The organism is Acidisoma sp. C75, from assembly GCF_054665095.1.
The window spans coordinates 57,109-165,161 of record NZ_BAAFHD010000003.1 but is presented as its reverse complement, the minus strand read 5'-3'; the positions used below and the strand labels follow the sequence as shown (position 1 = coordinate 165,161).

Here is a 108,053-nt window from a genome sequence, read left to right as displayed (position 1 = left end):
CGCTTGCCATCCCCCCGGCCGGCGGCCTGCGCACGAGGTCGGCGAGGATCTCGGCCGGCGGGCGGAAGCTGAAATCATGCAGCATGAGCACGATCTCCTGCCGATCCTCCGGCTCCTCGGCCGCGCTGCGGACGATGAGCGGCGCGGCGAGCAGGCGCTGCTCCTGCATGCCCTGGTGGGAATGCATCCAGAAACTGCCTGGGATCGGCGCAAAATCGTAGGAGGCGGCGGCACCGGGAGCGAGCGGCGGGGTCTCCGGCCAGGGGAAGCCATCCTGCCGCCAGGGCGGCAGCTGCCCGTGCCAATGAACGATCGTGGGTTCCGTGAGGTGGTTCTCGAGGCTGACGGTGAATCGCTCGCCGGGTGCCAGCCTCAGACCGGGGGTGCCGTCCGCCTGGGCGAGGCCGAGCACCTTCGCCGCCCGGCCATTGACGGTGAGGATGCGGGATTCGGCGACGAGCCGGCGCGGCGCGCCCGCGGCACCAGGCGCGTCCGCCCTGGCGGCGAGCGGGCGGCTCGCGGCCAGCCCGGCCGCTAGGGTGCTGCCGAGCATGTGGCGACGGGACAGGCGCGGGGTCATGGCATACGGCTCCTCTGGGCGGCGGCCGGCACTCGCCGCCGAAGGGGTTCTAGACCTTCCCACGATGGGAAGGTCAATGGCGCAGCCTGGCGGCGTGCCGTTCTTCGCCCACTCCCCGCGCGTATCGCAGGCCCGCCGCCTGCCCGCGCCCTCTGGCGAAAGCCGCAAGTTACCACCCCGCCCGTCTTACGTTTTATTTATACATGTCATTTGTTATTCCTCCATATCAAAGAAAGAAATCTGTTTTCATCAGACGATGGCCAGATGAAAGCGGCTTTCTGCTTGACCGGGCGGCCGCCCGCCCCGATAAGCCGCGACGTTCGCACGATCGGGAGGAGTTTCCGCATGCCCAAGGCGCTGCATATCGATCCGGCGGTGACACGCCAGCCCGGCCAACTCGCCGTCGCCCCCATTCCGCTGCACGCCTATGCCACGCCCTTCGCCGCCGAACGCGCGGCGCTTGGCGATGCGGCGCTGCTCCGCATGCTGCGGGACATGATGCTGATCCGGGAATTCGAAACCATGCTCGCGGCCTTCAAGGGCCAGGGGGTCTATGCCGGCATCAAATACCTCTATGGCGGGCCGGCGCATCTCTCGATCGGCCAGGAGGCGGTGGCGGTCGGCTCGGCGGCCGCCCTTTCGCCCGAGGATCACGTCTTCGGCTCGCATCGCAGCCATGGCGAGTTCATCGCCAAAGGCTTGTCCGCCATCAGCCGGCTGTCGGCAGACGCGCTTGCCGCCATCATGGAGCAGGAAGGCGGCGGCCGGCTGCTCCGCACGCTCGATGGGCATATGCCGACGAACAGCATCACCGAACGCGCCGAGCAGTTCCTGCTCTTCGGCCTGTTGTCGGAAATCCTCATGCGCGGCAACGGCTTCAATGGCGGCATGGGAGGCAGCATGCATGCCTTCTTCCCGCCCTTCGGCATCTACCCGAACAACGCCATCGTCGGCGGCTCGGCCGCGATCGCCACGGGAGCCGCGCTTTACAAGAAGCTGCACGGGGCGGGCATCGCGGTCGCCAATATCGGCGATGGATCGACCGGCTGCGGCCCGGTGCTGGAAGCGATGAACCTCGCCGGCATGGGCCAGCTCACCAAGCTCTGGGATGCGGCGCATCGCGGTGGCCTGCCCGTGCTCTTCCTCTTTCACAACAACTTCTACGCCATGGGCGGCCAGACCAATGGCGAAACGGCCGCCTGGGATCGGCTCTCCCGCCTCGGCGCCGGCTTCAATGCCGAGAACATGCATGCCGAGACGGTGGATGGCACCAATCCGCTCGCCGTGCGGGATGCCGTGGTGCGCAAGCGCGATCTCCTGCTTGCCCGCCAGGGGCCCGCGCTGATCGACGCCGAATGCTACCGCTTCGTTGGCCATTCAACGACCGATGCCAGCGCCTACCGCACCAAGGAGGAGATCGAGGCCTGGCGCGGCGCCGACCCGATCACCGGTTTCGCGGCCTCCCTCAAGGCGGCTGGCCTGCTTACCGAGGATGCCGAGGCTGAGATGGCCGCCCACGTGCAGGAGATGGTGCGCGCCATCACCGCCCTCTCGGTCGATCCGGCAACCGCGCCGCCCATCGCCGTCGCGGAGGACCCGCTCATCGTCGGCCGGCTCATGTTCTCGAACGAGACGCGGAATCTGCCCGGCGGCGGAGAGCTTTCGGCCCCGGTGGAAACGTGCAGCCGCGTGATCCAACTCGCCAAGCGCAGCCGCGCCGGGCGCTCAGCCGAGGGCAAGAAGCTTTCGCCGATGGCCGCGATCACGATCCGCGACGCGCTCTTCGAGCCGATCCTGCACCATTTCCAGCACGATCCCCTGCTCATCGCCTATGGCGAGGAAAACCGCGAATGGGGCGGCGCCTTCGGCGTTTATCGCGGACTCTCCGAAGTGTTGCCCTATCATCGCCTGTTCAACGCGCCGATATCGGAAGCGGCGACTGTCGGCAGCGCCGTCGGCTACGCGCTTGCCGGCGGGCGCGTCATCGTCGAGCTGATGTATACGGATTTCATCGGCCGCGCGGGGGACGAGATCTTCAACCAGATGGCCAAATGGCAGGCGATGTCGGGCGGCGCTTTGCGCATGCCGCTCGTCCTCCGCTGCTCCATCGGCTCCAAATACGGCGCGCAGCACAGCCAGGACTGGACGGGGCTGGTCGCGCATATTCCCGGCCTCAAGGTCGTCTATCCGGCGACGCCTTATGACGCCAAGGGGCTGATGGCGGCGGCGCTGGCGGGGAGCGATCCGGTCGTCTTCTTCGAAAGCCAGCGGCTTTACGACACGACGGAGCTGTTCCGGCCCGACGGCGTGCCGGCGGAGTATTACACGCTGCCGATCGGCACGCCGGATATCAAGCGCGCGGGCGGCGATGTCACCATCCTCACCATCGGGCCGTCGCTCTACAAGGCGATGGAGGCGGCGGAGGTGCTGGCAGCGGAAGCGGGCATCGCGGCCGAGATCATCGACGCCCGCAGCCTCGTGCCCTTCGACTATGCGCCCGTCCTCGCCTCGCTCGCCAAGACGGGGCGCATCCTGCTCGTCTCGGAAGCCTGCGAGCGCGGCAGCATGCTGATGACGCTCGCGGCCAATATCCAGCGCCTCGGCTTCGCCACGCTCCGCGCCCCGGTCCGGGTGCTGGGCGCGCCCAACTGGATCGTGCCGGGGGCGGACCTCGAAGCGAGCTATTTCCCCCAGGCGCATGACATCGTCGATGTCGTCTGCAACGAGCTGATCCCCGGCAAGAGCCGACCGGCGACGGGCGCGCGGGGATGGGATAGCCTCGAACTCGCCCGCATGGGGCTTTGAGAAAGGAAGACGCGCGTCATGGATGTTGAACTCGTCATGCCGGTGCTTGGTGTCGAAATCGAGGAAGGCCAGCTGCGCACCTGGGTGAAATCCGAAGGGGACGCGGTGGAGAAGGGCGAGGTCATCGCCGTCATCTCCACGCCGAAGCTCGACATGGATCTCGAAAGCCCGGCGAGCGGCACGCTCAAGACGATCGTGGTCGATGAGGAGGAGATCGCCCCGGTGGGCGCCGTGCTCGGCATCATCGCCGTGGACGATGGCGGCGATGCCTGAGATCGCGGTAGCCGGGGAGCGTCTCTCCTACCTCAAGGCCGCGCCGAAGGCCGGCGGGGCGGAGCGGACGATGCTGCTCGTCCACGGCTTCGCGGCCGACGCCCGTTCCTGGTCGCTCAACCAGCCGGCGCTTGCCGAAGCGGGGGCGAGGGTCTTCGCGATCGACCTGCCCGGCCATGGGCTGATCCCGGCCGAGGATGGCGCCGGGCTCGATCGGCTGGCCGCGATCGTGCTTGCGGCGGCGGCCGAACTCGGCGAAGGCCGGCCGGTCCATCTCGTCGGCCATTCCATGGGCGGCGCGATCGTGCTCGCCGCCGCGGCGCGGGCACCGGCAGAGGTGCGCGCGCTGACGCTGATCGCGCCGGCCGGCCTCGGCTCGGGGTTCGACCGCGGGTTCATCCAGGGGCTGCTCGCCGCCGAGGATGCCGAGGGCATGCGCGCCGCGCTCGCCCCGCTCGTCGCCAATCCGGCGATCCTCGGCCGGCAGATCGTCGAAGGCGTGCTCGCCGCGCGCCGCCGGCCGCACACTTATGCCGCCTGGCAGGCGATGGCGGCGACGGCTGAGGAGATCTGGGCGCGGCGGGTGGAGGCGGAGGCCGCGCTCGCCGCGCTGCCGATGCCGGCGCAAATTCTCTGGGGGGCGGCCGATACCGTGCTGGCCCCGCCCGCGGCGCCGCTGCCGGGCTATGCTTCCCTGCATCTCTTCCACGGCCTCGGCCATGTGCCGCATATGGAGGGGCTGCGACAGGTGATGCCGCTCATCACCGGGCTGGACGCGCGGTCCCGCTGACCGCGCGCCCTGCCCCGGCACGCTCGGCTCAGACGATATCCGCCGCTGCATCAGCCGGCACCGCGCCCTGCGCCAGGCAAGGGCTGTGAAACAGCGTGCCGCGCAGCACGCCGCGGAGGGTGCCGGCGGCGACGATCGCCCACAGCAGGGCGAGCAGGATGACGAAGCCGGTGCCGGCGAGGCTGAAGAGCAGCAGCCCCGTCTGGTGGGCAAGCGCGATCGTCGCCGCGCTATAGACGCCGAGGGGGAAGGTGAAGCCCCACCAGCCGAGGTTGAAGGGCATGCCCTCGCGCCGCAGGTAGCGCAGCGTCGTCAGCACGGCGAGCGCCAGCCACCAGAGGCCATAGCCCCAGAGCGCGACCCCGCCGATCAGGCCGATCCCCTGCGCCACCGGCCCCAGCATCGGCATCCCGATGGCCGCCGCCGCCCGTGGCGCATCGGCGCCCAGCAGCAGGAGGGCCAGCGCGCCGGTGCCGATCGGCCCGAGCGCGAGGCAGCCGGAGGCCGCCATGTCGCGATGCGGCAGCCGGTGCAGCACGAGGCGGAGGAAGAGCACCACCAGCACGCCCATCGCCAGCGGCACGGAATAGGCCCAGAGCGCGTAGCAGAGCAGCAGCAGGGTGAAGCCGAGATGCGCATCCCCGAGCAGGGGGATGATCTGCGCGCCGCTCGCCGCCGCGACCTCAGCCGCCACGATCGGCAGCAGCCACACCGCCGTCATGCGCTCCATCGCATGATCGTGGCGGGTGAACATCAGGAAGGGCACCAGAAGCCCGCAGGCGAGCGAGAGCGCCACATCGACCCACCAGAGCGGCAAGGCGATGCGGACCACCCAGCCCGCGCCGATCAGCGGCACCCCGAAGGCGACGAAGCCGTTGATGATGGTGGCGAGGCCCATCGGGATCGCCCCGAAGAACATCGACATCACAGAATGGCCGAAGATGCGCTTGGCGCCGCCGAAGAACAGCACCCAGCGCGCGGCGTAGAGCAGGCTGATAGCGAGGAAGAGCGCGATGTTGAAGAGCCAGAGCGCGATCGCCGCCTCATGCAGCGCCGGGATCGTGCCGCCCGCCAGATTGACGCAGAGCGCCAGGATGCCGGTGCCCATGGTGGCCGTGAACCAGTTGGGCGTGAACTGCCGCACCACTTCCAGCAGACCGGACCGGCGCTCCGCCCAGCGGGGCGGCGCGGCGGGGAAACTACTGGCAAGACTCGTCTCGGACATCGGGAAACCTCCTACCTTGCGGGCTCCGGCCTTGGCCCGAGAAGATCGGAACCGGCCGGCGCGTGCAGGACCATGAAGAACAGCCCGAAACCTAGCGTCTCAAACTCATCAGAAAAACAAGCTATTTCCGATTTTTCAATCTCAATTATAGATTGATCTCTCAGTCTCCGGCGAGGGCCGCCTTGTAGCGGCGGATGGCCTCGGCCCAGCCCATCTCCAGCGCATCCGCCGTCAATTCATGGCCGATCGAGGCTTCGGCAAGGGCCGGCATGGCCGAGACCAGCGCCGGCAGGTTGGCGAGGTTGAGATCATGGCCGACATTGACGGCAAGGCCCCGCGCCCGCGCTGCCGCCGAGGCCGCCGCGCAGGCGGCGAGCAGGCCTTCCGCGCGGCCGGCCCGAAAGGCCTCGGCATAGCCGCCGGTATAGATCTCGATGCCCTCGGCGCCGAGTTCGGCCGCGCGTGGCACGATCGCCGGATCGGGATCGACGAAAAGGATCGCCCGCGTGCCCTGCGCGCGCAGCGCGGCGATCGCGGGGGCAGCCACCGCCGCCTGCGCGGCATCGAGCTTCCAGCCCTCATCGGAGGTGAAGGCGCCCGGCGCATCGGGCACCAGCGTGCATTGCTCGGGCCGCACCTCGGCCACCAGCGCCATGAAGCGCGCATCCGGATAGCCCTCGATATTGAACTCGAAGCCCGGCCGCCAGGGGCGCATCAGCCGGTCGAGCATGGCGACATCGCTCGCGCGGATATGCCGCTCGTCCGGCCGCGGATGCACGGTCAGCCCGTCGGCGCCGGCCGCCTGCGCCAGCCGGGCGAAGCGCTCCACATCCGGCACGCCGGTATGGCGCGAATTCCTGAGAAGCGCGATCTTGTTGAGATTGACGCTGAGCTTGGCCATCGGGGCCTCCGGTCGGTCGGGGAAAAGCGCGGCTATTCGCGGCGGAAGGTGACGACGAGCACATCGCGGAAGGCAGGCTTGCCGGCCTCGATCGGATGCACCGGCGTCACCCCGTGAAAGACGCGGCCATCATCGACGATCGCGGCGTCAAGCGGCTCGGCCAAGGTGAAGCGGGAGACCGGGCGGCGCGCGAGATCGGTGATGCTGGTCTCGCCCTCGGCCACGTTCTCGCGCCGCACCAGCAGCACCAGCACCCAATCGACGCCGTCCCGGTGCAGGCCCTCGGGCGTCGGCCGGCCTTCGCCGCCGCTCGCCGCCTCGATGCGGAACTGGTGCATCTCCACATGCCAGCGCGCCGGCCGCTCCGCCGCCGGGGTGAGGCGGGTGAAGAGGCGGTTGCAGAAGGCGAGGATGGCGCGCGCCGCAGGATGCGCCGCGATCTCCTCGCGCACCGGCTCGAACCACCGCTCCACCCCGCCATTGAGGGCATTGTAGTCCCGGCTCTGATAATGCGGCTGGTGCGGCTTGCGCTCGATCCCGGCCGGGCCGGCGGCGAAGGCGGCGAAGCGCCGGCGCCGATAGCGCCCGCCATCGGCCATGTAGCGATCGAGGCCGAGATCGTCCCAGCTCGCGGCGAAGGCCGCCCAGTCCGCCAGGCCCTCGGCCACGAGGATGGGCGCCATCGCGCTTGCCAGAACCTGGGCGAAACCCGCCTCGGCAACCGCGGCGGCGATCCGCTCTTCATCCGGTCCTGTGCTGGGCATGGCTTGAACGGTCCTCATCCTCGGGTCACATGAATACCGCGGCCTTTGTACACCAGCCCCGAGGCTCCAGGTGGAGGGTGGGCCGCAGGGGAATCATGTGCATGACGCAGCCGCTACTCGGGATCACCATGGGCGATGCCGCCGGCATCGGGCCGGAAATCGTCGTCAAGCTCTTTGCCGGCCGGCAGGCGCCGCATGCCGTGGTCTTCGGCGATGCCGGGGCGCTCGCCCGCGCGGCGGGGCTGCTGGAAGCGCCGGTGCAGATCAACCGCATCGCGGCGCCAGCGGAAGCGCGGATCGCGCCAGGCGTCATCAACCTCCTGCCCGTCAGCACCCTGCCCGAGGATCTGCCGCTCGGCCAGGTGGATGCGCGTGCCGGGCGCGCCGCCTTCGACGCGATCGACGGGGCGATCTCGGCGGCGCTCGCCGGGTCGATCGGCGGCATCGTCACCGCGCCCATCTCGAAGGCGGCGCTGCATGCCGCCGGGATCGACTATCCCGGCCATACCGAAATCCTCGCCGAACGGGCGGGCGTGCCGGATTACGCCATGATGCTCGCCAACCGGGAACTGCGCGTGCTCCTCGTCAGCATCCATGTGCCGCTGGCCGAGGCGGTGCGGCTGGTGACGCCGGAGAACGAGATGCGCGCCATCCGCCTCGCGCACCAGGCGGGGCGGCAGTTCGGCCTTGCCCGTCCGCGCATCGCGGTCGCCGGGCTCAATCCGCATGCCGGGGAAGGCGGGCTGTTCGGGCAGGAGGATTGCGCGGTGATCGCCCCGGCGGTCGCGCAAGCAAAAGCCGAGGGGATCGAGGCGGTCGGCCCGCTCGCTGGGGATACCGTCTTCATGCGCGCCCGCGCCGGGGAATTCGATATCGTCGTCGCCCAGTATCACGATCAGGGGCTGATCCCGGTCAAGTATCTCGGGCTCGACGAGGGGGTGAATATCACCGTCGGCCTGCCCTTCCCGCGCACCAGCGTCGATCACGGCACCGCCTTCGAGATCGCGGGCCAGGGGATCGCGAGCGAGGCGAGCCTTGCCGCCGCCTGCCGGCAGGCGCGCGCCATGCTGGCGGCCTCGGGGGCTTAGCGGGTGGCGGGCGCCATCGCACAAAGGCCATCGCCCGCGGATGGCCGAAGAGGCGAGGCCTCGTGTCGGAAAAAGACAAGACATCGCCGAGCCGCATACCCATGTCGGACCGATGTCTAGATCTCAGCGCGAGGGTGACATCCAATACGGCGCCTTGCCCTATCGCCCGGGGCCGCGCGGTGTCGAAATCCTGCTCATCACCAGTCGGGAGACGCGGCGTTGGGTGATCCCGAAAGGCTGGCCGATGGCGGGGAAGAAGCCCTACCGGGTGGCCGAGATCGAAGCCTTCCAGGAGGCGGGGGTCAAAGGCGTCATCGCGCGGGCGGCAATCGGCAGCTATCCCTATACCAAGCTGCTGCCGGATGGGGAGCAGCGGCTCTGCCTGGTCGATGTCTTTCCCCTCCGCGTGACGCTCGAAGCGGCCAAGTGGCGGGAACAGGCGGAGCGGGAGCGCGCCTGGTTCCCGGTCGAGGCCGCGGTCGAGCGCGTGGATGAAGGCGGCCTCGCCCTGCTGCTCGACGCCTGGCGCTAGCCCGGCAAGCCTGCACCTAGGCGGCGGGCGCGCGGAACCTAGCGATACTGGTCCTCGGTATCGAGATAGGTCGAGACGAAATGCCCAACCGCCTCTTCCAGAGGCGTGCCCGGGCGGTTGTAGCCCGCCGCCTGCAGGCGGGCGGGATTGCTCTCGGTGAAATACTGGTAGCGCGGGCGCATCGCTTCCGGCATTTCGACGAAGCGGATCTTCCGCTCGCGGCCGAGGCTGTCGAAGATCGCGCCGACCAGGTCGATGAAGCTGCGCGCCCGGCCGCTGCCGAGGTTGAACAGGCTGGCGCCGCGATAGCCCGCAAGCAGCCAGAGGATGGCCGCCGCGATATCCTGCACGTAGACGAAATCGCGCAGCTGCTCGCCATCGGCGTAGTCGGGCCGGTAGCTGCGGAAGAGGTCGATCGTTTCGCCCGCGCGGATGCGGGGAAAGTATTTGGAGACGAGGCTCATCATCGGCCCCTTGTGATATTCGTTGGGGCCGAAGACGTTGAAGAATTTCAGCCCGACGCAGACTGGCGGCAGCGCCCGCCCTTCCTGCACCCGCGTCGCCACCACCTGGTCGAAGAGATGCTTGCTCCAGCCGTAGAGATTGAGCGGGCGCAGGCGGCGGAGATAGTCGAGCGAGAGGTCATCCTCGAAGCCCTCCGCGCCGTCACCATAGGTCGCGGCCGAGGAGGCGTAGATGAGCTTGCTGCGATGCTCGGCGCACCAGTCGAGCAGGTTGAGGGAGAAGCGGAAATTCCGCCGCATCGCCTCGTCCCCGTCCGTCATCTGGGTCGAGGAATTGGCGCCCATATGCAGGATCGCCTCGATATCGTGGCGGCGGCCGAGCCAGGCCATCAGCTCGTCCGGCGGCACGATGTCCTGCACGATACGCTTGCGGAGGTTGAGCCACTTTCCTTGATCGCGCAACAAATCGCAGACGACGATGTCATGCCGCCCGGCCTCGTTGAGGGCGGCGACGAGATTGGAGCCGATGAAGCCCGCCCCACCGGTGATGACGATCATGCGGCGGCACTCCCGATCAGATCCAGCGCCGTCATGCCGGCGGAGGTCAGGTGATAGAGGCTGCTGGCCGGCGCCGGCAGATCGGCGAAACCGCCGTGATCGAGCCGCTGTTCCATCCAGAGCCCCGGCGGCGCCGGCTCCAGATAGGCCTGCAGCACCGCGAAGGCTGCGAGGATGCCCTGCTCGCTCGCATCCGGGCGGAGGAATTCCGCCTTCAGCCGCTCCGTCTGCGGCCAGAGGCGCTGGCCCGGCGCTGTCACGCTGCCGTCACTGAGGAGCCCGTCCATGAGGGCGCCGGTCTCGGGATGGCGGCCGAAGCGATCGTTGAAGCCGAGCAGCCCGGCGATCGCGGGGGCGAGCCGGGGCGGCACCGGCAGCCCGGCCGCTTCCGCCCGGGCGCGGAACCAGGCGAGCAGCCAGCTCCATTCGGCATGGTGCCCGGGCTCCACCGCGAAGCGCCCGCCTTCGCGATGCGGCACCAGGCCGCTATCGAAGAATTCCGGCAGCGCGCCCTCCTCCCACTGGAAGAAGCGGGTGAGGAAGAGATCGACGATGCCGGCGGCACGCTGCAGGAAGGGATCGGCGCCGAAGGCCTCGGCCGCCAGCAGGCAGGCTTCCAGCAGGTGCATATGCGGGTTCTGCCGGCGCGGCAGGCTCGGCGGCACGCTCTCGGCATAGCCGCCGGCCGGGTGGCGGAAGACTGCCTGGAGATAGCCATCAAGCGCCAGCGCCTCCGCCCGGATGGTCTCGCTCGGCCGCACCCGCATGGCGGCGGCAAGGGCGAGCAGCACGAAGGCATGGTCGTAGAGATCGCGCCGCGGGTCGATCACCCGGCCGGCGAGATCGAAGCGCCAATGATAGCCGCCATCGACGTCGAAGGCATGGGTGCGCAGATAATGCAGCCCGAGATCGACCGCCTCGGCCGCCTGCGCGAAGCCCGCGCGGCAGGCTTCGGCGAAGACAAAGGTCTGCCGGGTGACGACCCGCAGGCGGCGGAACTCCGCCGCGCAGCCCTGGTCGGCGAGGGAGAGGTATTCGTGAAAGCCGATCGGCCGACCATCGGCCGCGCGGTCGATCCCGCGCGCGAGCCAGAAAGGCCAGGCCTCCTGCCGCAGCCAGCCGAGCGCGGCTGATGCCGCCGCCTGCACGGCCGGGGTGCGGAGCGGCGCGCCCAGGCTGCCCGCGGCCGGGGCCGCCGGCACGCTTTGCGCGCCGGGGGGCACGGCGCGGGGTGCGGCCACCGCCGGGGGGATGATGCTGCCGGTGCCGATGCCGCCCTTCTCAGCCTGTTCCATGCGGCGCATGCGGCCGATCATCTCCGTCGTGCTCGTGTTCGGCATATAGGGGATGATCTCCACCCGCCCGCCATAGGCCTCGACCTCCTGCCAGCCGACCACCGTTTCCAGGCTGTAATCGCCCCCCTTGAACAGCACGTTGGGCCGCAGCCGGGTGATGAGGGAGAGCGGCGTATCCTCCGCGAAGAGGATGACCGCATCCACGGCTTCGAGGGCGGCCGCCACCGTCATCCGCGCGGCCTCGTTCTGCACCGGCCGGTCCGGCCCCTTGAGGCGCCTCACCGAGGCATCGGCATTCAGCGCCAGCACCAGCCGGTCCACCCGGTTGCGGCTCTCGGTCAGCGTCCAGATATGGCCCGGGTGCAGCAGATCGAAGCAGCCATTGGTGAAGCCCACGGCCAGCCCCTCCGCCTGCCAGGCGGCGACCGTGGCGGCCAGCGCCTCCACCGTGCCGAAGATCTTGCCGGAAATCCGGTGCTCGTGCCGCTCCAGCAAAAGCTCGGCGAGGTCCGCCGCGCTCGTCTGCGCGGTGCCTTTCTTGGCGACGGCGACCCCGGCCGCGGCATTGGCGATGCGGGTCGCGGCTTCCATCTCCGCGCCTGCCGCCCGCGCCATGGCGAAGGCGGCGACGAGCGTATCTCCGGCGCCGGAGACATCCACCACCCGCCGGGCGACAGAGGCGAAGCGCGCGACCGTGCGGCCGCCTTCGACCAGTTGCACGCCATGCTGGCTGCGCTTGACGAGGATCGCCCGCACGCCGGTCATCTCGGAAAGCGCGCCGGCGGCCTCCGCCACCGCCCCCTCCTCCTGCGGCACCGGCCGGCCGAGGGCAAGGGAGAGTTCGTGCAGATTGGGGGCGATCACGCTCACCCCGCGATAGCGGGCGAAATCCCGCCCCTTGGGATCGACGATCACCGGCACCCCCTGCCGGGCCGCAGCCGCGGCGACCGCCGCGATGAGATCGGGGTGCAGCACGCCCTTGAGATAGTCGGAGAGGATCACGACATCGGCCTCCCCGATCGCGCCGAGCGCGCGGTCGATGAGGGTCGCGAGCACTGGGCCCGCCGCCGGCCGCGCCGTCTCCCAATCGAGCCGCAGGAGATGGGTGTTGTATTGCGGATTGACCAGCCGGATCTTGACCGTCGTGCTCCGCTCCGGATCGGGCACGAGATCCGCCTCGATCCCCGGATGCCGCGCGAGTTCGCGGCCAAGCTCCCCCGCCACCGGATCGGCGCCGACGAGGCCGAGCAGCCGGCAGCGCCCGCCGAGGCCGAGCAGATTGACCGCGACATTGGCCGCCCCGCCCAGCATCTCCTCCTGCCGCTCGGCAGCGAGGATGAGCGAGGGCGCTTCCGGCGACACGCGATCGGTGCGGCCATAGATGAAGCGGTCGAGCATGACATCGCCGATCACGAGCGCACGCCGCCCCTTCATCGCGGCCAGGATATCGGCGATCGGCATCGGCATCGGATCAGGCTCCCTCGGGCTCGTCTCGCGCTCCCCGCTTACTCCGCCGCGGCGAAAATGGCCAAATGCCGCTTTTCGGGCGCGGCCCTTCGCGCCGCCGCGCCGCCCTTTCCCATCGGAGCAGGATCTGCTCTAGGGAATGGAGCCGCCCGCCGCCCTCCGGCGCGCCCCGGTTCCGACGAGAGGCCATGCAGCGCATCGATCCCGCACCACTCCTGGCGCTTCCCGGCGTCGCGCCCGTGCTGCAGGCCCTGCCTGGGGCGCGCATCGTCGGCGGCGCGGTGCGCGATCTGCTCGCCGGGCGGCCGGTGCATGATGTCGATATCGCCACACCGCTCCGCCCCGATGCGGTCATCGCGGCACTCGGCGCGGCTGGCCTGCGGGTGATCCCGACCGGCCTCGCGCATGGCACCGTCACCGCCATCGCGGGCGGGGCGAGCCTCGAAATCACCACCCTCCGCCAGGATCTGGAGACCGATGGCCGGCACGCGGTGGTGGCCTTCACCGATGATTTCGCGGCCGACGCGGCGCGGCGGGATTTCACCATCAACGCCATGTCCCTCACGGCCGACGGCACGCTCTTCGATTACTTCGCGGGCCGGGAGGATCTGGCGGCCGGGCGGGTGCGCTTCGTGGGCGCCCCGGCCGCGCGCATCGCCGAGGATTACCTCCGCGTGCTCCGCTACTTCCGCTTCCAGATCCGCTATGGGCGGAGGCCGCCTGACGCGGCGACGGCCGAGGCGCTCGCCGCCGCCCACGACAAGCTCGGCCGCCTGTCGGCGGAGCGCGTCTGGTCCGAGATGAAGCGGATCCTGGGGACGGACGATCCCCGTGCCGGCCTCGGCCTGATGGCGGAACTCGGCATCCTCGCCGCCCTCCTGCCGGAGGCGTCGGCCGATTGGCCTGCCGGGCTCGACCGGCTGATCGCGGGCGAAGCGCCGGCCGAGCCGGTGCTGCGGCTCGCCGCCCTCATCGGCGGCAGCCCAGCCTCCGCGGCGCCGCAAGCGGCGGAGGCGGTGGCCCGGCGCTGGAAGCTCTCCACCGCCGAACGCGGCAAGCTTGCCGGGCTCGGCGCCCCGCCGCCGCCGCTCGATGCGAGCGATGCCGCACTGCGCCAGGCACTGGCCGAGACGCCGAAGGACCGGCTGATCGGGCGCGTCTTTCTGCATCATCCGCCGGGGGAGGCCGCCGCCCTGCTGCGCAGGCGCATCGCCACCATGCCGGTGCCGGTCTTCCCGCTGCACGGCCGCGACGGCATCGCGCTCGGCCTGCCGCCGGGCCCCGCCCTCGGTGCCGCCCTGGCCGAAGTACGCCGCTGGTGGCTGGCGCGCGGCTGCCGCGATGATGCGCAAGCCTGCCGGGCAGCCCTCGCCAGGGTGGCCGGGCGCGCGCGTTCTTGATACACGCGCCGCCGATGAGCACATTCCCGACCGACGAATCGACCCGCGTCCTGGTCTCGCGCCTGTGGCGGGAGCATTTGCGCCTTTACAAGGGGCGCATCGTCATCGTGGCGATCCTCACCGCCCTGGTGGCGGGGGCGACCGCGCTCTACCCCGCGGTGATCGACCAGGCCTTCAGCATGTTCGTGCGGAAGGACCAGCGCATCCTCTACCAGATCCCGATCCTCGTCCTCATCGTCACCGGCTTCAAGGCGGCGGTGCAGTTCGGCCAGTCGGTGGCGACGCAGAACCTCGTGCTGCTCGTCATCCGGGATCTGCAGGTGCGTATGTTCGGCCATCTCATGACGGCCGATCTCCAGCGGATGGAGCGCGAGGCCCCGGCCCAGCTCGCCGCCCGCTTCACGACCGACGCGACGACGATCCGCGAGGCGATGACGCGCGCCGTCAACGGCGTTTCGGATGCGATGACGGTCATCGGCCTGCTCGCCTCGATGATCTATATGGACTGGCTGCTGAGCGTCCTGGCGCTCGCCCTCTACCCGCTGGCGGCGGTGCCGGTGCAGCGCATCGGCAAGCGCGTGCGCCGCGCTTCGGGCAATATGCAGGAGCGCATGGGCGAGACGGCGATGATGCTCAACGAGAGCTTCGCGCAAAGCCGCACGGTGCGCGCCTACGGGCTCGAAGCCGCCGAGCGGCGCCGCGCCGAGCAGGTCTTCGGCCAGCTCTATCGCGCGCTGCTCCGAATGGTGCGCTCCCGCGCGCGGACCGACCCGATGCTCGAAGTGCTGGGGGGCGTCACCGTTGCGCTCGTCATCGGCTTCGCCGGCTGGCGGGCCGCGGCGGGCACGGCGACGCTCGGCAATTTCTCCGGCTTCGTCGCCGCGCTGATGCTGGCCTCGCGGCCGCTCCGCGCGCTCGGCTCGCTCAACGCCGCGGTGCAGGAGGGGCTCGCCGGCCTCGTCCGCGTCTTTTCGGTGATTGACGAGCCGCCGGCGATCACCGATGCACCGCAGGCGCAGCCCCTGCCGGCGGGCCCGGGCGCGCTGCGCTTCGAAGAGGTCAGCTTCACCTATCCCGATGGCCGGCCGGGCCTGCGCGGCCTGAGCTTCGAGGCGCGGCCGGGCCAGACCATCGCCCTCGTCGGCGCCTCGGGCGCGGGAAAATCGACCGCGCTCGCCCTCATTCCCCGCCTCTACGAGGTGGAGGGCGGGGCGATCCTGGTGGACGGCATGGATATCCGCCGCGCGACCCTGGCCAGCCTCCGCAGCGCCATCGCCTATGTCGGCCAGGATTCGCTGCTTTTCGACGATACGGTGGAGGCGAATATCCGCATGGGCCGGGCGGAGGCCTCGGACGCCGAGGTTTTCGCCGCCGCGCAATCGGCCGCCGCCTTCTTCATCGCCGATCTGCCCGAGCAGGGGGAAACCATGGTCGGCCATGGCGGCAACCGTCTCTCGGGCGGGCAGCGGCAGCGGGTGGCGCTCGCCCGCGCCTTCCTGCGCAATCCGCGCATCCTGCTGCTCGATGAGGCGACCAGCGCGCTCGATGCGGAAAGCGAAGCGGCGGTGCAGACCGCCCTCACCCGCCTGCGCGAAGGGCGCACCACCATCGTGGTGGCGCATCGGCTCTCCACCGTGCGCAGCGCCGACCGGGTCGTCGTCATGGCCGAGGGCCGGGCGGTGGAAAGCGGCACCCATGCCGAACTGATGGCCGCGGATGGGGTCTATGCGCGGCTGGTACGAACCCAGGGGTTGATGCCATGAGCGATGACGCGCGAGACGGGGCCACGAACCAGGAGATGCGGGACCGCGCCATCCGCGAAGCCGTCTCGGCCCGGTTCGCAGAGCAGGTGGCGTTTCTCGCCGCCCTCGTCCGCCATCCGTCCGACAATCCGCCGGGCGATTGCGCGCCCCATGCCGCCCGCACGGCCGATCTGCTGGAAGGCCTCGGCTTCACCGTCGAACGCCATCCGGTGCCGGCGGCGCTGGTGCGCGCGGCGGGCATGATCTCGGCCACCAATCTCATCATCCGTGATCGTTTCGGCCAAGGCCCGGTAGTGGCGCTCAACGCGCATGGCGATGTCGTCGCCCCTGGCGAGGGTTGGACGCAGGAGCCCTATGGCGCCGCCATTGTCGATGGCCGCATGTTCGGCCGCGGCGTCGCCGTGTCCAAATCGGATTTCGCGACCTATGCCTTCGCGCTGCTCGCGCTTCGTGCCGCGGGCGCGGCGCTCGGCGGCACGGTGGAGCTGCACCTTACCTACGATGAGGAAACCGGCGGGCTGATCGGCCCGGGCTGGATTCTGGAGCAGGGCCTATCACGCCCGGATTACGCGATCAGCGCCGGCTTCGCCTATGGCGTAACGATCGCCCATAATGGCTGCCTGCATCTGGAGGTGACGGTGCGCGGCCGCTCCGCCCATGCCGCGCGGCCGGAAACCGGGGCCGATGCGCTGGCCGCGGCGACCCAGGTGCTCACCGCGCTCTATGCCTTCCGCAGCGGCCTTGCCGCGCGGGTTTCGGCGGTTGCCGGCATCGGCCACGCCAATCTCAACGTCGGGCTCATCAGCGGCGGCATCAACACCAATGTGGTGCCGGACAAGGTGAGCTTCCGGATCGACCGGCGGATGATCCCCGAGGAGAAGCCCGATGCGGTGGAGCAGGAGCTGCGCGACGTTATCGCCGCGGCCGCCGCCGGCCTGCCGGGCATCACCGTCGATGTCGCGCAGATCCTGGTGGTGCGGCCGATGGCGGTTGTGCCGGGGCAGGAGAGGCTTGTCGCCGCCCTGCGCGAAGCGGCGGGGCTGGTGCTCGGCGAAGAGATCGGCGCCGAGGGGACGCCGATCTATTGCGATGCCCGGCTCTATACCGAGCGCGGCATCCCGACCGTGCTCTACGGCGCCGGGCCCCGCACCATGCTGGAGGCCAACGGCCACCGCGCGGATGAGAACCTCGCCCTCGCTGATCTCAAGGCCGCGACCGAGGTGGTGGCGCTCGCCCTCACCCGCCTGCTGCCGGGCTGAGCCGCAGGCCGCAGGCAGCGACAGCGGCGCCGACGTGCCCGGCCGACGGCTCACATCTTCTGCTGCACGGCCTGGGCGGCATTGGTGGTTGCCTGCCCGGTGTTCTTCACGTCCTGGCCGGCGCCGGCCACGGTGTTGCAGCCGGCCAGGCTGATCGTCGCGCCGGCGAGGGCGAGGCCGAGGAGCGCGAGACGCATCCAGCCCATCTCTGCCGCTATTGCTTTCCTCATAGATCCGAACTCCCTGGAGCAGACCCTGGCCGGATGGAATTACCCGGCGGGGAACCATGCTCGCCACAAGACTGACGAGGAGCGGCGAGCATGGCGCGATCAGTCTGCCCTTGCCCGACGGCTCACCGATCAGGGAGAGGTGGGCGCCCGGCCGGGGAGGGGAAGCAACAACGGGCCGTCACATTCCTGTCATGGAACCGCGCTCAGTGGGCGGTGGAGGACAGGGCATAGGCGGCGGCGACGATCTCGCTCGCGAAATCGCCATTGCTGCCCTGCTGACGGGTATTGGTGAGGGCGACCGCGCTCAGCCCCGCTTGCGGATCGACCCAGAAGCTCGTGCCATAGGCGCCACCCCAGCGCCAGCTGCCCGGGCCTTGCCGCGTCTGGGCGGCTGCCGGATCGCGCAGGCAGGCGACGCCGAGGCCGAAGCCCCAGCCTGGATCGTCAAGGGCGAGAGCCGGGATCGCATCACGCGTGAAGACGGCGGCCGAGGCCGGGGAGAGGATCGGCGCGCCGCCACCGCGGATCGCTTCGAGAAAGCGCAGATAATCGGCCGCCGTGCCGATCATGCCCGCGCCGCCCGAGGGGTAGGCGGCGGCATCATAGGCGCGGCCGGGCGAGAAATGCACCGTGCCGCCCTCCGCTTCGTGCAGCACGAAAGGATCGGTCATGCGCTGGGGCGGCGCGCCTGGTTCCGGCGGATCGGCATAGGGCGTGGCGAGCGGCGTCTCGGCGCTGGCGAGGAAAGAGGTCTCGCCCATGCCGAGCGGGCCCGTCACCCGCTCCTCGATGATGCTCGGCAGGCTCTGCCCGGTGGCGGCTTCCAAAACCGCGCCCAGGACATCGGTCGCCAGGGAGTAGTGCCAGCCGCTGCCGGGCGCGAAGCGCAGCGGCTCGGCGGCGAGGCGGCGGAGATTTTCCGCGAGATCGATGCCCGGCCGGTCCAGCCCGTCCGAAATCCCGGCGGCGACATAGGCGCTCGGCTCTGGCTGCTGGAAACCATAGGAAAGCCCGGCGGTATGGGTGAGGAGATGGCGGAGCGTGATCACCGCCGGCGTGCCTTCGCTGGTGCGCGGGATGAAGCCGGGGAGAAAGCGCGTCACCGGATCATCCAGGGCCAGGAGCCCGGCCTCGGCGAGCGCGAGGGTCGCGACCGAGACGATCGGCTTCGTCATGCTCGCCAGCCGAAAGACGGTGCCGGGCCGCATCGGCTCCCCCGTCTCGCGGTCAGCAAGGCCGAAGGCGGCATCATAGACGCGTCGGCCATGGCGCAGGATATGGACCACGCCACCCACCAGCCGCTGCTCGTCCAACACCCGCAGGAGCAGCGCATCGATCGCGCGGGCCGCCGCTTTCTCGACCATCACCATCACCGTCCTGCCTCAGAAATCCGCATTCCGATCATCCGCGAAATCCCCGAAGTTATCGGCCAGGGCGAGGATCTCGGGCTCGGCGCGGAAGGTCTCGCGCTGTTCCGGCGTCAACAGCCGCCAGAGCACGCGGGCGAGATCCTCAAGGTCGGCGAGGCGCTGCGCGGTATCCGCGGTCTCGCCATGGATGCGGGCGAGGGCGATGTAGCTGTCGATCCGATCCGGATCGAAGCGCGGGCCGCCGGCTCCGCCGCCGCTTGCTGACATGGGTGCGCGTCCTTTTCTGATCCGGTCCTGATCCGGGCGAAGCCGAGGCTAAAGCAGATCCTCGCGGATGACATCATCCGCGCGGGAAGAACGCCCCACCCCCGTATCAAGCTGGCCGCGACAGGCGGGAGCGCAAGCGAGCGACGGCCTTCCCGCGTCCATTTTTTGGTTGCAATTGTCTATCACCATAACATTCGTGCATGCCGGCTTTACGCATTCGTTGTAGCGAATGATGCACGTTATTCTGGACATTGATCGCTGAAACGCATATGGTGCGCTGCAACAACAGATTAGGAGCTTCTCCCATGGCTGGTTTCGCAAACTTCAACGGCACCCAGTTCCGCCAGAACGACCTGCCGACCGCGACCGATTTCCTCGGTTTCGCCACCGCCTTCCGCGGCCTCCGCCTCCTCGCCCAGAACCTGGCCGAGCGCCGGGCCGAACGCCGCGAACGCCTGGTGATGGCGCGGGAGCTTGACACCTACAGCGATCGCGAACTCGGCGAGCTTGGCTTCAGCCGCGCCGACCTGCCCGCCATCGTCGCCGGCACCTACCGCCGCTAACTGCCCGGCAGGGCCTGGGTGCGGCTCCGCCCAGGCCCTGGCCTGCCTGCTCTTTCGAGCCCCTCGCCTATCTCCGGCTCTCAGAAGGCCGATCGCCCTCACCCTGCTTCCGGGGCGCCTTCGCCGAGCAAGTCATGCAGCCGGCTGAGGATCACCCGCGGGTGGTAGGGCTTGGCCTCGAACGGGCCTTCGGCGGAAAGCTGATGCGCCGCCGCGACACTGCGGGCATTGCCCGAGGTCAGCAGAACCTTCACCCCCGGACGATGGCGCTTGATCCATTGCGCCAGGGCGAAGCCATCCAGATCCCCCGGCATCTGCACATCGCTGAAGACGGCATCCACCCCCGCCGGTGAGCGCAGCACGCCGAGCGCCTCCGCGGCATCGCCTGCTTCGATCACCTGATAGCCGCTTTCGCGAAGATGGTCGGCGATGACGAGGCGGATCAACACCTCGTCTTCAACCACGAGCACGGTCGGCGCTCCGCTCGGCGGAAGAGAGTTGGTGGCTTGCATCGCGCTGGGTCACCTCGCTCGGCCTTCAGACGTGGCGCGCCGGGGGCGCCGCACAAGGGCGCCGCGGATAGCCGGCCGCCTGGCCGCGCGCACAAGCCCGTCATCCTCTCAAGACCCACCGCTGCTGGACGCGATCAAATGTTATGTTATAACGTTCTGGCCAACCTCGGAGACCAGAATGCGCCCGCTGCGAGACCACCTTCCGCTTTCCCGCCGCCTGCTTGCTGCCCGCCGCCTGCTTCCCGGCCTCGTCCTCGCCGCCGCGGCGCTTCTGCTCGGCCAGGCGTCGCCCGCCGCCGCCCAGGCGCCGATCGCCGCGATCGGCATCGAGAACGAATACGCCGATGTCATCGCCCAGATCGGCGGATCGGCGGTCGTGGCGCGCTCGATCATCAGCGATCCGAATACCGATCCGCATAGTTTCGAGATCAGCCCCCGCATCGCGGGCGAGATCGCCGGCGCCGCCCTCATCGTCGAGAACGGGCTCGGCTACGACGCCTGGGCCGACAAGATGATCGCAGCCGCGCCCCGCCGCGGCCGCATCGTCATCAACGTCCAGCATCTGCGGCATTTGAGCGACGCGACGCCCAACCCGCATCTCTGGTACGATCCGGCGACGATGCCGGCCGTCGCCGCCGCCATCGCGCAGGCACTCGGCCATCTCGATCCGGCACAGGCAGCGGTCTTCGCGGAACGTGCGCGGGCCTTCGATGCGAGCCTCCAGCCGTGGGATGCGGCGCTCGGCGCCCTCGCGCGCGATTTCCCGGGCGCGCCCGTGGCGGTGACGGAGCCGGTGGGCGATGCCATGCTGGTCGCCGCCGGGGCCCGCATCCTCACCCCTTTCGCACTCGAAGCCGCCATCATGAACGATACCGATCCGGCGCCGCAGGATGTGAGCCGGCAGAACCGGCTGCTGGCCGGGCGGATGGTGCGGGTGCTGCTCTACAACCAGCAGGTGACGGACCCGTTGACCGCGAGCTTCCTGGCACTTGCCCGCAAGCACGGCATTCCCGTCGTCGGCCTCTATGAAACCATGCCGGAGCCCGGCTATCATTATCAGAGTTGGATGCTCGCCGAAGCCGCCGCGCTGCGCCGGGCCCTGGCCGCGCGGGTTTCAACCGAAAGCCTGCTGCCGCCACCCCAGCCGGCCCCGTGAACACCGCCTGGCACCAGCATCACCACCGCCGGCCAGCCTGTGCCCGGCGCCGATCCGAACCACGAGCCGAGCCACGACCGCCGATGCCGATGACCGACCGCAGAGAGACGCTGGATGTGGCGGGGTTGACGGTCTCCCGCGCCGGGCGGGAGGTGCTGCGCGCGGTGCGCTTCACCCTCGCCCCGGGCAGCCTCTGCGGGCTGATCGGCGCCAATGGCTCCGGCAAGACGACGCTGCTCCGCGCCATTCTCGGCCTGGTGCCGGCCGCACCCGGCGCCATCCGCTTCGCGGGGCAAAGCCGGGCACCGCGCGGCTTCATCGGCTACGTGCCGCAAGCCATCGGTTTCGAGAGCGACCTGCCGCTGCGGGCGCGCGATGTCGTCGCCCTCGGGCTCGACGGCGCGGCTTTCGGCCTGCCGCTCCCCTCCCGCGCGCGGCGGGCGCGGGTCTCCGCGATGCTCGCCGCCGTCGGCGCGGAAGCCTTCGCCGACCAGCGCATCGGCGCGCTCTCGGGCGGCCAGCAGCAGCGCATCCTCATCGCCCATGCAATGATCCGCCGCCCGCGGCTGCTGCTGCTCGATGAGCCCTTGGCCAATCTCGATGTCCGCGCGGTCGCCGAGGTGGTGGCGCTGCTCCGCCGCCTCGCGGCCGAAGCCGGGGTCAGCATCCTCGTCTCGGCGCATGACATGAACCCCCTGCTCGGCGCGATGGATCAGGTGGTCTATCTCGCCCAAGGCCGCGCCGCCGCCGGGCCGACGGAGGCGGTGATCCGCAGCGCGGTGCTGAGCGGGCTTTACGGCCATCCGGTCGAGGTGCTGCGCGTGCATGGCCGGGTGCTGATCGTCCCCGCCGCGGAAATCGCGCAGCCGCCGCTGCCGCCAGGGGCTGGCACCGCGCGCGCCGATACGGGCCCCGATGCGGATCGGGAGGCGCGCACCGGCGCCGCCCCGCTGCTCGGCCTGCGCTGAGCATGTCGCTCCTGACCCTGCCCGCTCTGCTGCCCGCGGGCTTCCTGGCGAGCGGCCCGGTGCAGACGGCGCTTGCCGTCGGCGGTGGCGCTGCCCTCGTCTCGGCGATCATCGGCGTCTTTACCGTCATTCGCGGGCAGAGCTTCGCCGGCCATGCGCTGGCCGATCTTTCCAGCGCGGGCGGGGCAGCGGCCTTCCTGCTCGGCATCAGCCCGCTCTGGGGCTTCCTCGGCATCGCGCTGATCGCCGCCGGCGCGCTGGAGGCGGCCGGCCTCCGCCATGGGCGGCAGCGGGATCTCGCGACCGGCATCGTCATGGGGGCGGGGCTCGGCCTTACTGCCCTCCTTCTGCATTTCGCGATTGCGGCACGGAGTTCGGGCGGGGCGGCCGTCGCCGTGATGTTCGGCTCGATCTTCGCGATCCCGCCCGGGCTCGTAGCACCCGCGCTGCTGCTGGGCGCTGCCGCACTGGCGGCCTGCATCCTCGCCTTCCGGCCGCTGCTGCTGACGGCGCTCGGCGCCGATCTCGCCGCCGCCCAGGGTCTTGCGCCCCGCGCCGTCAGCCTGCTGCACCTCGTGGTGCTCGCCCTCGCCGTCACCCTCTCGGCAATGACCGTCGGCGCCATTCTCTCGACCGCGCTGCTCATCGGCCCGGCGGCGGCGGCGGTGCGCCTCGCCCGCAGCCCCGGCCGGGCGGTGCTGCTCGCCATGCTGCTGGGCCTCGCCACCACCTGGGGCGGCATCCTGCTCGCCTATGTGAGCTATGACTGGACGCCGGGGCATGCCTGGCCGGTCAGTTTCTTCGTGGTGAGCCTCATCTTCGTGCTGCACCTGCTGCTCGGCGCCGGGCGAGGGTTGCGGCTGCGCAGCCGAGCGGCGAGCGCCCGAGCGGCGGGCGGCCCCGCGGCGCGCGGCCCGGCGGCCGCAGGCTGAGGCGGCTGATGTTCGCCTCCTTCATGCTCAATGGCTGGCTGCTCGGCACCCTGGTCGGCCTGCTCGCCGGGATCGTCGGCTTCTTCGTCGTGCTGCGCGGGGCGAGCTTCGCTGCCCATGCCCTGCCGCTCAGCGCCTTTCCCGGCGCGGCGGCGGCCGATCTGCTCGGCCTGCCGCAATTCTGGGGGCTCGTGGCCTTTGCCCTTCTCGGCGTGCTCGGCATCGCTGAGCTTGGGCGCCGGCAGCGGCGGGATGTGGCGACCGCCCTCACCCTGATAGCGCTGCTCGGCCTCGGCACGCTCTTCCTCAGCCTCTCGGGCCATTACGCCCAGGGCGTCTATGCCCTGCTCTTCGGCCAGCTGGTGGCGGTGAGCCGGGCGGAGATCCTGCCGGTGGCGCTGCTCGCCCTCGTCATCCTCACCGCCATCGCCCTCGCCTTCCGGCCGCTGCTGCTCGGTGCGCTTTCGGCCGATCTGCTCGCGGCCCAAGGCGGCCGGCCGGGGCGCACGGATCTCCTCTTCCTCGCCCTTCTCGGCCTCGCCACCGCCGCCACCCTGCCGGTGGTTGGCGCGCTCCTGGTCTTCAGCCTCATGGTCGGGCCGCCGGCCGCCGCCCGCCGCCTCGCCAGCCGCCCGGGCAGCGCGCTGGCGCTCTCCGCCGGTCTCTCGCTGTTCACCGTCTGGGCCGCGATCGCCCTCGCCTATGAGACCGACTGGCCGATCGGCTGCTTCGTCGGCGGTATCGCGGCACTCCTCTATGCCGGCGCCGGCTGGGCGGCGCCCCGCCTCGGCGCGCTCCAGCGCCGCGCCCCGGCAGCCCCCGCCGTCTGACCCCTCGCCTATTGCAGTTCGAGCGCCCGCACCGCCATGGCGACGGCGGCGGTGCGCGTCTCGACGCCGAGCTTCGGGTAGATCTGCTCCAGATGCTTGTTCACCGTGCGGTAGCTGACATCGAGGATCTGCCCGATCTCCCGATTGGCCTTGCCCCGGGCGAGCCAGAGCAGCACCTCGCTCTCCCGCCGCGTGATCTTGAGCCGGGCCTGCAGCCGGTCCAGCTCCTGCCCGCTATCCTGCTCCACCACCCGCAGCAGGAACTCGTTTTCCCCCATCTGGCCGAGGAGCGCGAAATCAAGCCGCCGCCCCGCCTCCGGCCTCCCGATCCCGCTGACCGAGACGAGGGGCGGGGCCGCGTGCGGATCACGCGCGCGCAGAGCGAGCCAGGCGCGCACCTCCTCGGGAAGCGGCATGCCGGGCGCGAGATCGCCAAGCAGGCGCATCGCATTCTGGGTCGCCCAGCGCAGCAGACCTTCCCGCGTGACCGCGAGCAGGTAGCGGCCGGAGGCATCCATCGCCGCCTGGGTGCTGAGCGCGATCCGCGCATTGGCGAGATGGACGCGGATACGGGCGATGAGTTCGCCCGCCACCACGGGCTTCGTCACGTAATCGACGCCGCCGGCCTGTAGCCCCGCCACCACGCTTTCGGTATCGGTCAGGCCGGTCATGAAGATGACGGGCACCAGCGCCATGCCGGGGCGGGATTTGAGGCGCCGGCAGGTCTCGAACCCGTCGATCCCCGGCATCCGCGCATCCATCAGGATGACATCCGGCGTCACCTGCTCCAGCAGGGTCAGCGTCATCTCCCCTTGCAGCGCGACGAGCGCGTTGAAGCCCGCCGGCTCCAGCGCATCGACGAGGAAGCGGAGCGTCGCCGGCTCATCATCCACCACCAGGATGGTCGGGCGGGCTCCGGTATCAGGCGGCAAGGTCACGGTCGAGTTCCTCCAGCGTCGCGATGAACTCGGGGAGGCGCAGCCCGGCGAGGAGCCCGGCGAGTTCCTCGACCAGCCCCCGCGCTTCGGGGATCGTCACGGCGAGACGCGCGAGTGATTCCTCAAGGCCGCGCACGAAGCCGATGCGGGCCAGATCGCGCAGCGCCGCGAGATGCGGGCGGAGCGCGGCCGCCGCACGATCCCGCCCCTGGCCTTCCGCGCGCGCGCCGGGCAGCGGCTCCATGATCCAATCGAGCTGGAGGTGGCGGCCGATCGTTTCGAGCAGCTTGTGCAGGTTCACGGGCTTCGGCAGCACCGCATCGTAGCTCGCGCCCTGCCCCAGCCTGAGCTGCGGGGCATGCGCGGTGAGCATGACGATGGGCGTCTTCTGGTGCCAGCCGCCGCGCAGCCGCCGGCCGAGTTCCAGCCCGTCCAGCTCCGGCGCCTCCGCCTGCGGCATCGAGAGGTCGAGCAGGAAGAGATCGGCCGGGCAATCGGCCGCCAGGCGCAGGCAGGTCGGCCCGTCCTGGGCGATGAGCAGCGTGAAGCCGAGCGGGGTCAGCGCCTGCTGCAGGAAAGCGCTGTGCACCGCATTGTCCTCGGCCGCGATGATGGTGCGCCGCGGGCCATGATAGCCGATGATGCGCTGCGGCCGGCGGAGTTCGAGGGGCACGCGCCGGCCAGGGGAGAGCAGCAGCTGCACCTTGAAGCGGCTGCCCAGGCCCGGCTGGCTTTCGACCGAGATCTGCCCGCCGAGGATTTCGACCAGCAGCTTGGTGATGGTCAGGCCGAGGCCGATCCCGGGCACGCTCGCCGTCGCCGCGCGCTCGAAGGGTTCGAAGATGCGGGCCAGATCGGCGGCCGGGATGCCGGGCCCGGTATCGCTCACCTCGAATTCCATGACCTGGCCCGGAATGCGCAAGGCCAGGCGGATTTCTCCGCGGCTGGTGAATTTCAGCGCGTTGGAAAGCAGGTTGATGAGGATCTGGCGGAGGCGCAACTCATCCATGAAGACCGTGCCGGGCAGGTTGGGCGGTGCCTCGAACTGGAAGGAGAGCCCCTTGGCCGCCGCCTGCAGGCGGAACATGGCGGAGATCTGATCGAGGAATTCGGCGAAGTTCACCTCCCGCCGCTCGATCTCGATACGCCCGGCCTCAATCTTGGAAATATCCATCAGCCCCTCGATGAGGCTGTGCAGATGCTCGGCGCCGCGGCGGATGATGCTGATGCTCTCCCGCCGCGGCGGGGGAATGCTGTCATCCGTCTCCAGCAGCTGGGCATAGCCAAGCACGGCGTTGAGCGGCGTGCGAAGCTCGTGGCTGACACCGACGATGAAGCGCGTCTTGGCGATATTGGCCGCCTCCGCCACCTCCCGGGCGCGGGCGAGCTTCGCATCCGTCCGCCGGTGCGCGTCGATTTCGGAGAGCAGCAGCTGGGTCTGCCGCCGGCTCTCAAGCTCGGCGGCGCGAGACGCGTCGCGCGCCAGAACCTGGAGCCAGGCCGAGACACCGGCGACCAGCAGGATGCAGACGAAGACGCGCCAGAAGGCGCCGGCGAGCACGCGGCCCATGCCCGGATGCTGATGCGAGGCCTGCCAGTAGAAGGCGAGGAAGATCACCCCGAAGACGAGGAAGGTGAGGCCGAAGACGCCCAGGAAGCGCAGCAGCGCCGGATCGAGCCGGCGGCGGAGCGCCGGCGGCAGCGCCCATTCGAGCGCCGCGCTGAGCTGCGCGCCGTAGCGCGCATGCGGCTTGCAGGCATCATGGCAGCGGGATTCGAGCGTGCAGCAGAGCGAGCAGATGGGCGCGGCATAGACCGGGCAATGCGCCATGTCCTGCGGCTCGAAGGCGTTGCCGCAGACGCCGCAGACCCGCGCCCCCATTGCGGCCCAGGCCCGCCGCGGCCGGCGCGCCTGGTAGAAGCGCCCGCCCGTCGCCGCCGCCAGCAGCGGCACGGCGAGCAGCGCCACGGCCAGCGCCAGAAAGGGCGCGAAGGCTTTCGGCGCCGCGCCGATCAGCCCCGCGGTGGAAAGCCCGCCCACGAGCGTTGCGAGCAGCATGGCGCCGGTGCCGACCGGATTGATGTCGTAAAGATGCGCGCGCTTGAACTCAATCGCCCGCGGGCCGAGCCCGAGGCCTTTGACGAAGAGCAGGTCGGCGAAGATGGCGCCGATCCAGCCGCAGGCAAGCACCGAATAGAAGGCGAGGATCGGCTGGATCGAACGGTAGATGTCGAGTTCCATGAGCAGGAGACCGATCATCGCGTTGAAGACGAGCCAGACGACGCGGCCGGGATGACGATGGGTGAGGCGGGAGAAGAAGTTCGACCAGGCGATTGAGCCGGCATAGGCATTCGTCACGTTGATCTTGGTCTGCGCGACAGCGACGAGCAGGGCGGCCGCCAGCAAGGCGGCGTGCGGCGGCAGGGCGAGGCTATAGGCCGCGCGATAGAGGGCGATCGGCTGCGTCGCCTGCGCCCCGGTCGCCCCCCCGGCGATGACGAGCACGGCGAGCAGCGACCCCGCGAGAAGCTTGACGAGGCCGGGCAGGATCCAGCCCGGGCCCGAGACGATCAGCGCCAGCCACCAGCGCAGATGCCGGCCGGGCTCGGGCTCGGGCAGGAAGCGGAGGTAGTCCGCCTGCTCGCCGATCTGCGCGATGAGCGAGACGAGCACGGAGGCGGCGGCGCCAAAGGCGAGCCAGGAAAAGCCCGGCCCATGCGTGCCGGCGAAATGCAGCCAGGCCGGGGCGAGAGCGGGATGCCAGGCGAGGAACAGGAGCGGCAGGAAGTTGAGCAGCAGCCAGACAGGCTGCGTCCAGGCCTGCAGGCGGCTGATGAAGGTGATGCCGTAGGCGACGAGCGGGATGATGCCGAGGGTGGTCAGCACGTATCCATAATGCAACGAAATGCCGAAGACCTCGCGCAGCATATCGGCGAAGATCGAGGCTTCGAGGGCAAAGAAGATGAAGGTGAACGAGGCATAGATGAGCGAGGTGACGGTAGAGCCGATATAGCCGAAGCCGGCGCCGCGCGTCAGCAGATCGATATCCACGCCGGCGCGCGCCGCGACATAGGCGATCGGGGCGGCGGTGATGGCGATGAGCAGCCCGACGGCGAGGATCGCGGCCAGCGCATTCAGCGTGCCGAATTGCAGGGTGATCGCGGCGCCGAGCGCTTCGAGCGCGAGAAAGGAGGTAGCACCGCAAGCGGTATGGGCGACGCGGGGAGCGGAAAACCGCCGCGCCGCGCGCGCCGTGAAGCGCAGCGCGTAATCCTCCATCGTCTCATCGGCGACGAATTGGTTGTAGGAGCGATGGACGGGGGAAATTCTCTGTCGGAACGCCATGTCATCCCTGGGCCAGAGCCAGAAGATTACCTGTCGAGACGGCGGAGGCGCATACGCATTCCTCCGTATTCCGCTCGCGCAGCAGATTCCCGAACCTCCGAGCCTTGGCGCGCAGACCGTTTCCCGCAACCACGCTGCCTGATGGAGAGGCATCATGCCCGAGACGCTGATCGAGATCGATCTCAAGGCTTCGCCCTTGGAGAACGACATGCTGCATAATCGCTGGCATCCGGATATTCCCATGGTCGCCAAGGTGAAGCCGGGCGACGATTTCATCCTGCAATGCTATGACTGGACCGGCGGATTTATCAAGAATAATGATAGCGCCGACGACGTTCGTGACGTGGACCTGACGACGGTGCATTATCTCTCCGGCCCCGTCGAGGTCGAAGGCGCCGAGCCCGGCGATCTTCTGGTCGTCGATTTCCTCGATATTGGCGTGCTGCCCGGCAACGAATGGGGCTTCAACGGCTTCTTCTCCAAGAAGAATGGCGGCGGGTTTTTGACGGACTATTTCCCGCAGGCGCAGAAATCGATCTGGGACATCAGCGGCATGTTCACCCGCTCGCGCCATATTCCGGGCGTGAGCTTTGCCGGGCTCATCCATCCCGGCCTCATCGGCTGCCTGCCCGACCGGCCGATGCTCGAAGCCTGGAACGCGCGCGAGGCGGCGCTGATCGCGACCAATCCGGGCCGGGTGCCGGGGCTGGCCAATCCGCCTTTCGCGGCGACGGCGCATATGGGCCGCATGACGGGCGCGGCGCGGGATGCGGCGGCCGCCACCGGCGCGCGCACGGTGCCGCCGCGCGAGCACGGCGGCAATTGCGATATCAAGGATCTCTCGCGCGGGGCGCGAGTCTATTTTCCGGTCTATGTCAAGGGTGCCGGGCTCTCGGTCGGTGATCTGCATTTCAGCCAGGGCGATGGCGAGATCACCTTCTGCGGCGCCATCGAAATGCCGGGCTTCATCCATCTCGGCATCCATTCCCTGATCAAGGGCGGGATGGCCAAATACGGCATCAAGAACCCGATCTTCAAGCCGAGCCCGATCAAGCCGAACTACCAGAACTACCTCATCTTCGAAGGTATTTCGGTGGACGATGCCGGCGGCCAGCACTACCTCGATATGTTCGTCGCCTATCAGCAGGCCTGCCTCAACGCCATCAACTACCTCAAGAAGTTCGGCTATTCCGGCGCGCAGGCCTATTCCATCCTCGGCACGGCGCCGGTACAGGGCCATGTCTCCGGCATCGTCGATGTGCCCAATGCCTGCGCCACGCTCTACCTGCCGACGGAGATTTTCGAATTCGATATCATGCCCTCGGCCGCCGGCCCCTCGCCCTTCGACATGGGCGGCGTGGACCTGCCGCTCTCGCCGGATCTCTGACGCCATGCCGCTCTACGATTATCTCTGCGCCGATTGTGGAGCCTTCACGGCCGAGCGGCCGATGGCGCTCTTCGATGCGGCGATGGATTGCCCCGCTTGCGGTAGGAGCGCGCCGCGCGCGCTTCTCACCGTCCCGCATCTCGCGACGATGGAGGGGCACCGGCGGCGGGCCCATGGGGTGAACGAGCAGAGCGCGCACGCGCCGGCAACCACAGCCGCAACCGGGCGCCATCCGCCCGGCTGCGGCTGCTGCGGCAGGAGCAAAGGCCGCGTTGCCGATGCGCCGGCCGCCGCCAAAAGCTTCCCCTCAAGCCGCCCCTGGATGATCAGTCACTGACGCAACAAAGAGAGGGTGGGCGCCAAGATCGAGGGCGGCCACCATCCGCGTAGAGCCTGCCGCCTAGTCTGCGGCTTCGGCCAGGCCATCATTGGGCAATCCCTCGATCGGGCATTCGGCCGTGCCGAGCGTCGGGCGCGTCAACGCTTCGGCGCGCGCCCGCGCGGCCTCGGGGTCCGTCACCCATTCGCGGTAGAAATCGAAGGGGCAGACGGCGAGGCCCGGCTCATTCTCTCTAGAATTGACCATGCCCGTATAGCCGCGATGCAGAAGCTTGAAGAGATGGTTCTGGGACTGCATGTTCCGCCGCGCATCGCGGATGAGAAACTTGGAGAGCGCGGCATATTGGATGCCGTATTCCTCCTCGCCACATTCGCCGAGCGTGCGGCCATCGAAGCCGATGATGGCGGAATGTCCGAAATAGGAATAGACGCCATCGAAGCCCGTCGCATTGGCAACCGCGACATAAACGTTGTTCGCCCAGGCCATGCTTTTGGCCATCAGCACCTGCTGTTCCTTGGCCGGATACATATAGCCCTGGCAGCGGATGATGAGCTCGGCCCCCTTCATCGCACAATCCCGCCAGATCTCGGGGTAGTTGCCGTCATCGCAGATGATGAGGCTGATCTTCATGCCCTTGGGCCCGACGGAGACATGCGTCTGCCCGCCCGGATACCAGCCCTCGATCGGCACCCAGGGCATGATCTTGCGATACTTCTGCACGATCTCGCCCTGATCGTTGATGAGGACGAGCGTGTTATAGGGCACCTTGCGCGGGTGCTCCTCATGCCGCTCGCCGGTGATGGAAAAGACGCCCCAGACCTTCGCTTCCCGGCAGGCGGCGGCGAAAATATCGGTCTCCTCGCCCGGCACGCTCGCCGCCGTTTCCATCATCTCGCCCGGGTCGTACATGATCCCTTGCGTCGAATATTCGGGAAAGACGACGAGGTCGAGCCCCGGCAGGCCGAGCTTCATGCCGGGGATCATGGAAGCGATACGCCGGGCATTCTCGAGAACCTCTGCCTTGGTATGCAGGCGGGGCATCTTGTAGTTGACGACCGCGACGCCGACGGTATCGGCGCTCGCGGAGATATCTCCATGCAGCATCTTGCGTCCTTTCGGGGAAAGATACCCGGATGACGGATCATCCGGGCGGGCGAAGCCGAGTTCCGGTCAGCGATGCAGATCGGCTGGCGTGCCGAAGGAGAGCACCGGATCGGCATGCGGCTTCTTGCACTGGTCATGGCAGGCGGCATCGAGGGAGCAGCAGAGCGAGCAGATATTGCCCTGGTGGAAGGGGCAGCCGGTCATGTCCATCGACTCGTATTCGAAACCGCAGGAGACGCAGCTCAGCGTGTCGTGCTTGACGCCGGCATGATAGTTCGGATCACGCGCGACGTAATACTTACCCTTGGTGAGAATGGCGATGATGGGCGAGAGAACGAAGGAGAGCCCGAGCGCGATGAAGGCGGAGTAGGCAGCGGCATAGGCGCCGAAGACATGGAAGAAGGCGAGCACGGCAATGATCGAGGCGATGACCATCGATCCGAATCCGACCGGGTTGAAGTTGTAGAGATGCGCCCGCTTGAACTCGACATAGGACGGGCTCAGCTTGAGGATCGGCTTGTTGATGACGAGATCGGCCGTCACCGCGCCGATCCAGGCGACCGCGACGTTGGAATAGAAGCCGAGGATGTGCCCGAGGATCGAGAACATGTTCAGCTCCATCATCGTCAGCGAGATGCCGACGTTGAAGAAGATGTAGACGACACGGCCGGGATGCACATGCAAGAGGCGCGAGAAGAAGTTGGACCAGGAGAGCGAGCCGGAATAGGCGTTGGTAACGTTGATCTTGATTTGCGAGAGGATGACGAAGAAGGTTGCGACCGTCAGCGCCGCGAAGCCCGCGCCGAAGATATAGGTGAAGCCCGCATGATACATCTGGATGGGCTCGTTGGCGGCGGCGAGCGGCGTGCCGTGGGCGACGGCGACGGAAGCGAAGAAGGAACCCATGAGCTGCTTCAGCGCGCCGAGGATAACCCAGCCAGGGCCGGCGCCGAGCACGGCGAGCCACCAGCCGAAGGAGCTTTTCTTCGTCTTGTCCGGCATGAAGCGAAGATAATCCGCCTGTTCGCCGATCTGGGCGATGAGCGACAGCGCGATACCCGCGGCCGAACCGAAGAGCAGCGGGTTGAAGCCCGCGCCGCTCGGCGATGATCCGGCAAAGCTCGCCCAGTTGGAGAGCGCGTGCGGATCGGCGATCAGCACCGCGACCGGCGGCGAGAAGAGCAGCAGCAGCCAGATCGGCTGTGTCCAGACCTGCAGCTTCGAAAGCAGCGTCATCCCGAAGGCGACCAGCGGGATAATGATGAGCGAGCCGAGGGCATAGCCGATCGGCAGCGGAATGCCGAAGTAGAGCTTGAAGGCCTGCGCCATGATGGAGCCTTCGAGCGCGAAGAAGATGAAGGTGAAGGAAGCGTAGATGACCGAGGTGATGGTGGAGCCGAGATAGCCGAAGCCGGCGCCGCGGGTCAGCAAGTCAACGTCCACATTGTAGCGCGCGCAGTAATAGGCGATCGGGATGCCGGTGAGGAAGATGATGACGGCGGCCGCGATGATGCCCCAGAAGGCATTGGCAAAGCCGAACTGCACGGCGAGCGAGCCGCCGATCGCCTGGTCGGCGAGATAGGCGATACCGCCGAGGGCCGCGGAAAACACCGCATATTGCGACCAGGTACGAAAACTCTTCGGTGCATAGCGCAGCGAATAGTCTTCGAAGACCGGGTTGGCGACGAGCCTGTTGAATTTCCGCCGGGGCGTGCCCGCGGCACCTCCCGGCTGCGCAGTAACGGACATCGATGACCTCCTCTGCAATGGGGCGGCCCGACCGGGTATCGGTCTTCGCCGGTTCGCAGCGGGCATCTGATCAGAGAAGGGTGCGCGGTTTGAATCCGTCACTCCGCCCCGCGCATAAGGAGAACTGCGTATGCCGTCTCCCCTCGGGCAGGCTGCTGGCGCCGCGGCCGCGCCGCGCTTGCGCAGTCACGGCAGCCAAGCAGCACCGGATCGCCCGTTGTCGGAGGTCGCGCAACCCCCGAAAGAGACCCGCATCCGCGATCGGGCAGGGTGATCCTGCCCGCCGGCGTCAGGCGCCGTCGGCGCGCAGCCGTTCGGCGAGCGTGAGCAGGATCGCCGCCGTCGCCCCCCAGATCTGGTGCTCCTCATGCGGCCAGACCCAATCCTCCCGCGTCTCGCCGCTGGCGAGGCGGATGCGCCGCGGGCTCGGGTGGCGCAGATCGAGCAGAACGGCAAGCGGCAGGCTAAGGATCGCCGCCACCTCCATCGCATCGGCGCGCAGGCCGAGCCCGGGCGGCAGTAGCCCGACCACGGGGGTGACGATAAAGCCCGTGCCGGTCGCCCGGCGCGGCAGTCGGCCGATCACCTCCACGCGGTCGGGGTCGAGCCCGACCTCTTCCCAGGCCTCGCGCAGCGCCGCCGCTTCCGGACTCGGGTCCTCGGGCTCGATCCGTCCGCCGGGGAAGCTCACCTGGCCGCCGTGATGGCGGAGATGGTCCGCCCGGCGGGTCAGCAGGATGCGGGGCTCCGCCTCCAGGATGATCGGCACCAGCACCGCCGCCTGGCGCCCGCCCGTGGTCTCTGCCGCCCCGCCGTCTCGTCCGCGCCCTTGCGCGCCGGGGCCCGCCAAAGCGCGGCGCAGGAGCGCGGCCCACGCCTCCGCCCCACGCGCCGCTGGCGGCCGCTCGTGCTGCTCCACCGCGCGCGTCACGATTCGTCTTTGGGCATCTCTCCGAGCGGGAAGAAGACGCCGCTGCTCCAGAGGCCGAGCATCATCCGGCCACGCACCATCTGCGGCTCGGCGAGGGCTGCCAACTCGTAGAAGACCGGCCGGCTGATCCGCGCCTCGATGGGGAACTCGCCCTCGCCCGCGCGCAGCCGGACATAGGGCTTGGGCTCCTTCGCCGCGCCATCCATGAAGCGCAGCGGATGATCGAGGTCGAGCGTCACGATCTCGTCGGTATTGGTGCGGAAGGTGATCACCTGCGCGCTCTCGGCGCCCGTCCAGTTCATCTCGACGACCACGAAGGGCGCATCCTCCACCACGATACGCCCGCGCTCGGCCGGGGTTTCGAGCCAGAAGCTGCCATCGCCCTCCCGCCGCAGAACGCTCGCGAAGAGGCAGACGAGCTCCTTGCGGCCGATCACGGTGCCTTTGTAGAGCCAGGTGCCATCCCGCTTGATGATGAAGGGCAGGTCGCCGCATTCCGCCGGGCGCCGCCCGCCCGCCGCCATCGGCCGCGGCCGGCGTCCCGCGCCCATCACCTCCGCCCCGCTTCCGCCCGCCATCGGCATCACCGCCGCCGCCGGCGCCACTTGGTTCCGATCCTCACCAGCCACAGCCTCGACCCTCTATCCAAACCTGCCCGGGTGCCGCGCCATTGCAGGCCACCCCTGCTGCCCACACTTTCCTGAGCCGACTTTCATCTCTCCATCAAGTATAGGTAGGGTGATCCGCCCGACAGGTTCCCCGCCGCATAATGGGCTCTTCGCTTAGGAATGCCATGCCTTTTGAAATGGGACGACCCGGCCACCACGGCAATGCGCCCGACGAGATTTTGGCGCGCGCCGAAAGGCTCGCCACACGTCTGGCGGCGCTGCGCGGCGAAATCCGGCGGATCATCTTCGGCCAGGACGAGGTGGTGGAGCAGGCGCTGGCCGGGCTGTTTTCCGGCGGGCACGTGCTGCTGGTCGGCGTTCCCGGCCTCGGCAAGACGCGCCTCGTCGATACCCTCGGCCGCACCCTCGGCCTCGAAACCCGGCGGGTGCAATTCACCCCCGATCTGATGCCGGCCGATATCCTCGGCAGCGAGGTGCTGGACGAGGTGGGCGAGGGCGGCCGCCGCGCCTTCCGCTTCATCCCCGGGCCGGTCTTCTGCCAGCTGCTGATGGCTGATGAGATCAACCGCGCGAGCCCGCGAACGCAATCGGCGCTGCTGCAGGCGATGCAGGAAGGCCATGTCGCGGTCGCCGGGCACGATCGGCCACTGCCACGCCCCTTCCATGTGCTGGCGACACAGAACCCGATCGAGCAGGAAGGCACCTATCCGCTGCCGGAGGCGCAGCTTGATCGCTTCCTGCTGCAGATCGACCTCACCTATCCCGCCCGGGCGGAGGAGCGGGCGATGCTGCTCGCCACCACCGGGGCGCAGGCGGCGGAGGCCGAGGCGGTACTGAGCCCCGGCGATCTCGCGGAAGCGCAAGACCTCGTGCGGCGGATGCCGATCGGCAATCAGGTGGTCGATGCCATCCTCACCCTGGTGCGGGAGGGGCGGCCGGACGGCTCCTCCCTGGCCCTCGTGCGCGATCACGTCGCCTGGGGGCCCGGGCCGCGCGCCGCCCAGGCGCTGATGCTGGCGACGCGCGCGCGCGCCCTGCTCGACGGCCGTCTCGCCCCGAGCCTCGACGATGTCGCGGCCCTTGCCCCGCCTGTCCTGCGCCACCGCATGGCGCTCTCCTTCGGCGCGCGGGCAGAGGGCGTCACCCTGCCCGCGATCATCGCCGCGATGGTCGCTCGCATTGGCGGCTGAGGGCGGCCCAGGCACGGCGGCGCTGGCGGCCGAGGCGCTTGGCGAGCGGCTGCCGCCCCTGCTGCTCGCCGCCGAACGGGTGGCGGCTTCCGTCGCCCAAGGGGTGCATGGCCGCCGCCGCACCGGCCGCGGCGACAGCTTCTGGCAATACCGCCCCTTCGTGCAGGGCGATGCCGCCCAACGCATCGACTGGCGGCAGAGCGCACGGTCCGACCGGTTCTTCGTGCGCGAGACGGAGTGGGAAGCGGCGCAGACCGCCTATCTCTGGGTCGCCGATGGCGAGGCGATGCGCTGGCATTCGCGCGGCCAGGCACCGAAGCGGGACCGCGCGGTGCTGCTCGCTCTGGCGCTCGCCGCCCTCATGCTGCGCGGGGGCGAGCATGTCCGTCTGCTCGGCGCGCCGCCGCATCCCGCGATGGGCCGCGCCGCCCTGCCGGCGATCGCGCATCTGCTCGCAGCGAGCAGCGGGGAGGCGAGCCTGCCGCCCCTCACCCGCCTGCCGCGCCATGCCCATCTCATCCTGATCGGCGACTTCCTGGAGCCGCTGCCGGCGCTGCGCGCCGCCGTGCAGGGCTTCGCGGGGCTGCCGGTCTCCGGCCATATCCTGCAGGTGCTGGACCCGGCGGAGGTCGATCTGCCCTTCCGCGGCCGCGTGCGCTTCGAAGGGCTCGGCCGGCTGCTCCGCGGGGCGGAGTTCCTGGCGCCGAAAGTGGAGGAGATCCGCAGCGCCTATCAGGCGCGGCTCGCGGATCAGATCGCCGGCCTCGGCGCCATCGCCCGCGCCGCCGGCTGGTCCGCCGCCCTGCATCGCACCGATCATAGCCCCGCCGCCGCCCTTCTCGCCCTCTACGAGGCGCTCGCCCCGCAATGATCCTGGCCGCGCCCTGGCTGCTTCTCGGCCTGCTCGCCCTGCCGCTGCTCTGGTGGCTGGTGCGGGCGAGTCCGCCCGCCCCGCGCCGGCAGAGCTTCCCGGCGCTGCATCTGCTGATGGGGCTGGAGGCCCGCAGCGAATCGCCCGAGCGCACGCCGCCGTGGCTGCTGCTGCTGCGGCTGCTGGCGCTCGCCTGCCTCATCCTCGGCTTCGCCAATCCGATCCTGCATCCGGCGCGCGGCACCGCCGGGCGCGGCCCGCTGCTGCTCGTGCTCGACGATAGCTGGAGCACGGCGCCGGACTGGGCGGCCCGCGCCGCCGCCGCCCATGATGCGATCGTCACCGCCGGGCGGCAGGGCCGGGCGGTCGCCCTGCTACCCACCGCGCCGAGCGCCGATGGCCACCCGCCCGCGATCCAGGGACCGATGCCGGCGGCGGCGGCGGCGGCGCGGCTCGCCGCCCTCGCCCCCCTGCCCTGGCCGCCGGATCGCGCGGCCGATCGCCGCGCGCTCGCCGGCTGGCACGCGCCGGGGACCGCGCTGCTCTTCATCGATGACGGGCTGCGCGCCGGGCCGGGCGAGGCGCCCTTCCGCGCCGCTCTGGCCGCCAGCGCCCGCGCCGCGGGCGGCACGGTTACCGATCTGCGGGCGGCCGCGCCGCCGCTCCTCCTGCGGCCGCCGGCGCTCGTCGATGGCCGGCTTGATCTTCATATCGAAACCCTGCCGCTCGGCCGCCCGCGCCGCCTCACGCTGCTCGCCGAAGGGGCGGATGGGCGGGTGCTCGGCAGCGTCGGCGCGACCATCGCTGCCGGCGCGGCCAAGGCGGCGGCGCGGCTCGCCCTGCCGGTCGCGCTCGCCAATACCGTCACCACCCTGCGCCTCGCCGGCGATCCGGGCGCCGGCCGCACCTTCCTGATGGATGGCGAATGGCGGCGGCGCGTGGTCGGCCTTGTCTCCGCCGCGGGCCCTGCCGCCGATGCGCCGCTGGTGGGGCCGCTCTATTACCTCAACCGCGCCCTCGGCCCCGATGTCGATCTCCGCCACGGCAGCCTGGCCGCGGTGCTGGCCCAGCCGCTCTCCGCTCTGATCCTGAGCGACCAGCCGCTGCCGGCAGGGGCGGAGCAGGACGCCGTGCGCCGCTTCGTGGAGCGCGGCGGCCTGCTCATCCGCTTCGCCGGGCCGCGCATGGCCGAAACGCCGGACCCGCTGCTGCCCGTGCGGCTCCTGGCGCAGGACCGGTCGCTCGGTGGCGCGCTCTCCTGGAACCAGCCCGAGCCGCTGGCCCCCTTCCCGCCCGAAAGCCCCTTCGCCGGCCTCGCGGTGCCGGCGGATGTCACCGTCAAGCGGCAGTTGCTCGCCGATCCTGCCTCCCTCGGAGGTGCGGCCATCTGGGCCAGCCTGCGGGATGGCACGCCCCTCGTCTCCTCCGCGCCGCTCGGGCGCGGGCGTATCGTGCTGTTCCACGTCACGGCGGATGCGGATTGGTCGAGCCTGCCGCTCTCCGGCCTCTTTCCAGCGATGCTCGATCGGCTCATCCGCCTCTCCAGCGGGCTTGCGCTGAGCGACGGCACGGCACGGCTGCCGCCGCTCTCCCTGCTCGACGGCTATGGCAGCCTCAACCCCCCAGCCGGCGCCGCAAGCCCGCTGGCGGCGGCGGATTTCGCCCATGCCGTCATCGGGCCGCGGCATCCGCCGGGCTTCTATGGGCGGGCGGAGGATCGTCGCGCGCTGAACCTCGGCAGCCTGCTGCCGCCGCTCGAGGCGGCGCCGCCGGTCAGCGGCGCGCGGGTGGAGGCCATTGGCGCCGGAATGCGGGAGCGGGCGCTCGGCCCCGATCTCGTGGCCGCCGCGCTCATCCTGCTTCTGCTCGATCTCGCGGCGAGCCTGCTGCTGCGTGGCGCGCTCCGCCGCCCGGCCGGGCGCGGCCCGCTCGGCGCGCCAAAGCGCCCGCCGCTCGCCCTCCTCGCGCTCTGCCTCGGGCTTGGCGCCGCCGCCGCGGTGCCGGCCGGCCGGGCGCATGCCGCGCAGCGCGCCGTGCCGCGGGCGGCGCTGCAAACCACGCTCGCCTATGTCGTCACCGGCAATGGCGCGGTCGATCAGCTCTCCCGCGATGGCCTCGCGAGCCTCGCCAATTTCGTCACCAGCCGTTCGGCCGCGATCCTCGGCCCGCCGGTCGGCGTCGTGCCCGGCAAGGACGATCTCAGCTTCTACCCGCTGCTCTACTGGCCGGTGATCCCGGGCGACGCGCCGCTCGGCGCCGCCGCGATCGCCGCGCTCAACAGCTTCATGGCCAATGGCGGCATCCTGCTGATCGACACCGAGGGGAATGACAGCGGCGACGCCGGCACCGGGGCGGGGTTACAGCCGGGGGCCGAGGCAGCGCTGCGCCAGGCGGTGCAGGGGCTGGAGGTGCCGCCGCTCGCCCCGCTCGATACGCGGCACGTCCTCTCGCATAGCTTCTACCTGCTGCGCAGCTTCCCGGGCCGCTATGTCGGCGCGCCGGTCTGGGTCGCGCGCAACCCGGAGGCCGGCAACGACGATGTGAGCCCGATCATCATCGGCGCGAACGACTGGGTGGCCGCCTGGGACATGGCATCTGACGGCACCTTCCCCTACGGCACCCTGCCGGGCGGGGACGAGCAGCGGCTCTACGCCTACCGCTTCGGCATGAACCTCGTGATGTATGCGCTGACCGGCACCTATAAGGCGGACCAGGTGCATGTGCCGGCGATCCTGCAGCGAATGGGCCAGTGATGGGCACCGCCAGCATCGTGACCGGCCTGCAATGGGCGCCGGCCCTTCCGCCCTGGCTGCTCGCCACCCTCGGCCTCGCCGGCCTGCTGCTCGTCGCCATCGGCTTCCTGCGCCGGGTGCCGGGGCGGTGGTGGCGGCTGCTGCTGCTCGGCCTGCTGCTCGGCTGGCTCGCAGGGCCGACGCTGGTGCGTCAGCACTGGCAGGGCCGGCCGGATATCGCGCTTCTCGTCGTCGATCATAGCGGCTCCACCAGCATCCGGGGCCGCGCCGGGATCGAGGATGCCGCCCGGGCCCGCCTGGCGCGGGAGGCCGCCGCCATCCCCGGCCTGCAGCTTCGCACCATCACCCTGCCCGAGCAGGGGGCGGACGGCACCCGCCTCTTCGCGGCGACGGAGCGCGCGCTCGCCGATATCCCGCCCGAGCAGCTTGCCGGCGTCATCGCGCTGAGCGATGGCGAGATCGCCGATGTGCCGGCCAAGCCCGGCTTCACCGCGCCCTTCCACCTGCTCATCCCGGCACGCGGAGAGGAGACCGACCGGCGGCTCCGCCTGCTCGCTGCCCCGCGCTATGGCGTCGTCGGCCACACGGCCGAAATCCGCTACGTCGTCGAGGATCTCGGCCCGGCGCCGCCGGGCGGCGAGGCTTCGGTGACCATCCGGCGGGATGGCCGGACGATCGCCGAGGCGGAGGTGCCGGTGGGAGCGCCGCAGAGCATCACCGTGCCGATCACGCGGGAGGGCCCGTCCGTCATCGTGCTCAGCGCCTCGACCCTGCCGGGCGAGGCATCCCGCATCAACAACCAGCAGATCGTGACCATCAACGGCGTGCGGGATCGGCTGCGGGTGCTGCTCATCTCGGGCCAGCCGGACCCAGGGGAGCGGGCCTGGCGGCGGCTGCTGAAATCCGACCCGGCGGTCGATCTCGTGCATTTCACCATCCTGCGGCCGCCCGAGAAGGACGATCTGACGCCGCTTAACCAGCTGGCGTTGATCGCCTTCCCCGAGCAGGAGCTGTTCGAGCAGAAGATCAAGGATTTCGACCTGATCATTCTGGACCGGTTCCAGAACCAGGGCATCCTGCCGAATACCTATCTCGCCAATATCGCCCGCTACGTGCGGGCGGGCGGCGCGCTGCTGCTGGAGGCCGGGCCGGAATTCGCGGGCCCTGGCTCTCTCGCCCGCTCCCCGCTCGCCGCCATCCTGCCGGCCCAGCCGGTGGGCGGGGCGGCGGCCAATACCGGCATCGGCTTCCCCGACCAGCCGCAGGCCGAGGCGCAGCTCACCTCCGGCAATGGCATCACCATCGCCCCCTTCCGCCCGGCGCTGACCGCGCTCGGCCTGCGCGACCCGGTGACCGCGGCGCTGCCCGGCGCGGGGAGCAGCGCCACCCCCGGCTGGGGGCGTTGGTATCGGCTCATCGATGTCGGGCAGAGCACGGGCCAGGTACTGATGAAAGGGGCCGAAGGGCGCCCGCTCCTTATCCTCAACCGGGTGGGCAAGGGGCGGGTCGGCCTTCTGCTCTCGGACCAGATCTGGCTCTGGGCGCGCGGCCATGATGGCGGCGGCCCGCAGGCGGAGCTGCTGCGGCGGCTGGCCCATTGGCTGATGAAGGAGCCCGCGCTCGACGAGAACCGGCTGACCGCGACGATCGTGGCGGATCGGCTGATGATCGACCATCGCCAGCTGGCGGCCGGGCCGCCGCCGCGGGTGACCGTGACGGACCCATCTGGCGCCTCCCATGCCTATGACTTGCAGCAGGCGGCCCCCGGCGAGGCGACACTCAGCCTGCCGCTGACGGAGCCCGGGCTCTGGACTGTGACGGACGGCACCCATACCGCCTATGCCGCCTCCGATACCGCCGATCCGCCGGAATGGCGGGATCTGCGGGCGACGGCGAGCAAGGCGGCGCCGGTCATCGCGGCGACCCATGGCAGCGCGCATTTTCTGCTGGCCGGCGGCACACCGGCCCTGCGGCTGGTCGGGCCCGGCGCAGTCGCCGGCGGGCCGGGCTGGATCGGCCTTCGTCGCAACGACGCGCATGTGACGACGGGGATCTCCCTCACCCCGCTGATGCCCGGCTGGGCGGCGCTGCCGCTGCTCATGCTGGTGCTGCTGATCGCCTGGCGGCGCGAGAGCCGCGGCTAGAGCGCGGGCGCTTGGCCCCTTGTCCGAACGAGGCAGTCAGGCTCGGCGGAGTTCGCCCACCTTCCGCAGCGTCGGCAAGGCAGGGTCGCCCTTGGCTGATCAAGCATGACTTTCGGCCACATCTGTGATAGGTGGATCCTCCATGACAATATCCGCCGATCCCGATGCTGGCTGCTGCCGCCTGCTTCCCGATCGACCGAACTCACCCGGCGCTTGCATAGCCTGAGCGTTGCGCCCCGCGGGGCGTGATAGGCACGGAGCTTGCGCGAGCGGCCGGGTTTTCCTGTGACATTATTCGCGGAAGGCTTTGCCCATGACTGTCTCTTCTCCCGACGCATCCGGATCCATGATGCTGGAGGATGATGCCGCCGCCCCCGCCAAAGCGGCCAAGCCGGCGCCGAGCGGCAAGGCCGAAGCCTTCGCCGAGGGCGATTACGTGGTTTACCCGACGCATGGCGTCGGCAAGGTCGAGCGGATCGCGGTGGAAGAGATCGCCGGCCATAAGCTCGAGCTGATCCACATCACCTTCGAGGAAAACCGTATGACGCTGCGGGTGCCGGTCGCCAAGGCCCGCACCGCGGGGCTGCGCAAGCTCGCCACCCGCAAGCTGTTCGACGATGCGCTGAACGTGCTGCGCGGGCGGGCGCGCATCAAGCGGACCATGTGGTCCCGCCGCGCGCAGGAATACGAGGCGAAGATCAATTCCGGCGATCCGCTGGCGATTGCCGAGGTGGTGCGCGATCTGCACCGCAATTCCGGCCAGCCGGACCAGAGCTTCAGCGAGCGGCAGATCTACGAGGCGGCGATGGACCGCCTGGCAGCCGAACTCGCGGCGCTGGATCGGACGGACAAGGCGACCGCGGCGGCCAAGCTGAACGACTTCCTCAAGACGCTCTGACACGCCGGACGAGGCTGCCGGCGGCAGAGATAGGGCATGAAAAAGGGCGGGGAGCTTGCGCTCCCCGCCCTTGCCGCATCCGCAGAGGCGGCCACTCTCTCAGTTGCTGTTCCGGTTGCCCAGGATCTGCAGCATCATCAGGAAGAGGTTGATGAAGTTGAGGTAGAGGTTCAGCGCGTCATAGACGCTGCGCTTGGCCGCCATCTCCTGATCATAGGCATAGCCGTACTGGATATAGTCGCTCTTGATCCGCTGCGTATCGTAGGCGGTGAGGCCGGTGAAGACCAGCACGCCGATGATGCTGATGCCGAGTTGCAGCGCGCTCGACTGCACGAAGAAGTTCACCACCGCGGCGATGATAATGCCGAAGAGGCCCATCATCATGAAGCTGCCGAGGCCGGTCAGGTCGCGCTTGGTGAGATAGCCCCAGGCGCTGGTGGCGGCGAAGGTCGCGGCGCAGATGAAGAAGACGGTGACGATCGAGGTCTGCGTAAAGACCAGGAAGATATTCGTCAGGCTCGCGCCCATCACCGCCGCGAAGACCCAGAAGAGCGCCTGGGCGGCGGTGCGGGAGAGGCGGTTGACCCCGAAGCTCAGCACCATGACGAAGGCAAGCGGCGCGAGCATGAGGACATAAGCGAGGGCGGAGGGCTTATGCACCAGGAAGCCCTGGGCGCTCTGCACCGTCGGGTAGAGGATGTTGATCGCATCCGTGCTGGCGATGCCGAAGGCGACGATGCCCGTCAGCAGCAGGCCGGAGGCCATCCAGTTGAAGACTCGCAGCATATAGGCGCGCAGCCCGGCATCGACGACCGCCGCTGGCGCCGCGACGGAAGCACCGCGGTAGGTTCGAAAGTCAGGACCATAAGCCATTGTCGGAAAATCCTTGCATAGACCGTGAAAACGGCTTGCCCCTATTCTGGCGGCTTCTTTGCTTGGATCAAGCTAAATCCATCATACATTTTCGCAACAATTGGGGCGGCTGAAAATCCCGCCCGGCAAGGCTGCTTCGGCCTTGCCGCCTTGGCTCCGCCCTCAGCCGGAGGCATTCGCCTTGAAACGGGCGAGTTGCTGGTGCATCGCGTCGATCAACGGCTGGATCTTGCCGCCATGCTGGGAGATGACCCCGGCATAATCGTTACGCTCGGTGATGCGCAGGCTCGTTCCCTCGGCCAGGATATCGACGATCTTGGGCTGCCCCGCGACATCGCCGACGACCCATTGCACCGTCGCCGTCGGTTTGCCCGGAACGCTCACCAGGGTATCGACGACGACGCCGGCTGCCTGCGCCTGCGCCTGCCCCATCTTGAAGCTCGCCCCCTGGAAGCCGCTCGCCTGCGCCGCCACGGCATAGACCAGCAACTGGCGGAAGGTCGCCATATAATCAGCCCGCTGCGCCGGCGTCGCTACCCGCCAGAAACGGCCGAGGACGAAGCGCGCCACCCCGTCCACATCGACATTGGCATCGACCAGCTGGCGGAGCTGGGCCTGCTTCTGAGCATTGGCCTGGGAGGAATTGACGACCTGAAGAAGGTTGGTTGCGGTGGACTTGATGAGATCCCGCGCGGCCGCGACATCCGCAGCCTTGGCGGGTGCGGCACCGCCGAGCGCGATGGCAAGAGCCAGGACCGGAGCCAAGGCGGCGAACAGGCGTCGTCGAATGAACATCGTCGTCTCCACGTACTTCAGGTCTCTCTGGTCTCAGTCTGGCTTACGGCTGAGCCGGTTTCGTGATGGTCTGCGGGGCGCCAAGGGCGGGGCTCGCCAGCTGGGTCTGCGCGGCGGGTGCGGGCGTGGGGCGCGGGAACCAATCCGGCACCGTCGCGCGGTTATCGTCCCGCGCCGCCTGGATCGCCGCTTCACGGTGCTGCCGATACAAGCTGCGGAAGGTCGCGTACGGGTCAAGCGCCATGCGCTTCACTTCGTCGATCGGCTTGATCAATTCCGCGCGGGTATTGACGATGGTGAGGCCGGTGCGGGCATAGCCGAGATCGGAGACCACAGCGCCCTGGCCCACCCAGAAGAAGGGATCGGAGACGATGCCGACGCCGAAGCCCGCGGCATCGCGCGGATCGGAGGGGCCGAGCACCGGCAGGTAGAGGAATGGCCCCGAGCCCACGCCCCAGAGCGCCAGGGTGATGCCGAAATCGGCCTCGTGATCGGGGTAGCCGAAGCCTGTCGCGAAATCGAAGATGCCGCCAACGCCGAGGGTCGAGTTGATCAGGAAGCGCATCAGGCTATCGCCGGCGCGGCGGGATTTGGCTTCCAGAATGTCGTTGAGGAAAACGACCGGGGTGTGGAGATTCGAGAGCGCATCGCCGATGTGGTTGCGCACCATGCGCGGCACCACGGCCTTGTAGCCCTCTGCCACCGGCTTCATCGCATAGGTGTCGAGCGCGTTGTTGAAGGCGTAGAGCTTGCGGTTGAGCGGCTCCAGCGGATCGTCGTTCTGCTTGTAGGCGGCAAGCGCCTCGGGGTCGGAAGCCGGCGGCCTGGTGGCGCAGCCGGCGAGGCCGATCATGGCGCACGCTGCCAGCAACCCGACGGCCCAGATCCTCGATGTCACGCGGCGATTCCCTTGCACTGCCATACTCCGTTTGCGCCGCCCAGAGAGCCCGCGCTACGAGACCTAACTCAAAATGCGCGGGATGCAAGCCCGATGCGGCACTGCGCAACGGCGCCCCCGGCCGCAGGGCGGCCATGCGGCAGGCCCGCACTGCCGGCCATCGCCAGATCATCCCGCTGGGGCTTCACCCTCCCGCACTTGCGCCGGCTGCGCTAGGATGCCACGGAAAGGGCGCGGCTCTACCCCTGCCACGCCCGCCCGGCCCGCCATAGACGCCGCCTCTCCCTGTCACGCCCGCACCGCCACGAGTTCCCGACCGATGAACCTGCCCCTCACCCCGCACAGCCCCCTGCTTGGCCAGCCGGCCCTCGAACGCTGGCTGAGCGGGCCGCGCTTCGCGGCCCTGCCGCAGCCGGACGGCGCAAGCCCGGCGCCCGCCCTCTCCTTCGAGTTCTTCCCACCCAAGACCGAGGCGCTGGAAACCCAGCTCTGGTCGTGCATCCGGCGGCTGGAAACGCTCAGCCCCCGCTTCGTCTCCGTCACCTACGGCGCCGGCGGCAGCACCCGGGAACGCACGCACGCAACTGTGATCCGCCTGGTCCGGGAGACCGCCCTCGTCCCCGCAGCCCACCTCACCTGCATGGGGGCGAGCCGGGGCGAGATCGACGAGATCGCCGCGCGCTATTGGGAAGGCGGCGTGCGCCACATCGTGGCGCTGCGCGGCGATCTGCCCCCGGGCGTCGAGGATGTCGGGGCGGATGGCTATCGGAGCGCCTTCGAACTCGTCGAGGGGCTGCGCCGGGTGGCGGATTTCGAAATCAGCGTCGCCGCCTATCCGGAAGTGCATCCCAAAGCCGCCTCGCCGGAAGCCGATCTCGACAATCTCAAGCGCAAGCTCGATGCCGGGGCGACGCGCGCCATCACCCAGACCTTCTTCGATAGCGCGACCTATCTTCGCTTCCTCGATCGGGCGCTCGCCGCCGGCATCACCGCGCCGATCGTGCCCGGCATTCTGCCGGTGACGAATTATGCCCAGGCCGTGAAGTTCAGCCAGCTCGCTGGCACTATCATTCCCGGCTGGATGGCGCATCTCTTCGAGGGGCTGGACGAAGACCCCGAAACCCGGCGCATGGTCTCCCTCGTCATCGCCGCCGAGCAGGTGCGCCTGCTGCAGGCGAACGGCGTTGACGAATTCCATTTCTACACGCTGAACCGCCCCGATCTCACCTATGCCATCGCCCATCTCCTGGGCGTGCGGCCCAAGGCGGCGCCTGCCGGAACGACGACGGAGAGCCTGCCGGCGTGAGTGACTATCTCGCCCGGCTGAACGCCGAGCAGCGCGCGGCGGTGGAAACGGTGGATGGCCCGCTCTTGGTGCTGGCCGGAGCCGGCACCGGCAAGACCCGCGTGCTCACCACCCGCTTCGCGCATATCCTGATGTCCGGCCGGGCAGGGCCGGGCCAGGTGCTCGCCGTCACCTTCACCAACAAGGCGGCGCGGGAGATGCAAGGGCGCATCGGCGCCATCCTCGGCCGGCCGGCGGAAGGCCTCTGGCTCGGCACCTTCCACGCCCTCTGCGCCCGCATCCTCCGCCGCCACGCGGCGCTCGCCGGGCTCGAGCCCAATTTCTCCATCCTCGATGCGGATGATCAGCTGCGGCTGCTCAAGCAGCTCATGCAAGCCGAGGGCGTGGATATCAAGCGCTGGCAGCCGCAGGGGCTGATGGCGATCATCCAGCGCTGGAAGGATCGCGGGCTGACGCCCGAGCGTATCACCCCGGCGGAAGCGAGCGATTTCGCCGCGGGCCGCGCCGAGACGCTCTATGCCGCCTACCAGGCGCAGCTCCGCCGCTTCAACGCCGCCGATTTCGGCGATCTGCTGCTGCACGTGACGGAGATCTTCCGCACCCAGCCGGAGGTGCTGGAGCGCTACCATCGGATGTTCCGCTACATCCTGGTGGACGAGTATCAGGATACCAACCTCGTCCAGTATCTCTGGCTGCGGCTGCTCGCCCAGGCGCATAAGAACATCTGCTGCGTCGGCGACGACGACCAGTCGATCTATTCCTGGCGCGGCGCCGAGGTCGAGAACATCCTCCGCTTCGAGAAGGATTTCCCCGGCGCGCGCATCGTGCGGCTGGAAGCGAACTACCGTTCGACCAAGCAGATCCTCGCCGCCGCCGCCACTCTCATCGCGCGGAACGAGGGGCGGCTCGGCAAGACCTTGCGGCCCGGCCGCCAGGACGCCAATGGCGAGCCGGTCGAGGTCGTCGCGCTCTGGGATTCGGACGAGGAGGCGCGCATGGTGGGCGGCCGGATCGAGGCCTTGCGGCGTGACGGCCACAGCCTGGCGGAGATCGCCGTTCTGGTGCGCGCGGGCTTTCAGACCCGCGCCTTCGAGGAGCGGCTCATCACCCTCGGCATCCCCTATCGCATCCTCGGCGGCCAGCGCTTCTACGAGCGCGCGGAAATCCGCGACGCCATCGCCTATCTGCGGCTCATCGCCCAGCCGGCGGATGATCTCGCCTTCGAGCGGATCGTCAACCTTCCCCGCCGGGGCGTGGGCGAGGCGGCACTCCGCACGCTTCATAGCCATGCCCGGACGCATGCGGTGCCGCTGATGGCGGCGACGGCGCGACTGCTCGAAAACGGCACGCTCAAGGGCCGCGTGCGGGAAAGCCTCTCCGAGCTGCTGCACGGCTTCGCCTCCTGGCGCGAGGTGCTGGCGCGGGATGGGCATGTCGTCGCCGCCGCCACCATGCTGGACGAGAGCGGCTACACCGCCATGTGGCAGGCCGATAAATCGCCCGAGGCTCCCGGCCGGCTCGACAACCTCAAGGAACTGCTGCGAGCGCTCGCCGATTTCGAGAGCCTGGCCGGCTTCCTCGATCACGTGGCGCTCGTCATGGAGAACGAGGAGAGCAGCGAGACCGACCGGGTGAGCCTGATGACGCTGCATGGCGCCAAGGGCCTGGAGTTCGACACGGTCTTCCTGCCCGGCTGGGAGGAAGGGCTGTTCCCAAGCCAGCGCTCGATGGACGAGAACGGGCTCAAGGGCCTGGAGGAGGAGCGGCGGCTCGCCTATGTCGGCATCACCCGCGCGCGGCTGCGGGCGATCATCAGCCATGCCGCCAACCGCCGGATCTATGCCAATTGGCAGCCGAGCGTGCCGAGCCGCTTCATCGAGGAACTGCCGCCCGAGCATATCACCCAGAGCGGTGCCGCGCGCGAGGAGCGCCAGCAAAGGCTCACTGCCGCCCCGGTCTTTGCCGGTGCCTTCGGCCTCACCGCGGCGCGGCCGCGGCCGCAGCCCGGCACCTGGGAGCAGCCGGCGCGCCAGCCGCGGCGGGAGCGCATTCCCGTCGGCGCCCGCGTCTTTCATCAGAAATTCGGCTACGGCACAGTGCTCGCGGTCGATGAGGACCGGCTCGACATCGCTTTCGAGCAGAGTGGAGAGAAGCGCGTGCTTGATACCTTCGTGGAACCCGCCTGATGGCCCGCCGCGCGACGCCGCTCGAAACCGTCTCGCTCCTGGTGCCGGAGGAAGCGCTCCCCTTCTACGAGCAGGCGCTGCTCTCGGTCTGCCCGACCGTCGGCTTCTTCCGCGACGAGGATGAGGGGCCGTGGCGGCTCGAAGCCGTCAAGCCGATGGGCGAAGGGGATGCCGAACTCGCAACCGCGCTGATGCTGGCCGGCGCGCTCTCCGGCTATGAGGTGGCGGCCGAGCACCGCCCGACCGAGGCGGAAGGCTGGCTTGCCCGCAATCTCGAGGAATTCCCCGAGCAGTTGATCGGCCGCCGCTTTGCGGTGCGCGGCACGCATGAGACAGCACCGTCGCGCGCCGGCCGGCTGACGCTGACCGTCGATGCCGGGCTCGCTTTCGGCAGTGGCGAACACGGCTCGACCCGCGGCTGTCTCCGCGCCCTCGAAGCGATCGCCCACACGAGGCCCCGCCACATCCTCGATCTCGGCACCGGCTCGGGCATTCTCGCCATGGCGGCGGCCAAGCTCCTCAAGCGGCCGGTCCTCGCGACCGATATCGATCCCTGGTCGGTTCGGGTCACAGCACAGAACGCAGCGCTCAACGCGGTCGCCCGGCTGGTGCGGCCGAGCCTTGCCGATGGCTGGAAGACCCGCGCTTCCCGCGCCGGAGCGCCGTACGATCTCGTCTTCGCCAATATCCTCGCCCGTCCGCTCTGCGCCATGGCGCGCCCGCTTTCGCTCCATCTGCGCCCGGGAGGACATGCCATCCTTGCCGGGCTGCTCGCGAGCCAGGAACGCATGGTGCTCGCAGCCCATCGGCGGCAAGGCCTGGTGCTGGAGCGGCGCTTCCCGGAAGGCCAATGGAGCGCGCTGCTGCTGCGCAAGCCCGGGGCATGAGCCCGCTGCCGGGCCATGGCCGCTACGATTACACCGCGATCACCGCGCGGGCGGATTACCATTGGCCGGGGGAACGGCGCCTCGCCGTCTATCTCGGCCTCAACCTCGAACACTTCGCCTTCGGCGAGGGGTTGGGCGCCGAACTCGCCCCCGGCGGCCCGCAGCCGGATGTGCTGAACTATGCCTGGCGGGATTACGGCAACCGCGTCGGCGTCTGGCGAATGCTGCAACTCCTCACTGGGCTGCATCTGCCGAGCACCGTGCTGCTCAACACCAGCCTCTACGACTATTGCCCCGAAGTCGTCGCCGCGTTCCGCGCCCGGGGGGACGAGATCGCCGGCCACGGCCGCAGCAATGCCGAGCGGCAGAGCGTGCTGAGCGAGGCCGAGGAAGCGAGGCTCATCGCCGAGACGACGGAGGCAATCCGCCGCCACGAAGGCCATGCGCCGGCCGGCTGGCTCAGCCCCTGGATCGCCGAAAGCCGGGTGACGCCCGATCTGCTGGCGGAAGCCGGCTACAGCTATACGCTTAATTGGTGCCATGACGATCAACCGACATGGCTGCGCACGCGAAGCGGCCAACCGCTGCTCGCGATCCCTTATCCACAGGAGGTGAACGACATTCCGGCGATCGCCGTGCGGCGCATGGGTGCGGCGGAGTTCGCCGATATGATCGTCGATCAGTTCAACGAGATGCTGGAACAGTCGGTCGAGCAGCCGTTGGTCATGGGGATCGCGCTGCACCCCTATATCGTCGGCCAGCCCCACCGGCTGCGGCATCTGCGCCGCGCCCTCGCCCATATCGCCCATCCGCGCGACCGGGTGTGGCTGACGACGGCGGGTGCCATCGCCCGGCATGCCGCCCCCTTGCTGCCACCGCCCGCTGCCGATGGCAGCCGCTGATCCGCAGCGGCCGATCGGGGTGCCGCCGGCGGCCATGGTCCGAGAGCGAGAGCCATGCCCTCGCCCAGACGGCAGCCAGGAAGACGGCAGCCAAGAAAAAGGGCGGCCCCTATGCGGAGCCGCCCTCGCATCCGGGCCCGAGGTTCGGCGTTCAGCGCGCCTGGACGCTGCGCGACATCGAGAAGATCGAGCGGATCTCGCTCCGGTTGAGGCCGATATCGGCGAGTTCGCGATCGCTCAGCCGATCGAGTTCGTTGATCACCGCGGTACGCCGCCCGATCTCGCGCATCCACTGGCCGAGACGCAGGGCGGGGGCGCTGAGGCGAGCGACGCGGCCGGCGATGCCATGCGGCGCGCGGCTGGCGGAGGAGGTATGAATGGCGGCGTTCATTGCAAAATGTCCTTACTGGCAAAGCCGTTTTGGCAGCGGCCCTGTGTTGGGTGGCGATATAGCAACACCCGTTGCAAAGATGCTGTGGCAAGAAGATCGGGCTGACATGCAGCGCTAGCATGAACACGAAAAATCTATGTCCATGACACATATCTTTCACGAAAGTATCGCGATGCCGCCATTTTCCGGCCGTCTTGCCGCTCTTCGCCAAGCAATGGAGGCCGCGGGCGTGCAGGGCTTCCTCATTCCGCGGGCCGATGAACACCTCGGCGAATACGTCCCCGCCGGGGCGGAGCGCCTCGCCTGGCTCACAGGTTTCACGGGCAGCGCCGGCCTCGCCATCGCGCTCGGCGAGCAGGCTGCCCTCTTCGTCGATGGGCGCTACGTGCTGCAGGTGCGGCAGGAGGCCGATCCCGCGCTCTGGACCTTCCGCCATATCACCGACGAGCCGCCAGCGGCCTGGCTGAAGCAGGTGGCGCCCCCCGGCGCGCGCATCGGCTACGATCCGCTGCTGATCGCCGAGGACGCTCTGCGTCGGCTGACCGAGGCGCTGCCGGGCATGAGCTTCGTGGCGCTCGCGGGCAATCTGATCGACCGCATCTGGCAGGACCGGCCGGCGCCGCCCCTCGCCGCCGCCCAACCCTATGCCGCGCGCTTCGCCGGGCGCGACGCTGCCGAGAAGCGGGCCGAGATCGCCGCCATCCTGCAAGCAGCGGGCGAGGATGCCGCCGTCCTTACCGATCCCGCCTCGATCAACTGGCTGCTCAATATCCGCGGCGCCGACGTGCCTTTCACCCCCTTCGCGCTCGGCTTCGCCCTGCTCGCGGCGGATGGCTCGGCCCAGCTCTTCATGGCGCCGGAGAAGATCGACGCCGCGACCCGGGCGCATCTCGGCAATGCCGTCACCGTCTTGCCGCGAGCGGACCTCGCCGCCGCCCTCGCCGCGCTCCGCGGCAAGCGGGTGCGGGTCGATCCCGCCGCCTCGCCCATCTGGTTCGCGCAGACCCTCGCCGCCGCCGGAGCCGAGGTGGTGGCGGGGGCCGATCCCTGCGCGCTTCCCAAGGCCTGCAAGAACGCGGTGGAGCAGGAGGGCGCGCGGCGGGCGCATCTGCGCGATGGCGCCGCCCTCTGCCGCTTCCTGCATTGGCTCACCGAGCATGCCGCGAGCGGCCGGGAGAGCGAGATTTCGGCCGCCGAGACGCTTCGCGCCTTCCGTGCCGAGGCGGCGGAATTCCGCGGCGAGAGCTTCGGCGCGATTTCGGCGGCGGGCGAGAACGGCGCCATCATGCATTACCGCGTCTCGGCGGCGAGCAACCGGCCGATCCGCCCGAATGAGGTCTATCTCATCGATTCCGGTGCGCAATACGAGGATGGCACGACGGACGTGACCCGCACCATCTGGACCGGGCCGGAGGCGCCGCCGCCGGTGCTGCGGGACCGGTTCACCCGCGTGCTCCGCGGGCATATCGCGATCGCCTGCCTGCGCTTCCCCGAAGGCATTGCCGGCCCCCATCTGGACAGCTTCGCCCGCGCCGCGCTCTGGCAGGTCGGGCTCGATTTCGACCATGGCACGGGCCATGGCGTCGGCGCCTATCTCTCGGTGCATGAAGGCCCGATGGGGCTTTCCCGGGCGGCCAAGCCCATCCCCTTCAAGCCCGGCATGATCCTCTCCAACGAACCGGGCTACTACCTGCCCGGCGCCTACGGTATCAGGTTGGAAAACCTGCTCATCGTGCAGCCGGCCGCCCCCGCCCCCGATGGCGTGAAGCCCTTTCTGGAGTTCGAGACCATCACCTTCGCCCCCTTCGACCGCAGGCTGATCGAGCCTGCGCTGCTGACCCCGGCCGAGCGCCTCTGGCTCGATGGCTACCACACCGAAGTGCTGCGGCGGATCGGCCCGCTCCTGCCGCCCTGCCCGGCAGCGGCCTGGCTTGCCGCCGCTTGCGCGCCGCTCCAGCCCTGATCCGTCTTGCCGACCATTCTGCAGGTCCTCCCCAGCCTCGATAGCGGTGGCGTCGAGCGGGGAACGGTCGAGATGACGGCGGCGATCGCCGCGCGCGGCTGGACGCCGCTGGTGGCGAGCGCCGGCGGCCGACTGGTGCCCGATATCCTCCGCGCCGGCGGGCGCCACCTCACCCTGCCGCTCGCCACCAAGAATCCCCTCGCCATCCTGCGCAATGCCGGCCGGCTCGCGGCGGCGATGCGGCAGGAGGGAGTCGATCTCGTGCATGTCCGCTCGCGCGCGCCCGCCTGGTCGGTGCTGGGGGCGAGCCGCGCCACCGGCATCCCCTATCTCGCGACCTATCACGGCGCCTATCGCGATGGCAGGCGCGCCAAGCGGCTCTACAACAGCGTGATGGTGCGGGGGGCGCGGGTGATTGCCGCGAGCGGCTTCATCGCCGATCTCATCCGCGCCCAGCACGGCGTGCCGGAAGCGAAGCTCCGCCTCATCCCGCGCGGGATCGACCCGGCGGTCTTCGATCCGCGCGCCGGGCTCGGGCTGCGCGTCGGCCGGCTGGCCCAGGCCTGGGGCCTGCCGGAAGGGGCGCGCATCGTGCTGCTGCCCGCCCGCATTTCGCGCTGGAAGGGGCAGAGCGTGCTGATCCGCGCGATCGCCGAGCTCGGCCGCCCGGATGTCTTCGGCGTCTGCATCGGCGCGGATCAGGGCCGGCACGGCTATGTGCGCGAATTGCTGGACGAGGCGGCGGCCCTCGGCGTCACCCGCCAGATCAAGCTCGTCGGCCATGTCGCCGATATGCCGGCGGCGCTGATGCTCGCCGATGTCGTCGTCAGCGCCTCGACCGAGCCCGAGGCCTTCGGCCGCGCCGTGATCGAGGCACAGGCGATGGAACGGGTGGTGATCGCCGCGAACCATGGCGGCGCGGCGGAGACGGTGAGCGACCAGGAAACCGGGCTCCTGGTGCCGCCGGGTGACGCAGCGGCGCTGGCCGCCATGATCGCCGCCGTGCTCGATGCGCCGGAGGAAGCGCGGGCGGAGATGGGCGCCCGCGCCCGCGCCCATGTCCTCTCCCGCTACACGATCGCCGCCATGCAGGCGGCGACGATCGCAGTCTATGAGGAGATCCTGGGCGGCGGCTGAGGCGCGGTCTCAGCCCGCCGGGGGCACCGGTTGAGGAGCGCTGGCGGCAGGAGCGTGATCGCCATGCAGATGATCGAGCCGGCCGCGCGTCTCGATCCGGAACACCCAGGTGACGACGGCGCCGAGCAGCGAGGAGCCGATCAGCAGGATAAGCAGCGCCTGGGTGCCGATGCTCTTGAGCAGGATGGGGAAGAGAAAGGCCGTCAGCACCGCGCCGACCTTGGCGAAGGAGGCCGCGAAGCCCGCGCCATAGCCGCGGATATGCGTCGGGAAAACCTCGCCCGCCAGCAGGTAGGTCTGCGCGTTCGGGCCCATATTGGTCATGAAGTTGAAGAGCATGAAGCCCGCGAAGAGCAGGGTGAGCTGCGACCCACCGGCGAGGTTCTCGGACAGCGCGGCAAGGCCGAGGCCGATCGCGCAGCCGACGAAGCCGATGATCTGCAGCCAGATGCGCCCCGCCCGCTCCACCATCATGATGGCGGCGAGGATGCCGATGATGAGCAGCACATCGAGCAGCGCCGTGCCCTTGGCGGAAAGCTCCACCTTGTGGATGAGGCCGGCGACGCTCTGCGCATGCCCGGCGGCGCCGAGCGTTGCCGCCAGGATGACGGGCGTGAAGATGCCGATGCCATAGGTCGAGAGATCCTGGAGGAACCAGGGCAGCGAGGCGAGGAAGGTCGCGCGGCGGTTCGCCGGGGTGTCGAAGAGCGACATCATCCCGCCCTTGGGCGCCCGATGGCCGCCGAGCGCCGCATCATGATGCGGGTTGATGAGATCGACGACCTTCGGATAGGGCGGATCGCGCTGCAGGAGCATGAGCGTCGCGGCTTCCGCCTCCTTGATGCGGCCGCGCGAGACCAGCCAATGCGCGCTGTCGCAGACGAAGAAGCGCCCGATGACGACGAGGATCGCGGGCGGGATCGCCATGGCGAACATATAGCGCCAGGCGTCGATACCGGGATGGAAGGAGAGGATGACGACGCCGAGCAGCGCGCCGCAGATCGCCCCCACCGCCTGGAAGGCGAAGGCGCCGAGGATAAGCATGCCGCGCCCCCGGCTCGGCACCGCTTCGGCGATGACGACATGCGCGGTCGGGTAATCGCAGCCGAGCGCCATCCCCACGCCGAAGAGGCAGACGGCGAGCCAGACGAAGCTCGGCGAGACCACGAGGGCGACGAGAAAGAGGACGAAGAGCGCCATCTCGACGATGAACATCGGCTTGCGGCCGAAGATGTCGGCAAGCCCGCCGAGCATCGTGGCGCCGATGAGGATGCCGAAGAGGGTGGCGGCGGAGACGATGGAATTGCCGGTGGCGTGCAGGCCGAAGCTCGCATCGATCAGCGGCAGGGCCACGCCTGTCATGAAGACGACGAGGCCTTCGAAGAACTTGCCGGCGACCGCGAGGCCCCAGATACGCTTCTGCATCCCCGTCATCGGCAGGGAGGTCACCATCGTGCCATCGGGCCAGACGGGGATTTCGTCGATATAGTCCTGAACGGTCTTGCCGCCGCGGCGGGTGCCGGGCGGAGGCATCATCTGGTCCATAGGTCGGCCTCGGCTTGGGGAATGCTTACCAAGTTGTAAGCGAAGCCGGCGCGCCGTTCAGAGACAAGGGCGTGAAACCACGCCGCGCCGGCTCACCCCTCCGCGGCGTCATCCTTGAAATAGGGCTCGACCGCGCCCTGCACCTTCATTGTGAGCGGGTTTCCCTGCCGGTCGAGCGACTTGCCGACGGCGAGCCGCACCCAGCCCTCGCTGACGCAATATTCCTCGACATTGGTTTTCTCGACACCCTTGAAGCGGATGCCGACACCGCGGGCGAGTACCGCTTCGTCGAAATAGGGGCTGCGAGGATTGACGGAGAGACGGTCGGGCGGGGTATCGGTCATCGTGGCATCGGGCCTTGGCAGAGAGGATCGGAGGAAAGGGCGAGGCAGCGGGCGTAGTGCCCGCCGCTCACAACCCGCGTTCGGCGAGGAAGGCGCGGAAGGCTTCGGCGTAATCGGGGTGCCAGCGGGAGAGGGGCGGCCGGTTCTCGACGATATCCATCGCCGCCCAGAGCATCCGGGCATTGTCGAGCTCGCGCGACACGTCGTTATCCGGGCAGATGATGTAGAAATCCCCCGCCTCCATGCGCTCGACCATGAAGCGGGTGACCTGCGCGGGCTCCCAGGCGCCGGCCGGCTTGGTGTCGGACCGGGTGAGGCCGGTGAAGGTAAAGCCTGGCACCAGGAGATGAGCGGCGACCGCGCAGCCCGGCCTCTGCCGCAATTCGTGGGCGAGCGCCTCCGTCAGCACCTTCACCCCGGCCTTCGAGACATTGTAGGCGGTATTGCCCGGCGGGCAGGTGATGCCTTGCTTGGAGCCGGTATTGACGATGGCGGCGGGGCCGCCTTGCGCGATCATCGCCGGGGCGAAGATCTGGGTGCCGTGGACGACGCCCATGAGGTTGACGCCGAGGATCGCATCCCAGACCTCGGGCTCGCCGAAGATCTGCCCGGCACCCTCACGCCCGGCATTGTTCATGAGGAAGTGCACCGCCCCGAAGGCGCCGTACGCCTCCTCTTGGAGGTGCTCCACGCTGCCGCGATGGCTGACATCGGTATGCACCGCGATCACCCGGCCCTGACGCCCCTGTTCGTAATTCTCCTCGGAGAGGCGCGTGCCGAGCTTGAACAACACCTCGTCGTTCACATCGGCGAGGCAGAGATGCATGCCGATGGCGGCGCAGAATTCGGCGGTGGCGAGCCCGATGCCGCTGGCGGCGCCGGTTATGACGGCCACGCGGCCGGGCTGGAAGACGGGGTGGGAGGAGGTGGGGAAACCGGCCATGGCGCACCTTGCGGATCGGGTGGGAGCGCGCTCAATCTAGCCCTCCCGCGCCCCTCGGCAAGAGGGCCAAGCCGGGGCCGGGCGCAAAGCGGCCTTATCCTTGGCCGCAAGCAAAAGGGCGCGAAGCTTGCGCCCGCGCCCTTCTGGATCCTGCCGCTTCATCTCGCGGGCAGTGCCCGCGCCCTAGGGGCGCGCGGCGCCTGCCAAGACTGCAGCTGGTCACTCCGCCGTCGGCGCCGCCGCGGCTTCTTCGCCGAGCACGTCCACACGGCCGCCCGCTGCCTCGATCGCCGCCTTGGCCGAGGCCGAGACGCCGGAGACCGCGATGGTGATCGGCCGGGTGACGGCGCCGCGGCCCAGCAGCCGCACGCCCGCCACCTTGGCGAGGTTGACGACACCGGCCGCGCCGAGATCAGCCTCGGTGATCGTCTGGCTGCCGTCGAGCACGCCGACGCTCACCGCATGTTCGAGCAGATCGAGGTTCAGCGGCGCGTAAACCTTGCGCGTCGGGTTCTTGAACCCGCGCTTCGGCAGACGCCGATAGATCGGCAACTGGCCGCCCTCGAAGCCATTGAGGGAGACGCCTTCGCGGGCCTTCTGGCCCTTCACGCCCTTGCCCGAGGTCTTGCCCTTGCCAGAGCCGATGCCGCGGCCGAGGCGCTTGGACTTCGGGCGGGCGCCCGGGTTATCCCGCAGTTCATTGAGCTTCATGGTTCAATCCTCAAGGCCTGACCGGGGTCAGGCCTTCTCCACAACCGTCACAAGATGGGCGACCTTGGCGATCATGCCGCGCACGGAGGGAGTATCCTCCAATTCGCGCACCCGGCCGATCTTGTTGAGGCCGAGCCCGATCAGGGTCGCCTGCTGGCCGGGCTTCTGCCCATTGCCGGAGGCGATCTGCTTCACTGTTACCGTGCGATCAGCCGACATCGGCCACCTCCGCCACGTTCTCGGACGCGCTGTCACGCTTGCCCAGGATATCGGACACCTTCTTGCCGCGCCGCGAGGCGACCGAGCGGGGGCTCGCGCAGTGCTGCAAGGCATCGAAGGTCGCCTTGATCATGTTGTGCGGGTTGCGGCTGCCCATGGACTTGGCCACCACATCACCGATGCCGAGCGTTTCGAGAACGGCGCGCATCGGGCCGCCCGCGATGATGCCGGTGCCGGCCGGGGCCGAGCGCAGAATGACCGAGCCCGCGCCATAATGGCCGAGCACGTCATGATGCAGCGTGCGCCCTTCCTTCATCGGCACGCGGATGAGGCCGCGCTTGGCCCGCTCCGTCGCCTTGCGGATCGCTTCCGGCACTTCGCGCGCCTTGCCGGCGCCGAAGCCGACGCGGCCCTTCTGATCGCCCACCACCACCAGGGCGGCGAAGGCGAAGCGACGGCCGCCCTTCACCACCTTGGCGACGCGGTTGATCGTCACCAGCTTATCGATGAACTCGTCGCCGTGCTCGCGGTCGCGATCGCGATCCCGCTCGCGCCCGCCGCGGCCGCCACCCTCTCTCGGTTCCCGTGCCATTGCTTCGTTCCCCTTAGAAGGCCAGCCCGCCCTCACGGGCGGCATCGGCCAGAGCCTTGACGCGACCATGGTAGAGATAGGCGCCACGATCGAACACAACTTCCTTCACACCAGCGGCAAGAGCGCGCTCGGCCACCAGCTTGCCCACGGCGGCGGCGGCATCGGTATCCGCCCCCGTCTTGAGCGCCGTGCGCAGATCGCGATCGAGCGAGGAGGCGGCAGCGAGCGTGCGGCCGGCCGCGTCGTCGATCACCTGCGCATAGATATGCTTGCTGGAACGAAACACCGACAGCCGCACCCGGCCACCGGACTTCTGGCGCAGCTGGAAGCGCAGGCGCTCCCGCCGACGCGCCCGGAGATCCTGGTTCGCGCTCATTACTTCTTCTTACCTTCTTTCCGGCGGATGGTCTCATCCACGAACTTCACGCCCTTGCCCTTATAGGGTTCCGGCGGACGCTTCGACCGGATTTCGGCCGCAACCTGGCCGACCAGCCGCTTATCCACACCCTCGACCTTGATCGTCGTCGGCTTCTCGCAGGTGATCTTGATCCCCTCGGGGATCGGATAGACCACATCGTGGGAAAAGCCGAGGTTGATCACCAGGTTGGAGCCCTGCACCGCGGCACGATAGCCCGTGCCGTTCACTTCCATCGTCTTGGAAAAGCCGGCCGAGACGCCCTTCACCATATTGGCGATATGGGCGCGCGTGGTACCCCACATCATGCGGGCCGGCGTTTCCTTGGTCTTGGGCGCAACCGTCACCTGCCCGCCCTCGACCTTCGTTTCCACGAGATCGGTGAGCGGCAGGGTGAGCGTGCCGAGCTTGCCCTTGGCCGTCAGGATGTTGTTGGCGATGGCCACCTCAACCCCGGAGGGGATAGCGACCGGATATTTACCTACTCGCGACATTATCTCGGCCCCCCTTAGAAGACCCGGCAGAGGACTTCGCCGCCGACATTGGCGGCGCGGGCCTCTTGATCGCTCATCACGCCGCGCGGCGTGGAGAGGATGGAAACGCCCAGGCCGCTATAGACCCGGGGCAGTTCCTTGATCTTGGAATAGACGCGGCGGCCGGGGCGGGAGACGCGGGTGATCTCCTTGATGACCGGCTGGCCCTCGTTATACTTCAGCTCGATGCGCAGCTGAGCGACGCCGGGGCGCACTTCCTCGGTCGAGAAGCCACGGATGTAGCCTTCACGCTTCAGCACATCGAGCACATTGGCCCGCAGGCGCGAATTGGGCGCCACGCAGCTCGCGTGGTTCGCCCGCTGCGCGTTGCGGATGCGCGTCAGCATATCCCCCAAGGGATCGGACATGGACATGGGTGATCCCTTTCCTTACCAGCTTGCCTTGACCATGCCGGGGATCTGCCCGGTGCTGGCGAGGTCACGCAGCGCGATGCGGCACAGGCGGAACTTGCGGTAGTTGGCGCGCGGCCGGCCCGTCAGTTCGCACCGCAGGCGCACGCGCGTGGCGGAGCCGTTGCGCGGCAGCTGCGCGAGCTTCAGAGTCGCTTCGAAGCGGTCTTCGACCGGGATCTCGCGGTTCTTCACGATCGCTTTCAGAGCCTCACGCTTGGCCTTGTCGCGCGCGGACATCTGCATGCGCTTGGCGTTGCGGTTGACCTGGGAAGTTTTGGCCATCCTGTTTTACCCTCCGGAACCTATCGGCCGACGCGCGAGGCGCTGCCGTGGTTTTCCAAATCTCGTCGAGTTAAGCTCAGTTAGCGAAGGGAAGATCAAAACCCTTAAGCAGGGCCTTGGCTTCCGCGTCGGTCTTCGCCGTGGTCACGAACACGATGTCCATGCCGCGGATCGCGTCCACCTTGTCGTAGACGATTTCCGGGAAGATGATCTGCTCGCGCACACCCATGGCGAAATTGCCGCGGCCGTCGAAGCCCTTGCCGGTGATGCCGCGGAAATCGCGCACGCGCGGCAGCGCGATCGTCACCAGACGGTCCAGGAACTCATACATACGGTCCGCGCGCAGCGTCACCTTGCAGCCGATCGGCAGGCCCTTGCGGATCTTGAAGCCGGCGATCGCCTTCTTGGCCACCGTCTTCACCGGCTTCTGGCCGGAGATCAGCGCCATCTCGGCCACCGCCGCATCGAGCTTCTTCTGGTCCGCCGCGGCTTCGCCGACGCCCATGTTGAGCACGATCTTCTCCAGGCGCGGCACCTGCATCGGATTGGTGTATTTGAACTCGTCCTGCAACTTCGCGCGCACAACTTGGTTGTAATGCGCGTGCAGCCGCACCTTGGTCTTCACGTCGCTCACCCTTCGGCTCCTCAGCTCTCGATGAGTGAACCGGACTTCTTGGCGACACGCACCTTGCGGCCGTCCTCCAGAATCCGGAACCCCACCCGGGTCGGCTGATCGCTCTTCGGATCGATCAGCATAAGATTGGACAGGTCGATCGCGCGCTCGCGGCGGACAAGACCGCCCTGCTCGCCGACGCGGCTCGCCTTCTGGTGCTTCACCGCAACCGCCACGCCCTCGACCACCGCGCGGTTCAGCTTCGGCTGAACCTCACGGACTTCGCCCCGCTTGCCGCGATCGGCGCCAGAAATGACGACGACGCGGTCCCCTTTGCGAATACGCGCGGCCATATCAGATCACCTCCGGCGCGAGGCTGATGATCTTCATGAACTTGCGGGCGCGCAGCTCGCGCACGACGGGCCCGAAGATACGCGTGCCGATCGGCTCCATCTGCTTGTTGATGAGCACGGCGGCATTGCGGTCGAAGCGGATGGCGCTGCCATCGGCGCGGCGCACCGGGAAAGCCGTGCGCACGATCACCGCCTGGTGCACGTCGCCCTTCTTCACCTTGCCGCGCGGAATGGCATCCTTCACGGCGACGACGATGACATCGCCGACCGAGGCCGTCTTGCGCTTGGACCCGCCGATCACCTTGATGCACTGCACGCGGCGCGCACCGGAATTATCGGCGACATCGAGATTGGTCTCGGGGTGGATCATGGAAGCCTCCTCAACCCTGGGCCGGAGCGGCGGCAGCAGCGAGATTCTCGCCGTTCCGCTCGATCACGATCCACGCCTTACGCTTGCTGATCGGCGGGCATTCCTCGATCCGAACCAGGTCGCCAGGCTTGCACAGGTTTTCCTCGTCATGTGCGGCATAACGCTTCGACCGACGAATGAACTTCTTGTACAGCGGGTGCATGACGCGACGCTCGACCAAGACCGTCACGGTCTTGTCCATCTTATCGCTTACCACCCGCCCTGACAGGACGCGCCTAGACATCGCCCTAAACTCCTCAGGCCTTGGCGGAAGCGCGGGCGCGCTCCGCGATGATGGTTTTCACACGGGCGATCTCACGACGCACCGTCTTCACGCGAGCCACGTTTTCCGACTGGCCAGTCGCGCGCTGGAACCGCAGGTTGAACTGCTCGCGGTGCAGATCGACGAGCTGGCTCTCCAACTCGTCCGGGGACTTCGCCCGGATATCGCTCGCTACCTTGTTCGCCATGATCACGCCTCCCCGATACGGGTGACGAATTTGGTCTTGATCGGCAGCTTCGCCGCCCCAAGCGTCAGCGCCTGCTGCGCGATTTCGGGGGAGACGCCGTCGATCTCGAACATGATCCGGCCAGGCTTGACCCGAGCCACCCAAAACTCGGGGCTGCCCTTGCCGGAGCCCATACGCACTTCGGCGGGCTTCGCCGAAACGGGGACATCCGGGAAGATGCGGATCCACACGCGGCCGGCACGCTTCATATGGCGCGTGATGGCGCGGCGCGCAGATTCGATCTGGCGAGCGGTGATCCGCTCCGGCTCCAGGGCCTTGAGGCCGAAGGCGCCGAAGGTGAGCTGCGTGTTACCCTTGGCGAGGCCGTGAATGCGGCCCTTGTGCGCCTTGCGGTATTTCGTGCGCTTGGGAGAAAGCATTGTTCCAATCCAATCCTTACCGCTGCGGCGCCTGTTCGGCGGCCTTGCGGTCCTGCGCCATCGGATCGTGCGCCAGGATCTCGCCCTTGAAGATCCAGACCTTCACGCCGCATGTCCCGTAGGTCGTCTTCGCGGTGGCCACACCATAATCGATGTCGGCGCGGAGCGTGTGCAGCGGCACCCGGCCCTCACGATACCATTCCATGCGGGCGATTTCGGCGCCGCCGAGACGGCCGCCGCAATTGATGCGGATGCCCTGGGCGCCAAGCCGCATGGCGGACTGCACGGCCCGCTTCATCGCGCGGCGGAAAGCAACGCGCCGTTCCAGCTGCTGAGCGATATTCTCGGCCACCAGCGTCGCATCGATCTCGGGCTTGCGGATCTCCATGATGTTGAGCGAGACCTCGGCCTTCGCCATCGTGGTGAGATCCTTGCGCAGAACCTCGATATCCTGGCCCTTTTTGCCGATGACGACGCCCGGCCGCGCGGCATAGATCGTCACGCGCGGCTTCTTCGCCGGCCGCTCGATCACGACGCGGGAAACGCCGGCGCCCGACAGCTTCTTGCGCAGATGCGCACGCAGCTTGAGGTCTTCATGCAGCAGCTTGGAATAATCGCGGCCGGCGAACCAGCGGCTTTCCCAGGTGCGGTTGATACCGAGGCGAAGGCCGATCGGATTGACTTTATGACCCATCTTAAACGGCCTCCTGCTCGGTCGCCGCGGCTTCCTGAGCGCGCTCTGCAACCACGATCTTGAGGTGGCTGAACCACTTCTCCACCCGGGCGGCGCGGCCGCGGCCGCGGGCATGGAAGCGGCGCATCACGATGGAGCGGCCGACTTCCGCCTTCGTCACCACCAGACGATCGACATCGAGCTGATGATTGTTCTCGGCATTGGCGATCGCGCTCTGCAAGGCCTTGCGCACGTCGTTCGCGATGCGGCGCTTGCTGAAGGTCAGCTGCGCGACGGCGACGGCGGCGGGCTTGTTGCGGATCATGCCGGCGACAAGGTTCAGCTTGCGGGGGCTCACGCGCAGGTTGGACACCAGCGCCTGAGCCTCGGTCTCGGCGAGACCACGGGGATGTTTCGGCTTGCTCATCGGATCAGCCCCGCTTCGCCTTCTTATCGGCCGAGTGGCCCGTGAAGGTACGCGTCGGCGCGAACTCGCCGAACTTGTGCCCGACCATATTCTCATTGACCTGGACGGGCAGGAACTTGTGCCCGTTGTAGACGCCGAAGGTGAGCCCGATGAACTGGGGCAGGATCGTCGACCGGCGGGACCAGATCTTGATGATTTCATTGCGGCCCGAGGCGCGTGCGGCCTCGGCCTTGTTCAGGAGGTACCCGTCTACAAACGGGCCTTTCCAAACGGAGCGTGACATGGACTCAGCCCTTGCTCTTGTTGCGCCGGCGGATGATCAACTTGTCCGTCCGCTTGTTAACGCGAGTCTTGTAACCCTTGGTCGGCTTGCCCCAAGGCGTGACCGGATGGCGGCCACCCGAGGTGCGGCCTTCGCCACCACCATGCGGGTGATCGACCGGGTTCATGACGACGCCGCGGTTATGCGGGCGCCGACCGAGCCAGCGGGAGCGGCCCGCCTTGCCGATATGGATGTTCGAATTGTCCGGGTTGGAGACGGCACCGATCGTCGCCATGCACTCCGCCCGCACCACGCGCAGCTCACCCGACATCAGCTTGATCTGGGCGTAGCCCACATCCTTGCCGACGAGCTGGGCGAAAGTCCCGGCCGAACGGGCGACCTTGCCGCCAGCACCCGGCTTCATCTCGATATTGTGGATGATCGTGCCGACCGGAATCGCTGCCATCGGCATCGCATTGCCCGGCTTGATATCCGCCCGCTGGCCCGAGACCACGGTATCACCCACCGCCAGGCGCTGCGGCGCCAGGATATAGGCAAGCTCGCCATCCTGATACTTGATCAGGGCGATGAAGGCGGTGCGGTTCGGATCGTATTCCAGCCGCTCGACAGTCGCCGGCACGTCGAACTTGCGCCGCTTGAAATCGACGATGCGATAGCTCTGCTTGTGTCCGCCGCCGCGGAACCGCACCGTGGTGCGGCCGTGATTGTTGCGACCGCCCGAGGAGGACTTGCCGACCGTGAGGCCCTTCACCGGCTTGCCCTTCCACAGCCCCTCGCGGGAGACAAGGACGGTGCCGCGGAGGCTCGGGGTGACGGGATTAAATTGCTTCAGCGCCATGATCTATTCCTCAGAGCCTCAAGCGATGCTCGTCGTGAAGTCGATCGACTGGCCATCCGCCAGCTGCACGATCGCCTTCTTCACATCCGCGCGCTGGCCCGGCCGGCCGCGGAACCGCTTCGTCTTGCCCTTGGTGACCATCGTGTTCACCGCGAGCACCTTGACGCCGAACAGCGTCTCGACCGCGGTCTTGATCTCGGGCTTGGTCGCCCCGATCGCGACGCGGAAGGACACCTGGCTCCGCTCGGTCAGAACGGTCGCCTTCTCGGTGATCACCGGGCTGCGGATGACGTCGTAGATCGCCTCGCGGGACATCTTCTCGGCGCGCTTGCGCGCGGCAAAACCGGGGGTGCTCATGCTGCCTTCTCCGTCGCGGGCACGCTCTTGTCGGCGAGACGCGCCGTCAAACCTTCGAGCCCGGCCGCGGTGACGACCAGCACGTCGTGGCGGAGAATGTCGAGGACATTCGCGCCGACCGTCGGCAGCACATCGACGCCCGGAATGTTGCGGCTGGCGCGCAGGAAGCCGGCATCGACATCGGCATCGACGAAGAGCGCCGAGCTGAGGCCGAGCGCACGCAGCTTCACCGTCAGCTCCCGCGTCTTCTCGACGCCGGCGGCACGGTCGATCACCACGAGCTTGCCCTCCGCCTGCTTCTGGGAGAGCGCGGAGATGAGGCCGAGGCGGCGCACCTTCTTCGGCAGGTCGTAGCCATGGTCGCGCACGACCGGGCCATGCACCACGCCGCCGGTGCGGAACTGCGGCGCCCGCAGGCTACCCTGGCGGGCATTACCCGTGCCCTTCTGGCGATAGGGCTTCTTGGTGGTGCCGGAAACTTCCGACAGGCCCTTCACCTTATGGGTGCCGGCGCGGCGCTTCGCCTGCTGCCAATGCACCACACGCGCCATGATATCGGCCCGCGGGGTCGCGGCGAAGATCTCGTCGGCGAGTTCGGCCGTGCCGGCCGTGCCGTTATCGAGGGTTTTGATGTCGATCTGCATCTCGCTATCCTCAACCCACCAGCGCGGCGGGATAGGCGGCATCCGCCGGGCGCGCGCGCTTGATCGCGTCACGCACCAGCACATAGCCACCGCGGGCACCGGGAACCGCGCCCTTGACCATGACCAGCCCACGCTCGACATCGACGCCGGCAACCTCGAGGTTGAGGGTCGTGATGCGATCCTGGCCGAGATGGCCCGCCATCTTTTTGTTCTTGAAGGTCTTGCCGGGATCCTGCCGGTTACCCGTCGAACCCAGGCTACGATGGCTGATGGAGACGCCGTGGCTCGCTTCGAGACCGCGGAAGTTCCAACGCTTCATGCCACCGGCGAAGCCCTTGCCCTTCGAGATGCCGCACACGTCGATCTTCTGCCCGACGGTGAAATGCGCCGGCGAAATGACCGCGCCCGGTTCGAGCAGCGCATCTTCGGCCACGCGGAACTCGACGAGCTTCTTCGCCGGCTCCACCTTCGTCTTGGCGAAGTGGCCGCGGTTCGGCTGGCTGACGTTCTTCACCTTGGCGAGACCGAAGCCCAGCTGGACTGCGGTATAGCCATCGGTTTCCTGGCGACGGGTGGTGACCACCCGCACCTGGTCGAGGTGCAGAACAGTGACGGGAACATGGCTCCCGTCCTCCTTGAAAAGCCGGGACATGCCCAGCTTCTTGGCGATCACTCCGGTGCGCATAGAGGCGGTCTTTCCAGGCTCAGATCTTGATCTCGACATCGACGCCCGACGCGAGGTCGAGCTTCATGAGCGCGTCCACCGTCTGCGGCGTCGGCTCGACGATATCGAGGAGGCGGCGATGGGTCCGGATCTCGAACTGCTCGCGGCTCTTCTTATCAACATGAGGGGAGCGGTTCACGGTGAACCGCTCAATGTGCGTCGGCAAGGGGATCGGGCCGCGAACCCGGGCACCTGTACGCTTCGCCGTGTTCACGATCTCCTTGGTGCTGCTATCCAGCACGCGGTGATCATACGCCTTCAGGCGAATGCGGATGTTTTGATTGTCCATCTTCAGGCTTCCAGTTTCGCGGCCTCAATCACGTCCCACTCAGTCTTACGCGGTCACCTTCGCAACCACGCCGGCGCCGACGGTGCGGCCACCTTCGCGGATCGCGAAACGCAGACCGTCATCCATGGCGATCGGCGCGATCAGCTCGACATCCATGGAGACGTTGTCGCCCGGCATCACCATCTCGGTGCCTTCGGGCAGGGTGACCACGCCCGTCACGTCGGTCGTGCGGAAGTAGAACTGCGGGCGGTAGTTGGTGAAGAACGGCGTGTGGCGGCCACCCTCTTCCTTGGTGAGGATGTAGGCCTCGGCCTTGAACTTCGTGTGCGGCGTGATCGAGCCGGGCTTGGCGAGAACCTGGCCACGCTCGACGTCTTCACGCTTCGTGCCGCGCAGCAGCGCACCGATGTTGTCGCCGGCCTCGCCCTGATCGAGCAGCTTGCGGAACATTTCGACGCCCGTGCAGATCGTCTTCTGCGTGGTGCGGATGCCGACGATCTCGATTTCGTCGCCAACCTTGAGGATGCCGCGCTCGATACGACCGGTGACGACGGTGCCACGGCCAGAGATCGAGAACACGTCTTCGATCGGCATCAGGAAGGGAAGATCCTTCGGACGCTCCGGCTGCGGGATGTATTCGTCAACCGTCTTCATCAGCGCCAGGATCGCCTGCTCACCGAGTTCCGGCTGCTTGTCTTCCAGCGCGCAGAGGGCGGAGCCCTTGGTGATGGGGATATCGTCGCCGGGGAACTGGTAGGAGGAAAGCAGCTCGCGCACTTCCATCTCCACGAGTTCGAGCAGCTCCGGATCGTCCACCATGTCCACCTTGTTCATGAACACGACGAGCGCCGGCACGCCGACCTGGCGGGCAAGAAGGATGTGCTCGCGGGTCTGCGGCATCGGGCCGTCAGCCGCAGAGACCACGAGGATCGCGCCGTCCATCTGCGCCGCGCCCGTGATCATGTTCTTCACGTAGTCGGCATGGCCCGGGCAATCGACATGCGCGTAGTGGCGGTTGGCGGTCTCGTATTCCACATGCGCGGTCGAGATCGTGATGCCACGGGCGCGCTCTTCAGGCGCCTTGTCGATCTGGTCATAGGCGGTGAAGGTCGCGCCACCAGCCTTGGCCAGCACCTTGGTGATGGCGGCTGTTAGCGAGGTCTTGCCATGGTCCACGTGACCGATGGTGCCGATGTTGCAGTGAGGCTTGTTACGCTCAAATTTGGCCTTAGCCATCGTCTTCTCTCCGTGAGCCGACTTGCTACCGACGTGTTAGGTCTGAACAGTGTTACCAGCGGTAATGGCTGAAAGCCTTGTTGGCTTCGGCCATCCGATGGGTATCTTCGCGCTTCTTCACGGCGGCGCCGCGATTGTTCACGGCATCCAACAATTCGTTGGAAAGCCGATCCTCCAAGGTGTGCTCGCCGCGCTTGCGCGCCGAGTCGATGATCCACCGGATCGCCAGAGCCTGGCGACGCTCGGTGCGCACTTCGACGGGCACCTGATAGGTGGCGCCGCCGACGCGACGTGAGCGCACCTCAACGGTGGGCTTCACATTGTCCAGCGCCTCGTGAAAGAGGCGCACCGGGTCGGCGCCGGCACCGCCACGCTTCTTCAGCGTGTCGAGCGCGCCGTAGACGATCCGCTCGGCCGTGGACTTCTTGCCGTCATACATCAGCACGTTCATGAAACGGGTGATGACGACATCGCCGAACTTGGCGTCCGGGAGAATTTCGCGCTTGACCGCGCGGTGACGACGACTCATGACCGAACCCCTTACTTCGGACGCTTCGCGCCGTAGAGCGAACGGCGCTGGCGGCGCTTGGCGATGCCCTGGGTATCGAGCACACCGCGCAGGATGTGATAGCGGACGCCGGGAAGATCCTTCACGCGGCCGCCACGGATCAGGACGACGCTATGTTCCTGAAGGTTGTGGCCTTCGCCGGGGATGTAGCTCACCACCTCATAGCCATTGGTGAGGCGCACCTTGGCGACCTTACGAAGCGCCGAGTTCGGCTTCTTCGGGGTCGTGGTATAGACGCGCGTGCAAACGCCGCGCTTCTGCGGGCAGCCCTGCAGAGCCGGCACTTTGTTGCGCGCCTTATTGGGTTCGCGCCCCTTAGCAATCAACTGGTTGATCGTCGGCATAGACCTCGTTTCCGATCTTCACATCCCCGCCAAGGCCGACCCGTATCCGCACAGAAGCCCGCCCCACGGGGGATAACCCCCGCATGCGGACTGTTCCTCGCCGCGGTCTGAGCCAGGGCTTGCCCTGGCGGCTCCGCAGCGGCGGATGATGCGTTTACGGGCCTGAACCCAGACGTCTCTGTCTGGGGTCCGGCCGAGGGCGCGATACCTACGGGGAGGGGGGGCAGGAGTCAAGCACATGACAAGCTTGTCTGACGCGCGAAGCCCCCGGCCGCCGTGAAGGTGCTATGCGTCCCCGGCGGCCCAACCGCCAGCAGCGTTCGCCCGCGCCTCCCCCCTCGACGGGGAGCGCCTGCGCCGGGATAATCTCGTCTGCCCCAGGCTAAAACCGCGGGCCTGCCACCGCCCACCCGGATCGCCGACCGAGACCGCAGGACGAAGGAAGTAGAGAATGAGCCAAGAGGCCCAGGTGCCGGCGGCCGAGAGCGCCACCTCCGCCCCGGATGCGAATATGCTCGCCCATATCAGCATGCGCGGCAATGTGCTCGGCTGGGTCGGGGAATGGCTTGGCGCGCCGGGCAGCGGCCTCGCGATCGAGGCGCTGCTGATGGCCCCGGCGCCGCCGGGGGCCGACCCCGCCGAGCCGCGGCCGGAATACCAACTCATCTATAAGGAGGGGCTGCGCACGCCCTGGACGCTCGCCGGCCAACTCTGCGGCAGCATGGGGCTCGGCCTGCCGGTCTGCGGCGTCCGCTTCCGGCTCAATGCCGATGCCGCCGGCCTCTACCAATGCCGCTACGATGTCGCCTTCACCGGCGGCACCGAGGCGCGGGATCTGTCGGACGGGGAGGCCGCGATCGCGCCAGCGGGCCAGGCGGTGGAGGCGCTCCGCCTCGTCATCGCGCCGCGGGAGGAGCCGGCGCCGCTCATCCTGCTCAATGACATCGACACCACGCGCCCGCCGGCCTGGCGGGATTCCGACCGGCCCGACGATCCGGCGATCCGGCTGCGGCTGGCTTCCCCCGCCTTCCCGACGGCGCCGCCGCAGATCCTGAACGCAGAGAAGATCCCTGCCCAGGCGCGGGCGCTGATGAACCTCTCCTTCGAACGCGGCGTCTTTCAGGAACGCACGGTGCCGCTCCGCATCGTCGAAGGGGCGATCGTGGTGGGGGAGGGCCTCGCCTTCGATCCTGCGCTCAACCTCATCCCCGGCACCGACAACCTCTATTCGGCAAGTGAGGTCGCCGCCGGGCGGGAAGCGGCGCGCGCCGCCCGCGGCAGCGGGGCCATGCGGCATATCGGCGGCTTCAGCCAGCTCTGCACCAGCCGGGCGGCCCATAACTACGGGCATTTCCTGGTGGAGATGTTTCCCAAGGCCTGGCTCGGCGCCCAGTTGCTCGCCCACCGCGCCCCCTCCTTCCTGGTGCAGGACAACGCCATGCTGCCGGTGGTGCGGGAGGCGCTCTCCGCGATCGATATCAACCCCTTCGCGGTGGTGCCGATCGGGCCGGATGCGGTGGAATGCGAAACGCTCGTGCTGCTCGACGGGCTGACCGAGCATGGCGTCTATCAATCCCCGCTCTGCTTCCAGGCACTGCAAAGCCTCGCCGCGCCTGTGCCGGCCGCGCCCTATCGCAAGCTCTTCATCCCCCGCCACGCGCCGCACCGGGCGCTGACCAACCAGGAGGCGGTGGAGGCGGCGATGCGCGAGCGCGGCTTCACCATCGTCGATCCCGGGCGGTACACGCTCGTGGAACAGATCGCCCTTTTCAAGGGCGCCTCGCTGATCGTCGGGCCGCTGGGCGCGGCGCTGACCAATGCCGCCTTCGCGCCGCGCGGCGCGCGGGTGGTGGCGCTGACGCCGCAGAGCTACCCCGATACCTTCTTCTGGTTTCTCTGCCAGCATGCCGGGCTGCAGTATGAGGAGGTGCGCGGCATCGACGTCGCCGGCACACCCGAAATCGAGGAGAGCTGGAACGAGGGCTTCACCCTGAGCGACGACGATATCGCCTATCTCGCGGCCCTCTGAGCGACCGCGATGGACCCCCGCGCCCTGCTCCGGGCGATGTTCGCCGCGGCACTCGAAGCCGCCGATCCCGAGGTCGCGCTGCCGCGCTTTCTCCCCGCCCCGCCGCGCGGGCGGACCCTCGTGCTCGGCGCCGGCAAGGCGGCAGCCGCCATGGCGCGCGCGGTCGAGCGTGCCTGGCCGGCCGAGGCGCCGCTCTCTGGCCTCGTCATCACCCGCTATGGCCACGGCGTCGGGCCGCTGCCCCGTATCGCGGTGGTGGAAGCGAGCCATCCCGTGCCGGATGCGGCGGGGGAGGCGGCAGCGGCGCGCATCCTCAACCTCGCCGGCGGCCTCGGGCCGGATGATCTCGCGCTCTTCCTCATCTCGGGCGGCGGCTCGGCCCTGCTCTCGCTGCCGGCGCCGGGCCTGACGCTGGCCGACAAGCAGGCGGTCAACCGCGCGCTGCTGCGGAGCGGGGCGGCGATCGACGAGATGAACTGCGTCCGCAAGCATCTCTCGGCGATCAAGGGCGGGCGGCTCGCCGCTGCCGCCGCGCCGGCCCGCCTCGTTACCCTCGCGATTTCGGACGTGCCGGGCGACGATCTCGCCGTGATCGCCTCTGGCCCGACGGTGCCGGACCCCTCGACGCTCGCCCAGGCGCGCGGGGTCGTCACCCGCTATCGGCTGGATCTGCCGCCCGCGGTCGCCGCCCATCTCGCCGACCCCTCGGCCGAAACGCCGAAGCCCGGCGATGCCGCCTTCGCCCGCGCCGAGGCGCATCTCATCGCGAGCCCCCGCGCCTCGCTCGAAGCGGCCGCGGCGGTCGCCCGGGCGGCCGGGGTGACGCCCCTGATCCTCGGCGATGCGATCGAAGGGGAAGCGGCGGAGGTCGCCCGCGTCATGGCGGCGATCGCCAAGCACTGCGCCGGGCATGGCGAGCCGGCCCCACCGCCCTGCGCGCTCATCTCCGGCGGCGAGACGACGGTGACGGTGCGAGGCCAGGGCCGCGGCGGACGCAACGCCGAATTCCTGCTCGCCCTCGCCGTCGCCCTCGGCGGCCATCCCGCCATCCACGCGATCGCCTGCGACACGGATGGAATCGACGGCACGGAGGAGAATGCCGGCGCCCTCCTCGGCCCGGAGAGCCTCGCCCGCGCGACGGCCCTGGGGCTCGATCCGCGCGCCATGCTCGCCGATAATGACGGCTACAGCGTCTTCGCAGCCCTCGGCGATCTCGTCGTCACCGGGCCGACGCTGACCAATGTGAACGATTTCCGGGCGATCCTGATCACCGGCGCCGGATAAGCCGGGGCCGAGAAAAAAGCGGGCGCCGAACGCGAGGGGACAAGACGAAGACAATGAGCGAGACGAGCAACGCCGGCAGTTCTGGCCGCTTCGCCGGGCAGGCCGCCATTATCACCGGGGGGGCGAGCGGCATCGGCCTCGCCGCCGCCGCGCGTATCGCCGCCGAAGGCGGACGGGTCAGCCTTTGGGACCGCGATGCCGCGCGCCTCGCCGCGGCGCAGGTGGAAGCGGGAGCGGCGGATATCCAGGCGCTCGACATCGCCGACCCCGAGGCCGTCCGGCGCGCGGCGGCGGCGGCGGAAGCGGCGCTCGGCCGGGTCGACATTCTCGTCTGCAGCGCCGGCATCACCGGCCCGACCGTGCCGGTCGCGGAGTTTCCCGAAGCCGACTGGCGGCAGGTGATCGAGATCAACCTCAACGGCGTCTTCTACTGCAACAAGGCGGTGCTGCCGGCGATGACCCGCGGCGGCTATGGGCGGATCGTCAATATCGCCTCGATCGCCGGCAAGGAGGGCAACCCCAACGCCTCCGCCTATAGCGCCTCCAAGGCCGGCGTCATCGGATTGACCAAATCGCTCGGCAAGGAACTTGCCAAGACCGAGATCCGGGTGAATGCCATCACGCCCGCCGCCGTCCGCACCGCGATCTTCGCCCAGATGCCGCAGGCGCATATCGACTTCATGCTGTCCAAGATCCCGATCGGGCGCTTCGGCGAAGTGGCGGAGGTGACGAGCCTGGTCTGCTGGCTGGCGAGCCGCGAGGCCTCCTTCACCACCGGCGCCGTCTTCGACATCTCGGGCGGCCGCGCGACCTATTGATTATCCCGCAGCCACAGCGGCCGGCTTGCCGAGCCCCTGCTGCGAGAACACCAGCCGCCGATCGTGCAGCGCGGCGACGCTCTCGCGATGGGCGATGGAGATCACGGTTGTCTTCGGCAGGCGCTCCTTGATGAGGCGGTAGAGGCTGGCCTCACCTTCGGGGTCGAGACTTGCCGTCGCCTCGTCCAGGAAGAGCCAGTCTGGCTGCACGAGAAGCGCGCGGGCGACCGCCAGCCGCTGCTGCTCCCCACCCGAAAGGGCCTGCGCCCAGCCGCGATGCTCTTCGAGCGCCGGGATGAGATGGGCGAGACCGCAGGCGGTCAGCACCTCCTCCAGCGCGTCGTCCGGTACGGTCTTGGGGTCGAGCGGGTAGGTCGCTGCCCGGCGCAGCGTGCCGAGCGGCATATAGGGGCGCTGGGGCAGGAAGAGGCAGCGCCCGGCAGGCAGCGTGATCGTGCCGTCCGCATAAGGCCAGATGCCGGCAAAAGCGCGGAAGAGCGTGGACTTGCCCGAGCCGGAGGCGCCCGTGATGACAAGCGACTGGCCGGGCGAGAGCCGGAGTGTCGCATCCTCCAGCAGCTTGCGGCCATCAGGAAGTGCGAGCGTCACATCCTCCATCACAAGCTCCGCGCCGTCGCGGCGCATCCGCGCGCCATCGGCCATATGCGCCCGCGCCTCGTCCATCGAACGGCGGAAGGTGCCGAGACGTTCGACCGTCGCGCTCCAGGAGGCGAGGCTCGGATAGTTCGAGACGAACCAGGAGAGCGCACCCTGCACCTGGCCGAAGGCACTCGAAATACGGGTTAGGCCACCGAGTGGCATGGCGTGAGAGAAGTAGCGCGGTGCCGCAACCACGATGGGGAAGACGCTCGCGATCTGCGCATAGCCATTGGTGAGCAGGTTGAGCGCGCGGGTCCGCCGCATGATCTGCCACCAGTTTTCGACAATGAAGCGGAAGCGTCCGCGAAGTTCCCCCCGCTCCTCGTCCTCGCCCTCGTAGAGCGCGACACCCTCGGTATTCTCCCGCAGGCGCATCAGCGCGAAGCGGAAATCCGCCTCGACGCGCTGCTGGCGGAAGGTGAGCCCGACCAACTGCCGGCCGACGAGATGGGTCAGCCAGGTGCCGATAACGGAGTAGATGAGCGCGACCCAGACCATGTAGCCGGGGATCGAGATACCGAAGAGCTTGATGGGGCCGGAGAGCAGCCAGAGGATGCCGAGGAAGCTGAACAGCGTCACAACATTCGAAATGAGATCGACGCTGAGGCTCAGCGTCGCGCTGACGAACTCCGAGATGTCCTGGCTGATACGCTGATCCGGGTTGTCCGTCCCCTCATCCGCTAGCCGCGACGTCAGGCTCATGCGGTAATAGGTGCGATCGCCGATCCAGTCGTCGAGGTAGCGGGCGGTGAGCCAGCGGCGCCAGCGGATCTGCAGCCACTGGCTGAGATAGACCGCATAGACCGCGACCAGGATGAACACCGCCGCAAGCTCGCAGAAGCCCGGCAGGAATCCGTGCTGGGTCTTTTTGTAGAAGAAGAGCAGCTGAATGAAGGTTTTCCAGTCATAGGCCTGGATTGCGTCAAAGAAGGCGCCATTCCAGTAGTTCAGCACGACGTTCATGCCGACGAGGGCGAGGTTGAGGATGAGTGTGCCGGCGAGGAGGGCGAAGGCGCTCCACCGCTCCTCGGAGCGGAAATAGGGCGCTGAGAGATACCAGGCATCCCGCAGGATGGGGCCGATCTTATAGAAGGCGCGGCGCATCGGCAGCCCCTAGCCGAGCGCCGGGGGCGTGGGTTCCGGCGTTGCGGCATCGGCGGGCGCCGCAGCCTTCAGCCGCAGCCGGATGACGCCGCGCAAGGCCGCGGGCTCGACCGGCTTGCCGTGGCGGAGGATCTCGATCCGCCCGGCCTCGGCCAGCCTGCGGGCGGCGGCGCGGATATGGCCGAGCAGCGGCCGCCAATCCTCGGCAAGCGCCTGCGCGACATCGGAGGGGGTGAAGGACTTGCCCACCCCGTGCTGCTGCGCCATGCCGAGGATGGTCTCCTCATAACGGGCCCCGGCCTCGATGGGCCGGGGCGGCTCAGCCGATTTGCCCCGGTCCGCCGCCTCGTTCTGTTTCTCGATCATGGTCCCGCGCACGCATCCTCTTCCGGCTCGAAAGCCCAGAGGCAAGTAACCACGGCAGGCTCACGCCGTCACGATCCCGGGGATGTCTTTTCTGTAAGGCCCCGGCGCTTTAGACGGTTTTGGCCCAGGAATGGTCATACGCCAGCCCATCCTCGTGAAAGGCGTTCATCGGATGCTCGGGTCGGGCCGCCACCCGGCCCGGCGCCCCGGGGTGCGGCAAAACGCGCGGCGGGCGGGCCGCCGTGCGCCTGCGATGATGCGGCGGCTCGCCGCTCGCGCTCGCCCAGGCATGGCCATGCACCAGCCCGTCATCATGATCCGCCATACGATCCTCCCTCATCTCAGCGATGGTGAAGTTTTAACAGTTCTCTTCGAGGATGAGCGACTAATCCCTGGCGTTCCGCGGCAATATGGTTGTTAATCGCACGTAAGGCCACGGCGTTTTGTAAAGGCTGTAAACGCATGTCCCGTACCGCGATCGGGCGGACCCTCCGCCGGCTGCGCATGGAGAGGGGGCTTTCCCAGCAGGCGCTGGCGGTGCGTCTCGGCATCTCGGCGAGCTACCTCAATCTTATCGAGCATGATCAGCGGAAGATCACCGCGACGCTGCTGATCAAGCTGGCGGAAACCTTGCAGGTCGATCTCGCGGCCCTTTCGGGCAAGGAAGAGCGGCAGCTCGAGGCGGGCCTGCGGGAGGTTTTCGCCGATGCCCTGCTCGGCGCCGAACCCGTGCCGGAGGCGGAGCTTGCGGCGCTGGCCGCCCTGCCCAATGCGGCGCGCGCCATTCTCGCCCTCTATCGGGCCTGGCGGGTCTCATCGGAAGATGCGAGCGGCATCGCGCTGCCCTCTGGCCGGCGGGTGCTGCTGCCGACCGAGGAGGCACGGGATGCCTTTCATGAACGCGCCAACCATTTCCCCGAAATCGAGGCGGTGGTGGAGGCGATCGGCTCCGGCCTGGCCGCGGCGCCCGCCGAAATGAACCACGCGGTCGCCTCGTCGCTCCGCCGCCGGCACAACGTCTCCGTGCAGGTCGCGGCCCTGCCGGATGCGCTCCGCCGCTACGATCCCGTCACCCGCAGCCTCACCCTTTCCGAGCAGTTGCCCCGCGAAAGCCGCGGCTTCCACATGGCCTTCCAACTCATGCTGCTGGAGGCGCGCGAGGCCGTTGAGCAGACGGTCTCCGCCTTCAGCCCGAGCACGCCGGAAGCCGCCTCGCTGATCCGTATCGGCCTGCTCAACTATGCCGCCGGCTGCCTGCTGATGCCCTACGGACCGTTCCTCGCCGCGGCGCGCAGCCTGCGCCACGATGTGGAGTTGCTGGCGGCGCGCTTCTGCGTTTCCTTCGAGCAGGCCTGCCACCGCCTCTCGACGCTGCAGCGGCCGGGCGACCGCGGCCTGCCCTTCTTCTTCCTGCGCACCGACCCCGCCGGCAACGTCTCGAAGCGGTTTTCGGCTGCGGGCTTTCCCTTCGCCCGCTACGGCGGCTCCTGCCCGCGCTGGGTGGTGCATTCGGCGATGACGACGCCAGGGCAGATCCGTGTGCAGGTGGCGGCGCTGCCCGATGGCGGCACCTTCCTCTGCTTCGCCCGTACCGTCTCGCGCCCCGCCGCGCGGTGGGGCGAGCCCAAGCCCCTGCACGTCATCGCGATGGGCTGCGAGGTTCAGCATGCACCGGCGCTCGTCTATGCCGATGGTCTCGATCTCGAAAGCGCCGCGGTCGGCATCGGGCTCTCCTGCCGCCTGTGTGACCGACCGAATTGCCGCAGCCGCGCCTTCCCGCCGCTCGACCACCGCCTAGCACTCGATCCGCTGACGCGCGGCGAGAGTCCCTATCGTTTCGAGCCTCCCAAAATCCGTAAGCCCGGCCCGTCATTCACAGATCAGTAATGGCCAGCCTCTAGAATTGTATGAAGATTAACGCATCTCGGATGACGAACCATCGGCCACAAGCCCCTTTCTGCCAATCCCATGCCGCCGCTGGGCAGCGACCATATCGAACGGCGGCTTGCCGCTGACGCGCGCCTCAACCCGGCTCGTGATGGCCTCGTGCTGGAGTTTCATCCCCGGCACTGCCTGAGAACCGGCCGGCTGCTTGCGGTTGAGGCTATTCCGCGCTGGCCGCACCGGCTGAGCCCGAGCTTCGCTCTGGCAGCGCCGACGAGCAGCATGGCCGAACGGCATCCCGGCCGTGTTCTCGGCGTCACCCTGCTGCAGATGGCCTGTTCCGAAGCGGCGAGTTGGCGCGGCGGCGGCGCGCGCCTTTCTCTCCGCCTGCCCGCCCCCTTGCCGAGCAGCGAGGAGATCTGCCTCCAGGTCTCCGCCGTTCTGGCGGAAACCGGCCTGCCGCCGGAGCGGCTGGAACTCGCCTTGCCGGAAACCTTCTCCCTGTCTCTGGACGAGGACGCCGCCCTCGCCTTCGCCGTGCTGCGGGATAACGGGGTCAATCTCCTGCTCGACGAATTCGGCCATGCGGTGGCCAGCCTCATCGCGCTCCGCGACATGCCGCTGACCGGCATGAAGATGGATCGGCTGATGCTGCGCAGCCTGCCAGCGGACGAAGCCAATCTCGCCATCATCCAGGCCGCGGTGCGCACGGCGCATGTGATGGGCCTCAGCGTCTGCGCCGATGGCGTCGATCGGGAAGACCTCAAGCAGGCGCTCCGCCTCATGGAGATCGACGAAGGCCAAGGCCTGGCCTTCAGCCCGCCGCTGACAGCCGAAGAGGTGCGGGACTATGTCGCCGCCTGGACGAGCCCGGCCGCCGTCTGACCATCGTCGAGGCGCCGCGCGCGACCTTACCCCCCTCAACTGCGGTCAGGGTTCGACCGCACCTTTCAGCCGATCGCCGGCCGCCGCAACCGCACCGTGAGCAGGCCGAGGCAGAGCAGCGCATAGAGCAGATCCATCGTCGCGAAGGAGAGCGGCAGGCCGGGGATGAGAAAGCTCGGCGCATCGCAGGGCTTGGCCGGCCGCGCCGGCAGCCGTGCCATCAGCTGGCTGAGGTTTGTGGTCAGCAGGTTGGAGGCATTGCATTCCGGCAGCGGGCTCGGCCACCAGCCATGCTCCACGCCGACATGGACGAAGGCGATGGCGACATTGGCCGAGAGCGCGAGGAGCGCGAGCCAGAGCAGGGCGCGGCGAAGGCCGCGGGGCAGACCAGCGGGCAGCAGCAGTCCGAGCAGGCCGAGGGCGACCAGAATCCGGTAGGGCCAGCGCTCCCACAGGCATAGCTCGCATGGCACCATGCCGAGCAGATCCTGCGCGCCGTAGGCGAGAAGCAGGGCGGCAAGCCCCGCGAGCAGAAGAAAGCCGGCGGTCCGGCGATCGGCGGAAATCTGGGTCATGCGGCGGTTATCGGCCGGGGCCGACTGGCTGCCAACTCCCCCCTGGGCGCGGCCAGTGCAGAGCAGCGCGCTAAAACCGCTTGGTTTTATGCGCCATTCGGGCGATACGCTCGAAAACCCGCCTCGACAACATGGTCCACCCCTTTCGGCGCAGGAGCGATGTCGGCCTTCGTAATGTTCCTGACAGCGGCGCTGCGCCATCCTGTCCTGCAAGCGCTGTCCATCATCGGGGGAACCTTCATCCTGGAAGATGCCGCCACCGTCATCACCGCGATCGAGGTTCAGGCGGGGAGCATCCCGCTCGAAATCGGCCTGGGCTCGCTCTATGCCGGCATCATCCTGGGCGATCTCGGGCTCTACGGCCTCGGCCGGATCGCCGCCGTCATTCCCTGGATGGAACGCTTCGTGCCGCATCGCCGGCGCGACATGGGGCGGGACTGGCTGAACGGCCGCCTTGCCCGGGTTATCTTCATCAGCCGCTTCATTCCGGGCCTGCGGCTCCCCACCTACACGACGTGCGGCTTTCTCAAGACCTCCTTTCTGGTCTTCGCGCTGGCCGCGATCGTCGCCACCCTTATCTGGACGAGCCTTCTCTTCACGGTCTCCATGAAGATCGGCCATTACCTGGTGGCTTATCTCGGCATCTGGCACTGGGCCGGCATTGCCGTTCTCGTCATCGTCTTGCTGGGCGCGAGCCACCTGCTCGCCCGGCAGCTGAAGGGGAACCAGACGACGTGAGCGACTTCTCAGCCTCGACCCTCCTTTCGCATCTGCGCCGCAAGCCGCGGCGCCGGGCTGAGCGGATCACCTCCTTCTTCGAATTCTGGCCGGGCTGGATCGCCTATTTCCCGATCGTGCTGCAATGGATCGGCCTTGGCATCCGCTACGGCAACCCGATCCTGGCAACGGCAGCCAATCCCGGCATCGAGGCGGGGGGGCTCTGCGGCGAATCGAAACAATCCATCCTCGACCAGATCAGCGGCGCGGCGCGCGACTGGATCGCGCCCTACACCGTCGCCTCCACCGGGGCCTATGCCGAGTCGAACGACCTCGCGGTCGCCGAAGGCGCCATGCGCGCCACCGGCTTGCGCTTCCCGGTCGTCGTCAAGCCCGACATCGGCTGCAACGGCACCGGCGTCTGCCTCGTCGATAACCAGGCCGATCTCGCCCGCTACCTTGCCGCCTTCCCGCGGCTGACCCGCTATATGCTGCAGGAGCTCATCCCCTATGAGGGCGAAGCCGGCGTCTTCTACATCCGCCGCCCAGACGAAGCGCAGGGCCGCATCACCTCGCTGACCCTCAAATCCTCTCCCGCCGTGCTCGGCGATGGCCGCTCCACCCTGCGGGAGCTGATCATGGCCGATCCGCGCTGTTCCCAGGTGCCGCATCTCTACCTGCCGCGTCTTGCCGGGCGGCTGCACGAAGTGCCCGCGGCGGGTGAGCGGGTGAAGCTCGTCTTCGTCGGCAATCACTGCAAAGGCTCGACCTTCAAGAACGGCGCCAAGCTGGTGACGCCGGAGCTTGCCGAGCGGATCGAGGCGATCGCCCGCTCCATCCCGGATTTCCACTTCGGCCGCTTCGACATCCGTTACGAGAGCGCGGCGGCGCTGATGGCCGGCGAGGGCTTCCGCATCATCGAGGTCAACGGCGTCGGCTCGGAAGCGACCCATATCTGGGATCCGCAGACCACGCTGCGCGAAGCCTATGCGGCGCAGTTCTTCCATTACGGCGCCGCCTTCCAGATCGCCGCCGCCAACCGGGCGCTCGGCCACAAGGCCACCGGCTTCTTCAAGCTGCTCGGCCTGTGGCGGAACCAGAAGCGGCTGATGGCGTCCTATCCCGCCACCGACTGATTTGGCGACCCCCACCAAGCCGCGCCGCCGGCGCGCCGACCAGTTGCTGCTCGATCACGGGCTGGTGGAGAGCCTCGGCCGCGCGCAGGCGGTCATTATGGCCGGCCAAGCTTTCCACGATACGCGGCGCATCGCCAAGCCGGGCGACCTGCTGCCGGAAAACGCGGCTCTTTCCCTGAAGGGCCAGGATCACCCCTGGGTTTCGCGCGGCGGCCTCAAGCTCGCCCATGGGCTTGCCGCCTTCGGCTTCGCGGCGGAAGGCGTCGTCGCCGCCGATATCGGCGCCTCGACCGGGGGCTTTACCGATGTGCTGCTCACCGCCGGCGCGGCGCGGGTTTATGCCGTCGATGTCGGGCACGGCCAGCTTGCCTGGAAACTCCGCAGCGATCCGCGGGTCATCGTGCTGGAACGCACCAATGCCCGGCATCTCACCAGGGCCGAGGTCCCCGAGCCGCTTACCGCCCTCGTCTGCGATGCGAGCTTCATCGGCTTGCGCGCCGTGCTGCCCACGCCGCTCGCCCTCCTCGGGCGGGGGGCTTGGGCGATCGCGCTGATCAAGCCGCAATTCGAGGCGCTGCCCGCCGAGATCGGCCCGCGCGGCGTGGTGACCGAGCCGGCCGTGCGCGAAAAATACTGCCGCGAGATTGCCGCCTGGTGGGGCGCCCTGCCCGGCTGGCAGGTTGCCGGCATCGCCGAAAGCCCGATCACAGGGCCCGAGGGCAATCATGAATTCCTGATCGGCGCGCGCTTTTCGGGCGCCGCACCCGGCTAAGGCAAGGTTTTATTCTGAAGGGCGGCCCTCAGCTCTCGGCCGCCGGGGCGCCGGGCAGAACCTCCCCGCCACGGCCGAGCCGGGCCGCGATATCATCGAGCAGCGACCAGACGCGGTGCGCCTCCATCGGCCGCGTCGGATCGTTGAGGATCCGCTCCACTTCTTCCAGCTGTGCCCCGACCGACCGTTTGACCAAGCCCATTTTCGCCTCTCATCGCCCGGGCCAGGCGCCCTGCGCCCCGCCCCATCACAGTCTCGAATCTGGCATCGCTCCGCACCGCGTCCAGCTATCCGGCCCGCCACGTTTTCGTGTAGGCAGCGCGCTTCGCCGGGCAGAGCCCTACAGGGATGACTGGATGGCCGGCGCGAGGCCTGCGATCTTGGCGGCGGGATGCGCCGGGTTGCGGAAGCGCAGCTCGCCCTCGGCCGCGGCATCCGGGCCGCTCAGCCCGAACATCTCCATGCGGCTATAGCAGGTGACGGCGACGACCGGGGCTGCGTCGGGCATCGTCATATACTGCCGCGCGGCGCCTTCGAGTTCGAGACTATCCATCAGGACGCGCCATTCGCCCCGGTCCATATCCTCGAAGAAGAGGGCGAGGATCGCCGGGCGCGTGCCCGAGACGCGGGCCGGCGCCAGGCTTTCGAGATCTCGCCGCATGTGCCCGGAGACATCGTTGCGCCGCCCGGCGCGGGCCGCCATCGCCCAGACGCTCTCGCCCGTCGTCGTCACTGCGAGATGCGCCTCCGGCCCGAATTCGGAGCGGAGCCCGGCGAGCAGCCCCTCCGTGCTCGGCACGGTGCCGGTGCCGAGCACCAGCGGTTCGATGCGGAGCACCGCCTGCTCATCCTGGCAAATGCGCCCGCCGCGGTCGAGCAGCGCGCAGATGCGCCCCTGGATCGCCGCCAAAACCGGCGCGTCACCATCGCGCAGGCCGCGGGCGAGGTTCATCTTGAGCAGATAGCGGCCCGGGCGCTCGCCGATCCAGGGCTTCAGCCGTGCTTCCACACCATCGCAGAGGGCGGCCCAGGCCAACCGGTGAATATCCCGCCCGGCCTCGGCCTGCACCATGTGGCAGACGCATTCGACCTCGCTGCCCTCGCGGGTGAGGAGCAGATCGTACGGCGCGTCATCCTCGAGCCCGGCATAGCGGAGATCGAAGCCGCGCGCCCGCTGCAGCGCCGCCGTACGGAAAAGGTGGAGAAGCTCGACGAGCCGCCCATCGCCGGTGAGCGCCGCCTCCACCCGGGCGGCGAGCCGGGCGCGCCCGTCCGGGCTCAGGCTTTCCACCGCGAGGGCCGCTTCCGCGAGGATCGCCCGCAGCCGCGCTTCAGCAACGCTGGTGGCGCCCATGCCATCCGCCCGGCCGCGCAGCCGCTCGATCGCGCGTTCCAGCGCATGGCGCTGCTTGACGACGGTGCCGCAGCGGCGCGTCGCCTCGATCCGCGCGCCGATATCGGCGAGCCGGGCCGACCACAGCGCCTCGCCGGCGAGCAGAACGAACTGATCCGCCACCGGCAGGGCTGAGAGCGGGAAATCCGTGGCGCGATGCTTCAGCGCTTCGGCGGGCAATGTCTGTGTCATGCTTCACAGATATGCGACGCGTGACCCCTTCTCAATCGGCCAGCGCAACACAGCTCTGTGATATCAAACCTTTAGCGCTGCCGCTCGCCGTTTTGCGCGCGATCCCTAAGCAGATGATCGGCGAGCACGCAGGCCATCATCGCCTCCGCCACCGGCACGGCGCGAATGCCGACGCAGGGATCGTGCCGGCCCTTCGTCGAAACCTCCACCTCCTCGCCCGCTTCGTCCACCGAGCGGCGCGGCGTGAGGATGGAGCTGGTCGGCTTGACGGCGAAGCGCAGCACGATCGGCTGGCCCGAGGAGATGCCGCCCAGGATGCCGCCGGCGTGGTTGGAGAGGAAGGCGATGCCGCCCTCCGGCGTGCGGCGCATCTCATCCGCATTCTCCTCGCCACGGAGCGCGGCGGCCGCGAAGCCGTCGCCGATCTCGACGCCTTTGACCGCGTTGATACTCATCATCGCCGCCGCCAGATCGGCATCGAGCTTGCCGTAGATCGGCGCGCCGAGCCCGGCGGGAACCCCTTCGGCGACGATCTCGCAGACGGCGCCGATCGAGGAGCCTTCCTTGCGGATGGCGAGAAGCTCCTCCTCCCAGGCGCGCGCCGTCTCGGGATCGGGGCAGAAGAAAGCGTTCTCGGACACGGCGGCCCAATCCCAGCGCGCGGGCTCGATGCGATGGGCGCCCATCTGCACCATGGCGCCGCGGATGCGGATGCCCTCGCCCAAGACCTTCCGCGCGATCGCCCCGGCCGCGACGCGCATCGCCGTCTCCCGCGCCGAGGATCGCCCCCCGCCGCGATAATCTCGGATGCCGTATTTCAGGTGGTAGGTGAGATCGGCATGGCCCGGCCGGAAGCTCTGCGCGATATTGCCGTAGTCTCTGGACCGCTGATCGACATTCTCGATGAGGAGGCCGATCGGCGTGCCGGTGGTCCGCCCCTCGAACACGCCCGAGAGGATGCGCACCTGGTCAGGCTCTTGCCGCTGCGTCGTGAAGCTCGATTGGCCGGGGCGCCGCCGGTTGAGATAGGGCTGGATATCCGCCTCGCCGAGCGGGAGGCCGGGCGGGCAGCCATCCACCACGCAGCCGATCGCCGGCCCATGGCTTTCCCCCCAGGTGGTGACGCGGAAGAGATGGCCGAAGCTGTTATGGGACACGCCCGCGGACCCCCTGCCCGGCCCTAGCCGAGGATCGCGGCGATATCGGGCGCCGCCGGGTTCTTCATGCCGACCACGTGGTAGCCGCAATCGACGTGATGCACCTCGCCCGTCACCCCGGCGCCGAGATCGGAGAGCAGATAGAGGCCGGAACCGCCGACCTCCTCCGTCGTCACGTTGCGGCCGAGCGGCGCGTTCAGCTCATTCCATTTGAGGATGTAGCGGAAATCCCCGATGCCGGAGGCGGCGAGGGTCTTGATCGGGCCGGCGCTGATCGCATTGACGCGGATATTGTTGACGCCGAGATCGGCGGCGAGATAGCGCACCGAGGCTTCCAGCGCCGCCTTGGCGATGCCCATCACGTTATAGTGAGGCATGACCCGCTCGGCACCGAGATAGGTGAGGGTGAGGAGCGAGCCGCCATCCGGCATCATCGCCGCCGCCCGCTGGCTGACGGCGACGAAGCTGTAGCAGGAAATGTCGAGCGCCTGGAGAAAGGCCTCGCGCGGGGTATCGAGGTAGCGGCCGCGCAGATAGGCCTTGTCCGCCCAGCCGATGGCATGGACGAGGAAGTCGATCTTGCCCCAGCGCTGCCGCACTGCCTCGAAGGCGGCGTCGATGCTTGCCTCATCGCCGACATCGCAGGGCAGGATGATATCGGAGCCGATGCTCTCGGCGAGCGGGCGGACGCGCTTTTCCAGCGCCTCGCCCTGGTAGGTGAAGGCGATTTCCGCCCCTTGGGCAGCGCAGGCGGCGGCAATACCCCAGGCGATTGACCGGTCATTCGCCACGCCCATCACCACGCCGCGCTTTCCGGCCATGAGCGTGCCTTTGGCAGGCAAGGAACCCGAGGCGTTATCGGACATGCAGAACCTCTTCTGAACAAAGACATTTCGACAGCCCGGCCGGGCCGCGCGCGGCATGGCGCGACGAAGGCCGCCGCCGCAGTCTAATCTGGCTGCGCCCTCTGGCACAGGCGGAACGGAGGGACAAGGGGCAGATCCCGCGCCGGATGCCGCCGAAAAAGGAGGATAGATCGCGAATCTGCCGCTTGGCCTCAGCCTGACGTGGCGCGAAACTCCGCCGGCGTTTCCTGCCGCCAGCCCAAGGATCTGGATCATGACCCTCCCCCCGCTTGCCGAACGAGACCCCTTCGCCCTGCTCGCTGCCTGGCTTGCCGAAGCGCGCGGGACGGAACCTGCCGACCCTAATGCCATGACGCTCGCGACCGTCGGCGCCGATGGCGCGCCCGATGCGCGCATCGTGCTGCTCAAGGGCATGGATGAGCGCGGGCTCGTCTTCTACACCAATTACGAAAGCCACAAGGGTGCCGAACTGGCCGCCAATCCGCGTGCCTGCCTCAATTTTCACTGGAAGAGCCTGCAAAGGCAGACGCGGGTGCATGGCGCGGTGGAAAAGGTCACGGCGGCAGAGGCGGACGAATACTTCGCCTCCCGCCCGCGCCTCTCCAAGCTCGGCGCCTGGGCTTCCGACCAGTCCCGCCCGCTGGCGGACCGGCAGGTGCTGGAAAAGCGGCTGGCCGAAGCCGAAGCACGCTTCCCCGGCGAGGCAGTGCCCCGCCCGCCGCACTGGTCGGGCTATCGGGTGGTGCCGCACCGCTTCGAGTTCTGGCGCGAAATGCCCTTCCGGCTGCATGATCGGCTGGTTTTCACGCGGCCGGCCGGAGGTGGCGCGTGGCAGACGAGCCGGCTCTTTCCCTGAGGCGGCTGATGCTCCATTAACAGGCTGTGTGCAACGGATTGAGTACCATGCCCATCCGCAAGGTTATCCTGCTCCTGAACGAGACCGCGGCCGGCCGCGCCGCCCTCGATACCGCAATCGACACGGCGATGCTGTGGCGCGCCCATCTCACGGTTCTGCATGTCCGGGTCGATGCGCGGGATGTGGCGCCGCTGGCCGGGGAAGGTCTCTCGGGCGCGATGATCGAGGACATGATGGTGGCGACCGAGAAGGAGAGCGCCATCCGCGCCCACGAGGTGCGCATCCTCTTCGAACAGGCGATGACGGCGCATGGTATCCCGATCGCCGAAGCGCGCCCGCAGCCGGAAGGGATGACGGCGAATTTCGTCTCCGTCGCCGGGCGGGAGGAGGAGATCATCGCCCAGCAGGCGCGGCTCGCCGATCTGACCGTGATCCCGCATCCGGAGGCCGGACAGGATGTCTCCTCCTCGGATGCGCTGCATGCCGTGCTCTTCGATTCCGGCCGCCCGGTGCTCATCGCGCCGGCCGCCGAGCCCGCCACCATCGGGCAGCGGATCTGCATCGGCTGGAACGGCACGGCGGAATCGGCCGCCGCGGTACAGGCGGCGCTGCCCTGGTTCCAGAAGGCGCAGGCCGTGCGTATCCTCACCTCGGACGATTACCAGCGGCGCGGACCGGCGGCGGCGGATCTCGCGGCCTATCTCGCGCTGCATGGGGTCGCCGCCGAAATCGCGACCTTCCGGCCGGTGGATAAATCGGTCGGCGCCGGGCTGCTCGCCGCGGCGCGGGAATTCGGCTGCGATCTGCTCTCGATGGGGGCCTATTCGCATTCGCGGCTCCGCCAGCTCATCCTCGGCGGCGTCACCCGCCATGTGCTGGAGAATGCCGACCTGCCGGTGATGATGAGCCGCTGAGAGCGCCGCCCCTGTCTCAGCCGGCGAGGCGATAGACCGTCACGCTGCGGGTGGGGCGGTCTTCCAGTTCCAGCGTCGTCGGCACGTCGCGGCAGGCGATCGGCGCCATGCCCGCGCGCGGCAGATAGGCGCGGCCGGGATCGGCGATCCAGACCTCGGCGCCTGCCGCCGCCATCTGCCGCAGCCAGGGCAGGATATGCCCGGTCATCGGCGCCTCGTAGCAGACATCGCCGCAGAGGATGAGATCCCAGCGGCAGGCATCGCCCACCACGTCCCGCGTCTCAGCCGCGATGGCGACGCCGTTTTCGCCGGCATTGAGCCGGATCGCGGCGATCGCCAGCGGGTCGATCTCAGCCGCTTCCACGAGGGCCGCCCCGGCGCGGGCGCAGGCGATGGCGGCAAGGCCGCAGCCGGCGGCGAAATCCAGCACCCGGCGGCCGGCGACCAAGGCCGGATCATCCAGCACCATGCGCGCCAGCACCTGGCTGCCAGGCCAAGCGAAGGCCCAGAAGGGCGGCTCGATCCCGGTTTCCTGCAGCCAGGCCTCGGTCGCCTGCCAGATCGGGGTGATCTCGGTCGCGAGCCAGAGCGGAATCTCGGGCACCAGCGGCGCCGCGCTCCGCACCGTCTGGGCGCGGAGGAAGGCTTCGGCGGCCAGGTCGGGCATCACAGGCGCCCGGCCAGCAAGGCGAGGCCCACCAGCAGCCCCACCCATTTGTTGTTTTTGAAGAGCGCGAGGCAGAGCGGCCCATCCGCGACATCGAGGCGCAGCACCTGCCGGGCGAGGAGGGCGGCCGGCACCGCGAGGAGGATGAGGAAGACGAGGCCGAAGCCCGCCATCAGCCCGGAGGCGATGAGCAGCAGGAGGGTGAGCCCGTAGCAGACAGCGAGGAAGGGGCGCGAGGTTTCCGCGAACAGCCGGGCGGTGGAACCGATGCCGACCAGCGCATCATCCTCCCGATCCTGATGCGCGTAGATCGTATCGTAGCCGAGAATCCAGAAGAAGGCGGCGGCGTAGAGCAGCCCGGCCGCCCAGGTGAAATGCCCCGTCGCCGCGACATAGCCGAGCGGGGCGCCGAAGCCGAAGGTCAGCCCCAGCATCGCCTGCGGCCACCAGGTGACGCGCTTGGCCCCGGGATAGAGCGCGACGAGGATGAGCGAGGCGGCGCCCAGCAACTCGGCCGCCGGACGCAGGCTGAGGAGAATGGCAAGCCCGATCAGCAGCAGCAGGGCAAGGAAGAGGAGCGCCTGGCGGAGGCGGAGCGCGCCGGAGGCGAGCGGCCGCCCGGCGGTCCGCGCGACCAGCCGGTCTATCTTGCGATCCCAGATATCGTTGACGACGCAGCCCGCGCTCCGCATCACCACGGAGCCGAGGGCGAAGAGAATGATGAGGCGGAGCGACCGTCCGGGAGCGACACGGGCGAGCAGGATGCTCCAGAGGCCGGGCAGGAAGAGCAGCCACGCGCCGATCGGGCGGTCGAGCCTTGCCAAAATGGCATAGGGTGCGAGGCTCGCCGGCAGCCGGCCGACCCAGCCATCCCGCTTGATATCCGTGTGAACCGCCATGCGCCTTCCATCTCCCGAGCCCGATGCCGGGTCAATCCGTCTTTTCGTGGCCGAACCGCTCGGCGAAGGCGCCAGGATCGCGCTCAGCGAAGGGCAGGCCCGCTATCTCGGCACGGTGATGCGCCGCGCCCCCGGCGATCCGCTGCGGCTGTTCAACGGCCGGGATGGCGAATGGCGGGCGGTGATCCGCGCCATCGGCAAACGCGGCGCGGAGGCCGATGTGGCAGCGCCCTACCGCGCCCAGGAGGCGGAACCCGATCTCTGGCTGCTCCTCTCCATCATCAAGCGCGACGCGCTGGAATGGGCGGTGGAGAAGGCGACCGAGCTTGGTTGCGCGCAAATTCATCCAGTTATCGCCGCCCGCAGCCAGCCCGCGCGCCCGGCGCCGGAGCGGCTGCGGGCGATCGCGGTGGAAGCGGCGGAGCAGTGCGAGCGGCTCTCCGTGCCGCTCATCCATCCGCCCGCGCCGCTCGAGTCGCTGCTCGGCCGCTGGCCGGCGGGCCGCCCGCTCATCGCCGCTATCGAGCGTGCCGAGGCGGCGCCGATGCCGCAGCCACCCGCCGGCCCGGCTGCCCTGCTGATCGGGCCGGAGGGCGGCTTCGACCCGCGGGAGCTTGACGCGATGCGCCGGCTTCCCTTTCTTGTAGGCGCGTCACTTGGCCCCCGCATCCTGCGGGCAGAGACCGCCGCGATCGTGGGTCTCGCCTTGCTGCAACGCCCCGTGCCTTCTTGAACAACGACGCTTGAGCAAAACAGCCGATGTCCAACCCCGGCGAGGGTGACCTCACCCCGATCTCTTCCCCTGCGCAGCTTGCCGCCTATTTCGCGGCGGGCTGCAAGGATCCGACCCAGTTTCGCATCGGCACCGAGCACGAGAAATTCGGCTTCCGGCGGAGCGACCTCGCGCCCCCGCCATACGAGCCCGAGGGCATCCGCGCCATGCTGGAAGGGATGGCGCCGCACGGCTGGCAGCCCATTCTGGATGCCGGCAGGCCGATCGGCCTCAAGGGCGCCAGCGGCTCGATCTCCCTCGAACCCGCAGGCCAGTTCGAGCTGTCCGGCGGCCTCGCCGCAACCCTGCACGAGACGGCGGCGGAACTCGCGGCCCATATCGCGGAGGTCAAACCGGTGGCCGAGCGCCTCGGCCTCGGCTTCGCGCCGCTCGGCTTCCACCCCCTCGCGCGTTACGAAGAGATGCCCTGGATGCCCAAGGGCCGCTACGCCATCATGCGCCGCTACATGCCCGAGGTCGGCTCCCGCGGGCTCGATATGATGACGCGGACCTGCACCGTGCAGGTCAATCTCGATTACGGCTCGGAAGCGGACATGGTGCGCAAGCTCCGCGTGAGCTTCGCGCTGCAACCCTTCGCAACCGCGCTCTTCGCCAATTCCCCCTTCTACGAGGGACGGCCGAACGGCATCCTCTCCAACCGCGCGCTGGTCTGGACCGATACGGACAATGCCCGCGCCGGCATCCCGGCCTGCGTCTTCGAGGAGGGTTTCGGCTTCGAACGCTTCGTGGACTACGCGCTCGACGTGCCGATGTATTTCCTCTACCGCGACGGCCGCTACATCGATGTCGCGGGGCAGTCCTTCCGCGCCTTCCTCGCGGGCCAACTCCCCGGGCTTGCCGGCGAGCGGCCGACGATGGGCGATTTCGCCGATCACCTCACCACGATCTTCACCGATGTCCGGCTCAAGCGCTTCATCGAGATGCGCGGCGCCGATGCGGGCAGCCCGCCGATGATGCTGGCCTTCTCGGCCTTCTGGACCGGGCTGCTCTATGACGATGCGGCGCTCGCCGCGGCCGAGAGCCTGACGCGCGGGATCGGCGCCGAGGCGCTGATGGCGATCCGTGCCGAAGTGCCGGCGCGCGGGCTCGATGCCAGCTGGCGGCCCGGGCAGCGCTTGCGGGATCTGCTGCCGCCGCTGCTCGCCATCGCCTCCCAGGGCCTTGCCGCCCGCGCGCGGCGCGATGCCGAAGGCGCGGACGAGCGGATCTACCTCGCCCCCTTGCAGGCGATCGCCGAAGGCGGCCCGACGCAAGCGGAATACTGGCTCGATCGCTACGAGCATGCCTGGGGGCGGGATGTGCGGCCGATCTTTGCCGAGGCCGCGATCTGAGCGTGGCCGATAGCGCCGAGATATTCGACCGCGCCGCCCATCGCCGCTTCCAGGATCGCGCGGCGCGGACGCTCGGCGAGGTCTCGCCGATCCTCGAAGACGCGGCCGAGCGGCTGCTTGACCGGCTGGCCGACACGACGCGGCGCTTCACCGCGGCTCTCGATCTTGGCGGGCGCGGCATCGTCGCTCCACGGCTGCGGGCGATGGGCATCCCGACCGTCGCGCTCGAGGGATCGGCGCGGCTGGCGGCGCTGAGCGGCCCGCCTGCCCTGGCCGGCGATGAGGAAGCCCTGCCCTTCGGCCCGGGGAGCTTCGATCTCGTCACCGCCAATCTTTCGCTCCATTGGGTGAACGATCTGCCGGGCGCCCTCATCCAGCTCCGCCGCGCCATGCGGCCCGATGGGCTGCTGCTGGCGAGCCTGCCGCTGCTCGGCACGCTCGGGCCGCTCCGCCAGGCGCTGATGGAGGCCGAGGCCGAGCTTGCCGGCGGCGCCAGCCCGCGCATCTCGCCCTTCCCGGAGCTGCGCGACCTCGCGGGGCTTCTGCAGCGCGCGGGCTTCCACAGCCCGGTCGCCGATCAGGAGGAGATCACCCTCTCCTACGGCGATCCGCTGGCGCTCCTGAGGGATTTGCAGGCGGCCGGCGAACGCAATGCGATTGCCGAGCGCAGCCGGCAGATCCCGCCGCGCGCGCTTTTCCCCACGGCGCTGATGCGCCTGCCTGCGGGGCCTGACGGGCGAATCGCGATCCCGCTTCGGCTCGGCATCATGACGGGATGGTCAACCGCACCCGAAAGCGCCGTTTGATCCCTCAATTCCGAATTCTATATTAAGAAGGCGGTAGGCGGAATAAGGCTTGTTCGCAAATGCGCTGACCCGCGACCCGCATCCGGCCGGCTGCCGCGCGGCGCGATCACGCGCGCATCCGAGCCATCAAGCACGGAGGTCTTGACCAACCATGGCGATCACCGATCTGCTGCCTTTCAGCCGCAACCGCGCGCTCTCCGCCGAAAGCGGACCGCCCGCCGATCCCTTCAATCTCTTTCACCGCGACATGAACCGGCTCTTCGACGATTTCACCCGCAGCTTCGCCTTTCCCGCCGCTCCGCGCGACGGCGCCTTCGCCACCGCCTGGCCCCAGATCGAGGTGAGCGAGACCGACAAGATGCTGACGGTGACAGCGGAAGTGCCGGGGCTTGAGGAAAAGGACCTCGACCTCTCCTTGAAGGACGGGGTGCTGACCCTGAAGGGCGAGAAGAAGTCTGAAACCAGTGGCCCAAGCTATAGCGAGCGTTGGCAGGGCCAGTTCCGCCGCAGCCTGGCGCTCGGCCCGGATGTCGATCCCGAAAAGGTCGCGGCGAGCTTCAAGAATGGCGTTCTGACCGTGACCTTGCCGAAGCGGCCCGAGGCGCAGAGCGGCCTGAAGAAGATCGCCATCAGCAAGGGCTGATCGTTCGGCCTCAGCTTTCTGGTTGTGCGGGCGCGGCGGGCAAGCCCGCCAACTCCCGCCACTCAGCCTCGGTCAGGGTGCGGATGCCAAGCTCCGCTGCACGGCGCGCTTTGGAGCCGGCATCCGCGCCCGCGACCACATAATCGGTCTTTTTCGAAACGCTATCCGTCACCCGCATGCCGAGCGCCTCGGCCCGCGCCTTGGCCTCCGGCCGCGTCATGCTCTCCATGCCGCCGGTGAAGACGATCGTCTTGCCGGCGAGCGGGCTTTCCGCAGTGGCGCTCTCCGCCTCCTCGATGGTGAGCATGGCGGCGAGTTCGTCCACCACCGCGATATTGCGCGCCTCGGCAAAGAACTCGGCCAGTTCCTCGGCCACCGCCGGGCCGATGCCGAGGATCGAGCCAAGGGCGAGCCGCGCATCGGACCCGACGATGCGCGCCGCCAGCATCTCGCTCCGCCAATGGGCGAAGCTGCCGTAGTGCCGCGCCAGCAGCTTGGCGTTGGTCTCCCCGATGCGGCGGATGCCTAAGCCGTAGATGAAGCGGGCGAGCGGGATCACCCGCCGCGCGGCGATCGCGCGGGAGAGGTTGCGGGCCGAGGTTTCGCCCCAGCCCTCCCGCGCCGCGATCGCCGCCTCATGCTCGGGCAGGCGGAAGATATCGGGCGGCGTCGCGATCAGCCCATCGGCATGGAATTCGGCGATGGTCTTGTCCCCGAGCCCTTCGATGTCGAAGGCCGCGCGGGAGACGAAATGGATCAGCCGCTCCACCTGCTGCGCCCGGCAGACGAGCCCGCCGGTGCAGCGCCGCACCACCTCGCCCGGCGGGCGGAGCGCGAGCGAGCCGCAGACCGGGCAATGCTCGGGTGGTGCCCAGGGCGCGGCACCGGGCGCGCGCTTCTCCGCGATGACGCCGAGGATCTGCGGAATCACGTCTCCCGCTCGTTGCAGCATGACGGTATCGCCCAGGCGGATATCCTTGCGGGCGATCTCGTCCTCGTTATGGAGCGTCGCCCGGCTGACGAGCACGCCGCCGACGTTCACGGGTTCAAGCTCGGCGACGGGGGTAAGCGCGCCGGTGCGGCCAACCTGGATGCTGATCGCACGCAGCGTGGTGACGGCCTGCTCGGCCGGAAATTTCCAGGCGATCGCCCAGCGCGGCGCACGGCCGACGAAGCCCAGACGCCGCTGCAGCGCCGTCTCATCGAGCTTATAGACGACGCCATCGATATCATAGGCGAGGGCAGCGCGCTCGGCGCCGATCTCCGCCTGGAAAGCCTCCGCCTCGCCCGTGCCGGCAATGAGCCGGCGGAGAGGGTTGACCTGAAACCCCCAAGCCTCCAGCCGGCCGAGAAAATCCCAGTGGCTGGCAGCGATCTCCTCGCTCGCCGCGCCCACCGCATAGGCGAAGAAGCTGAGCGGGCGGGCGGCGGTGATGCGCGGATCGAGCTGGCGGAGGGAGCCCGCAGCGGCATTGCGCGGATTGGCGAAAAGTCGCTCGCCCGCCGCTTCCTGCGCCGCGTTGAGCTTGAGGAAATCCGCCTTGGTCATCAGCATCTCGCCGCGGATTTCCATGCGCGCCGGCGCGTGACCCTTCAGCTTCTGCGGCACACTGCCGACGGTGCGGACGTTCTCAGTGACGAGTTCGCCCTGCTCGCCATCGCCGCGGGTGGCCGCGGCCGTCAGCACGCCATTCTCATAGGTGATGGAGAGCGAAAGCCCGTCGAGCTTCGGCTCGGCCACGAAGCGCAGGCCGGCATCATCCGAGAGACCCAGGAAGCGGCGGATGCGCGCCGTGAAATCCTGAAAATCCTCGGGCGAGAAGGCGTTGTCGAGCGACAGCATCGGCACGCCGTGCCGATACTTGGCGAAGCCGCTGGCAGGCGCGGCACCGACGCGGGAGACTGCCGATTGCGGCTCTGCAAGCTCTGGATGCGCCGCGACAATCTCGTTATAGCGGCGGCGCCAGGCGTCGTATTCCGCATCCGTCACCTCGGGCGCATCATGGCCGTGATAGGCGACGTCAGCTTCCGCGATGCGGGCGGTCAGCGTCTCCAGCTCCTCCGTCAGAGCCGAAAGGTCAGTGGCAGCGGCTTTCGGCTTGCGGCTCATGCGGCCCCCTTCAGCAGACTATCCGCCGCCGCGCGGGCGGCTTCCGTCACCGTCTCGCCCGCCAGCATGCGAGCCACCTCCTCCCGCCGCGCCGGCCCGGAGAGCGCCTCCACCCGCGTCACCCCGAGGCCGCGTTCGATCCCCTTGGCGACGCGCAGATGCGCCGTGCCGCGCGCCGCGACCTGGGGGCTATGCGTCACCGTCAGCAGTTGCACCTCGGCCGCGAGGCGGGCCAGCCGCTCGCCCACGGCGGCGGCCGTCGCGCCGCCGATGCCGGAATCGACCTCGTCGAACACCAGCGTGCCGACCGCCGAACCCCGGCTCAGCACCAGCTTAAGGGCGAGCATGAGGCGGGAGAGTTCGCCGCCCGAGGCGATTTTCTCGATCGGCCCCGGCGCCTGGCCCGGATTGGTGGCGATGAGGAAGCGCACTGCTTCGACCCCGCGGGCGCCCCAGGCGCCTTCGCCGAGCGGGGTGAGTTCGACGACGAAGCGCGTGCGTTCGAGCTTGAGCGGCGGCAACTCCGCCATGATCGCCGCTTCGAGCCTTCGCGCCGCCTTGCCACGCGCCTCGGAAAGGGCCGCCGCTGCCGCGAGATAGGTGGCCCGATCGGCCGCCGCCGCTGCCTCCAGCGCCGCGAGATCGGCCGAGCCGGTATCGAGCGCGGCGAGCCGGCTGGCAAGCGCGGCACCGAGCGCCGGCAGCTCGGCCACCGCCACGCCATGCTTGCGCGCCGCCGCCCGCAGCGCGAAGAGCCGCTCCTCTGCCTGCTCCAGCGCGCGCGGGTCGCTCTCCGCCTCATGCGCGAGGCGGGAGAGCAGCGTCTCCGCCTCGGCGATCGCCTCCTCCGCCCGGTCGATCGCGGCGAGCGCGGGGGAAAGCGGGTTCTCGGCCTCGGCTTCCGCCGAAAGGCTGCTCGGCAGCAGGCGCTGCAGGCTGCGGGCGGCGGCGCGGAGTGCCGCCGCCGGGCCGGGGTTCCGCCGCTCGCGCGGCGCGATTTCGGCCAGCGCCGCGGCGATCGCCTCTGCCCGGCGGGCCGCCTGCTGCATCTCCTGCCGCAGCCCGGCGAGATGCTGCTCCTCGCCCGGCTCGGCCGCCAAAGCGGCAAGCTCGCCGGCGGCATGGCGCAGCCACTCCTCATCCGCCTTGGCCTCGGCCAAGGCGCGGCGCGCCGCATCCAGCGCGGCCAGCCTGTCCCGCCACGCCGCCCAGGCGGTGGAGACCGCCGCGGTGAGGTTCTGCCGGACGCCGAACCCATCGAGCAGCGGCCCATGGGCGGCCGGATCTGCCAGGCCGATCTGGTCATGCTGGCCCTGCACCTCGACCAGCAGCGCGCCCAGCCGCCGGAGCAGCCCGGCGCTCACCGGCTGGTCATTGACGAAGGCGCGGGAGCGGCCATCGCGGGCGACGATGCGGCGGATGACGATCTCCTCCTCCTCGGCATCGAGCCCCTGCTCGGCGAGGAGGGCGAAGGCCGGATGGCCGGGAGGGGAGGCGAAATGCGCCGTCACCACCGCCTGTTCGGCGCCGGCGCGCACGAGGCCGCTTTCCGCCCGATCGCCAAGGGCAAGGCCGAGGCTGTCGAGAAGGATGGATTTGCCGGCCCCGGTTTCGCCGGTCAGCACCGTGAGCCCGGCGCCGAAGGAGAGGTCGAGCCGCTCGATCAGCACCACGTCGCGGATGGAAAGCGCGCTCAGCATGGCGGGTCGCCGCCTTCTGAGCCCGCCGTCAGAACAGCCAGCCGAAGAACCCGCCAGAGGATTTGGGCGGCGGCGTGGCCGGAGCTGAGGGCGGCAGGCTACCGGTATCGCTTGTCGTGTCGCGATCGGAGCCGGCGACCAGGGCATTGCCCGTCCGCCGGCTGATCACATCCGCCGCCGCCAGCTTGGAATAGGCCGTCTGATACCAGGAGCTGCCGGGGTAGTTGTAAGCGAGCACCGCAGCGGTGCGGCGCGCCTCGTCGGTCAGGCCGAGCTTGAGATAGATCTCGACCAGCCGCTCCAGCGCCTCGGCGGTGTGGTTGGTGGTCTGGTAGTTGTTGACGACGGCCTGATAGCGGTTGATGGCGGCGGCGTAGAGATGCTGCTTCTCGTAATACCGCCCGATCACCATCTCATGCCCGGCCAGCTGGTCGTTGCAGAGGTCGATCTTGAGGCGCGCATCGCGGGCATAGGCGCTGTCGGGGAAGCGGTTCACCACCTCCTGCAAGGCATTCATCGCCTGCACCGTCGTCGTCTGGTCGCGCTGCACGTCCGAAATCTGCTCGTAATAGCAAAGCGCGCGCAGATAATAGGCGTAGGCGATATCGCGATCCGCCGGATGCAGCTGGATATAGCGGTCGAGCGCGCTGATCGCGTCCGAGTAGTGGCTGCGGAGATATTCGGTATAGCCGTGCATCAGCTGCGCATTGGTCGCCCAGGGCGAATAGGGCGTGTTCTCCTCGATCGAGGTGAAATCCTGGATCGCGCGCTCGAAATCCTGCTTCTGGATGGCGTTGATGCCGTTGTTGTAGAGCACCTGCGGCGGCAGCTTGGCGTTGATATCGGCCTGCTGCGCGACCGTCGGCCCGGAACTGAACATCCCGCAGCCGGACAAGGCCGGCGCCAGGATCAGGACAAGCGGGAGTATCCGGCGATGCTGTGACATGCTCGGCCAATTATACTATTCCAGCGGCGCCGCGAAGCCCCTCAGCGCCTAATCTCCACCCTCAGGCGCCGCCCGGCACCCAGGTGACCTCCCGGCCGCTGCCCTGGTTCAGGCTACGGCTGAGGACGAAGAGGTAGTCCGAGAGGCGGTTGAGGTAGCGCAGCACCGCCGGGCTCACCGCTTCCTCGGCGGCGAGGGCGACGGCCAGGCGCTCCGCCCGGCGGGTGATGGTGCGGGCGAGATGCGCATGCGCCGCCGCCGGCGTGCCGCCCGGCAGGATGAAGCTCGTGAGCGGCGGCAGCGCCGCGTTCATCGCCTCGATCTCGGCTTCGAGCCGCAGCACCGCCGCCTCGCCCAGGCGCAGCCGGCTCCGCCCGCGCGCCGCATCCTCGGGCGTTTCGGGCGAGGAGAGATCGGCGCCGAGATCGAAGAGATCGTTCTGAATGCGGGCAAGCGCGCCATCCTCCGCGCTCCCGGCCGAGGTATGGAGGCGGATGAGGCCGATCGCCGCATTCGCCTCGTCCACGGTGCCGAAAGCCTCCACCCGCGCCGCCGCCTTGGAGACCCGCTCCCCCGTGCCGAGCGAGGTCATCCCGGCGTCGCCGCCGCGCGTCACCACCCGGTCGATGCGAATGCCCGCGCCGCTCCGTTCCGCCATGTCCGCCTCCTGCAAGCCTGCCACCAGCCGGCGGCCGCGCGAGGGTAACGCGCGGGGAGGGCCCTGTCATCGCTCCCCACCCCGCCGCCGCCCGCGCGGGTGCCTTGCCACGAAAATCATTGCCCGGCGCCGCGGCGGCCCTTATGTGCGATGCACCATGGATGCGCTCACCCCTGTCGAGACGGCTCCACGCACCGCGCCGGGCGAGGAAGGCCCGCTCGCCGCCTATCGCCGCGCCATCGCCGAGAAGCGGATCGTCTCCGATCCTGCCCAGGCGGCGGCGGCCGAGCGGCTGCAGACCCTTTGGGCCCGGCTTGGCCATTACGATCCCTCGGCGCGCACCGCCCGTCGCACGCTGCTCGGCCGCTTCATCCGCCGCCGCGCGATCGAGGAAGCCCCCGGCAACCAGGTCCACGGCCTCTATCTGGTGGGCGAGGTCGGGCGGGGCAAATCCATGCTCATGGATATGTTCTTCGCGAGCGCCCGGGTGCCGCGCCGCCGGCGCATTCATTTCCACGCCTTCATGCAGGAAGCGCATCGCCGCATCTTCGCCTGGAAGCAGGCCAATCCCGGCGGCGAGGACCCCATCCCGCCGCTTGCCGACGCGATCGCCGAAGAGGCGATCCTGCTCTGCTTCGACGAGTTCCAGGTCAATGACATCGCCGATGCGATGATCCTCGGCCGCCTGTTCGAGGCGCTGTTCGAGCGCGGCGTCGTCGTCGTCGCGACGTCCAATACCGCGCCCGACGATCTCTTCCGCGGCCAGCCGGGGCGGGATGCCTTCCTCCCCTTCATCGCCGTGCTGAAACGGCATCTCGACGTGCTGGTGCTGGAATCGCAGCGCGACTATCGGCGACTGCGCGATGCCGCGGGCGAAACCTGGCATGTGCCGCCGGGGCCGGCCGCGCAGGCCGCGCTCGACCGCGCATTCGCCGCCCTCAGCCAAGGCGCGCCGATCCGCCCCGTCTCGCTCGATGTGATGGGCCGCCGCGTGCCGGTGCCGCGCGCAGCCGGCGGTGTCGCGCGGTTCGCCTTCGCCGATCTCTGCGCGCGCAATCTCGGCGCGGGGGACTACCTCGCCATCGCGACGCATTTCCATACCGTGGTGATGGACGATATCCCGCTGCTGACGCCCGAGAACCATAACGAGGCGCGGCGCTTCATCAATCTCATCGACAATCTCTACGATCATCGGGTGAAGCTCGTCGCCTCCGCGGCGGCGATGCCGGATGCGCTCTACCCCGCGGGCGAAGGCGCGATCGCCTTCGAGCGCACGGCCTCACGGCTGATGGAGATGCGGACGGAAGAATATTTCGGCCTCACGCATCTGACGTGAGCAGCCAGCCCCCTCAGGCCCGGCGCAAGCGGGGGAAGAGGGCGCCCCGCACGCCGCGCAGCGGGGTCGAGCGCCGGCCCGCGATCGGCACCAGATTGCGCAGGAACATGGCGCTCGCCGCCTGCCAGGAAAAGCGTTCCGCGTAGCGCCGGCAATGCCGGCGGTCGATCGTCAGCGCGGTCAGGGCGGCCGCGCGCAGATCCTCGTCCAGCCCGCCGACCGGGGGCATCGCCGCCCCCAGCACATCGCGGGGCGCCGGTTCCGGATAGGCCGCGACCGGCGTGCCGGAGGCCAGCGCCTCCAGCATCACGAGGCCGAAAGTATCCGTCCGGCTCGGAAAGACGAAGACATCGGCCGAGGCATAGGCACGCGCCAGGGCTTCGCCGCGCAGGAGGCCGGTGAAGCGGGCGCTGGGGAAGCGGCGCTGGAGATTGGCGCGGTCCGGCCCATCGCCCACCACCACCTTCGAGCCCGGCAGATCGAGCGCCAGGAAGGCTTCGACGTTCTTTTCGACGGCCAGCCGCCCGGCATAGAGAAAGACCGGCCGCGGCAGCCCATCCTCCTCCTCACGCAGGTCGGGCCGGAAGTTGGTGATATCGACCCCGCGCGACCAGTGGCAGACATTGCCGAAGCCGCGCTGGCGCAGCTCGCGGATAAGGCTCGGCGTCGCCGCCATCACCGCCGCACCCGCGCGATGGAAGCGGCGGATGAGGTAATAGGCGATCCGCTCCGTCCAGGCGCGGGGCAAGGGCAGCCGGGCCGCGACATATTCCGGGAAGCGGGTATGGAAGGAGGTGGTGAAGGCATAGCCGTGCCGCCGCGCCCAGCGCCGTGCGGCGAGGCCGAGCGGCCCCTCGGTCGCGATATGCAACGCATCCGGCGCGAAGGCCTTCAGCATGCGGGCGAGATCCCGCCCCGGCGCGATGGCGAGGCGAATTTCCGGATAGCCCGGGCAAGGCAGGGTGCGAAACCGGTCGGGGCCGAAAACCTCGACGGTGATGCCGCGCGCCGTCAACTCGCGCACCACCTGGCCGAGGCTGCGTACCACACCATTGACCTGCGGATGCCAGGCATCCGAGACGATGGCGACCCGGGCAGGCCAGCTGCTCATGCCGGCAGCGGCGCCGCTTCCGCAAGCTCGCCACCCGCCGCCGCGTCGGCGAGCAGCTGATCCGCCGCCCGCGCGCTCTGCCGCAGGCGGCTCGGCCAGTCGATGAGTTCGAAGCGCCCGTCGTGATGTTCGACGAGGGCGGTGCAGCTCTCCACCCAGTCTCCGGTATTGAAATAGCGCGTCTCGCCGATCATGCGCATCTCGGCATGGTGGATATGGCCGCAGATCACGCCGTCCATCTGGCGCTTGCGCGCTTCCTGGGCGAGGGTGGTCTCGAAGCTGTCGATGAATTTCACCGCTTCCTTGACCTGCCGCTTGAGCCAGGCGGAGAGCGACCAGTAGGGGTAGCCGAAATAGCGGCGCACCCGGTTGAACCAGCCGTTCAGCACCAGCGCCGCGGTATAGGCCTGGTCCCCGAGGAGGGCGAGGAACTTGGCGCAGCGCACCACGCTATCGAAGAAATCGCCATGGATGACGAGCAGCCGCTTGCCATCGGCGGTTTCGTGCACCGCCTCCTCCATCAGCCGGATGCCGGCGATTTCGAGCCCCATCGGCAGCCAGGCGCGCATCATCTCGTCATGATTGCCGGGGATGTAGATGACCTCGGTGCCATGGCGGGCGAGGCGCAGGATATCGCGCAGCACGGCGTCATGATGCGCATCCCAGAACCAGGAGCGGCGGAGGCGCCAGCCGTCGATGATATCCCCCACCAGATAGAGGCGCTCGCAGCTCGCGCTCTCCAGGAAGGCGTGCAGCATGGCGGCCTTGCTGCCGCGCGTGCCGAGGTGAAGGTCCGAGATGAAGATCGAGCGGAAGACGGGCGCGCCGAGGCTGCGCGCGCGGCTTGCCTCGGGGCGGTACGGCTCCTGCCGGAAGGTCTCCGGTCGAAAAGTCTCGGGTCGGAAGGTCTCTGGGCGGGGCACGTCATTCATGGGCGCTACTCGCGTTCACATGTCTGATCTCGCGCGACGGGTTAATCCGTTACGGCGGCGCACCCCAGTGAAACTTGGATGACTGCGGCAAGTCGTTGATTAGCCAAGTAATACGCGCCCCATGGCGCGCCGCGTGGCGGGCTGCCTGCCGCGCAGGGCGCGCTTGCGCCCGCGATTCGCGCGCAAGCCTGTGACCTTGGCGCCCCTTTCCGCGTATAGGGAAAAAGCCCTTGGAGGTCTAAGATCCGCCCATGACCGGCCGACGCTTCCTCTTCATCGAACCCGGCGCCTGGGTGCGCCACCCGGCCTGCCCGGAATGGGGCATGGGCCAGGTGCAATCGGTCATCGCCGATCGCGTCACGGTGAATTTCGAGGAGGCCGGCAAGCGCCTGATCAATGCCCGCCTGGTGCAGCTCGAACTGGTGGACGCGTGATGGCCGAGGCTCTGGCATCGGCTGCCCCGCTCGTCGATCCTTTCGGCCGGACGATCTCCTATCTTCGCGTTTCGGTGACCGATCGCTGCGATCTCCGCTGCCTCTACTGCATGCAGGAGGAGATGACCTTCCTGCCGCGCGACGAACTGCTGACCTTCGAGGAGCTGGAGCGGCTCTGCCATCTCTTCATCCGCCTCGGCACCCGCAAGCTGCGCATCACCGGCGGCGAGCCGCTGGTACGGCGCGACGTGATGCGGCTGATGCGATCCCTCGGCCAGACGATCGGCCCGGGCGGGCTCGCCGAGCTTACGCTCACCACCAACGGCAGCCAGCTCGCGCGCCACGCCGCGGCGCTGGCGGCAGCCGGGGTGCGGCGGATCAATGTCAGCCTCGATACGCTCGACCCCGGGCGTTTCCGCGAGATCACCCGTGGCGGCCGGATCGCGCAGACGCTGGAAGGCATCGCCGCCGCCCAGGCGGCCGGGCTGCGGATCAAGATCAACACCGTCGCCCTCAAGGGCCTCAACGAGGCCGATTACGACGATCTGCTGATCTGGTGCGGCCGGCAGGGCTTCGACCTTTGCCTGATTGAAACAATGCCGCTCGGCGAGACCGGGGAAAGCCGGCTCGACCGCTACCTGCCGCTTGATACGGTGCGGTCCCGCCTCGCCGCGCATTGGACCTTGCGCCGGGATGCGGAGCCCGCGGCCATGGGCATCGCCCCCGGCCCCGCGCGCTACTGGCGCGTTGCCGAAACAGGCGGCCGCATCGGCTTCATCACCCCGCTCACCGAGCATTTCTGCGACAGTTGCAACCGCGTGCGGCTGACCTGTACCGGCACGCTCTTCCTCTGCCTCGGGCAGGAGGATCAGGCGGATCTGCGCACCCCGCTGCGCGATGGCGCATCGGATGCGGAGATGGAGGCGATCCTCCGCGCGGCGATCGCCCGCAAGCCGCATCGGCACGATTTCATGATCGGGGAAGCGGCGCCGGCCGCAAAGAAAATCGCCCGCCATATGAGCATGACGGGCGGCTGATCCCGCCGCGGCGGGATAGTGCAGGGTGATGCCGGGGCCCGAGGCTTCTGCACGCATGCCGCGTGCCGCCTGATCCCCGTCATCGCCGTTCTGGAGAAAATCCCGGTCAGATCATAGGATCCGACCAGGGCCGGCCCTCAGGCGCTCTTACGCGCCGCCGCCTTCTCCACCCGGCGCTTCAGCACCTTGGCTTCGGCCGAGAGCTTCGCCGTCGGCGTCGTCAGCAGGAAGGCGTCGATGCCGCCGCGATGCTCGATGGTCCGCAGGCCGCGGGCCGTGACCCGCAGGCTCACGGGCGCGCCGAGAATGTCGGACATCACGGACGCATCCTGAATATTCGGCAGGAAGCGGCGGCGGGTCTTGTTATTGGCGTGGCTGACATTGTTGCCAGACAGAACGCCCTTGCCAGTGATCTCGCAGCGACGGGACATCGGGGAACCTCGAACAGATCAAGCAGGCCGCGAGCGCGCGCTCATCGCGCCCGGCCTGCCAATGGAGGCGGGCTTATGGCGAACTGGGGCGCCGGCGTCAACCCATCCGCCCCCGCCCCGCCGCGCTTTCACTCTCGGATCAGGCATGCCCCTGGGCAGGGGCTGGCGAAAGCTGCTCCATCTCGCCGGAGGCGACGCTCGCCCGCGCCTGGTCGAGCACGCCGAGCACGGCCTCCCGGTCCAGATGCATCGAGAGCATGCCGAGCGCGCCGCCGAGCAGCGCGGAGGCGACCGAGATCGGGTCGATCTTCTCCTTAAGCATATCTTCGATCGCCTGATCGACGACGGCGCCGGCATGGCGCAGATCGGGCGAGGCAGCGCCCAGCGCCGCGAGGGAGGGGTCTTCGGCTTCGGTCATAGGCTGACTTCCTTGGTCGGAGGGCGTGGTTGTACCGCGGCCAAGGGCGGCGCGGCAGTCATCTCGGCATCCTCGGCGAGCGCTTGTTCGGCGCGCGCGCCTTCCTCCTGCTCGGCCTGGGCGGCCCACATCCTGGCATAGATGCCCCCCTGGCTCAGCAAATTCCAGTGGCTCCCACGCTCGACGACGCGGCCTGCCTCCAGCACGATGATCTCGTCTGCATCGACGACGGTGGAAAGCCGATGCGCGATCGTCAGCGTCGTGCGATCCCGCGCGATCGCCCGCAGCGCCGCCTGGATCTCCTGCTCAGTCCGCGTGTCGAGCGCGCTGGTCGCCTCGTCCAGGATCAGGATCGCGGGGTTCTTCAGGATCGTGCGGGCGATCGCCACGCGCTGCTTCTCCCCGCCCGAGAGTTTGAGGCCGCGCTCACCCACCATCGTCTCGTAGCCCTGGGGCAGGCCCTGAATGAAATCATGCAGCTGGGCGAGGCGCGCCGCCGCCTCGACCTCGGCATCGCTCGCCTCCGGCCGGCCGTAGCGGATGTTGTAGCGGAGGGTGTCGTTGAACAGCACGGTATCCTGCGGCACCACGCCGATCGCCTGGCGGAGGCTCGCCTGGGTGAGATCGCGGATATCCTGCCCGTCGATGAGGATGCGCCCGCCCCCGGCATCGTAGAAGCGGAAGAGCAGCCGGGTGATGGTGGATTTGCCCGCCCCCGTAGGCCCGACGATGGCGAGGTTGCGGCCCGGCGGCACCGTGAAGCTGATGCCCTTCAGGATTTCCCGATCGGCGTGGTAGCCGAAGCGCACCTCCTCGAAGCGAAGGGCGGCACTCCGCCCGGCGAGCGCCAGCGGCCGTGCGCCCGGCCGGTCCGCGACCTCCATGCCCTGGCGCATGAGGCGGAACAGCTGTTCGGTATCGACCAGCCCCTGCTTGACCTCGCGATAGACGAAGCCGAGGAAGTTGAGCGGCGTGTAGAGCTGCATGAGATAGGTATTGGCGAGGACGAAACGCCCCACCGTCATCTGCCCGGAGACCACCTGGCGCGCCGAGAGCAGCATGATCGCGACGAGGCCGAGCGCGATGATCACCGCCTGGCCGATATTCAGCAGGTTGAGCGTGACCTGGGAGCGGACGGCAGCGCGCTCGTACCGCGCCAGCGCCTGGTCAAACCGGTTGATCTCGAGCGGCTCGTTGCCGAAATACTTCACCGTCTCATAATTGAGGAGGCTATCGACCGCCTTGCTCTGCGCCTCGGAATCGGACTCGTTCATCACCCGCCGCACCCGCACGCGGTAATTGGTGAAGGAGAGGGTGAAGGCGACGTAGAGGGTGACGGCGGCGAAGGTGATGAAGGCATAGCGCCAGTCGAAGATCCGCCACATCACGATGGTGACGAGCAGCATCTCGAAGAGCGTGGGCAGGATGTTGAACACGGCGAAGCGCAGCACCTGCTGGATGCCGAGCGTGCCGCGGTCGATCGCGCGGGCGAGGCCGCCGGTCTGCCGGTCGAGATGAAAGCGCAGCGAGAGCCGGTGCAGGTGCTGGAAGGTTTCGAGCGCGATGCGCCGCACCGCCCGCTGCTGCACGGCGGCGAAAACCGCATCGCGCAGCTCCGCGAAGGCGCTGGAGGCGACGCGCAGCAGCGCATAGCCGATGATGAGGGCGAGTGGCACGGTAAGCGCGGCCGCCGCCGCGGGCGCGGCGCCCATGGCATGGGCGGCGCGCGGGGCGAGGTGATCCACCGCCCGGGCGTAGAAGATCGGCACATAGACGGTCGCGACCTTGGCCAGGATCAGGCATGCGCTGGCCGCAACCACGCGCAGCCGGGCCCTCGGATCGCCCTTGGGCCAGAGGTAGGGAAGCAGCATCCGAAAGGTGCGGAGGGCGGTATCCTTGTCAGCGGCAGGCGCGGCAGCTGCGCCCTCCGCCTGCTGCCGTGAAGCGCTGGGAGATGCCATAGGCCTCATGTGGCACGCTCCCCGCCCTGTGCAAAGGTTTCCTGCCCATGTCCGATCGCGCAACCGAGATGTTCCTGCGGCATGTGCGCGCCGCCCAGAATGCCGCCCTGCCCGGCGGCCGCCGCGCCTTCCTGATCGAAGCCCAGCCGGTCGGCTGGATGCAGCCCGCTTTCGCTGAAGCCTTCGCGGCCGCCCTCGGCCTGCCGCGCGGCGCCGATGGCTGCGTGCGGCTGCCCGCGGAAGCCCTGCCCCGCCTCGAACCCGCCTGCCGCAGCCTCGCCGCCGCGGGCTGGTTCACCTGGCGGGGGGAGGCTTTCGATGTCCGCGCCGAAGCGGAAGGGCCGGTGCTCGCCACCCTCGATCGGGGCGCGGTGCCCTGCTTCGGCACAATCTCGCACGGGGTGCATTGCAACGGGCTGGTGCGCAAGGCGGACGGCCTCCACCTCTGGGTCGCCCGCCGCGCCGCCCATAAGCTGCTCGACCCGGGTAAGCTCGACCATATCGTCGCGGGTGGCGTCTCGGCCGGGATGACCCCCTGGGAGACGCTGCTCAAGGAGGCGGCGGAGGAAGCCGCGATCCCCACCGAACTCGCTTCTTGCGCGAGACCCGTCGGCCGCATCCGCTACGATATGGAGCGCCCCGAAGGCCTGCGGCGCGATCTGCTGCATTGCTACGATCTCGATCTGCCCGAGGGCTTCGTGCCCCGGCCGAGCGATGGCGAGGTGGCGGGCTTCGAACTCTGGCCGATCGGCGAGGCCTATGCGGTGCTGGCGGCGGGCGATGCCTTCAAGTTCAACGTGGCGCTGGTGTTGATCGACCTCTTTCTCCGCTGCGGGCTCATCCCTGAGGCGGCCGAGGCGAAGAGGCTGCGCGCGGCGCTCGACAGGGCCGCGTAACGCGCCGCACAAAGAACAAAAATATCAATCTGTTAGCCGGTAACACTGGGCAACAATCCTTGACTGGCGGTTGCCATTCCGGAGTGCTTTTCTCATCCCCAGGTTAATGACCGCGCAAAATGGCTCCATAATTCTGCCAGGATAGGCGGCCGTGATCCGCCCCGAGGCCAAGCGGCCGGGGCACGAGTGAAGCGAGGAATTGCATGTGATGGATGGGTTGCCGGGCTATTATCTTGAATCGGCAGTTCCGTCGGCTTCGCGTTCCATCCGCACGGCGATCGACTGCCGTGGCGTCGGTCTGCATGGCGGGCGGGAAGCGCATCTGGTGCTGCGGCCTGCCCCTGCCGGCACCGGCATCCTCTTCCGCCGCACCGATCTCGGCATCGATCTGCCGGCCCGGCACGATTTCGTCTCCGATACCCGGCTCTGCACCAAGCTCTCGGCGCCCGGCCATCCGGAGGCGACGGTCGGCACCATCGAGCATATCATGGCGGCGCTGGCCGCGACCGGGATCGACAATATCCTGATCGAGATCGATGGGCCGGAAATCCCGATCCTGGACGGCAGCGCCGAGCCTTTCGTCTTTCTGATTGACTGCGCCGGCACCGAGGATCTCGCCGCACGGCGCAGCGTCATCGAAATCCTCAGCCCGATCGCGGTGAGCGAGAATGGCGCCACCGCCCGCTTCGAGCCGCTGCCCGCCGGTGGCAGCTGGCTCGGCTTCGATCTTTCGATGCTGATCGATTTCCCCGCCCCCGCCATCGGGCGGCAGAGGCTGGAGATGCGGCTGACCGAGGAGAGCTTCCGCGCCGAGCTTGCCCGCGCCCGCACCTTCGCCCAGGCACAGGAAATCGCCCAGCTGCAAGCGGCCGGCCTTGCCCGGGGCGGCAGCCTCGCCAATGCGGTGGTGGTCGCCGGCGATCGCGTGCTGAACCCCGAAGGGCTGCGCCATGCGGAGGAATTCGTCCGCCACAAGATGCTCGACGCGGTGGGAGATCTGGCGCTCGCCGGCGCCGCAATCATCGGCCGCTTCGTCGGCGAGAAATCCGGCCATCGCACCAACAACCTGCTGCTGCGGGCGCTTTTCGCCAATCCGGGCGCCTACCGGCATGTGACGGCGGGCGGGCTGATGGCGCGCGGCTACGGCGCCGGCCTCTCGGTGCCCGCAGGCATCGCCGCCGCAGCGGCCTGACCCCGGCATATTCCTCCCCGTCTCTGTCTTTGCACCGGCTTTGCCAATCCGTAACGCAGCCGCCAGCGGATCGGGCTTCTCAAAAGCCGGGCCGGGTGCCACATCAGGCGCCATGAACCGTCGCGCACTTCTCGGCTCCCTCGCCCTCGTCGCCCTGCCGCTGCTCGGCGGCACCAGCCTGCTGCCACGCGCGGCGGAGGCGCAGCTTGCCGCGGCACCGCCGACGACGGCGGCGGACCAGGCGGATATCGGCCGCATCCAGGCCTATCTCAACGGCATCACCACCATGAAGGCGCGCTTCCTGCAGGTGGATGCCAATGGCAATTCCATCGGCGGCAATGTCTGGATGCATCGGCCGGGCCGGATGCGCTTCGAATACGATCCGCCGGATCGGATGCTGCTCGTCGCCGGCCACGGGCTGCTGGTCTATTACGATCCCGCCGTTAAGCAGACGACGAACGTCCTGCTCTCCTCGACGCCGCTCGGCCTGCTGCTGCAGCAGAACCTCACCCTCTCCGGCAAGGTGACGGTGACGGGCATCGCCCGCGCGCCGGGGCAGATCCAGCTCACCATCATCCGCACGGCAGAGCCGCGCTCCGGCTCCATCACCCTGATCTTCGCGACCGACCCGTTGACCCTGCGCAGCTGGATCGTGACCGATGCCCAGGGTCGCAAGACCCAGATCAGCCTCTATGACGTGACCTACGGGGGCAACTACCCGAACAGCATGTTCACCTTCGTCGGCCCGCAATTCGAGCATCAGTAAGACGATTGGCGGATCGCGCAGGCCCGCGCGGAAGGGGATTTATCCGCGCAGAGATCCGCTGACACGCCCTCAACACGCTCCGACTGGCGGGGGGCGCGCATCTTCGCGCCGTCAGATGACCCATCTGACCGGGCCTTGCGCTAAGCGGCGAAGCTCCAGGCGCCTTCCTCGGCCGTCAGCGCCCGGGCGCGCAGGCCCGCGAAAAGCCCCCGGCCGAGGGTATCGCCGAGCGCATCGGGCGGGCCGGCCTCCACCGCGCGCGCGGCCCATTCGGCCTCCGCCACCTCGGCCTCAAGCCGGCCGGCCTCGGCGTCCAGCGTGATCATATCCCCCGCCCGCACGCGGCCGACCGGGCCGCCCATCATCACCTCGGGCGAGAGGTGGATCACCATCGGCACCTTGCCAGAGGCGCCGGACATGCGCCCATCCGTCACCAGCGCGACATGGAAGCCCTTGTCCTGCAGCGCGCCGAGGATCGGCGTCAGGCTATGAAGTTCCGGCATGCCGTTGGCCCGCGGCCCCTGATGCCGTACCACCGCGACGAAATCCTTCTCCAAGGCGCCCTGCTTATGCGCCGCCACCATCTCCTCCTGCGAGTCGAAGACGATGGCGGGCGCCCGCACGCGGCGATGCTCGGGCGCGACGGCCGAGATCTTGATGACCCCGCGACCGAGATTGCCCGTCATCAGCCGAAGGCCGCCATCAGCGGAGAAGGGCCGCGCGACAGTCGCCAGCACCGCCGGATCGCCGCTATGGCGGGGGCCTTCGCGCCAGGTGAGGTGCCCCGCCTCGTCCAGCGCCGGCTCCTGCCGATAGGCGGAAAGCCCACGGCCGGCGACCGTCAGCACATCCTCGTGCAGCAGCCCGGCATCGAGCAGCTCGCCGATCAGGAAGGCCATGCCGCCGGCGGCATGGAAGTGGTTCACATCCGCGCGGCCATTGGGATAGACGCGGGCGAGCAGCGGGACGGCGGCGGAGAGGGCATCGAAATCATCCCAGGTGACGAGAATGCCCGCCGCCCGCGCCATGGCGACGAGGTGGATGGTGTGATTGGTGGAGCCGCCGGTCGCCATCAGGGCGACGATGCCGTTGATGATCGCCTTCTCGTCCACCACCTCGGCGAT

The 108,053-nt window shown here is 68.9% G+C and carries 113 protein-coding genes (2 of these 113 only partly in view); 46 read left to right on the top strand and 67 right to left on the bottom strand.

The annotated features are described in order from the left end of the window. Positions 1-580: the 5' portion of a multicopper oxidase family protein gene (locus ACYQ7X_RS05145; RefSeq protein ID WP_459695782.1), read on the bottom strand. The gene continues 920 nt to the left of window position 1, outside the view; 580 of the gene's 1,500 nt are visible here — the first part of the coding sequence; its start codon is at positions 578-580; the stop codon falls past the left edge of the window. A 345-nt stretch (positions 581-925) separates the two neighbouring features. Between ACYQ7X_RS05145 and ACYQ7X_RS05140 the strand changes: the two genes are divergently transcribed. The 3 genes from ACYQ7X_RS05140 to ACYQ7X_RS05130 are packed head-to-tail and all read left to right on the top strand — an operon-like array spanning position 926 to position 4,448. Then, positions 926-3,385 carry an alpha-ketoacid dehydrogenase subunit alpha/beta gene (locus ACYQ7X_RS05140; protein WP_459695781.1) on the top strand — a complete coding sequence of 820 codons (2,460 nt, stop codon included), beginning with the start codon at positions 926-928 and terminating at the stop codon, positions 3,383-3,385. 18 nt (positions 3,386-3,403) lie between these two features. Then, the gene (locus ACYQ7X_RS05135; RefSeq protein ID WP_459695780.1) at positions 3,404-3,658 is read left to right on the top strand and encodes a biotin/lipoyl-containing protein; all 255 of its coding nucleotides are present in this window, start codon (positions 3,404-3,406) and stop codon (positions 3,656-3,658) included. Continuing rightward, complete coding sequence (locus ACYQ7X_RS05130) at positions 3,651-4,448, top strand: alpha/beta fold hydrolase (RefSeq protein ID WP_459695779.1); 798 nt, start codon at positions 3,651-3,653, stop codon at positions 4,446-4,448. The genes ACYQ7X_RS05135 and ACYQ7X_RS05130 overlap by 8 nt, the downstream gene beginning before the upstream one ends. Before the next feature lie 28 nt (positions 4,449-4,476). On the opposite strand, the gene ACYQ7X_RS05125 is transcribed toward ACYQ7X_RS05130, so the two are convergent. From ACYQ7X_RS05125 to ACYQ7X_RS05115, 3 genes are all read right to left on the bottom strand, one after another. Next, positions 4,477-5,673 (bottom strand): TDT family transporter, encoded by a 1,197-nt coding sequence (locus ACYQ7X_RS05125; RefSeq protein ID WP_459695778.1) that lies wholly within the window; start codon positions 5,671-5,673, stop codon positions 4,477-4,479. Positions 5,674-5,833: 160 nt separating this feature from the next. Then, positions 5,834-6,574: a pyridoxine 5'-phosphate synthase gene (locus ACYQ7X_RS05120; RefSeq protein ID WP_459695777.1), complete on the bottom strand. Its 741-nt coding sequence runs from the start codon at positions 6,572-6,574 to the stop codon at positions 5,834-5,836. Between the two features lie 32 nt (positions 6,575-6,606). Continuing rightward, positions 6,607-7,338 carry a 2OG-Fe dioxygenase family protein gene (locus tag ACYQ7X_RS05115; protein WP_459695776.1) on the bottom strand — a complete coding sequence of 244 codons (732 nt, stop codon included), beginning with the start codon at positions 7,336-7,338 and terminating at the stop codon, positions 6,607-6,609. Positions 7,339-7,439: 101 nt separating this feature from the next. On the opposite strand from ACYQ7X_RS05115, the gene pdxA reads away from it, so the two are divergent. Both pdxA and ACYQ7X_RS05105 read left to right on the top strand, forming a co-directional pair. Next, entirely contained in the window at positions 7,440-8,426 is a 987-nt protein-coding gene (pdxA, locus tag ACYQ7X_RS05110) for a 4-hydroxythreonine-4-phosphate dehydrogenase PdxA (protein ID WP_459695775.1), read from the top strand. Between the two features lie 112 nt (positions 8,427-8,538). Continuing rightward, the gene (locus tag ACYQ7X_RS05105; protein ID WP_459695774.1) at positions 8,539-8,958 is read left to right on the top strand and encodes an NUDIX hydrolase; all 420 of its coding nucleotides are present in this window, start codon (positions 8,539-8,541) and stop codon (positions 8,956-8,958) included. Between the two features lie 38 nt (positions 8,959-8,996). Here ACYQ7X_RS05105 and rfaD read toward each other — a convergent pair whose 3' ends face one another. Then, complete coding sequence (gene rfaD, locus ACYQ7X_RS05100; RefSeq protein ID WP_459695773.1) at positions 8,997-9,980, bottom strand: ADP-glyceromanno-heptose 6-epimerase; 984 nt, start codon at positions 9,978-9,980, stop codon at positions 8,997-8,999. Beyond that, entirely contained in the window at positions 9,977-12,742 is a 2,766-nt protein-coding gene (locus tag ACYQ7X_RS05095) for a PfkB family carbohydrate kinase (RefSeq protein WP_459695772.1), read from the bottom strand. Before ACYQ7X_RS05095 ends, rfaD begins: the two co-directional genes overlap by 4 nt. A gap of 188 nt (positions 12,743-12,930) precedes the next feature. Between ACYQ7X_RS05095 and ACYQ7X_RS05090 the strand changes: the two genes are divergently transcribed. Genes ACYQ7X_RS05090 through ACYQ7X_RS05080 form a run of 3 tightly spaced genes read left to right on the top strand, consistent with a single transcriptional unit; the run spans position 12,931 to position 17,164 of the window. Continuing rightward, on the top strand, positions 12,931-14,142 hold the full coding sequence (locus tag ACYQ7X_RS05090; protein ID WP_459695771.1) for a CCA tRNA nucleotidyltransferase: 1,212 nt from the start codon (positions 12,931-12,933) through the stop codon (positions 14,140-14,142). Between the two features lie 14 nt (positions 14,143-14,156). Continuing rightward, a complete protein-coding gene (locus tag ACYQ7X_RS05085) occupies positions 14,157-15,905 on the top strand; it encodes an ABC transporter ATP-binding protein (RefSeq protein WP_459695770.1) in 1,749 nt (582 codons plus the stop codon). Further along, entirely contained in the window at positions 15,902-17,164 is a 1,263-nt protein-coding gene (locus ACYQ7X_RS05080) for a M20/M25/M40 family metallo-hydrolase (RefSeq protein ID WP_459695769.1), read from the top strand. Before ACYQ7X_RS05085 ends, ACYQ7X_RS05080 begins: the two co-directional genes overlap by 4 nt. Positions 17,165-17,214: 50 nt before the next feature. Here ACYQ7X_RS05080 and ACYQ7X_RS05075 read toward each other — a convergent pair whose 3' ends face one another. From ACYQ7X_RS05075 to ACYQ7X_RS05065, 3 genes are all read right to left on the bottom strand, one after another. Further along, complete coding sequence (locus ACYQ7X_RS05075; RefSeq protein WP_459695768.1) at positions 17,215-17,394, bottom strand: entericidin A/B family lipoprotein; 180 nt, start codon at positions 17,392-17,394, stop codon at positions 17,215-17,217. Positions 17,395-17,597: 203 nt separating this feature from the next. After that, positions 17,598-18,764 carry a serine hydrolase domain-containing protein gene (locus ACYQ7X_RS05070; protein ID WP_459695767.1) on the bottom strand — a complete coding sequence of 389 codons (1,167 nt, stop codon included), beginning with the start codon at positions 18,762-18,764 and terminating at the stop codon, positions 17,598-17,600. Between the two features lie 12 nt (positions 18,765-18,776). Further along, positions 18,777-19,031 (bottom strand): hypothetical protein, encoded by a 255-nt coding sequence (locus ACYQ7X_RS05065; RefSeq protein ID WP_459695766.1) that lies wholly within the window; start codon positions 19,029-19,031, stop codon positions 18,777-18,779. A 305-nt stretch (positions 19,032-19,336) separates the two neighbouring features. Between ACYQ7X_RS05065 and ACYQ7X_RS05060 the strand changes: the two genes are divergently transcribed. Further along, positions 19,337-19,594 carry a hypothetical protein gene (locus ACYQ7X_RS05060; RefSeq protein WP_459695765.1) on the top strand — a complete coding sequence of 86 codons (258 nt, stop codon included), beginning with the start codon at positions 19,337-19,339 and terminating at the stop codon, positions 19,592-19,594. Positions 19,595-19,692: 98 nt separating this feature from the next. On the opposite strand, the gene ACYQ7X_RS05055 is transcribed toward ACYQ7X_RS05060, so the two are convergent. Next, positions 19,693-20,064, bottom strand: coding sequence for a response regulator (locus ACYQ7X_RS05055; protein WP_459695764.1), 372 nt, complete (start codon positions 20,062-20,064; stop codon positions 19,693-19,695). 220 nt (positions 20,065-20,284) lie between these two features. On the opposite strand from ACYQ7X_RS05055, the gene ACYQ7X_RS05050 reads away from it, so the two are divergent. The 4 genes from ACYQ7X_RS05050 to ACYQ7X_RS05035 all read left to right on the top strand — a co-directional run bounded on the left by ACYQ7X_RS05050 (position 20,285) and on the right by ACYQ7X_RS05035 (position 23,992). Continuing rightward, a complete protein-coding gene (locus ACYQ7X_RS05050) occupies positions 20,285-21,262 on the top strand; it encodes a metal ABC transporter solute-binding protein, Zn/Mn family (RefSeq protein WP_459695763.1) in 978 nt (325 codons plus the stop codon). Positions 21,263-21,351: 89 nt separating this feature from the next. Further along, positions 21,352-22,230, top strand: coding sequence for a metal ABC transporter ATP-binding protein (locus tag ACYQ7X_RS05045; protein WP_459695762.1), 879 nt, complete (start codon positions 21,352-21,354; stop codon positions 22,228-22,230). A 2-nt stretch (positions 22,231-22,232) separates the two neighbouring features. Continuing rightward, the gene (locus ACYQ7X_RS05040) at positions 22,233-23,162 is read left to right on the top strand and encodes a metal ABC transporter permease (protein WP_459695760.1); all 930 of its coding nucleotides are present in this window, start codon (positions 22,233-22,235) and stop codon (positions 23,160-23,162) included. 8 nt (positions 23,163-23,170) lie between these two features. Further along, positions 23,171-23,992: a metal ABC transporter permease gene (locus ACYQ7X_RS05035; RefSeq protein ID WP_459695759.1), complete on the top strand. Its 822-nt coding sequence runs from the start codon at positions 23,171-23,173 to the stop codon at positions 23,990-23,992. Positions 23,993-24,000: 8 nt separating this feature from the next. Here ACYQ7X_RS05035 and ACYQ7X_RS05030 read toward each other — a convergent pair whose 3' ends face one another. Both ACYQ7X_RS05030 and ACYQ7X_RS05025 read right to left on the bottom strand, forming a co-directional pair. Further along, positions 24,001-24,930: a response regulator gene (locus ACYQ7X_RS05030; protein ID WP_459695758.1), complete on the bottom strand. Its 930-nt coding sequence runs from the start codon at positions 24,928-24,930 to the stop codon at positions 24,001-24,003. Beyond that, complete coding sequence (locus ACYQ7X_RS05025) at positions 24,914-28,276, bottom strand: hybrid sensor histidine kinase/response regulator (RefSeq protein ID WP_459695757.1); 3,363 nt, start codon at positions 28,274-28,276, stop codon at positions 24,914-24,916. Before ACYQ7X_RS05025 ends, ACYQ7X_RS05030 begins: the two co-directional genes overlap by 17 nt. A gap of 154 nt (positions 28,277-28,430) precedes the next feature. On the opposite strand from ACYQ7X_RS05025, the gene fmdA reads away from it, so the two are divergent. Together fmdA and ACYQ7X_RS05015 are read left to right on the top strand one after the other, a co-directional pair. Then, positions 28,431-29,663: a formamidase gene (gene fmdA, locus ACYQ7X_RS05020; RefSeq protein WP_459695756.1), complete on the top strand. Its 1,233-nt coding sequence runs from the start codon at positions 28,431-28,433 to the stop codon at positions 29,661-29,663. A 4-nt stretch (positions 29,664-29,667) separates the two neighbouring features. Further along, positions 29,668-30,000: an FmdB family zinc ribbon protein gene (locus ACYQ7X_RS05015; RefSeq protein WP_459695755.1), complete on the top strand. Its 333-nt coding sequence runs from the start codon at positions 29,668-29,670 to the stop codon at positions 29,998-30,000. A 63-nt stretch (positions 30,001-30,063) separates the two neighbouring features. Here the strand turns inward: ACYQ7X_RS05015 and ACYQ7X_RS05010 are convergent, their stop codons facing one another. The 4 genes from ACYQ7X_RS05010 to ACYQ7X_RS04995 form a co-directional block, all read right to left on the bottom strand. Beyond that, positions 30,064-31,107 (bottom strand): aliphatic amidase, encoded by a 1,044-nt coding sequence (locus ACYQ7X_RS05010; protein ID WP_459695754.1) that lies wholly within the window; start codon positions 31,105-31,107, stop codon positions 30,064-30,066. A gap of 66 nt (positions 31,108-31,173) precedes the next feature. Continuing rightward, positions 31,174-32,856 (bottom strand): purine-cytosine permease family protein, encoded by a 1,683-nt coding sequence (locus ACYQ7X_RS05005; protein ID WP_459695753.1) that lies wholly within the window; start codon positions 32,854-32,856, stop codon positions 31,174-31,176. A 289-nt stretch (positions 32,857-33,145) separates the two neighbouring features. Next, a complete protein-coding gene (locus tag ACYQ7X_RS05000; RefSeq protein ID WP_459695752.1) occupies positions 33,146-33,787 on the bottom strand; it encodes a CoA pyrophosphatase in 642 nt (213 codons plus the stop codon). Further along, positions 33,784-34,392 (bottom strand): DUF1285 domain-containing protein, encoded by a 609-nt coding sequence (locus ACYQ7X_RS04995; protein WP_459695751.1) that lies wholly within the window; start codon positions 34,390-34,392, stop codon positions 33,784-33,786. The genes ACYQ7X_RS05000 and ACYQ7X_RS04995 overlap by 4 nt, the downstream gene beginning before the upstream one ends. 188 nt (positions 34,393-34,580) lie before the next feature. Between ACYQ7X_RS04995 and ACYQ7X_RS04990 the strand changes: the two genes are divergently transcribed. The 5 genes from ACYQ7X_RS04990 (at position 34,581) to ACYQ7X_RS04970 (ending at position 42,272) form a co-directional block, all read left to right on the top strand. After that, complete coding sequence (locus ACYQ7X_RS04990) at positions 34,581-35,606, top strand: AAA family ATPase (RefSeq protein WP_459695750.1); 1,026 nt, start codon at positions 34,581-34,583, stop codon at positions 35,604-35,606. Continuing rightward, positions 35,596-36,477, top strand: coding sequence for a DUF58 domain-containing protein (locus tag ACYQ7X_RS04985; protein WP_459695749.1), 882 nt, complete (start codon positions 35,596-35,598; stop codon positions 36,475-36,477). Before ACYQ7X_RS04990 ends, ACYQ7X_RS04985 begins: the two co-directional genes overlap by 11 nt. Next, a complete protein-coding gene (locus ACYQ7X_RS04980; RefSeq protein WP_459695748.1) occupies positions 36,474-39,230 on the top strand; it encodes a DUF4159 domain-containing protein in 2,757 nt (918 codons plus the stop codon). Before ACYQ7X_RS04985 ends, ACYQ7X_RS04980 begins: the two co-directional genes overlap by 4 nt. Further along, a complete protein-coding gene (locus ACYQ7X_RS04975) occupies positions 39,230-41,374 on the top strand; it encodes a hypothetical protein (protein WP_459695747.1) in 2,145 nt (714 codons plus the stop codon). Before ACYQ7X_RS04980 ends, ACYQ7X_RS04975 begins: the two co-directional genes overlap by 1 nt. Before the next feature lie 346 nt (positions 41,375-41,720). Continuing rightward, complete coding sequence (locus tag ACYQ7X_RS04970; RefSeq protein WP_459695746.1) at positions 41,721-42,272, top strand: CarD family transcriptional regulator; 552 nt, start codon at positions 41,721-41,723, stop codon at positions 42,270-42,272. A gap of 99 nt (positions 42,273-42,371) precedes the next feature. Here the strand turns inward: ACYQ7X_RS04970 and ACYQ7X_RS04965 are convergent, their stop codons facing one another. From ACYQ7X_RS04965 to ACYQ7X_RS04955, 3 genes are all read right to left on the bottom strand, one after another. Beyond that, positions 42,372-43,145 carry a Bax inhibitor-1/YccA family protein gene (locus tag ACYQ7X_RS04965; protein WP_459695745.1) on the bottom strand — a complete coding sequence of 258 codons (774 nt, stop codon included), beginning with the start codon at positions 43,143-43,145 and terminating at the stop codon, positions 42,372-42,374. Between the two features lie 162 nt (positions 43,146-43,307). Continuing rightward, positions 43,308-43,940 carry an MlaC/ttg2D family ABC transporter substrate-binding protein gene (locus ACYQ7X_RS04960; RefSeq protein ID WP_459695744.1) on the bottom strand — a complete coding sequence of 211 codons (633 nt, stop codon included), beginning with the start codon at positions 43,938-43,940 and terminating at the stop codon, positions 43,308-43,310. Between the two features lie 43 nt (positions 43,941-43,983). Beyond that, on the bottom strand, positions 43,984-44,838 hold the full coding sequence (locus ACYQ7X_RS04955) for an MlaA family lipoprotein (protein ID WP_459695743.1): 855 nt from the start codon (positions 44,836-44,838) through the stop codon (positions 43,984-43,986). Between the two features lie 319 nt (positions 44,839-45,157). On the opposite strand from ACYQ7X_RS04955, the gene metF reads away from it, so the two are divergent. From metF to ACYQ7X_RS04935, 4 genes are read left to right on the top strand one after another with little or no spacing between them, the layout of a single operon-like run. Beyond that, positions 45,158-46,144 carry a methylenetetrahydrofolate reductase [NAD(P)H] gene (gene metF / locus ACYQ7X_RS04950; RefSeq protein ID WP_459695742.1) on the top strand — a complete coding sequence of 329 codons (987 nt, stop codon included), beginning with the start codon at positions 45,158-45,160 and terminating at the stop codon, positions 46,142-46,144. Then, positions 46,141-48,330 carry an ATP-dependent helicase gene (locus ACYQ7X_RS04945; RefSeq protein WP_459695741.1) on the top strand — a complete coding sequence of 730 codons (2,190 nt, stop codon included), beginning with the start codon at positions 46,141-46,143 and terminating at the stop codon, positions 48,328-48,330. The genes metF and ACYQ7X_RS04945 overlap by 4 nt, the downstream gene beginning before the upstream one ends. Beyond that, positions 48,330-49,217 (top strand): 50S ribosomal protein L11 methyltransferase, encoded by an 888-nt coding sequence (locus ACYQ7X_RS04940; protein WP_459695739.1) that lies wholly within the window; start codon positions 48,330-48,332, stop codon positions 49,215-49,217. Before ACYQ7X_RS04945 ends, ACYQ7X_RS04940 begins: the two co-directional genes overlap by 1 nt. Then, positions 49,214-50,119: a polysaccharide deacetylase family protein gene (locus ACYQ7X_RS04935; protein WP_459695738.1), complete on the top strand. Its 906-nt coding sequence runs from the start codon at positions 49,214-49,216 to the stop codon at positions 50,117-50,119. The genes ACYQ7X_RS04940 and ACYQ7X_RS04935 overlap by 4 nt, the downstream gene beginning before the upstream one ends. Before the next feature lie 151 nt (positions 50,120-50,270). On the opposite strand, the gene ACYQ7X_RS04930 is transcribed toward ACYQ7X_RS04935, so the two are convergent. Continuing rightward, entirely contained in the window at positions 50,271-50,510 is a 240-nt protein-coding gene (locus tag ACYQ7X_RS04930; RefSeq protein WP_459695737.1) for a DUF1127 domain-containing protein, read from the bottom strand. Positions 50,511-50,652: 142 nt separating this feature from the next. Here ACYQ7X_RS04930 and ACYQ7X_RS04925 point away from each other — a divergent pair, with 142 nt between their 5' ends. Then, positions 50,653-52,473, top strand: coding sequence for an aminopeptidase P family protein (locus tag ACYQ7X_RS04925; protein ID WP_459695736.1), 1,821 nt, complete (start codon positions 50,653-50,655; stop codon positions 52,471-52,473). Positions 52,474-52,479: 6 nt separating this feature from the next. Further along, positions 52,480-53,610 (top strand): glycosyltransferase family 4 protein, encoded by a 1,131-nt coding sequence (locus tag ACYQ7X_RS04920; RefSeq protein WP_459695735.1) that lies wholly within the window; start codon positions 52,480-52,482, stop codon positions 53,608-53,610. A gap of 9 nt (positions 53,611-53,619) precedes the next feature. Here ACYQ7X_RS04920 and ACYQ7X_RS04915 read toward each other — a convergent pair whose 3' ends face one another. The 27 genes from ACYQ7X_RS04915 to rpsL all read right to left on the bottom strand — a co-directional run bounded on the left by ACYQ7X_RS04915 (position 53,620) and on the right by rpsL (position 68,254). After that, positions 53,620-55,155, bottom strand: a complete 1,536-nt coding sequence (locus ACYQ7X_RS04915; RefSeq protein WP_459695734.1) for an MFS transporter — start codon at positions 55,153-55,155, stop codon at positions 53,620-53,622. A 92-nt stretch (positions 55,156-55,247) separates the two neighbouring features. After that, positions 55,248-55,499: a DUF3297 family protein gene (locus ACYQ7X_RS04910; RefSeq protein WP_459695733.1), complete on the bottom strand. Its 252-nt coding sequence runs from the start codon at positions 55,497-55,499 to the stop codon at positions 55,248-55,250. A gap of 67 nt (positions 55,500-55,566) precedes the next feature. Next, on the bottom strand, positions 55,567-56,442 hold the full coding sequence (locus ACYQ7X_RS04905) for an SDR family NAD(P)-dependent oxidoreductase (RefSeq protein WP_459695732.1): 876 nt from the start codon (positions 56,440-56,442) through the stop codon (positions 55,567-55,569). A 219-nt stretch (positions 56,443-56,661) separates the two neighbouring features. Continuing rightward, positions 56,662-57,153 (bottom strand): 50S ribosomal protein L15, encoded by a 492-nt coding sequence (gene rplO / locus ACYQ7X_RS04900; RefSeq protein ID WP_459695731.1) that lies wholly within the window; start codon positions 57,151-57,153, stop codon positions 56,662-56,664. 27 nt (positions 57,154-57,180) lie between these two features. Next, positions 57,181-57,372, bottom strand: coding sequence for a 50S ribosomal protein L30 (gene rpmD / locus ACYQ7X_RS04895; RefSeq protein ID WP_459695729.1), 192 nt, complete (start codon positions 57,370-57,372; stop codon positions 57,181-57,183). Continuing rightward, positions 57,362-57,964 carry a 30S ribosomal protein S5 gene (gene rpsE / locus ACYQ7X_RS04890; protein WP_459695728.1) on the bottom strand — a complete coding sequence of 201 codons (603 nt, stop codon included), beginning with the start codon at positions 57,962-57,964 and terminating at the stop codon, positions 57,362-57,364. The genes rpmD and rpsE overlap by 11 nt, the downstream gene beginning before the upstream one ends. 13 nt (positions 57,965-57,977) lie before the next feature. Continuing rightward, complete coding sequence (gene rplR / locus ACYQ7X_RS04885; RefSeq protein ID WP_459695727.1) at positions 57,978-58,340, bottom strand: 50S ribosomal protein L18; 363 nt, start codon at positions 58,338-58,340, stop codon at positions 57,978-57,980. Continuing rightward, positions 58,340-58,873, bottom strand: coding sequence for a 50S ribosomal protein L6 (gene rplF / locus ACYQ7X_RS04880; RefSeq protein WP_459695726.1), 534 nt, complete (start codon positions 58,871-58,873; stop codon positions 58,340-58,342). The genes rplR and rplF overlap by 1 nt, the downstream gene beginning before the upstream one ends. 14 nt (positions 58,874-58,887) lie before the next feature. Continuing rightward, positions 58,888-59,286 (bottom strand): 30S ribosomal protein S8, encoded by a 399-nt coding sequence (rpsH, locus tag ACYQ7X_RS04875; protein WP_459695725.1) that lies wholly within the window; start codon positions 59,284-59,286, stop codon positions 58,888-58,890. Positions 59,287-59,301: 15 nt separating this feature from the next. Continuing rightward, positions 59,302-59,607, bottom strand: coding sequence for a 30S ribosomal protein S14 (gene rpsN / locus ACYQ7X_RS04870; protein ID WP_459695724.1), 306 nt, complete (start codon positions 59,605-59,607; stop codon positions 59,302-59,304). A gap of 76 nt (positions 59,608-59,683) precedes the next feature. Continuing rightward, positions 59,684-60,241 (bottom strand): 50S ribosomal protein L5, encoded by a 558-nt coding sequence (gene rplE, locus ACYQ7X_RS04865; RefSeq protein ID WP_459695723.1) that lies wholly within the window; start codon positions 60,239-60,241, stop codon positions 59,684-59,686. Between the two features lie 11 nt (positions 60,242-60,252). Next, the gene (gene rplX / locus ACYQ7X_RS04860; RefSeq protein ID WP_459695721.1) at positions 60,253-60,573 is read right to left on the bottom strand and encodes a 50S ribosomal protein L24; all 321 of its coding nucleotides are present in this window, start codon (positions 60,571-60,573) and stop codon (positions 60,253-60,255) included. Position 60,574: 1 nt separating this feature from the next. After that, complete coding sequence (gene rplN / locus ACYQ7X_RS04855) at positions 60,575-60,943, bottom strand: 50S ribosomal protein L14 (protein ID WP_459695720.1); 369 nt, start codon at positions 60,941-60,943, stop codon at positions 60,575-60,577. 10 nt (positions 60,944-60,953) lie between these two features. Then, complete coding sequence (rpsQ, locus tag ACYQ7X_RS04850; protein WP_459695719.1) at positions 60,954-61,226, bottom strand: 30S ribosomal protein S17; 273 nt, start codon at positions 61,224-61,226, stop codon at positions 60,954-60,956. Between the two features lie 13 nt (positions 61,227-61,239). Beyond that, positions 61,240-61,452, bottom strand: a complete 213-nt coding sequence (gene rpmC / locus ACYQ7X_RS04845; RefSeq protein ID WP_459695718.1) for a 50S ribosomal protein L29 — start codon at positions 61,450-61,452, stop codon at positions 61,240-61,242. A 2-nt stretch (positions 61,453-61,454) separates the two neighbouring features. Then, entirely contained in the window at positions 61,455-61,871 is a 417-nt protein-coding gene (gene rplP, locus ACYQ7X_RS04840; RefSeq protein WP_459695717.1) for a 50S ribosomal protein L16, read from the bottom strand. A gap of 16 nt (positions 61,872-61,887) precedes the next feature. After that, entirely contained in the window at positions 61,888-62,565 is a 678-nt protein-coding gene (gene rpsC, locus ACYQ7X_RS04835) for a 30S ribosomal protein S3 (RefSeq protein WP_459695716.1), read from the bottom strand. A 1-nt stretch (position 62,566) separates the two neighbouring features. Then, complete coding sequence (gene rplV, locus ACYQ7X_RS04830) at positions 62,567-62,971, bottom strand: 50S ribosomal protein L22 (RefSeq protein WP_459695714.1); 405 nt, start codon at positions 62,969-62,971, stop codon at positions 62,567-62,569. A 4-nt stretch (positions 62,972-62,975) separates the two neighbouring features. Continuing rightward, positions 62,976-63,254, bottom strand: coding sequence for a 30S ribosomal protein S19 (rpsS, locus tag ACYQ7X_RS04825; RefSeq protein WP_459695713.1), 279 nt, complete (start codon positions 63,252-63,254; stop codon positions 62,976-62,978). Between the two features lie 4 nt (positions 63,255-63,258). Next, complete coding sequence (rplB, locus tag ACYQ7X_RS04820; protein ID WP_459695712.1) at positions 63,259-64,092, bottom strand: 50S ribosomal protein L2; 834 nt, start codon at positions 64,090-64,092, stop codon at positions 63,259-63,261. A gap of 18 nt (positions 64,093-64,110) precedes the next feature. Continuing rightward, the gene (locus tag ACYQ7X_RS04815; protein WP_459696022.1) at positions 64,111-64,407 is read right to left on the bottom strand and encodes a 50S ribosomal protein L23; all 297 of its coding nucleotides are present in this window, start codon (positions 64,405-64,407) and stop codon (positions 64,111-64,113) included. A gap of 38 nt (positions 64,408-64,445) precedes the next feature. Further along, on the bottom strand, positions 64,446-65,093 hold the full coding sequence (rplD, locus tag ACYQ7X_RS04810) for a 50S ribosomal protein L4 (protein WP_459695711.1): 648 nt from the start codon (positions 65,091-65,093) through the stop codon (positions 64,446-64,448). 10 nt (positions 65,094-65,103) lie between these two features. After that, on the bottom strand, positions 65,104-65,778 hold the full coding sequence (rplC, locus tag ACYQ7X_RS04805) for a 50S ribosomal protein L3 (RefSeq protein ID WP_459695710.1): 675 nt from the start codon (positions 65,776-65,778) through the stop codon (positions 65,104-65,106). A gap of 19 nt (positions 65,779-65,797) precedes the next feature. Further along, positions 65,798-66,106, bottom strand: coding sequence for a 30S ribosomal protein S10 (gene rpsJ, locus ACYQ7X_RS04800; RefSeq protein WP_325354946.1), 309 nt, complete (start codon positions 66,104-66,106; stop codon positions 65,798-65,800). Positions 66,107-66,151: 45 nt separating this feature from the next. Further along, positions 66,152-67,342, bottom strand: coding sequence for an elongation factor Tu (gene tuf / locus ACYQ7X_RS04795; RefSeq protein WP_459695709.1), 1,191 nt, complete (start codon positions 67,340-67,342; stop codon positions 66,152-66,154). 52 nt (positions 67,343-67,394) lie between these two features. Next, the gene (gene rpsG, locus ACYQ7X_RS04790; RefSeq protein ID WP_459695708.1) at positions 67,395-67,871 is read right to left on the bottom strand and encodes a 30S ribosomal protein S7; all 477 of its coding nucleotides are present in this window, start codon (positions 67,869-67,871) and stop codon (positions 67,395-67,397) included. Between the two features lie 11 nt (positions 67,872-67,882). Beyond that, complete coding sequence (gene rpsL / locus ACYQ7X_RS04785) at positions 67,883-68,254, bottom strand: 30S ribosomal protein S12 (protein ID WP_011631258.1); 372 nt, start codon at positions 68,252-68,254, stop codon at positions 67,883-67,885. Positions 68,255-68,705: 451 nt separating this feature from the next. Between rpsL and ACYQ7X_RS04780 the strand changes: the two genes are divergently transcribed. The 3 genes from ACYQ7X_RS04780 to ACYQ7X_RS04770 are packed head-to-tail and all read left to right on the top strand — an operon-like array spanning position 68,706 to position 72,385. After that, the gene (locus ACYQ7X_RS04780) at positions 68,706-70,283 is read left to right on the top strand and encodes a glycosyltransferase family 61 protein (protein ID WP_459695707.1); all 1,578 of its coding nucleotides are present in this window, start codon (positions 68,706-68,708) and stop codon (positions 70,281-70,283) included. 9 nt (positions 70,284-70,292) lie between these two features. Next, a complete protein-coding gene (locus ACYQ7X_RS04775) occupies positions 70,293-71,567 on the top strand; it encodes a glycerate kinase type-2 family protein (protein WP_459695706.1) in 1,275 nt (424 codons plus the stop codon). Positions 71,568-71,620: 53 nt separating this feature from the next. Further along, entirely contained in the window at positions 71,621-72,385 is a 765-nt protein-coding gene (locus tag ACYQ7X_RS04770; RefSeq protein WP_459695705.1) for an SDR family oxidoreductase, read from the top strand. Here the strand turns inward: ACYQ7X_RS04770 and ACYQ7X_RS04765 are convergent, their stop codons facing one another. From ACYQ7X_RS04765 to ACYQ7X_RS04755, 3 genes are all read right to left on the bottom strand, one after another. After that, on the bottom strand, positions 72,386-74,149 hold the full coding sequence (locus tag ACYQ7X_RS04765; RefSeq protein WP_459695704.1) for an ABC transporter ATP-binding protein/permease: 1,764 nt from the start codon (positions 74,147-74,149) through the stop codon (positions 72,386-72,388). Positions 74,150-74,158: 9 nt separating this feature from the next. Beyond that, complete coding sequence (locus ACYQ7X_RS04760) at positions 74,159-74,515, bottom strand: DUF3253 domain-containing protein (protein WP_459695703.1); 357 nt, start codon at positions 74,513-74,515, stop codon at positions 74,159-74,161. A gap of 109 nt (positions 74,516-74,624) precedes the next feature. Continuing rightward, the gene (locus ACYQ7X_RS04755) at positions 74,625-74,840 is read right to left on the bottom strand and encodes a hypothetical protein (protein ID WP_459695702.1); all 216 of its coding nucleotides are present in this window, start codon (positions 74,838-74,840) and stop codon (positions 74,625-74,627) included. Positions 74,841-74,977: 137 nt separating this feature from the next. On the opposite strand from ACYQ7X_RS04755, the gene ACYQ7X_RS04750 reads away from it, so the two are divergent. Both ACYQ7X_RS04750 and ACYQ7X_RS04745 read left to right on the top strand, forming a co-directional pair. After that, a complete protein-coding gene (locus ACYQ7X_RS04750; protein ID WP_459695701.1) occupies positions 74,978-76,402 on the top strand; it encodes a helix-turn-helix domain-containing protein in 1,425 nt (474 codons plus the stop codon). 81 nt (positions 76,403-76,483) lie between these two features. Continuing rightward, positions 76,484-77,284, top strand: coding sequence for an EAL domain-containing protein (locus tag ACYQ7X_RS04745; RefSeq protein ID WP_459695700.1), 801 nt, complete (start codon positions 76,484-76,486; stop codon positions 77,282-77,284). A gap of 65 nt (positions 77,285-77,349) precedes the next feature. Here ACYQ7X_RS04745 and ACYQ7X_RS04740 read toward each other — a convergent pair whose 3' ends face one another. Continuing rightward, positions 77,350-77,859 (bottom strand): disulfide bond formation protein B, encoded by a 510-nt coding sequence (locus ACYQ7X_RS04740; RefSeq protein WP_459695699.1) that lies wholly within the window; start codon positions 77,857-77,859, stop codon positions 77,350-77,352. Between the two features lie 159 nt (positions 77,860-78,018). Here ACYQ7X_RS04740 and ACYQ7X_RS04735 point away from each other — a divergent pair, with 159 nt between their 5' ends. The 3 genes from ACYQ7X_RS04735 to ACYQ7X_RS04725 are packed head-to-tail and all read left to right on the top strand — an operon-like array spanning position 78,019 to position 80,484. Continuing rightward, positions 78,019-78,597 (top strand): DedA family protein, encoded by a 579-nt coding sequence (locus tag ACYQ7X_RS04735; protein ID WP_459695698.1) that lies wholly within the window; start codon positions 78,019-78,021, stop codon positions 78,595-78,597. 32 nt (positions 78,598-78,629) lie between these two features. Further along, positions 78,630-79,712: an ATP-grasp domain-containing protein gene (locus ACYQ7X_RS04730; RefSeq protein ID WP_459696020.1), complete on the top strand. Its 1,083-nt coding sequence runs from the start codon at positions 78,630-78,632 to the stop codon at positions 79,710-79,712. Position 79,713: 1 nt separating this feature from the next. Next, positions 79,714-80,484, top strand: coding sequence for a TlyA family RNA methyltransferase (locus tag ACYQ7X_RS04725; protein WP_459695697.1), 771 nt, complete (start codon positions 79,714-79,716; stop codon positions 80,482-80,484). 28 nt (positions 80,485-80,512) lie between these two features. Here ACYQ7X_RS04725 and ACYQ7X_RS04720 read toward each other — a convergent pair whose 3' ends face one another. The 4 genes from ACYQ7X_RS04720 to fabI all read right to left on the bottom strand — a co-directional run bounded on the left by ACYQ7X_RS04720 (position 80,513) and on the right by fabI (position 84,092). Next, on the bottom strand, positions 80,513-80,686 hold the full coding sequence (locus ACYQ7X_RS04720) for a peptide chain release factor 1 (RefSeq protein ID WP_459695696.1): 174 nt from the start codon (positions 80,684-80,686) through the stop codon (positions 80,513-80,515). Positions 80,687-80,824: 138 nt separating this feature from the next. Next, on the bottom strand, positions 80,825-82,069 hold the full coding sequence (locus ACYQ7X_RS04715; RefSeq protein ID WP_459695695.1) for a hypothetical protein: 1,245 nt from the start codon (positions 82,067-82,069) through the stop codon (positions 80,825-80,827). Between the two features lie 71 nt (positions 82,070-82,140). After that, positions 82,141-83,226 carry a chorismate synthase gene (gene aroC, locus ACYQ7X_RS04710; protein ID WP_459695694.1) on the bottom strand — a complete coding sequence of 362 codons (1,086 nt, stop codon included), beginning with the start codon at positions 83,224-83,226 and terminating at the stop codon, positions 82,141-82,143. Between the two features lie 23 nt (positions 83,227-83,249). Next, entirely contained in the window at positions 83,250-84,092 is an 843-nt protein-coding gene (fabI, locus tag ACYQ7X_RS04705) for an enoyl-ACP reductase FabI (RefSeq protein ID WP_459695693.1), read from the bottom strand. Positions 84,093-84,345: 253 nt separating this feature from the next. Here fabI and pdxH point away from each other — a divergent pair, with 253 nt between their 5' ends. Together pdxH and ACYQ7X_RS04695 are read left to right on the top strand one after the other, a co-directional pair. Next, the gene (pdxH, locus tag ACYQ7X_RS04700) at positions 84,346-84,948 is read left to right on the top strand and encodes a pyridoxamine 5'-phosphate oxidase (RefSeq protein WP_459695692.1); all 603 of its coding nucleotides are present in this window, start codon (positions 84,346-84,348) and stop codon (positions 84,946-84,948) included. Positions 84,949-84,995: 47 nt separating this feature from the next. Beyond that, a complete protein-coding gene (locus ACYQ7X_RS04695) occupies positions 84,996-85,862 on the top strand; it encodes a universal stress protein (protein WP_459695690.1) in 867 nt (288 codons plus the stop codon). A 16-nt stretch (positions 85,863-85,878) separates the two neighbouring features. Here ACYQ7X_RS04695 and ACYQ7X_RS04690 read toward each other — a convergent pair whose 3' ends face one another. Together ACYQ7X_RS04690 and ubiA are read right to left on the bottom strand one after the other, a co-directional pair. Further along, complete coding sequence (locus tag ACYQ7X_RS04690) at positions 85,879-86,529, bottom strand: class I SAM-dependent methyltransferase (protein WP_459695689.1); 651 nt, start codon at positions 86,527-86,529, stop codon at positions 85,879-85,881. Beyond that, positions 86,529-87,428 carry a 4-hydroxybenzoate octaprenyltransferase gene (ubiA, locus tag ACYQ7X_RS04685; RefSeq protein WP_459695688.1) on the bottom strand — a complete coding sequence of 300 codons (900 nt, stop codon included), beginning with the start codon at positions 87,426-87,428 and terminating at the stop codon, positions 86,529-86,531. Before ubiA ends, ACYQ7X_RS04690 begins: the two co-directional genes overlap by 1 nt. Here ubiA and ACYQ7X_RS04680 point away from each other — a divergent pair. The 4 genes from ACYQ7X_RS04680 (at position 87,427) to ACYQ7X_RS04665 (ending at position 91,001) form a co-directional block, all read left to right on the top strand. Further along, on the top strand, positions 87,427-88,161 hold the full coding sequence (locus tag ACYQ7X_RS04680) for a 16S rRNA (uracil(1498)-N(3))-methyltransferase (RefSeq protein WP_459695687.1): 735 nt from the start codon (positions 87,427-87,429) through the stop codon (positions 88,159-88,161). The genes ubiA and ACYQ7X_RS04680 overlap by 2 nt on opposite strands. 26 nt (positions 88,162-88,187) lie before the next feature. Continuing rightward, positions 88,188-89,552: a glutamate--cysteine ligase gene (locus ACYQ7X_RS04675; protein ID WP_459695686.1), complete on the top strand. Its 1,365-nt coding sequence runs from the start codon at positions 88,188-88,190 to the stop codon at positions 89,550-89,552. 2 nt (positions 89,553-89,554) lie between these two features. Continuing rightward, positions 89,555-90,358, top strand: coding sequence for a methyltransferase domain-containing protein (locus tag ACYQ7X_RS04670; RefSeq protein WP_459695685.1), 804 nt, complete (start codon positions 89,555-89,557; stop codon positions 90,356-90,358). A 151-nt stretch (positions 90,359-90,509) separates the two neighbouring features. Continuing rightward, the gene (locus tag ACYQ7X_RS04665; RefSeq protein ID WP_459695684.1) at positions 90,510-91,001 is read left to right on the top strand and encodes an Hsp20/alpha crystallin family protein; all 492 of its coding nucleotides are present in this window, start codon (positions 90,510-90,512) and stop codon (positions 90,999-91,001) included. A gap of 10 nt (positions 91,002-91,011) precedes the next feature. Here ACYQ7X_RS04665 and ligA read toward each other — a convergent pair whose 3' ends face one another. The 4 genes from ligA to ACYQ7X_RS04645 form a co-directional block, all read right to left on the bottom strand. Beyond that, positions 91,012-93,111: an NAD-dependent DNA ligase LigA gene (gene ligA, locus ACYQ7X_RS04660; protein ID WP_459695683.1), complete on the bottom strand. Its 2,100-nt coding sequence runs from the start codon at positions 93,109-93,111 to the stop codon at positions 91,012-91,014. Then, positions 93,108-94,811, bottom strand: coding sequence for a DNA repair protein RecN (gene recN / locus ACYQ7X_RS04655; protein WP_459695682.1), 1,704 nt, complete (start codon positions 94,809-94,811; stop codon positions 93,108-93,110). The genes ligA and recN overlap by 4 nt, the downstream gene beginning before the upstream one ends. Before the next feature lie 28 nt (positions 94,812-94,839). Continuing rightward, positions 94,840-95,757, bottom strand: a complete 918-nt coding sequence (locus tag ACYQ7X_RS04650; protein WP_459695681.1) for an outer membrane protein assembly factor BamD — start codon at positions 95,755-95,757, stop codon at positions 94,840-94,842. A gap of 61 nt (positions 95,758-95,818) precedes the next feature. After that, positions 95,819-96,415 (bottom strand): cob(I)yrinic acid a,c-diamide adenosyltransferase, encoded by a 597-nt coding sequence (locus ACYQ7X_RS04645; protein ID WP_459695680.1) that lies wholly within the window; start codon positions 96,413-96,415, stop codon positions 95,819-95,821. 157 nt (positions 96,416-96,572) lie between these two features. On the opposite strand from ACYQ7X_RS04645, the gene zapE reads away from it, so the two are divergent. Beyond that, positions 96,573-97,751, top strand: a complete 1,179-nt coding sequence (gene zapE, locus ACYQ7X_RS04640; protein WP_459695679.1) for a cell division protein ZapE — start codon at positions 96,573-96,575, stop codon at positions 97,749-97,751. 13 nt (positions 97,752-97,764) lie between these two features. On the opposite strand, the gene ACYQ7X_RS04635 is transcribed toward zapE, so the two are convergent. Both ACYQ7X_RS04635 and ACYQ7X_RS04630 read right to left on the bottom strand, forming a co-directional pair. Then, positions 97,765-98,862: a glycosyltransferase family 4 protein gene (locus ACYQ7X_RS04635; protein ID WP_459695678.1), complete on the bottom strand. Its 1,098-nt coding sequence runs from the start codon at positions 98,860-98,862 to the stop codon at positions 97,765-97,767. Next, positions 98,859-99,794, bottom strand: coding sequence for a UDP-2,3-diacylglucosamine diphosphatase (locus ACYQ7X_RS04630; RefSeq protein WP_459695677.1), 936 nt, complete (start codon positions 99,792-99,794; stop codon positions 98,859-98,861). Before ACYQ7X_RS04630 ends, ACYQ7X_RS04635 begins: the two co-directional genes overlap by 4 nt. 251 nt (positions 99,795-100,045) lie before the next feature. Between ACYQ7X_RS04630 and ACYQ7X_RS04625 the strand changes: the two genes are divergently transcribed. Both ACYQ7X_RS04625 and moaA read left to right on the top strand, forming a co-directional pair. Further along, positions 100,046-100,228, top strand: a complete 183-nt coding sequence (locus tag ACYQ7X_RS04625) for a DUF3553 domain-containing protein (protein WP_459695675.1) — start codon at positions 100,046-100,048, stop codon at positions 100,226-100,228. Next, positions 100,228-101,265 carry a GTP 3',8-cyclase MoaA gene (gene moaA / locus ACYQ7X_RS04620; protein WP_459695674.1) on the top strand — a complete coding sequence of 346 codons (1,038 nt, stop codon included), beginning with the start codon at positions 100,228-100,230 and terminating at the stop codon, positions 101,263-101,265. Before ACYQ7X_RS04625 ends, moaA begins: the two co-directional genes overlap by 1 nt. Before the next feature lie 137 nt (positions 101,266-101,402). Here the strand turns inward: moaA and rpmB are convergent, their stop codons facing one another. The 3 genes from rpmB to ACYQ7X_RS04605 form a co-directional block, all read right to left on the bottom strand. Beyond that, positions 101,403-101,696 carry a 50S ribosomal protein L28 gene (gene rpmB / locus ACYQ7X_RS04615; protein WP_459695673.1) on the bottom strand — a complete coding sequence of 98 codons (294 nt, stop codon included), beginning with the start codon at positions 101,694-101,696 and terminating at the stop codon, positions 101,403-101,405. 139 nt (positions 101,697-101,835) lie between these two features. After that, a complete protein-coding gene (locus ACYQ7X_RS04610; protein WP_459695671.1) occupies positions 101,836-102,114 on the bottom strand; it encodes a hypothetical protein in 279 nt (92 codons plus the stop codon). Then, positions 102,111-103,985, bottom strand: coding sequence for an ABCB family ABC transporter ATP-binding protein/permease (locus ACYQ7X_RS04605; RefSeq protein ID WP_459696019.1), 1,875 nt, complete (start codon positions 103,983-103,985; stop codon positions 102,111-102,113). The genes ACYQ7X_RS04610 and ACYQ7X_RS04605 overlap by 4 nt, the downstream gene beginning before the upstream one ends. Before the next feature lie 137 nt (positions 103,986-104,122). On the opposite strand from ACYQ7X_RS04605, the gene ACYQ7X_RS04600 reads away from it, so the two are divergent. The 3 genes from ACYQ7X_RS04600 (at position 104,123) to ACYQ7X_RS04590 (ending at position 106,929) form a co-directional block, all read left to right on the top strand. Further along, complete coding sequence (locus ACYQ7X_RS04600) at positions 104,123-104,971, top strand: NUDIX hydrolase (protein WP_459695670.1); 849 nt, start codon at positions 104,123-104,125, stop codon at positions 104,969-104,971. A 208-nt stretch (positions 104,972-105,179) separates the two neighbouring features. Continuing rightward, positions 105,180-106,163, top strand: a complete 984-nt coding sequence (gene lpxC / locus ACYQ7X_RS04595) for a UDP-3-O-acyl-N-acetylglucosamine deacetylase (protein WP_459695669.1) — start codon at positions 105,180-105,182, stop codon at positions 106,161-106,163. Positions 106,164-106,275: 112 nt separating this feature from the next. Beyond that, the gene (locus ACYQ7X_RS04590) at positions 106,276-106,929 is read left to right on the top strand and encodes a LolA family protein (protein WP_459695668.1); all 654 of its coding nucleotides are present in this window, start codon (positions 106,276-106,278) and stop codon (positions 106,927-106,929) included. A 140-nt stretch (positions 106,930-107,069) separates the two neighbouring features. Here the strand turns inward: ACYQ7X_RS04590 and edd are convergent, their stop codons facing one another. Beyond that, on the bottom strand, positions 107,070-108,053 hold the 3' portion of the coding sequence (gene edd / locus ACYQ7X_RS04585; RefSeq protein WP_459695667.1) for a phosphogluconate dehydratase. It continues 852 nt past the right edge of the window; only the last 984 of its 1,836 coding nucleotides appear in the window; its start codon lies off the right edge, out of view; its stop codon occupies positions 107,070-107,072.

Bases quoted from the DNA above. Each gene is read 5' to 3' on its own strand.
- ACYQ7X_RS05140 (WP_459695781.1), top strand. From the start codon at position 926: ATGCCCAAGGCGCTGCATATCGATCCGGCGGTGACACGCCAGCCCGGC.
- ACYQ7X_RS05135 (WP_459695780.1), top strand. From the start codon at position 3,404: ATGGATGTTGAACTCGTCATGCCGGTGCTTGGTGTCGAAATCGAGGAA.
- ACYQ7X_RS05130 (WP_459695779.1), top strand. From the start codon at position 3,651: ATGCCTGAGATCGCGGTAGCCGGGGAGCGTCTCTCCTACCTCAAGGCC.
- ACYQ7X_RS05125 (WP_459695778.1), bottom strand. From the start codon at position 5,673: ATGTCCGAGACGAGTCTTGCCAGTAGTTTCCCCGCCGCGCCGCCCCGC.
- ACYQ7X_RS05120 (WP_459695777.1), bottom strand. From the start codon at position 6,574: ATGGCCAAGCTCAGCGTCAATCTCAACAAGATCGCGCTTCTCAGGAAT.
- ACYQ7X_RS05115 (WP_459695776.1), bottom strand. From the start codon at position 7,338: ATGCCCAGCACAGGACCGGATGAAGAGCGGATCGCCGCCGCGGTTGCC.
- pdxA (WP_459695775.1), top strand. From the start codon at position 7,440: ATGACGCAGCCGCTACTCGGGATCACCATGGGCGATGCCGCCGGCATC.
- ACYQ7X_RS05105 (WP_459695774.1), top strand. From the start codon at position 8,539: ATGTCTAGATCTCAGCGCGAGGGTGACATCCAATACGGCGCCTTGCCC.
- rfaD (WP_459695773.1), bottom strand. From the start codon at position 9,980: ATGATCGTCATCACCGGTGGGGCGGGCTTCATCGGCTCCAATCTCGTC.
- ACYQ7X_RS05095 (WP_459695772.1), bottom strand. From the start codon at position 12,742: ATGCCGATGCCGATCGCCGATATCCTGGCCGCGATGAAGGGGCGGCGT.
- ACYQ7X_RS05090 (WP_459695771.1), top strand. From the start codon at position 12,931: ATGCAGCGCATCGATCCCGCACCACTCCTGGCGCTTCCCGGCGTCGCG.
- ACYQ7X_RS05085 (WP_459695770.1), top strand. From the start codon at position 14,157: ATGAGCACATTCCCGACCGACGAATCGACCCGCGTCCTGGTCTCGCGC.
- ACYQ7X_RS05080 (WP_459695769.1), top strand. From the start codon at position 15,902: ATGAGCGATGACGCGCGAGACGGGGCCACGAACCAGGAGATGCGGGAC.
- ACYQ7X_RS05075 (WP_459695768.1), bottom strand. From the start codon at position 17,394: ATGAGGAAAGCAATAGCGGCAGAGATGGGCTGGATGCGTCTCGCGCTC.
- ACYQ7X_RS05070 (WP_459695767.1), bottom strand. From the start codon at position 18,764: ATGGTGATGGTCGAGAAAGCGGCGGCCCGCGCGATCGATGCGCTGCTC.
- ACYQ7X_RS05065 (WP_459695766.1), bottom strand. From the start codon at position 19,031: ATGTCAGCAAGCGGCGGCGGAGCCGGCGGCCCGCGCTTCGATCCGGAT.
- ACYQ7X_RS05060 (WP_459695765.1), top strand. From the start codon at position 19,337: ATGGCTGGTTTCGCAAACTTCAACGGCACCCAGTTCCGCCAGAACGAC.
- ACYQ7X_RS05050 (WP_459695763.1), top strand. From the start codon at position 20,285: ATGCGCCCGCTGCGAGACCACCTTCCGCTTTCCCGCCGCCTGCTTGCT.
- ACYQ7X_RS05045 (WP_459695762.1), top strand. From the start codon at position 21,352: ATGACCGACCGCAGAGAGACGCTGGATGTGGCGGGGTTGACGGTCTCC.
- ACYQ7X_RS05040 (WP_459695760.1), top strand. From the start codon at position 22,233: ATGTCGCTCCTGACCCTGCCCGCTCTGCTGCCCGCGGGCTTCCTGGCG.
- ACYQ7X_RS05035 (WP_459695759.1), top strand. From the start codon at position 23,171: ATGTTCGCCTCCTTCATGCTCAATGGCTGGCTGCTCGGCACCCTGGTC.
- ACYQ7X_RS05025 (WP_459695757.1), bottom strand. From the start codon at position 28,276: ATGGCGTTCCGACAGAGAATTTCCCCCGTCCATCGCTCCTACAACCAA.
- fmdA (WP_459695756.1), top strand. From the start codon at position 28,431: ATGCCCGAGACGCTGATCGAGATCGATCTCAAGGCTTCGCCCTTGGAG.
- ACYQ7X_RS05015 (WP_459695755.1), top strand. From the start codon at position 29,668: ATGCCGCTCTACGATTATCTCTGCGCCGATTGTGGAGCCTTCACGGCC.
- ACYQ7X_RS05010 (WP_459695754.1), bottom strand. From the start codon at position 31,107: ATGCTGCATGGAGATATCTCCGCGAGCGCCGATACCGTCGGCGTCGCG.
- ACYQ7X_RS05005 (WP_459695753.1), bottom strand. From the start codon at position 32,856: ATGTCCGTTACTGCGCAGCCGGGAGGTGCCGCGGGCACGCCCCGGCGG.
- ACYQ7X_RS04990 (WP_459695750.1), top strand. From the start codon at position 34,581: ATGCCTTTTGAAATGGGACGACCCGGCCACCACGGCAATGCGCCCGAC.
- ACYQ7X_RS04980 (WP_459695748.1), top strand. From the start codon at position 36,474: ATGATCCTGGCCGCGCCCTGGCTGCTTCTCGGCCTGCTCGCCCTGCCG.
- ACYQ7X_RS04975 (WP_459695747.1), top strand. From the start codon at position 39,230: ATGGGCACCGCCAGCATCGTGACCGGCCTGCAATGGGCGCCGGCCCTT.
- ACYQ7X_RS04970 (WP_459695746.1), top strand. From the start codon at position 41,721: ATGATGCTGGAGGATGATGCCGCCGCCCCCGCCAAAGCGGCCAAGCCG.
- ACYQ7X_RS04965 (WP_459695745.1), bottom strand. From the start codon at position 43,145: ATGGCTTATGGTCCTGACTTTCGAACCTACCGCGGTGCTTCCGTCGCG.
- ACYQ7X_RS04960 (WP_459695744.1), bottom strand. From the start codon at position 43,940: ATGTTCATTCGACGACGCCTGTTCGCCGCCTTGGCTCCGGTCCTGGCT.
- metF (WP_459695742.1), top strand. From the start codon at position 45,158: ATGAACCTGCCCCTCACCCCGCACAGCCCCCTGCTTGGCCAGCCGGCC.
- ACYQ7X_RS04940 (WP_459695739.1), top strand. From the start codon at position 48,330: ATGGCCCGCCGCGCGACGCCGCTCGAAACCGTCTCGCTCCTGGTGCCG.
- ACYQ7X_RS04935 (WP_459695738.1), top strand. From the start codon at position 49,214: ATGAGCCCGCTGCCGGGCCATGGCCGCTACGATTACACCGCGATCACC.
- ACYQ7X_RS04930 (WP_459695737.1), bottom strand. From the start codon at position 50,510: ATGAACGCCGCCATTCATACCTCCTCCGCCAGCCGCGCGCCGCATGGC.
- ACYQ7X_RS04925 (WP_459695736.1), top strand. From the start codon at position 50,653: ATGACACATATCTTTCACGAAAGTATCGCGATGCCGCCATTTTCCGGC.
- ACYQ7X_RS04915 (WP_459695734.1), bottom strand. From the start codon at position 55,155: ATGGACCAGATGATGCCTCCGCCCGGCACCCGCCGCGGCGGCAAGACC.
- ACYQ7X_RS04910 (WP_459695733.1), bottom strand. From the start codon at position 55,499: ATGACCGATACCCCGCCCGACCGTCTCTCCGTCAATCCTCGCAGCCCC.
- ACYQ7X_RS04905 (WP_459695732.1), bottom strand. From the start codon at position 56,442: ATGGCCGGTTTCCCCACCTCCTCCCACCCCGTCTTCCAGCCCGGCCGC.
- rplO (WP_459695731.1), bottom strand. From the start codon at position 57,153: ATGAAGCTCAATGAACTGCGGGATAACCCGGGCGCCCGCCCGAAGTCC.
- rpmD (WP_459695729.1), bottom strand. From the start codon at position 57,372: ATGTCGGCTGATCGCACGGTAACAGTGAAGCAGATCGCCTCCGGCAAT.
- rpsE (WP_459695728.1), bottom strand. From the start codon at position 57,964: ATGGCACGGGAACCGAGAGAGGGTGGCGGCCGCGGCGGGCGCGAGCGG.
- rplR (WP_459695727.1), bottom strand. From the start codon at position 58,340: ATGAGCGCGAACCAGGATCTCCGGGCGCGTCGGCGGGAGCGCCTGCGC.
- rplF (WP_459695726.1), bottom strand. From the start codon at position 58,873: ATGTCGCGAGTAGGTAAATATCCGGTCGCTATCCCCTCCGGGGTTGAG.
- rpsH (WP_459695725.1), bottom strand. From the start codon at position 59,286: ATGTCCATGTCCGATCCCTTGGGGGATATGCTGACGCGCATCCGCAAC.
- rpsN (WP_459695724.1), bottom strand. From the start codon at position 59,607: ATGGCCAAAACTTCCCAGGTCAACCGCAACGCCAAGCGCATGCAGATG.
- rplX (WP_459695721.1), bottom strand. From the start codon at position 60,573: ATGGCCGCGCGTATTCGCAAAGGGGACCGCGTCGTCGTCATTTCTGGC.
- rplN (WP_459695720.1), bottom strand. From the start codon at position 60,943: ATGATCCACCCCGAGACCAATCTCGATGTCGCCGATAATTCCGGTGCG.
- rpsQ (WP_459695719.1), bottom strand. From the start codon at position 61,226: ATGTCTAGGCGCGTCCTGTCAGGGCGGGTGGTAAGCGATAAGATGGAC.
- rpmC (WP_459695718.1), bottom strand. From the start codon at position 61,452: ATGGCGAACAAGGTAGCGAGCGATATCCGGGCGAAGTCCCCGGACGAG.
- rplP (WP_459695717.1), bottom strand. From the start codon at position 61,871: ATGCTTTCTCCCAAGCGCACGAAATACCGCAAGGCGCACAAGGGCCGC.
- rpsC (WP_459695716.1), bottom strand. From the start codon at position 62,565: ATGGGTCATAAAGTCAATCCGATCGGCCTTCGCCTCGGTATCAACCGC.
- rplV (WP_459695714.1), bottom strand. From the start codon at position 62,971: ATGAGCAAGCCGAAACATCCCCGTGGTCTCGCCGAGACCGAGGCTCAG.
- rpsS (WP_459695713.1), bottom strand. From the start codon at position 63,254: ATGTCACGCTCCGTTTGGAAAGGCCCGTTTGTAGACGGGTACCTCCTG.
- rplB (WP_459695712.1), bottom strand. From the start codon at position 64,092: ATGGCGCTGAAGCAATTTAATCCCGTCACCCCGAGCCTCCGCGGCACC.
- ACYQ7X_RS04815 (WP_459696022.1), bottom strand. From the start codon at position 64,407: ATGTCCCGCGAGGCGATCTACGACGTCATCCGCAGCCCGGTGATCACC.
- rplD (WP_459695711.1), bottom strand. From the start codon at position 65,093: ATGCAGATCGACATCAAAACCCTCGATAACGGCACGGCCGGCACGGCC.
- rplC (WP_459695710.1), bottom strand. From the start codon at position 65,778: ATGCGCACCGGAGTGATCGCCAAGAAGCTGGGCATGTCCCGGCTTTTC.
- rpsJ (WP_325354946.1), bottom strand. From the start codon at position 66,106: ATGGACAATCAAAACATCCGCATTCGCCTGAAGGCGTATGATCACCGC.
- tuf (WP_459695709.1), bottom strand. From the start codon at position 67,342: ATGGCTAAGGCCAAATTTGAGCGTAACAAGCCTCACTGCAACATCGGC.
- rpsG (WP_459695708.1), bottom strand. From the start codon at position 67,871: ATGAGTCGTCGTCACCGCGCGGTCAAGCGCGAAATTCTCCCGGACGCC.
- rpsL (WP_011631258.1), bottom strand. From the start codon at position 68,254: ATGCCGACGATCAACCAGTTGATTGCTAAGGGGCGCGAACCCAATAAG.
- ACYQ7X_RS04780 (WP_459695707.1), top strand. From the start codon at position 68,706: ATGAGCCAAGAGGCCCAGGTGCCGGCGGCCGAGAGCGCCACCTCCGCC.
- ACYQ7X_RS04775 (WP_459695706.1), top strand. From the start codon at position 70,293: ATGGACCCCCGCGCCCTGCTCCGGGCGATGTTCGCCGCGGCACTCGAA.
- ACYQ7X_RS04770 (WP_459695705.1), top strand. From the start codon at position 71,621: ATGAGCGAGACGAGCAACGCCGGCAGTTCTGGCCGCTTCGCCGGGCAG.
- ACYQ7X_RS04765 (WP_459695704.1), bottom strand. From the start codon at position 74,149: ATGCGCCGCGCCTTCTATAAGATCGGCCCCATCCTGCGGGATGCCTGG.
- ACYQ7X_RS04760 (WP_459695703.1), bottom strand. From the start codon at position 74,515: ATGATCGAGAAACAGAACGAGGCGGCGGACCGGGGCAAATCGGCTGAG.
- ACYQ7X_RS04755 (WP_459695702.1), bottom strand. From the start codon at position 74,840: ATGGCGGATCATGATGACGGGCTGGTGCATGGCCATGCCTGGGCGAGC.
- ACYQ7X_RS04750 (WP_459695701.1), top strand. From the start codon at position 74,978: ATGTCCCGTACCGCGATCGGGCGGACCCTCCGCCGGCTGCGCATGGAG.
- ACYQ7X_RS04745 (WP_459695700.1), top strand. From the start codon at position 76,484: ATGCCGCCGCTGGGCAGCGACCATATCGAACGGCGGCTTGCCGCTGAC.
- ACYQ7X_RS04740 (WP_459695699.1), bottom strand. From the start codon at position 77,859: ATGACCCAGATTTCCGCCGATCGCCGGACCGCCGGCTTTCTTCTGCTC.
- ACYQ7X_RS04735 (WP_459695698.1), top strand. From the start codon at position 78,019: ATGTCGGCCTTCGTAATGTTCCTGACAGCGGCGCTGCGCCATCCTGTC.
- ACYQ7X_RS04720 (WP_459695696.1), bottom strand. From the start codon at position 80,686: ATGGGCTTGGTCAAACGGTCGGTCGGGGCACAGCTGGAAGAAGTGGAG.
- ACYQ7X_RS04715 (WP_459695695.1), bottom strand. From the start codon at position 82,069: ATGACACAGACATTGCCCGCCGAAGCGCTGAAGCATCGCGCCACGGAT.
- fabI (WP_459695693.1), bottom strand. From the start codon at position 84,092: ATGTCCGATAACGCCTCGGGTTCCTTGCCTGCCAAAGGCACGCTCATG.
- pdxH (WP_459695692.1), top strand. From the start codon at position 84,346: ATGACCCTCCCCCCGCTTGCCGAACGAGACCCCTTCGCCCTGCTCGCT.
- ACYQ7X_RS04695 (WP_459695690.1), top strand. From the start codon at position 84,996: ATGCCCATCCGCAAGGTTATCCTGCTCCTGAACGAGACCGCGGCCGGC.
- ACYQ7X_RS04690 (WP_459695689.1), bottom strand. From the start codon at position 86,529: ATGCCCGACCTGGCCGCCGAAGCCTTCCTCCGCGCCCAGACGGTGCGG.
- ACYQ7X_RS04680 (WP_459695687.1), top strand. From the start codon at position 87,427: ATGCGCCTTCCATCTCCCGAGCCCGATGCCGGGTCAATCCGTCTTTTC.
- ubiA (WP_459695688.1), bottom strand. From the start codon at position 87,428: ATGGCGGTTCACACGGATATCAAGCGGGATGGCTGGGTCGGCCGGCTG.
- ACYQ7X_RS04675 (WP_459695686.1), top strand. From the start codon at position 88,188: ATGTCCAACCCCGGCGAGGGTGACCTCACCCCGATCTCTTCCCCTGCG.
- ACYQ7X_RS04665 (WP_459695684.1), top strand. From the start codon at position 90,510: ATGGCGATCACCGATCTGCTGCCTTTCAGCCGCAACCGCGCGCTCTCC.
- ligA (WP_459695683.1), bottom strand. From the start codon at position 93,111: ATGAGCCGCAAGCCGAAAGCCGCTGCCACTGACCTTTCGGCTCTGACG.
- recN (WP_459695682.1), bottom strand. From the start codon at position 94,811: ATGCTGAGCGCGCTTTCCATCCGCGACGTGGTGCTGATCGAGCGGCTC.
- ACYQ7X_RS04650 (WP_459695681.1), bottom strand. From the start codon at position 95,757: ATGTCACAGCATCGCCGGATACTCCCGCTTGTCCTGATCCTGGCGCCG.
- ACYQ7X_RS04645 (WP_459695680.1), bottom strand. From the start codon at position 96,415: ATGGCGGAACGGAGCGGCGCGGGCATTCGCATCGACCGGGTGGTGACG.
- zapE (WP_459695679.1), top strand. From the start codon at position 96,573: ATGGATGCGCTCACCCCTGTCGAGACGGCTCCACGCACCGCGCCGGGC.
- ACYQ7X_RS04635 (WP_459695678.1), bottom strand. From the start codon at position 98,862: ATGAGCAGCTGGCCTGCCCGGGTCGCCATCGTCTCGGATGCCTGGCAT.
- ACYQ7X_RS04630 (WP_459695677.1), bottom strand. From the start codon at position 99,794: ATGAATGACGTGCCCCGCCCAGAGACCTTCCGACCCGAGACTTTTCGA.
- ACYQ7X_RS04625 (WP_459695675.1), top strand. From the start codon at position 100,046: ATGACCGGCCGACGCTTCCTCTTCATCGAACCCGGCGCCTGGGTGCGC.
- moaA (WP_459695674.1), top strand. From the start codon at position 100,228: ATGGCCGAGGCTCTGGCATCGGCTGCCCCGCTCGTCGATCCTTTCGGC.
- rpmB (WP_459695673.1), bottom strand. From the start codon at position 101,696: ATGTCCCGTCGCTGCGAGATCACTGGCAAGGGCGTTCTGTCTGGCAAC.
- ACYQ7X_RS04610 (WP_459695671.1), bottom strand. From the start codon at position 102,114: ATGACCGAAGCCGAAGACCCCTCCCTCGCGGCGCTGGGCGCTGCCTCG.
- ACYQ7X_RS04605 (WP_459696019.1), bottom strand. From the start codon at position 103,985: ATGCTGCTTCCCTACCTCTGGCCCAAGGGCGATCCGAGGGCCCGGCTG.
- ACYQ7X_RS04600 (WP_459695670.1), top strand. From the start codon at position 104,123: ATGTCCGATCGCGCAACCGAGATGTTCCTGCGGCATGTGCGCGCCGCC.
- lpxC (WP_459695669.1), top strand. From the start codon at position 105,180: ATGGATGGGTTGCCGGGCTATTATCTTGAATCGGCAGTTCCGTCGGCT.
- ACYQ7X_RS04590 (WP_459695668.1), top strand. From the start codon at position 106,276: ATGAACCGTCGCGCACTTCTCGGCTCCCTCGCCCTCGTCGCCCTGCCG.